This is a genomic window from Spirosoma migulaei, from assembly GCF_054776855.1.
In genome coordinates this window covers 173,014-288,356 of the sequence record NZ_BAAHBG010000010.1, presented here as the reverse complement: position 1 = coordinate 288,356, position 115,343 = coordinate 173,014, and the positions used below count along the sequence as shown (strand labels likewise).

Below are 115,343 nucleotides of genomic sequence, written 5' to 3'. Positions count from 1 at the left end.
GGCTGATAAAGAAGCCAAACGCATATATGTGCGTATAAAAGGTGAGGCAAAGCTAGGAGTATGGGAACATATTCGTAGGGAGTTTACTAGTATCTGCTCGAATTATGCAAATATTAATTATTTCGAATTAATTGCTCTAGACGAAAAATCTGAGAATACTGTTAATTATGAAGATTTACTGAGTCATATTAAGGCGGGAAAGTCAGTTTATTTTCATCCCAGACAACAGAAAGATTATAATGTTGGTTATTTAATGGGTTTATTTGAAAATAAAGAAAATACAATTGAAAAATTTAAAAGTGGAAACGTACAACTTCAAGAGTATGATTACAAAAAAAGCGAAAAAAATATACCTTTTATTGTTAATATATTAAATAACAATAGCCCGACTGTAAATACACAAGTTAATACCCAGATAAATATTGATATAGATTTACAGTCTGTCAACAATGTTAGCAGCGATGTAAAGGGAGAAGCTACCTATTTATCAGAAGCTTTAGAAAGTTTAAGTGAATCAAATAAGGCTTTAAGTGATGCACTTGTCAAAATTATACAATTTGCCGATGACGCTAAAGCTGCGCGGAATACTGGAGATGTAAAAGCTAAAGGATGGGGTAGAAAACTTAAGAGTGTCATACAAACGCTAGCGGAATCAAGTGAGCAAGTGAAAAAGATAGATGAAGGTTCTGGTTCACTAAAAACTCTTTTAAAGAGCCTTAAAGATTTAACATCTCAGTTTAGTTTAAAGGATGTTACGGATTTGTTGGAAAATATTCTGTGACCCCATTCGGCGTAGTATTTATTAAGTCGGTACGTTATCTAGTCTCTGACCAGTCTACTAAATACAACTAATCTCTAAAAGCCGATGACACCGGTCGGAGACGGGGTAATACACGAACGTAGTGAGTACTTTAACTGGGTAAAGGGAGCCTTTTGCTAAGTTAAAAACGCGGTGGATGGCATGCAGGGAGTCGTTTGGAGCACGAGCCAGACGGGACACTTGGATAACTTAATAGGCACTATTTCTTCGTTCAGAGGAAAATAATTATGTCTTGATATGTTTGATAGAAAACTTAATAAATTTTGTCGATTGATAAATAGTTAGCCCACTCAGTCTTAAACGTTTTCTTTATAAGGCCAGGAGTTCCAGTTGTATCATAAAGCCTAGCGAAGCTTCCATCAAATTTTATCACTTTGCCAACCACTTTGTATGTATCCGGCAAGTTGCAGAATACGCTAGTTTCTCGGTTATTAATCGTATCAACCGTTGAGCTAGGCCAACTTACATAATAACTATCAAGCTCTTTTGAATAAGCTATAGGAACGCTTATCGCTAACCGGCGAGTCGATATGACTTTACCACATGCATAAGATGTATAATCGGGATCGGGAGTCGTTTTGTGGCATCCAGCTAAACCCAAAATCAGACAGAGTGAAATGAATTTATTCATGTGGCGTAGAATTTATCCAATAACGTCTCATGACTTTCTTATTATATAATTGAGGGGTGGACATTATTGAAAAGCGACTTTGAAGGCTTCCGTTCTCCGTTCTCGCTTGGCTTTCCGACCGGGCTGGCGGACCAGTGAGGACTATTGTTGCAAGGGCCTCTGGCCCGTTTCTGACGTACTACTCCGGCCAGAGGACGTTAAAAAAATAACCCTCACTGGTCCGCCAGCCCGGTCGGAAAGCCAAGCGAGAACGAGAAACAAAGGTGGTTGCTCGGTTAATTAGTAAAAACCAATGATACCGGGTAACGTTCGAGTATAGTCTCAGACCAGCCTGCAAAATACAACCTCTACTATTTACCCGTATCTTTCGATTCAACAGGCTCTGACCATCATCCATGAAAAAAAGCGTTTTACTATCCTTGCTAATCGCTACGCTATTGAGTTGTAACCCTAACAAAAGCGAACAAACCACTACGTCCGATCCCAAATTTGCGGCTGTACTGGACGACTATTATGAGCAACTGTTAAAACTGTTTCCGCTGGAAGCGACCAGTCAGGGCGATAATCGGTATAATGATCTACTGCCCAATGACATTTCGCAGGAATTTCTGGAGCAGACGAAGACGTTTTATACCGCTACGCTCGATAAACTAAAACCGTTTGATCGCGAAAAGCTGTCTGACGAAGACAAGATTTCCTACGACATTTTGACACGGGAACTAGCACTGCAACTGGAGCAATATCCCTTTCATCAGGAAGACATTCCGTTCAATCAATTCGTTGGGTTGACGTTGACGTTTGGGCAGTTAGGCAGTGGAGAAGGATCGCAACCCTTCAAAACAGTGAAGGATTATGACGATTGGTTAAAGCGGGTTTCGGCGTTTACCGTTTGGGGCGATACGGCCATCGCTGCGTTTCGTAAAGGCATAGCTACAAACAACGTATTGCCGAAAAGTCTGGTCGTGAAGATGATTCCTCAGATGACCGATTTAGTGGTGACCGATCCCACCAAAAGTCTGTTCTACGGCCCGATTCAAAAATTACCCGCCACCTTTAGCGATGCCGATAAAATCCGGTTAACGGCTGCGTACAAGAAAGCGATCATCGGGCAAATCGTACCTACCTATCAGAAGTTAGGGACGTTCCTGAAGAATGAGTACCTGCCCAAAGCCCGGACAACATCGGGCATCGACGTGTTGCCAAAAGGGCCGGAACTCTACACCTATCTGGTTAAGGTTCAGACAACCACCAACGACACGCCGGAAGAAATCTATCAGATTGGTCTGAAGGAAGTGAGTCGGATTCGGGGCGAAATGGAGAAAGTAAAAACACAGGTAGGCTTTAGCGGGAGTCTGGCAGATTTTTTCACCCACCTCAAAACCGATAAAAAGTTCTATCCCTACAAAACCCCGAAGGAAGTTTTGGCTGCATTTAACACCATTCTGGCGCGGATTGAACCGAATCTGAAAAAAGAGTTTACGAATACACCCAAGTCGAAATTCGAGATCCGGCAGACCGAGAAATTCCGCGAAGCCTCCGCCAGTGCAGAATACAATCAGGCGTCGGCCGATGGGAGCCGTCCGGGCATTTTCTACGTCCCCATTCCCGATGCAACTAAGTTCAACGTCACCTCGGGCATGGAGTCGTTGTTTTTGCACGAAGCCATTCCGGGTCACCATTATCAGCTGTCATTACAGCAGGAAAACACGAGTTTGCCCAAGTTTCGGCGGTTTGCCTGGTATGGCGCTTATGGTGAAGGCTGGGCGTTGTATTGCGAATCGTTGGGTAAGGAACTTGGCCTCTATACCGATCCGTATCAGTACATGGGTGCCCTGGGCGATGAAATTCACCGGGCCATTCGGCTTGTGGTGGATGTGGGTCTGCACACCAAGCATATGACCCGTGAGCAGGCAATCAAATACATGATGGATAACGAACCCATTGCCGAACAGGGTGCTACCGCCGAAATCGAACGCTACATGGCCATTCCCGGTCAGGCGCTTTCCTATAAAATTGGGGCCATGAAAATACGTGCCTTACGGACCAAGTACGAGCAGCAACTCGGCACTACATTTAGCCTGGCCGCCTTCCACGATGAGTTCCTTAAAGATGGCTGCATGCCGTTAGACGTATTGGAGCGCAAAATGGACGCCTGGGCAGCGAAGCAGAAATAAACGTCTGTTCGGCGTTCTCGCTTGGCTTCGCCGAGTGAGGAGTATTACTTCAAGGGCCTCTGGCCCGTAGTTGTTCTCGTTCGACGTAGTGAATACTACGCTCAATGAGAATTCGCCTTCAATAAGGCGTTCTGTGAGGACACAGATCGAGGATGCCAAACACACTCAAGTCGGTGCTTGATTAACTCAAATCAATTAGACTACGCTCAACAATGGTCTACCTATTGCTTTGGAGACACAATAAAGTTGGCTGTTTTGGGAAGCTTGCGAACGATGTCTGAGGCAAGGCCGAATGTAGCTTCCAGTACGCTGTAGGGTGTGCCGGCCATCCATTCATTAAGGTCAATCACTTGCTAATGGCCGCTCTTGAAACCAATCAGGTTGCAGTTCAATGATCGACCTGGCCATGGTTGCGCTGATGGGAAATTCATTGACCGTAACTGTTCGTTGCGTACCTCCGCCGGGTATTCCTCTTAGGCCTAAACGGGGGAGCTGTTGGTCTAAGGGGAAGCGAAAACGTAAGGCGGGATCGACATTGGGCATGGCTTACTGGTAAGCAGGCAAACATACTGGAAAGGTGAGGGCGGAGCCAGTAAAAATCGCTGGTTTTTCGGTACATTAAGCGTTTTGTAGCCTTTTAAATGCCCGAAAATTGATGGAAAGCAGAGCTTTACAGCGTGATGAGGTATCCGGTAGAGTTGCCTTCCACCTGTTGCCGTCGTGCCCCTTGGTGTTAGTTTTATCTGCAAACGTAATCGCTCCCTAGAAAGCAACCTCCGCTATGTCAGCCAGCATTCCCATCGAACTCGACAGCGCTGTTACGACAATCATTGTTCAGCGCCCTTATAAAGATCAGATTCAGGCCTACGAGAACTGGTTACAGGAAATGGTTCCGCTGGCGCAGGGATCGGCCGGGCATCGGGGGGTAAATGTTATTAAGCCGCACGGCCAGAATGAGGAGTATACCATTGTCCTTCATTTCGCGTCGGAAACTACACTCCGTACCTGGCTGGAGTCCGATACGCGCCGACAGATGGTTGAGATGGTGCGCCCGTTGCTAAACACGGACGAGAAAATAGAAATTAAAACTGGACTTGAGTTTTGGTTCACTCCACCCGAAGCCCGGAAAATGGCACCTCCTCATAAACAGTTTTTACTAACCTGGTCAGCTATTTTTCCACTATCCGTACTTATTCCGTGGTTGCTTTCGCCCCTTTTTTCAGCGTTTCCTTTTCTGGCTGTTCCTTTGGGTAAGCCTTTGCTGACGAGCCTGCTCATTGTGGCGCTCATGACCTTTGTGATCATGCCACGTTATACCCGGCTTGTTGCTAAATGGCTCTACCGCTAAGCGTTCGGCAGAATGAATCCTACCTTCAACAAAGCCGGCTGCTAATTATCCTTTTTACGACTAGATCGAGGCCGTCCAGTACGTTTGGCTGTTTCATAGGCATTAACAGCACTAGAGTCTGGTACTACCGAATGAGTGCCATCGGGGTTAACAATGATTGAACCATTACCCATGCTATGTATGGTGGAGTGGGTACCATTTGGGTTCACAAGAACGGAGCCGTGTCGTGTTGAGTGCGTACCATCCGGATTAACAATGACGGAGCCATGTACCGTTGAATGGGTGCCATTGGGATTGACAATGACGGAACCGTGCTGTACCGAATGGGTTCCATCTGGATTGACGATGACCTGTCCGTGAGCGGCTAGTACGCCCAGACAGAAAATGAATGCAAGTCGATAAGTTACCATTGGGATTGTTTGGTCAATGCGGTTCAGGATGTTCCAGCACTAAGGTACCAGCTGCCTTACGTCCACCGTTGAGTTGAACGCCCGTGGCATAGGCCTGATACACAAACGGCACAATGTCCGTACCATCATCACTGGGGAAGAAACTCGTTTGGTTGTGAAGCATATTCACGAACAGCACAATCGTTATGTCTTTCGGTAACTTCATCCAGATGGTCCGCAGGCCCACATAAGGAGCACTACTGGTCATGTACCACCAGCCATCATGGTAGGCCATGTTGCCCAGCGTGGTGGCACTTCGGAAACACCCCAGATTATTCAGGAGTAGAGTATCCTTATAGGCCGTCGGCAGGATCGACTCATCCGTTGAGGAGAGCACGGTGGCATAGAGTTTCCCGGCTTCGCGGGGTGTCAGGTACCAGCCATACGCCCCCAGCGTATTGGCAAAATTTCCCGGATTCCAGCCGCGAATCCCAGTTGTGTAGGGGTACGTATAACAATAGGTTGGATCACCAGCCGGGTAGGTGGGTAGTACATTGAGTAACCCCACCTTTTCTAACATATTCTTCTGAACATAAGCCAGGTAACGTTGCTGCGTTTGAAGGTCATCTACAGTATCATCCCCCGAAAATGTATACCCAATGATAGCTGGAATCAGTACCCGCATCAGACCGATATTTGCGTTCTGGTAGCAATACTGCCCCCGACTGGTCGATTTAACCCCTTTGGCCACGAGCTGCTTAAGGCCTGCGTAAATGTTTTCGGAGTAGGAGCCATTCTGGCAATTATCACCAAATCCAGTAATACCGCTCCGGTGATTGAAAAGATCACGGAACGTAATCTGATCGATGTTGGGACCCTTAGGCCAGGAAGGCGGAAGATAGGCACTGATTTTATCCGTTGTCCGAATGCCTTTTTGAGCCGCCAACTGCGTAAAGGCCATAGCCGCAATGGTTTTGCTCATGCTGGCAATGTGCATTTTGGTGTCGATCGTATACGGTTTTTCCCCTTCCGGGTCAATCGACCGCGATTTCAGACCCCCTTCGCCCGACGCCTTCAGTTCGCCCTTTTCATAAATCACAAACCCATATCCAACACCCCGATTTTGCAGGCGATTCGTTAAGGTTTGGGCAACCTGATCCGCCAGAGTTGGCGTAGGTGGCGTTGGGTCCTGGTTATGCTTACAGGCATTCAGCACGAGAAGGGTACCCAGACACAAGCTAGTTAGTAACGATCGACGCATTGGCTTAACATACGAAAGTCATAGGTGTAGAAGCCAGATTAGCCCGGAAATACTCGTATTGTACATTTTGGGGTGTCGGCTTCTCACAACCGACACCCCAAAACGGTTTATAAAAAGCGCTGTTGGCCTAGATAACAGCGTTGGGCCATACCATCAACCATGCATGCGGGTAAGCCCACCCCCAATCAGATCAGTATCCAGTTGACCTACATACAGGCCAGGACTTTTAGACAGACTGTTTCCGACAAAGCCACCTGAAAAGGCGCTTTTTGTGGTAGCATCAACCAGATCGCTCCCCGCACTTGTACCGGACTTTTTGCTAAAGTATTTGTATAGACCAAAGCCAGCAGCCAATGTTGCTCCCAGTGCAATTCCTACAATAGTGGTCACCTTCTTATCCATGACTGTTTATGCGATTGTTTGTAGACGTAACAGACTACAGGAAAAATGGTTTTAGTGCGTGTGGTAACGCAGGAAAAGCTGAATTGGCTCTTAACTCTTGTGCATCGCTAGTTTCCCGTCGAATATTTGCTTCCATTGCCAGCTGGTTTTGCCTTTCTCGCGGGTTAAAATGAATAGCGGTTGATTAAGATTAACACGATCTTTGGCATAGAATGCCCCATCGGCAGTGGATCGGTAATAGACCTTCAATGTTGTTGGGTTACCGGTTGCCCAGCACTCTAAAGTGTAGAACGTTTGAATCCCCTCGGCATGAACTTCGCATAAATTCATACCCCTGTATTTGTCTTTTACCGTGATGGAATAAGTAACACCCTCAGGGTGCTCCCCCGACCATTTACCCATCCAGCTATCTGTTTGCTGGAAACTGAGCAGAATGGCGGCTGTAAGCAATAAACAAGCGATAAAGACTGACTTGTGCATATTGATCTAAAGGTTTAGAGAGCAATGGAAGGCCAGGTAAAAAGCCATTGAGTTGTTAAGATCGTTGGAATACGTACCACATAAACGCAACCAGGATGGCTTCAATCACCCATACATGCAGGGTATTCTGGTGTGCCAGTCGGCGAACTAAAAAGTGAAGGCCAATGGCTCCGGCTGCAATGGGGATGCCGAAGAAAAACTGCAACACGTTGTTTTCCCGGTTCCTATCAACAAACCCATAAAGTATCATGATAACGCCTGCCAGCGATAACAACATGAGTGGCGTAATCAGGCTAAACACTTTTGAGAGATCCATCTGTCAGTATGTTATGAGGCTGATTCTACCTGCTCCTGCATTGGGGTTGTAGTAAACCTCCTGATCGTGTGTCAAATGCAGACGATATCTTTTTAACCTGAATGATACTTTTATGTTTTGCAATAACGACCAGATAACGCCTAAAATAGCCGAAGACTCAGTCGCAAATACAGCCTAACAATAGCCTGGAAAGATTGCCGCAATCGACCCTTACTTTGTCGTAATTACACCGCATTCGGTTGCCTGGTGTTTCGTATTTTTGTAGTGTAAATCATTAAACAACAACTACTTATGGCTACGAAGATCTTTTTAAATCTGCCCGTTAAAGACCTTAACAAATCCATCGAGTTTTTCACTCAGCTAGGTTATAGTTTCAATGCTCAGTTCACCAATGAGAACGCTACCTGTATGATTATCAGCGAGGATATTTTTGTGATGCTATTGGTGGAGAAGTACTTCAAAACATTTACCCGGAAAGAAATTGCAGATACCAGAAATGTGACCGAAGCTATCATCTGTCTCTCTGCCGAAAACCGGGAAGCGGTTGACGATCTGGTGCGTAAAGCAGTAGCCGCTGGGGCAACAACACCTAACGAGCCAGAGGACCAGGGCTTTATGTACGGCCACGGTTTTGAAGATCTGGATGGCCACCTGTGGGAAGTTATGTATATGGACCCCAGTGCTATCAATCAGGAGCAGCCCGTTGCCGAGGTAGGTGCCTGATAAACGTGTAAAAAAACGCCCCCGGCCAAGACACTGGTCGGGGGCGTTTCTTAAGAAGGTATGGAAAGATGCTGGTTGCTTTTTGGGGTATTAGTTAGTATATCAACGACTTACTGATAAAGGGCTAACAGTCAGCAAATTCTTTGTCTTCCAGAATATGCACGACCTCAATGAGTGATTCGGTTTCCAGATCGTCCCACGTAAACAGTTCATCGACCTTTTCGTCAACGATGATCGCCAGGCCCTGTTCAGTAATCGCATTAAATTCCTGACCTTCATATTCCCATTCTTCGGTCAGCGATACTTCAGGCATTACCTCGCCCCTGTGATTCTTTACATTTTCCCGATATAATCGGCTGATCAGATTCTTAATTCTGGTCCGAAGGGATTCATGCTCTTCAATGAGGATCTGTGCATTTGGGTCCATAATACTTTAGAAAGTTAACGGTTGATACTGAGTTTTGCATTGCTAGTCTCGATGTGTACAACCTTAGACGGATTTTAGTGAAATAGTATCAGGGAGCGCACTGGTTTTATGGAATTTCTAGTAACAAAATGTTGTAAAAATTTGATTATGAAGACGTTATTCTATCTAGATATTAATTGTAGATAGAATTAACAGTTGTATCAACGTAGTTGTCGGTTTTAGAAAACGCAGCAGGCCAGCCATCTATGAGAAGATGGCTGGCCCACATGGAATGAAACAAAAGTGTTTATCAATCACTTATTCGCTGGATCCTGGCTGCGGATAATTAACTTATCTACTTCCAGTTCACCAATGCGTAATTTGTGGATATATCCCCGGCCAATGCGAAACTGACCGATGGCCAGAGCGCCAATGGCCAAGGCACCCACAGCTACCGCACCAACGGCAAGCGCTCCCACTGCCCATCGACCCACAGCCACCTGACCAATGGCCCGGCTTCCTGCTTGTAGCGGTAAGTTGAATCGTTTCATAGTATAGCTTTTTAAGCAGAACTTATCTGAACCCACTGGGTTTTATTGTATTATCCTACGGACTAAAACTCTTGATGAACCGATTTTACGCCATTTTAGCCAACTCACTGGTTGCCTCCCTAACCAATAACCTCGTTTGGTTTGCCGTTACCTTCTGGGTTTACCTGGAGACGAAGTCAGTAGTAGCTACGTCGCTGATGGCGGGTGTCTATTCGGGTACGGTCGCGCTGTCCGGCTTCTTTCTGGGTTCGCTGGTGGATCGGTACAAGAAGAAGATTTCGATGATCGTTTCGAGTCTTGGCTCCCTCGTTTTATACGGGCTCTCGTTTATCATTTTCATCTCGACGCCAGAGAAAGTCTTCAAGGACCCGGAAAGCCCAGTTCTCTGGGTGTTTATAGTCCTCTCGCTGGTAGGAGCCATTGCCGGAAATATACGGAGCATCGCGCTCTCAACACTCGTAACGGTTCTGATACCTGAGGAGGGCCGGGACAAAGCAAACGGGATGGTTGGCACCACAAACGGCGTTTCCTTTCTCGTTTCATCGATTTTCAGCGGCCTGATCATTGGCTTTCTGGGCATTTTCTGGATGCTGATCATCGCCATTGGGCTAACCGCGCTGGTGCTGATTCATGTGTGGTTGTTGTCGATCCCCGAAAAAGGGATTATCCATACCGAAGAGCATACCAAACGCATCGATATTCGGGGAACGATCAAGGCGATCAACCTCGTGCCAGGACTTTTTGCGCTTATCTTTTTTAACACTTTCAACAACTTTCTGGGTGGGGTTTTTATGTCGCTGATGGATGCCTACGGCCTGTCATTGGTAACGGTTCAGACCTGGGGTGTTTTGTGGGGCGTTTTGAGCCTGGGATTTATTATCGGTGGGCTGATCGTATCGAAAAAAGGGCTTGGGAAACAGCCACTGCGGACCTTGTTTCTCGCTAACATCGCCATGTGGACGATCTGCGTTTTCTTCACGATTCAGGCGTCTGTCATTCTGCTGGCAGTGGGCATGTTCATTTACCTATGTTTGATTCCGGTAGTTGAAGCCGCCGAGCAAACGATCCTGCAAAAGCTGATTACACCAGAACGGCAGGGGCGGGTGTTTGGCTTTGCGCAGAGTATTGAACAGGCGGCCGCACCAATAACCGCGTTTATGATTGGCCCCATTGCACAACTCATATTTATTCCGTTCATGACGACCGGAGCTGGTGTGGACCTGATAGGTTCCTGGTTCGGGACGGGCAAGGATAGAGGGCTCGCCCTGTTGTTTACCGTTACTGGATTGATCGGCCTTATTATTACGATCATCGCCATGAAGTCCAAAGCCTATGACACGCTTTTAGGAAACTACCAAAAGCAGGCCGAACCGCAGGCTGTTGACGAGTAAACAGGCCTTAACATCTTATTTCTCGGGTACCGACGTGGGTTTACCTGGTTCGGCCAGGAAGAAGACCAATAGTTTGGCTGGGACTGTAGAACTCGTGTTGCGGGCTGAGCTGTGTAACCCATTGGTAAATTCATAAAAGGAGTCCCCTTTCTTGTACACATGGGTCTTGCCTTCAAAAATAGACTCGATTTCACCTTCCAGTATATAGCCAAACGTTGGGCAGGGGTGGCGGTGAGCGGGAGATGAACTGTTGGGTGGGTAATCCACAATTAGCATCTGGCCTTCCCGATTGTCAATGCCTTTTTCGGCCAGTAGCTGTTGGAGAATAATGGTTCGACTGACCTTCATGGGGCTGCTACTGGTAGCTGCATGTTCATGTTGAGCAAAGAGCTGGCCCGATAGCGAACTCGCCAGTATGGCGCAGGAAATAAGTAGTGTTTTCATTTGAAAGTTAAGGAGAGGATTTATGAACACAGAGGCACAGAGAACACAGAGATTTATTTCCTCAAACTACTCTGTGTTCTCTGTGCCTCTGTGGTTAAAAAACAATGATCAATCCTGATCCGCCACCATGTGCGTGGCGATGGCAATTCGATTCCAACTATTAATGGTGATAATGGCCAGGATTAGCTGAGCTAGTTTCTGTTCGCCAAGCAGACGTACGACGTGGTCATATACCTGGTCGGATACACCCTTGTTGGTTAGCTGCGTCAATTCTTCGGTGAGTCGCAAAACGGCCTGCTCGACTTCGGTGAAGAACGGTGTTTCCCACCAGGCACTTAGGGTATACAATCGTTGTTCGGTTTCGCCAAGTTGGCGAGCTTCTTTTCCGTGCATGTTGAGGCAATAGCCACAGCCGTTCAACTGCGACACGCGCATTTTAATCAATTGCGCCAATTTAGGGTCAAGGTCGAATGACGCTACCTGTTTTTCTGCTTCCAGCATTGCTTTGTAAACTCGGGGCTCAACCTCTTTGAGGGGCATTCTGGCTTTCATAAACTGTAGTTTTATTACGACAAATATCTATCTTTCCTGGCCTACTGTATTAGTCCAGATATTAGAAATAAGGTAGTCCAGCTATGCCCTCGTTAAAGGATTTTATTCAGGTCGACAAAGGTGCTGACATCGCGATTTATTTGCAGGTCGTCAATGCAATTATCCAGCAAATTCGCCGGGGACAGTTGCGGAGTGGATCGAAATTGCCGGGCTCCCGTGAGTTGGCCGAAGCGCTAACGGTTCACCGAAAAACGATCGTGGCTGCTTACGACGAACTGATGGCGCAAGGGTGGATCGAGATGATTACCCGCAAGGGAACCTTCGTGGTGCAGGACTTGCCCGAGATCAAGCCAAAAAAGCTAAAGCAGGGTGAGCCCGTTTTGCTGTACCCTGAAAAGACGATTTTCGCCATCCCGGAAAATCGCCCAGGAGCGTTTCCGGACCCCGTTATTCCTGATTCTACCAGGCTAATTATCAACGATGGATTTCCTGATACACGACTGGTGCCCAATGAACTACTTCTCCGCGAATTAAGAAGCCTGGGCCGACAAACTGCTTTCCGTAAATATCACATGTATGGCCGACCGGAAGGAACCGACTACCTACGCGAAACCCTGGCTGGATTTTTACGGGAAACCAGAGGCTTGCCTATTTCAGCCGCTAATGTCATGATTACGCGAGGGGCGCAGATGGGTATTTACCTGACGGCCCAACTCTTGCTCAAACCGGGCGATCAGGTAATTGTAGGGGAGTCGAGTTATTTTGCCGCTACCCTAACATTTCAGCAGGCAGGTGCCCATATCAATCGGGTGCCTGTGGATGAGTTCGGAATTGACATCGACGTAGTAGAACAGCTTTGCGAAAAGAAACGAATCCGGTTGCTGTACGTAATCCCGCATCACCATCACCCAACCACCGTAACGCTACCTCCCGAACGGCGGATTCGACTCCTCGAGTTAGCGGCTACTTACAAGTTTGCTATCGTTGAAGACGATTATGACTACGATTTCCATTACACCAGCAACCCCGTGCAGCCCATGGCCAGCCTCGACCACCACGGCAGCGTTATCTACATCGGAACACTCAGTAAAACCCTTGTTCCGGCCGTTCGGGTTGGCTTCATCGTTGCACCCGAAAACTTTGTTCGAGCTGTTGCTAATTTACGGATGGCCATCGACCGGCAGGGTGACAGTATGATGGAAATCGCCATTGCTGAATTGTATCGAAACGGAACCATCGGGCGGCACATTCGGAAAGTCGTGAACCTCTATCGCGAGCGAAGAGACCATTTTTGTTCTTTATTAACGGATCGGCTGGGGGAACGGGTTTCGTTCAAAATACCGGATGGAGGTATGGCCATCTGGACGAAATTTACCGATAGCGATCTTCGGCAGGTTTCTGCAAAGGCATATCAGAAAGGATTGATCATGAGCGATGGCCAGCGGTACAATACCGGCCAGACAAACTACAACTCTGCCCGATTGGGCTTTGCCTCGCTTACCCTGAGCGAGCAGGATAAGGCATTGGACATTCTGGTGAATTGTTTATGAGGGGGCTGGCGCGAGCATTTGCTCGTGCCTGTTAATGAAGTCAGTATTCACTGACGCAAGCGAAGGCTGGCTATATAAAAAGGCACGGGTAAGTGCTCGCGTCAGAGTAATCTTAACGCGCCAGATTACCTCTGCATCTTTGCAACAAATACATGTATCAAAACGTATAGTAATTGTTTGAATAGTACTACAGAAAAGTGCCAACAGATACATAAACGGCTCTTTTTGCAACTAAAGTGGCATCAGTTTGAAATATTTGTAGTTTTAAAATTCATCAGCGTTATTTTCATGATTGAGGCCGCTACGTTAACCGATTATCCTTCCGATCAGCAACTCTGGCAACGATTCAGAGAAGGAGACCGGGAAGCGTTTGAGCAGATTATTGCTACCAATTACAACAGTTTGTTCCGGTTCGGTACCCGATTTACCAAAGACGTCGGGCTAATTGAAGACTGTCTCCACGATCTGTTTGTCTACCTCTGGGAGAAGCGCTTGTCCCTGAGCGCTACGGATTCAATTCGAAAATACCTGTTTAAGTCTTTTCGGCACAAGATGCTTTTGGAACTACAGCGCGTTTATCGCCGGGGCTGGGTTTCGGAGGATGAAGCCGCTGACATGGCCAGCGAGCAGAATTTTCAGGATGCACTTTTCTTCCTGGAAAAAGAACAGCTAACAGTTCACAAAATCAAGGAAGCCATTAACCAGTTGCCCGTTCGCCAGCAGGAAGCGTTGTACCTGCGTTATTTCGAAGGAATCGATGTTGATCATATTGCCCAGATCATGAACATCAACCGCCAGTCAGTATCTAACCACCTGCATAAAGCCCTTACGTATCTACGCGAACACTGGCAGGATTTTACCATTTCCATGTTGTTTTGGTGCTTTTTTTAGTCGTTGGCTAGCATAGATTCTTTGGATTCTATTGATCTTGATTATCAATGTAATCGAGTAAAAGGAAGCCAATTTCTTTGTGCTCTATCACCGGTCATTTCCTCAATTGGTCAAAAAGAATCTAAAAAAAAGTTAAAAACAGAGGGTATATTTTTCACCCCCGCTAATTGTCTGAATATAGGGGTAGATAAGTAGCGTTTTTTGATGAAAACATTTAATCATTCCGAGCTAGGAGATTTTCTGGAGGACGAGACCTTTCGGCAATGGCTGTTAGGTAAAGCTTCCCCCGAACTGGCGCAGGAATGGGATGAGTTTCCGTATCGGTATCCCGACAAAGCGGCTACCTTCAAAAAAGCACAGGAAACCCTGAAGGCCATTCAGGGTGATACGTTTGTTCTGCCTTCTTCGAAAGTTCGGCAAAATATCCGGCAGATTATGGACGCTACCGAACCAGCGCCATTCAGTCAGCCGGTAGTTTGGTATCAAATGCCAGTCTGGCGATGGGCTGCAGCTGCTGTGGTACTGCTCGGCGTAACCTGGTTTAGCTGGCAGCATAATCAGCAAATCGAAAATCCGTCGGCACAGATTTACCAGCAACTTGTTGCTACGGCTGAAGACTCCCTGGACGAAGTTGTCAATACCTCCAACCGGAGTCATCTGGTCATGCTCTCCGATGGCAGTTCGGTACTACTCCAGCCCAATAGCCGTATCAGTTACCCAAAGCGATTCAATCAACATATAAAACGGGAAGTTTACCTGACCGGTGAAGCCTTTTTTGAAGTTGCTAAAGATCCAGAAAAGCCATTTTTTGTCTACGCCGATAACCTGATCACGAAAGTATTAGGAACCAGCTTCACTGTTCGGGCCGACGGGAAAGAGTCTGTGAACGTGATCGTAAAAACAGGGAAGGTGTCTGTTTTTACACGATCTGATAAGGAACGTCTTGAAAAACAGCAATCAAAACAACTGATCGGCTTAGTCCTGACACCAAATCAGCGGGTGCTATTTGACCGGGAAGAGAATCGTTTATTACGGTCTCTGGTCGATTCGCCAACGTTGCTGGATATGCCCATTCAACGGTCGATGTTCGAGTTTGCCAATACGCCCGTTACCGAGGTTTTTGCATCGCTGGAAAGAGCCTACGGCGTGGAGATTGTTTTCGATGCGGAGGTGATGAAAAATTGCTACCTGACGGCCTCGCTGGACGATGAACCGCTATTTGAAAAGCTCAATATGATTTGCCAGACCCTGGATGCTCAGCACGAGCAGATGGATGGAAAAATATTAATTAGCAGCAAAGGATGTCAATGAATTTACAATAAAATTACTCAACCCATTTCTTAGCCTATGTCCTGAAAAACGTGCAGTACCTCCACAAAAAAGAGTCAGCAATGCGCCAACATCACTGACTCCAGAGTCAATCCCTACATGCTCTCTTCGAAAAAAGCGCCCCCTTTGACGGGGTAAGGGAATTTTATTGCCGATCTAAACCGACAAACAATTCAAAAGTATGACAATTCCAATACAAATGCAGCATAGGCTGCTCAAAATTATGCGAGTCAGTTTTTACCTGTTTTTTGCGGTAACAACGGTTGCTTCAATGGCACGGGCGCATGATACGTATGGTCAGGAATTACTTAATCGACGCGTGAGTCTTCAACTCGCTAATCTGACCGTTGAACAGGCAATTAGTCGCATTGGTCAGGAGGCCGATGTGAAGTTCATGTATAACCCACGCATTTTCACCCAGCAACGCATCGGCGCGCTTACGTTTACGAATGAAAAACTCTCCGATGTGCTCGATCGGGTGCTGGGCCCCGCGGCTATTTCGTATGAAGTAGGTGGCAAGACAATTATTTTGAAACGGGTAGCTAATGCATCGCAGGTGCAATCTGGAAGCGGCCCAAACGTCGAAAAACCCGTTCCGCCTATCACCGTCACGGGCCGGGTTCTCGATGAAAACGGCGCTGGCTTGCCAGGTGCTACCATTTTGCTCAAAGGGACGAGCAATGTGGGTACCGCAACCGATGCCGATGGTAAGTTCTCGCTGAACGTACCCGACGGTAATGGAACGCTGGTAATTTCGTCGATCAGCTATACATCGCAGGAAATCGCCATCAACAACCGCACCACCCTGCCCGATATTAAACTGGCTTCGGATGTGAAATCGCTGAGCGAAGTGGTGGTGGTTGGCTATGGTACGCAACGGAAAAAAGACCTGACCGGTGCTGTCGCCGTTGTAAACGTGGCCGAACTTCAGACACAGCCTACCTCGCAGATTACCAATCAGTTGCAGGGGCGTGCTTCCGGGGTTACGGTGCTTGGATCAGGACAACCCGGCGAGGCTCCACAGGTTCGTATCCGGGGCTTAAATACCTTCGGCAATAACCAGCCATTGTACGTTGTGGATGGTGTACCCACGCAGAACATCAACGACATTAACCCTAACGACGTAGCCTCGATGCAGGTGTTGAAAGATGCGGGTTCGGCCTCGATCTACGGTTCTAGGGCGGCTAACGGTGTCATTATCATTACAACCCGTCGTGGAAATGGTAAGGTAAAAGTTCAGTACGATTCCTACTACGGAACCCAAATTCCGAAAGGAGGGAATGTATGGAATCTGCTCAACCCGCAGGAAACAGCGCAACTAAAATTCAATGCACTGCGAAACGCCAATCCGAATGTAGCTATCAACGACCCGCTGTACGGAAGTGGCACCACGCCTGTATTGCCCGACTACATTTCGCCACAGGGAGCCAAAGAAGGCGATCCGTCCGTAAATCCTGCGTTGTATAATGTAAACCCAACCTACAACAGCGCTGATCAGTACAACTCGTTCTACCGGATTACACGGGCCAACAAAACAGGGACGGACTGGTTCCACGAGATCTTCAAAGCGGCTCCGATCATGAGCCAGAACCTGGCCGTTAGCGGTGGTGGCCCACAAGGGAATTACCTGTTCTCGTTCAACTATTTCAATCAGCAGGGTACCTTGATCAATACCTATCTGAAGCGATACACGATCCGGTCGAACAGCCAATATAACATCCGGGAAAACATCCGGGTGGGCGAAAATATTGCCTTCTCGGTGTCTGATAACCCACGCGTGAATGCTTTGCAGGAAGGAAGTGCCATTGGCTATGCCTTCCGGGAGCAGACCATTATCCCGGTCTATGATATTGCCGGGAACTACGCCGGTGGGTATGGACAAGGACTTGGTAATTCGAACAACCCCGTTGCGGTTCAACAACGGACCGCGAATAACAAGGGTCTGAATAACCGTCTGTTCGGAAACATGTACGCTGAGGTTGACTTCCTAAAAGACTTCACGGCCCGGACCAGCTTCGGTGGTGAGATCTTCATGGGAAATTTTCATTCGTTTACCTATCCAACCTATGAGAATCAGGAGAATACAACGACCAACTCGTACACGGAGAACACGTTCAATGGGTCGAACTGGACCTGGACCAACACGGTGCAGTACCAGCATAATTTCAATAACACGCACGATCTGAAAGTGCTGGTTGGTACCGAAGCGTATAAGAACCAGGGCCGTAACGTAGGCGGTACAACGCAGGGTTATTTCTCCTTCGATCCGAACTTTACGAATCTCTCAACGGGGTCGGGAACGCCAACAAACTATAGCAATTACTACGCAGACGCACTGTTCTCGCTGATTGGCCGGGTCGATTATTCGTTGAAGGACAAGTACCTGTTTGGCGCTACCATTCGTCGGGATGGCTCGTCTCGCTTCCTGAACTATCAATACGGCTGGTTCCCGGCGGTGAGTGCGGGCTGGCGTGTGTCGCAGGAAGACTTCATGCGCGGTATTACCTGGCTGAATGATTTGAAAATCCGGGGTGGCTACGGGATCATGGGTAACCAGTTGAACGTAGATCCAGCCAATGCCTACACTACTTATGGTGGCGATAGAACGTCGTCTTACTACGCTATCAACGGCTCGAATTCGGCCAATACATTGGGCTTTCAACGGACGCGGATCGGTAATCCCGACGCTCGCTGGGAGAAAAATATCAACGCCAACATCGGTTTTGATGCCAGTTTGTGGAAAGGTAAACTCGATCTGACGGTTGATTATTACAACAAAGAAGTGCGTGATCTGCTGTACACGCTCGAACTGGCAGGAACGGCCGGATTGGGTACTGCGCCCGCAGTGAACGTCGCTAAAATGCGTAACCACGGCCTCGATATTGCCGCTTCGACTGCGATCAATGTGACGAGTGATCTGAAACTGACCGCAACCGCTACATTCACGAGTTATAACAACAAGATTGTGTCGCTGGCCGATGGTATCGACTATTTCGATCAGGAAGGTCGCCGGTTCAATGGTAGTTACATTGTTCGTAACTCAGTTGGCCATTCTATCGGGCAGTTCTTCGGTTACAAAACCGCTGGCTTCTGGAATTCGCAGGAAGAGATCGATGCCGCCAATGCACAGGCGCAGCAAAAGACGGGTAATTCGGCGGCCGTATACCAGAGTGACGTAGCCGTTGGTCGTTTCCGCTATGCCGACACAAACGGCGATGGACAAATTACCGATGCTGACCGGACGTATCTGGGCAACCCGAACCCGAAATTTAGCTATGGTCTGAATCTGGGCGCTACCTACAAGAAATTTGACTTTAGCATTTTCTTCTACGGAACGCAGGGCAACGATATCTGGAACAACGTTCGCTGGTGGACCGATTTCAACGCCAACTTCCAGGGTGCCAAGAGCCAGACGGCTTTGTATGATTCCTGGACGCCCGAAAATCATAATGCAAAAGCACCCATTCAGGAAACGGTTGGCTCGTTCAGTTCGGCCAACGTGCCCAACTCGTATTTCGTAGAGAACGGGTCGTATCTACGGGCTAAAAACGCACAGATCGGGTATACACTTCCGGCCAATACGCTGAAGAAGCTGGGCATTGAGCGTCTGCGGGTATACGTGCAATCGGCTAACCTGTTCACCATCACCAAATACTCGGGCCTGGACCCTGAAATTGGGACAACGGCCAATACGAACAACAGTTCGGGGGGCAGCTTGAACCAGTCGTTCTCGAACACTACCTCGTTTGGTATCGATGAAGGCGTTTATCCGAATCAGCGCCAGTTCCTATTTGGTTTGAATGTGACATTCTAACGTACTAACTCGACAACTAATGAAAATACAACACTATATAGCTATTCTGGCGGTTACGGCTGTTAGTTTGACGCTTGATTCCTGTAAAGATAGTCTTGAGATACCTGCCCAGGGTGCCCTGAGTGACCAGACGCTAGCCACTGAAGCGGGGGTAGATGCCTTGCTGACAGGTGCTTATGCCGCTCTGGACGGCCAATATAATAACGGGTCGGCCTTGAACCTGAGTGGCTCAGATGCCTGGCAGGCATCACCCAGCAACTGGACCTACGGCAGTATTGCCGGTGGCGACGCACATAAAGGCAGCGATGGTAGCGATCAGCCTGCTATTGATGCTATCGCCAAATTTACGTCCGATCCCAGCAACGGTTTTTTTAACGGAAAATGGCGGACCGTGTATGAAGGCGTAAACCGGACGAACTCCACCTTACGGGTTCTGGCACAGGCGACGAGTGTTTCCGATGCCAAACGGACCAGCTTTACGGCTCAGGCTCGTTTCCTGCGGGCGCACTATTATTTTGAGTTGAAGAAGCTATTCAATAACGTTCCGTGGATTGATGAAACCATAGAAACAACGGCTGCCAGTTCCCAACCTAACAACGTGGATATCTGGCCAAAAATCGAGGCTGATTTGCAGTACGCGGTGGATAATCTGCCCGCCACTCAGTCTGATATGGGTCGGGTAAATAAGTGGGCAGCAGTGACCTATCTAGCCAAGGCTTATCTGTATGAGCATAAATACGCAGCCGCCAAAACGCTGTTCGATCAGGTTATTAGTTCGGGGGTTACCAGTAATGGGTTGAAATATGCGCTGGTGACCAAATACCATGACAATTTCGATGCAGCTACCGAAAATAACTCAGAGTCGGTTTTTGCGATTCAGATGGTGGCCAACGACGGAACGGGTACGATTGCCAATGCAAACCAGGGCGACATGCTGAATTTCCCCTATGGTAATAGCCCATTCCGTTGCTGCGGCTTCTTCCAGCCATCGCAGGATTTGGCCAATTCGTACCGCACCGATGCGACGGGCTTACCGTATCTGGATGATTACAACAGCCATCCCGTAAAAAACGACCAGGGCGTTGCGTCAACGCAGGCGTTTACACCCGATGCCGATAATCTGGACCCCCGGATTGACTGGACCATTGGTCGTCGGGGCATCCCGTATCTGGATTGGGGTAATCACCCTGGTGCCGACTGGATTCGGAGCCCAGGCCAGACCTACGCTGGTCCGTATTCGCCGAAGAAGAATATTTACATGCAGGCTACACAGGACCAATATTCGGATAACCACTCCTGGGCACCCGGTACGGCTATCAACCTGAATTTGATTCGCTATGCCGATGTACTGCTGATGGCTGCCGAAACGGAGGCTCAACTGGGTAATCTGGATCAGGCACAAACATACGTTAATCTGGTACGGGCACGGGCCGCTAATCCGGTCAACTTCGTATACAAATACGCCAATGATGCCGCACCTCTATCGGGTTACACAACAACACCCGCTGCCAATTATAAGATGGCGGTATATCCAGCAGGTAAATTCGCTGGGCTGGGCAAAGACGGCGCGTTGAAAGCTATTTACTTCGAGCGTAAGCTGGAGTTAGCCATGGAAGGCCACCGCTTCTTTGACCTGGTTCGCTGGGGAACGGCCGAAGCAACGTTGAATGCCTTCTTTTCCTACGAAAGTACCATAACGACGGATATTCGGGGTGGCCACTTTACGGCTGGCAAAAACGATTATTTCCCAATCCCACAACGGCAAATCGACTTGAGTACGTCTAGTGGCAAGTCGTCATTGACGCAGAATCCGGGGTATAATTAAGGGTTTTAAAAATCTAAAAAGAGGCAGTCTTTGGGCTGCCTCTTTTTGTTGGTAATAAACTGGCGCGGTTCGTTTACGCAAGTATTTACTCAAATGCGAAGACTATCTTTTCTCACTTATTATTTCGGTTTCCTGGCTTTGGTAAGCTTTGCTAGTTGCCAGTCCAGCACGGAATCAACGACAACAAAAGACCCGGTTGCTGCGGAGGGGGAAAAATTAGCGAAACAATATTGCGGTTCTTGCCATCTGCCTGTTGCGCCTGATGCACTCGATAAAGAAACCTGGAGCAAGCATGTTTTGCCCGAAATGGCTACGAAACTAGGATTGGAGGTCTGGCAGAAAACCCACTATTACCCGTCGCCAAAGGCCACCATTTCGTTTGAGAACTGGACGAAGCTGGTGGCTTACTATGAAAAACTGGCACCTGCGAAGCCGATTAAATCAACACCACCGACGCCCCTGGTTAACGATTGGTCGATTTTTAAACTAGTGAAACCGGCCGAAATCAAAACGGAACTTGCCACCACGACAATGGTTGCCGTGGACTCGGTAAGCGGGCAGATTTATACCAGCAATGAAGCTACGGCCGGGCTATACCAATGGAGTTCGGCACTAAAACCAACGCTGGTACGACGGCTAAATTCGCCCGCCGTTCAGGCTGACTTTATGCATACTGGCGGTTCTCATCGGGCCTTGCTAACGTGTATCGGAACCATGCTCGCCGTCGATCAGCCTAGTGGCGAAGTTGTGGAAATTGGACTGGATAAATCCAATAATATTCCGCCTGCCACGCTGGCAAAGCAACTGCCTCGCCCTATCCAATCAACACCCGGCGATTTCAATCATGATGGCCTGACAGACTATATCGTCTGTGGATTTGGCCATAATGCGGGAGGCTTGTACTGGTTAAAGCAGCGACCCGACCATCAGTTCGACAAGCAGGTTATTAAGGAAGTTCCGGGTGCTACCCAGGTCATTACGGGCGATTTTAACAACGACGGCTGGCTCGATTTTATGGCCCTCTTCGCACATGCCGACGAGGGCATCTGGCTATTTACCAACGACCAGCAGAGCGGGTTTACTGATCGAAATCTGCTCAAATTTCCACCCGTTTACGGGTCCACCAGCTTTCAATTAGTTGATTTCAATAAAGATGGGCGTTTGGATATTCTGTATACCTGTGGCGACAACAGCGATTATTCGCGAGTTCTGAAGCGGTTTCACGGCGTTTATATCTTCATCAACAAAGGCAATAACCGCTATGAGCAGACTTACTTTTACCCAATCAACGGCTGCACCAAAGCCGTTGCCACCGACTTTGATCAGGATGGCGATCTGGATCTGGCTACTATTGCCTTTTTCGGTGATCTTCAACATACTCCTGCCGAAACGTTCATTTATTTCGAGCAGAAAAAATTACTGGATTTTACACCTCACGCAGTTCCTGTGCACCCTTACGGCCGCTGGATTTGCATGGATGCAAACGATGTGGATCACGACGGCGATCTGGATATCGTTTTGGGGAATTACTCGCAGGGATTTTTGAATGAAGTTGGGTTTAAACCGAATTGGAACGGGTATTTGCCGCTGATTGTACTGGAGAACAAGGTTCGTTAGCTGCGATGGCGCGAACGTAGAACAGGATGGCACGAATGTAGACGTTTGTGTCGGCTATTCCCCGGCCTCTGGCCGATTTGCGATTACTTGCTTCCGGCCAGAGGCCGGAGAATAATCAGCACGAACGTAGACGTTCGCGCCATCATCAGCGCGCCACCTCAATTTTGTACTTCTTCCCTTTCATTTTCTCGTCTTTTATCCGATTCAAAAAAGCATCGACTTTTGCTTTTTTTACAGCGGCAAAGGAGATGAAATCCTTCACCTCGATCAACCCTAAATCCCCTTTTTCAAGTTGCCCTTTCTGGGAGAAAAAACCAACGATATCGACCTTGTTGAGTTTATTCTTCTTGCCACCACTGATGTAAATCGTTACAAATTCAGGCGCTTTGGGGAGCGATGTGTTGGTTGGAAGCACTAACGTTCCGAGCGATCTATCCAGATAGGGGGGGCGTGGTTCATCGCGGTGCAGAATCACATAAGCCGTTCCAGATGTCTGCATACGTGCCGTCCGGCCGTTGCGGTGTACAAACTCGTGGGCATGTGGCGGCAAATGGTAATGGATTACGTGTTTCATTTCGGGAATATCCAGCCCGCGAGCCGCCAGATCGGTGGTGATCAGGAAGGTGACGCTGCCGTTTCGGAACAGAATTAACGCCCGTTCCCGATCGTCCTGCTCCATGCCGCCGTGGTAGAAGGTCGAATAAATGCCCATTTCGTTTAGCAAGGCGCTGGTTCGTTCGGCGGCATCCCGATGGTTGCAGAAGATCAACGCCGATTCCGAATTCAGCGAGCACAGCAATTGAAACAGCGTCTCGATTTTATCTTTGGCTTCTGAATAGACCAGTTTAACGGTTAGGTTAGTCGCTACGTCTTCGTCGGGCGTAAACGTCAGGGTTGTAGGGGTGTTGAGCTTAACAAAGTCAGGAATGTTGATGCCCGACGTAGCTGAGACAAGTACCCGTTTTCGGAGGTTACGTAAGCCACTGATGATATACGCCATTTCTTCCTGGAACCCCAGCTCCAATGACTTGTCGAACTCGTCCAGAACCAGCGTATGAATGCCGTCCATAGAAAAGGTTTTCCGACCAATGTGATCCGTAATGCGTCCGGGCGTGCCAATCAATAGGGCAGGGGGATTGCTCAGATTTTTGATTTCGGTTTCCATCGGATGGCCCCCATAGCACACATTGACTTTGTAGCCCGTTGCCATTTTCTTCCAAACCTGCTCAATCTGCATTGCCAGTTCACGGGTGGGGGCCAGAATCAGGCATTGCACCTCGTTCCGGTTTGGTTTGAGCAATTGGAGAACGGGTAACAGGAAGGCAATCGTTTTGCCAGAACCCGTTGGTGCTATCAAAAACGTATCGTTATCCTGTAAAATGGCTTTCTGGGCAGCTTCCTGCATCGGTTTTAACGCCGAAATGCCGAGACTTTCCAGAACTTGTGCTTGTTGTTGCGGACTTATCATGCCCTAAAAGTACAGCAAAATGGCCGGGTTGCATCCGTTTCGTTTTTGGACAGGATTGCTTGAAATACCCCCAACCCCCTGAAGGGGGCTTTTCTCCCCAGTGAACTAAGCCCCCTTCAGGGGGTTGGGGGTGTGGGTATCTGCACGTTTTCCTGACTGAGTTCGGGGAATAGCCGTACCTTCGTAGATTGGTAGACGATGTAAGGCTATGACGTTTGAGGAACTGAATCTGAATAAACCGCTTATAAATGCCCTGAATGACCTGGGCTATACGACCCCGACGACCATTCAGCAGAATGTGTTTTCGGTTGTGATGTCGGGGCGGGACGTGTGCGGACTGGCGCAAACGGGTACGGGAAAAACGCTGGCGTATCTGCTGCCCTGCCTTCGTCAGCTTCAATTTTCGAAAGAGAAACTGCCCCAACTCCTGATCATTGTTCCAACCCGCGAACTGGTCGTTCAGGTGCTGGAAACGGTGAACCAGGTGACGGCCTACATGAACCTGACTGCGGTTGGTGTGTATGGGGGTGTCAACCTGAAACCGCAGGCGGCTGAAGTGCAGAAAGGCATGGACATCCTGGTGGCTACACCTGGCCGGCTGGTCGATTTATTGTCGAATGGTATTCTGAAGACCAAGGCGATTAAAAAACTGGTCATCGATGAGGTCGACGAAATGCTGGACCTTGGGTTCCGCACGCAGCTAAAAATCATTCTAGACCTGCTGCCCCCGAAACGGCAAAACCTGCTGTTTTCGGCTACGCTGACGACTGAGGTTGAGAAGTTAATCGAAACGTTTTTCAACAATCCAGTTCGGGTTGAGGCTGCTCCGGTGGGTACGCCCCTGGAAAATATTGCGCAGATGGCGTATGCCGTTCCTAACTTTTACACGAAGGTTAACCTGCTGAAACTGTTACTGAATCAGGATGCGGACATGACCAAAGTACTAGTCTTTGTGGCCACCAAGCATTTGGCGGATCAGGTATATGACCAACTCGAAACCAAATTCCCGGACCAGCTCGGCATCATTCACTCGAACAAAGCCCAGAGCCAGCGATTTGAGGCCGTTGATCAATTTAAAGCGGGCACTCACCGAATCCTGATTGCTACAGATATCATTGCTCGGGGATTGGACGTAGCCGAGGTGTCGCACGTGATTAATTTTGACATGCCCGACGTGCCGGAAAACTACATTCACCGGATTGGCCGAACGGGCCGGGCCGATCAGAAGGGCATCGCCATTACGTTTATCACGCCTAAAGATGCGGAAAAACAGGAGGCTATCGAATCGTTGATGAACTACCAGATTCCGCTGTTGCCGTTGCCACAGGATCTCGTTATTTCAGACGAACTAACCGAAGACGAGGAACCGAAAATATACATGAAAACCGTGGAGGTAAAAGTACCCAAGCGCGAAGACGTTGGTCCGGCTTTTCATGAGAAATTAGCTAAAAACAAAAAAGTAAACGTACGGCGCGATCACGCAGCCGAAAAAATGTTAAAATATGGCAGACCCATTAAGCGGAGCGGAAAAAAATAACGTGACGTTCGCATCTCTCGGTTTATCTGAACCCCTGGTGAAAGCCGTAACGGAGCAGCACTATACGCAGCCTTACCCCATTCAGCGGGATGCTATTCCGTCCATTCTTCGCGGCAAAGACATTCTGGGTATCGCTAAAACTGGCTCTGGGAAAACCGCCAGCTTTGTACTGCCAATTCTGGAATTGTTCCATCGGACAAAAGATGCCAGCAGCCAGTTCGCTACGGTGCTGGTATTGGTGCCGACGCGAGAATTGGCCGGTCAGGTTGCCGACGTATTTCAGGAGTTGGGTAAACATCTTTTTCCGAAGGTGAAAACTGTGGCTGTGTATGGGGGCGTCGCCATTAATCCGCAGATGCGAGCCGTTTATGGTGCCGATATTATTGTGGCTACACCAGGCCGATTGCTGGATCTGATTAGTCAGAATGCGCTACGATTGTCGGATGTTGAAATTCTGGTGCTCGACGAAGCGGATAAAATGCTTGAACTCGGCTTTGCCGACGAAATGAGCAAACTATTTGCCCGACTACCCAAAAAACGCCAGACGATTCTGTTTTCGGCCACCCTGGGCGATGCCATCCAGGACATTAACGCGACGCTACTTCGTACCCCAATTAAAATTGAGGTTGCCGAAGAAAAAACCAACCTTGACCTGATTGAACAACTGGCCTATAAGGTTGACACTGAGCGAAAAGGTCCTTTTCTGCGCTACCTGATCAAAACCGAAAAGATGAAGCAGGTGCTGGTGTTTGTCTCCTCAACCCGAACGGCTGATAATCTGGTTGTTAAACTGACGAAGAACGGCATTCAGGCAGCAGCAATTCATGGCCAGAAAGGCCAGAATATTCGATCTGAAGTGCTTCAGAAATTCAAGGCGGGGCAGCTTACGGTAATGGTCGCCACTGATTTACTATCCCGAGGGATTGATATTCAGTTACTTCCCTATGTCATCAATTTCGATTTACCTCGTTCGCCCAAAGATTACGTCCACCGGATTGGCCGAACGGGCCGCGCCGAATCGCAAGGGAAAGCCATTTCACTAATCACCCCCGACGATGAACACCATTTTAAAATCATTCAGAAAAAGATGGGCAAGCGGGTTGAGCAGATCGAAACGGCTGAGGTGGATTTGCAAGGATATTGAGGCCGTCAATCGTAATCTACCATCAATGGCCTTTGCGAACTTTACTTGTCAAAAATCTGAACGAATCGTCTTCTTATTTCTTCCTCAGCAGGATGATTGGTTGAGAAAACAACAGATGTGAAAATTCTACTTTCAGGGTCTGTTCGGTCAAGTTTGATAAAGCTATTTGTCCCTGCTTTGAGATACCATCTGTGAAACAGCCTGCTTCTTGCTACTTCCTGATCATCGTCCAGGCTACAGACATAATTGATTACGGCATTCGGCAATGCCTCGAAGGTCAGCAGAACGGACTTTATAACTGTTTGCTCAACACGTGGGTCTTTCTGCTTGACCTGACCTGCTATAGGAGTAATGGAGAAAGAGAATATAGTACCAACAAAAGACGACTCCGAAATATAATCGGAGTCGTCGGTAAATCGTATTGCGTATGTTATTCCAAAGTCTGTTTCAAAGATAAAGCCATCTTCAACGTTCCTCATCGGGTAAGGTGAAGGGCTTGACGAACTTAATTCCGGCTGGTTTTTTAGACTCATCGCCACTTTTTAGATATTCTTGAATTAGCCGTTTTCTTTCTAACATCTGTTTGGCGATGCTCTTCGGGCGCTCCACTTTCGTTTCCATACTATTTAGTAGTTAATGATGAAACTCGATTTACAACTGAGATGTCAGGCACAATAATAAATTGATTTTGTATCTTATGCAAACAAATAACAGATAAGCGTTACATATGGTGCCGGAGAACTGAACTGTTTCACCATTCATCCTCAAATAATTCCGCAAAAAACTGAGCGTGTTTAAGCATATCTGGGTTTGTCTTAACTTGCTTGTTCGTATTCAATTAGTACCAAAATTCATGAAGACATTCCGCCTTTTATTGCTGGTTTCAACCACACTCTTTTTCCAGTTTTCCATTGCCAAACCAATCGTTCCTTTAGTGTATGAAGTGAACCTCAACGACCGGGCCGACGATGAGTTTAAGGTGACCCTACATGTGAGTGGATTAACCACCGAAAACGCTGTTTACCAGTTTGCTTCGACGGCTCCTGGCACCTACCAAATCATGGATATTGGCCGCTATGTGCGGTCGTTCAAAGCGTTTGATGGGAAAGGGAAAGAGGTAAAAACCCAGCAGGTTTCTACCAACCAGTGGAAATTTGATCAGCCCGAAAAAGTACGGACGGTTCAATACAGCATTGCCGAAACCTGGGACACGCCGATCAACGAACACAAGCCCTACAATATGTGCGGTACGTCTATTGAAAATGACCACGTATTGATCAACGGGCAGGGCGTGTTTGGCTTTCCAACGGGCATGCAAACCGCACCCATCGAACTGAAACTTAATTACCCCGCCATCTGGACGGTTGGAACGGCTCTGGAAAAAAATGAGAAGGGTTATTTCACCGCGTCAACCTATGACCGGATCGTGGATTCACCCATTCTACTGGGTCGCCTGACCAAAGCTACGACCACAGTTGCCGGAGCGCAGATCGACGTGTATACCTACTCGAAAAGTGACAAGATCAAATCGGACCAACTGCTGAATAACATGCAGTCGATGTTGACGGCGGCTGGTCAGTTTTTGAAGCAATTGCCCGTAAAACGCTATACGTTTCTGTACCATTTCGAAGATCAGGATTGGGGTGCCTGGGAGCATTCGTATAGCTCCGAGTATGTGATCAAAGAAGACGAATTCTCGAAGAAACTGGCGGATAACATGACGTCGATTGCGGCCCATGAATTCTTTCATGTGGTCACCCCGTTGAACATCCACAGCGAGATCATTGAACAGTTCAACTTTGTTACGCCTACACCTTCGGAACACCTGTGGCTTTACGAGGGCGTAACGGAATGGGCCAGCGATGCCATGCAGTTGCGTGGTCAGATTATGGACCTTCCAACCTATTTTGGTGAACTGAGCCAGAAAATTGCCTACGACAAAAGTGTGGATACAACCTACAGTCTGAGCAAACTGGGGCTTACCTGCTATACCGACGAAGGTCAGCGTCAGTATGGCAACATCTACTCCCGTGGCGCCTTAGTCGCTGGCTTGCTGGATATTCGGTTACTGGAGCTTTCGAAGGGAACACGGGGTCTCCGCGAAGTGATTAATGAACTGGCTGCTACCTACGGACCGAACAAAGCGTTTCCTGAGAAAGAGTTCTTCGACATCTTCACCCAAAAGACCTACCCGGAAATTGCGGATTTCTTTAATCGGTACATAAAAGCAGCCGAACCATTGCCGTTCAGCGAGTACTACGGGAAGTTGGGCATTACCTACACGCCTGCCATTGCTACTGGAGAAAAAACGGCCACGCTAGGCATGAAGCCCGCATTTACCGGCACTAATTTTGTGCTAACCAGATTGGCCGACCCCTTACTGAAAGCTGGTTTGCAGGAAAACGACGAGTGGACGGCATTCAATGGCCAACCACTCAGCATGGACAACATTGGGAAAATTCAGGCTGATCTGAAGAAACTGAAGCCTGGCGATACCTACGAAGTAACGGTGCGCCGGAATGGGCAGGACATCACGGTAAAAAACGCCATGCTTGAAAAAGAAGGAGTAAAGCAATACGTTTTTGAGCTTAATCCACAAGCGACACTTGAGCAGGTGCAGTTGCGGGAGGTCTGGATGCGAAACCTCTAGCATAGTTATCCATTTTGCCACGCTTATACCCTAAAACCCTTTAACGTTCACTTCCTCATGAGCATACTGAAAAAATGGTTTGGCCCTTCTAAGGATGAAATCTGGAAGCAATTGGCCGGAGAAATGAGCGCTGATTTTGTGGATGGTGGCTTATGGAAAGGGAGTAAGGTACAGGCGAGTGTGCATGAGTGGACAGTAACCCTTGATACTTATACCGTATCGACAGGCAAAGCGTATATCACCTATACCCGAATTCGTGCCCCTTATGTGAACAAAGACGGGTTTCGATTCAAAATCTATCGGAAAGGATTTTTTAGCGATTTAGGTAAGCGGCTGGGTATGCAGGATGTTGAAGTGGGCTTCCTGGAATTTGACGATCAGTTTATTATTCAGGGTAATGACGAGTCCAAACTGCAACTCTTGTTTAAGAATCTAAAAATCCGGGAATTAATTGAGGCTCAGCCTGATATTAGTCTGGAAGTGAAGGATGACGACGGGTGGCTGGGGGCCAAATTCCCGGAAGGCGTAGATCAATTGTCGTTCCAGGTGGTCGGTATAATCAAAGACGTTGAGCGATTAAAGTTGCTCTATACACTCTTCGCCGAAATCCTCAATCAACTTTGCCGTATCGGATCGGCCTATGAAGATGATCCCCACATAGCGCTCAAATAGGCGTCTTATCATTCTCTGTTTCAGTAAAATCGCCGTGTTAACTGGTCATTTCCGGCTAGCACGGCGATGGTATTTATAGCCTATACTAAGCGGGTGATTGTACGTCTGATGATAGGTGCACTACATACGTTTACATTAAACCATTTGTTTTCGTGACGGTCTTAGTGCTAAACAATGACGAAGTAGAACACGTTAATTGTCATTGGTAAGTCTACTTATCACTAAACTATAGATGTCATGAAAAAGACTCATCAGGTTGTTACGCTGGTTATGCTGACAATCCTTACGCTTGGTCAGGTCGCTGAAGCCCAGGCAATAAAAGGCTGGGGTACTGGAACAAACGGGGCTGTAATCGGTGCCGGAACGGGTGCTGCTATTGGCGCTGTTATCAATAAACGAAACCGCGTTGTAGGCGGTGTGGCTGGTGGCGTATTGGGCGGTGCCGCCGGATATGCAATCGGGAAAAAGTCCAAACGGCGCTGGAGTCCGCAGGCAACGGGTACCGCCGTAGGCGCTGGTGCTGGTGCGGCTGCTGGAGCGATCATCAATAAACGCAACCGCGTTGTGGGTGGCGTAGTTGGTGGGGTTGTTGGTGGTGCTGCCGGGTATGCCATTGGTAAGCATAAAGACAACAAGAACAAAGCCGAAGCGGCTCGGGTTGCCGCTGCAGAACGGGCAGCTGCCGAGCGTGCCGCTGCTGATCGTGCTGCCGCTAATCAGGCCGCCCAAGCGAGATCTGTTGCGCAGAAGACCGCTCCTGCCAATGAACCTGTTGCTAAGCCCGGTATGGCTGCAGCCGTTGCAGGAGCGCAGAATCAGCCGGTTAGTCTGATTGATACAACGCAACCCGTGGTATCCTATGTATTGAAGGCTGGTTACCTGCCGAATGATACCTATGGTGATCCGCTGTCGCCCTATCCAACATCCGAATACCGTCGAAAAAGCTGGTAAATTTTAATGCCGTGAGTTTGGAATGCGGTTGCAACCACATTCCAAACTTATTTATATCATTCACTTCTAAAACGTTATGTCATGAACACATCCATCCGCATTTTACTAGCGGCCACCCTTTTTGCGTCTTGTTCGCAATCGACCGATACGGTCAATATTCAGGATCTTAACCGGCAGTTTATCAATGCCTGGAATGATAAAGATTCCACCAAAATAATCTCTCTTCTGGCCGACGATGCCCATTTTCTGCAAGGGAATACGCACTTCAAGGGTAAGGCAGAAGTAGCAGATAAATGGGTAACCGAGACGCTGCCAACGCTGACCGATCTGAAAACCAACGTAGTAAGTTCAGAAAGTGATAGCCATATTGCCTACGAAGCGGGTACGTTTTCAGTCGATGTGCTGCCGCTAAATCCCAAAGATCCGCATGCGTTTGGCGAAGGAAACTATATTCTGCTCTGGAAAAAAGGAACCGATAACACCTGGAAACTGAGTTATGCCCAGTTGGAAGACCTACCCGTTATGGTGAAAAATTAGTAGTCGGCCGATTGTGCGTAAATTTGCAGGAGAATCAACTATGGCGCGTGTAAGCACCTTATCCCATACGCATGACAACGAATGAAATTTATGATGTGCTGACGGATGCCATCAGCAGCATTATTCCCGATGAATGGGCGATTGTTCGTCTGAATGTTCAGTTTCTGTCGGACGGTCTGGAAGTGGAATTTGATGGTTTCTACCTGACACCGACGGGTGACGAGGAGCCTTTATCCACCGATTTCCCGGATGAGATGATCGAGGCTGTTCAGGAACTCTACCTGATTCGAAAAAATGAAGGGCTTCCCCCCGCCAATCGGTTGCAAATCGACTTAACGCCCCAGGGGAAGTTTACTACAGACTTTAGCTGGGATCAGGAAATTCAGGACGAAGAAGAACACTTTAACAAGGGTGGTACAGCCCGCGAGTGGATGGCCATCCGCGAAGCTAAATACGGCCCGATTGAAGAGGAATAGAATTACAAGACGTACTAAAGGGTGCTGTCAGATGCTTACATCTGACAGTTTAGGTTTCTCAAAACCTATTTTCACATAGTAGGTTTTGAGAAACCTCTCTTGTCGGGTTCTTCAACCCGACACCACGCAGGTGACTAGCTCAGCAAATTCAGTAAATCACTTTTCGAGAGCGACTTCACAATGGATGCGTCGGTTTTGACCAGGGTATCGGCCAGCTCCTGTTTTGATTCCTGAAGTAGCAGGATTTTTTCTTCAATCGTGTTGGGGCAAATCAACCGAACAGCGATCACGTTTTTAGTTTGACCAATGCGATGACTTCGGTCGATGGCCTGATTTTCGACCGCCGGATTCCACCACGGATCAACCAGATACACGTAGTCGGCCTGGGTTAGATTGAGACCCGTTCCTCCGGCTTTCAAACTGATTAAAAACACCCGAACGCTGTCGTCCGTTTGAAAACGATCGACAATGGCACCCCGGTTACTGGTTTGACCGGTCAGGTATTCGAAACCAATTTGTCGGGACTCTAATTCCTTTCGGATCAGGTCGAGCATGGCTACGAACTGCGAGAAAACCAGGATTTTATGGTTCGGTGATTTACTCTCGATCTGCTCCATCAGCATCTCTATTTTTGCTGATGAGTCGCCATAAAATTCATCATCGTTAAGCAAAACCGGCGAGTTGCAGATCTGCCGCAGTTTCGTTAGTCCCTGCAACACATGCAAGCGTTCTCGGGGAATGTCACCTTCTTTGGTTGTCAGGAGAAAATTGCGAAACTCCCGTTCGTAGGCATCGTAGACACGTCGTTGCTCAAGCCCCATTTCGCAATGGAGAATCATCTCCGTTTTGTCGGGAAGCTCAGTAGCCACCTGCGCCTTGGTCCGGCGTAAAATAAACGGACTGATTTTCTTCTGAAGCTCGCGGGCATGTGTCTGATCGGCAAACTTGTCGATGGGGGTTGAGTAATGTGCTTTAAAGTGGTTGTAGCTTCCCAGTAGACCCGGACAGGCAAACGAAAGCTGACCGTACAGATCAAACGTATGGTTTTCTATAGGGGTCCCTGTCAATACAAGCTTATTACGGGATTGTAATAGTCGAACGGCCTGATACCGTTGGGATTCTGGGTTTTTAATGGCCTGCGATTCATCGAGGACAATGTAGTTGAAGAGATATTCTTTTAAAAAGCGAATGTCGGAGAGTAGGGTGCCGTAGGAGGTGAGGATGATATCGTACTGGTCGAACTCCTTTTTCGTAAGGCCCCGATTCGCCCCGTAAAACGTGTGCAGGCTGAGGGTTGGCGCGAATTTCGCTGCTTCGGCCTGCCAGTTGAACAGCAGCGAGGTGGGTACCACAATCAGATTGGTGCTGACTCGTTTTTTTTGCTTTTGCAACAGAATGAACGCGATGATCTGGAGCGTTTTGCCAAGTCCCATATCATCGGCCAGACATCCACCAAATCCAAGCTCATCCAGAAAGTTCAGCCAGTTTAATCCCTCTTTCTGATAATCCCGGAGCGTAGCCCGTAACTCAGCAGGCACCGCCACGGGACGGACAGAATCAAAGCTGGCGAAGTTTTTTGTGTATAGAGCCAACTGGTCTTTCACGTCATTCAGTAACTCCTCCTCAGCGTATAGTTCCTGAATACTGGCGAAGCTGATTTTCGGCGTTCGGATTCGATCATCGACAATATCGCCTGCCTGGAAGTAGGCGGTAAAGCGGTCGAGCCACTCGGTTGGCAATAGGCCCTGCGTACCATCATCGAGGGTAACAAACCGACTCTTGTTCTTGATCGCTCTATGCAGATGCTTTAGGGATACCTGTTGCTTCCCATACGACAAGCCCAATGAAGTTTCGAACCAATTTTGCCCACTGCTGACAATAACCGAGACCTTCGCTTTATGTTGATTGAGCCGGTTATTTCTGAGGGTATTGAACCCCAGAATCCGAATAGACTGACTGCTCCAGTTCTCAAATGCATCCAAAAACCAACCATCTTCCAATACGTGCTTTTTGTGTAGAAAGAACTCATTTTGATTGAGTTGATCCTGAAAATCAGGGTGCTGCGTCATCACTGCCATGACAAACTGAATCTCAGCCTCTTCATCGCGCGCAACCATAAAAGGTTTCCCTTTTCGATCGACCGAATGAATTTGCCGTTGCGACAGTACGGGTACCTCTACAGACCCATATTTCATGACGGGCGTCAGCACTACGTAATTCTCCGTGTCCGACAAATAAATGATCCGTTCCCGTTCCAGATCAAACCCTTTCTCGGTCAGTTGCGCGGGTGTGGCGGGTTTCAGGTACGCGTATCGGATGGGAACCCGGTCTTCAAGTTTGGCTAAAATCTCCTGTTGAAATGCATTGTATTTCGATTGGTGCAAGACAATCCCATTATTTTGCTTCGTAAAAAACTGAATAACCCGCAGATAGTCAGCATTCTCAATCAGGTAGAGCGTATCGTCGAGCAGGATAAAGTAGTCGTATTTTAGCGTCAGTTGGTGTAACCCATAGGTGGCTCCATTGAGGGTAATGGCTCCCCATACTTCATAAAAATTGTCGACCTGTTGAACCGTCAGCCGGAGGTTTGTTGTCGGACTAGCCAGTTTTATTGGCACCAGCGAACCTGAGGAGATATTCTCGGAAACGCTACCTGAATGGTAAAAAACGGGCAGCTTTAATGGATTAACTGCCACTAAACGCAAGGCTTCCAGATCGGCCTGTTCATTCTTAGTGCGGTGGTGATTCTGGAATTTGGCAACCGCCGAGTAAAACTTTACCGCATCCAGGTTATCAACTTTGCCTAGTAAATCGAGTGGCTGTAGGGCTGTAAACGGGCTCTTTAGTTTCCCGTTTCCTGCAGTTGCGGCCTCAAAGAGCTCCAGGCAGAAGTGGTCGTAAAAGCGGTGTTTGGTAAAAACAAGAATCCGTTTCAGCGTTGGCGCGGGTTCATTGGGTACGGAGAGCTTATGCGCTGATTTTGGTACTAACTGTGCCGTCAGGTAGTCTTTATCTGCCTGAGTGAGTGAAATAAGCTCTTTTCGTTTGGGTTTGATGTTCACGAACTTATTCTCATAGGAAAGCTCGAAGAGATCGTCTAACGAAGGTTCGTTTTCCAGCCCATAGTCTCGGGCCACTTGCCTAATGGCTTGATAACGAAGCGCCTGGTCGAAGAAAATGCGGAGTTCCCTGCGCCTGATCAGGCTCGCTAAAACCTGCACCTGATGCTCGCATAACCTGTCTTTGGGAAGGTCACAGGCGCAGGAAACCAGCAACGATTGTTCCGTTTGCTTGACTATAACTGTAGGAAAATACGCGAGTCGGGATGCGCTTGTAAATACGCCCTGATTAATGGCAATGTCCTGCGGCTGGATTTCAGTATATCCGTCAGAAAACGAATTAAAGCCAGCACTGTGTTTTGATAACAGACTGTCGGTCAGGGTAGGAATGAGGATTCCTTCCAGACAATAGTCGTGATCAGAATCAACATGGTCTGGCATTGTAGAATTTAGCGATTTGATTTTAGTTATTAGCTCGGTTTGACCCATCGGGGTCAAACGGGACTTACTCCTGCGTCTTCACAGACACGGGGAAACCCAAAGTTGACAAAACCTGACTAGTTTTTGATCACCCACTCAAAGCACAACCTCGGCCACGGGTTCGTCGATATTATCGTCCTTGCTCCGGTGCTGAATGGCTCGCTGTCCGACCCAAAGAACAGCCAGGCCAAACAGTACGCAGGCTGTCATGACACCGACCATCGGAACGGCCGTGTTGTTGTGCAAGACACTCACAGCCGCCGAGACGCAGGCACCAAACCCCATTCGGAAACTTCCCATTAAAGCCGCAGCACTACCAGCATGACGGGAAAATGGAGCCAGCGAAAGCGCTGATGCATTTGGGCCGGTTATTCCCTGACCACACAAGAATAAAAATAACATGGCAATCAGGCTATATTGGCCATACAACCCCGCCCAGGTGCCCGACACCAACAGCACGCCAATTATCGATTGATAGAGGAGGGTTGCTAAAATGATTTGTTCGCTGCTGTACCGTCTCAGGAAAAAGCGATTTAACTGAGTGGGGGCAATGACGGCGATGGCCAGAAAGGCAAATATCCATCCATACTCCTGCTCATTGACCTTGTAAATGTTCATGAATACATCGGAGGAACCGGCCAGATACGCGAAAGGGGCCGACGTAGCCATACCGCCTACCAGCGCATAGGTTAAAAATTGAGGCTGCTTCAATACGGTGAAGAAGCTACCCAATACGGCGTTTGGGCGTAATGACAAGGAGTCATCAGGTTGTTTGCCGTCGGGTAACGCAAAATAGATTCCAACAATAATCAGGGCGGTTATAATGGCCAGAATAAGGAAAATAGAATGCCAGCCGAAGGCAATTGTTGCATAGCCACCAACTGTTGGGGCAATCATGGGTGAGACCGCAACTACCAGCGTGAGCAGCGAAAAAACCTGAGCAATGTCAGAGACAGGGAATAAGTCGCGTACTAAAGCCTGGGCGGATACCAGGCCCACGCAGCCACCTAACGCTTGCAGGAGCCGCATGGCAATCAGCGTTTCTATCGAGGTGCTGAACGCGCAGCCTATCGAAGCCAGCAGGTAGACCACCAAACCGGCATAGAGCGGAAGTTTACGACCATACCGATCCAGTAGCGGGCCATAAAGCAGCTGCCCAACCGAAATGCCCACCAGATAAGCGGTCAGGGATAACTGAACCTGCGAAATTGAGGTATGCAGGTCTCTGGCAATAGCCGGAAAGCCCGGCAAATACATGTCGATGGAAAACGGACTAATTGTAGAGAGTGTCCCTAAAATCAGAATAATAATAAAATGCTGTCGACGAGTCATAAACTCTGTAAAGTGGTACCACTATAGAGACATTCGATTGTAGTCGATTGTTCCCGACATGCATTCGTTTGGGCCCGCTCCGTTACTTCGCTTTCCAGCTATTGTTACGTTCGTCGGCATCCATAAAAATACCTCCCGCCAGGGTGAGCGACTGAACCTTCTTTTTAACCGGAATTTTCACCACGGCTACTTTTTGATTCGCCTGCCAGATTACCGGAGTTTGGTGAACTGTTTCGGTCGTGCCATCTGTAAAGTTGAGGACCACATCTACGGGGGCAACATACCCACCGATATTCTGGATCGTGATCGTGCACTGGGTAGGGGAGGCCTCTACCTTCTGGATAGCTAAGTCGATGTAGTTGTTGCTGAAAAACCAGTTGTTCCAGAACCAGTTCAGGTCTTTGCCCGAAGCGCTGTTGAAACTGTAGAACATATCCCAGGGATTGGGGTGTTTGCCATGCCAGCGGTTGATAAACTCATGCAGGCTCTTTTTGAAACCAGCCTCACCCAATAGTTCTTTTAGGGCCAGATACCCCAGCGCGGCTTTCCCGTATTCATTATTTCCCATAGCCGCCCCACTTAATACGTTGGCGGGCGTTACAATTGGCAAATCCTGTTCCGCCGATGGGTCATTAATCCAGCCGTTCACCCGAAACTGCTGGAAGTTTTTGGTGGCCTGAGCCGTTCCTAAATCGGCCTGACTAATCAGGTATTCAAAGGCCGTTGTCCAGCCTTCGTCCATAAATCCGTAGCGGGTTTCATTGATGCCCATGTAAAATGGAAACCAGGTATGGGCAATTTCATGCTCGGCCACAAAACGCGAAAAATTCAAATCGGTGGTGGTACCATCGTTTACCATCATGGGGTATTCCATATCCGCAAAGCCCTGAACGATAGTTGTTTTGGCGTAGGGATACGGAATGCCGGGCAGGTTGTTTGAAAACCAGTCGAGGGAGTGACGACCGAAACCAACCATCTGATGGAAATCGTTGGCGTTATCCAGAAAAGCCGCCTGAACGCTCGCCCGCCGATTTGTCTTTTTATCCACCACAACGCTCGATGCATCCCAAACGTAGTGGTTACTGATGCAGACCGCCATATCCGACACGTTACTTGCTTTCCATGTCCAGCTATTGACAGGCTGTTGGGTTGTTACCTGTTTCGCCCTTAAATCGGTGAGGGTAGCCACATGAATAAGGGAATCTGTTTGTAAGGATTCGCTCAGGCGTTTGGCGTAGGTTGGCTGCAATACATCGGTAGGATTCTGTAAATCACCAGTCGACCAGACGATGTAATCTTTCGGCACATTGACGGTCAGGGTATAGTCATTGAAATCGTTGTAAAACTCCTGGGCTTCAGTAAATGTGGTTCGGTCCCAGCCATAATAGTCGTCGTACACCGCCACGCGTGGGTAAAAATAGGCAAGGAAAAGTGTGGTGGAATCAAGCATCCCTTCCCGTCCGCTTTCAACCGACAGATCATAATGCCACTCGAACGAAAGTTTCACGGAATCATGGGGCATCAGCGGTTTGTTCAGTACCACCTGTTTGGATGTGGCAACACCGGCGTCCCGCCAGGGTTTGGCAGAGCCATTCTCGGCGTATCGGTCAATGTGGATTCCTGTTGTCAGGTAATCGGGCGAGGCTGGTGCCTGTCGGATGGCCCCTGATTTGTGGCTGTTCAGGATTAATTTGAAGACCAGTGTAGCCAGCGTATCGGGGCTGTTGTTGACGTATATAATTTCTTCGGTTCCCTGAATGGTTCGGCTGGGCGGTGTAGCTGTAACGGTGATGGCATAGCGGGCAGAATTCTGCCAGTACTTGCTGCCCGGTTTCCCGTCCATGGAACGAGTGCCTTTCTGGTACGCTTTTTTTACGTTACGCGGCATGTACAAACTCTGGGCCTGCGCCGTTCCGAAGGCTATCAAACAAATGAAAATAAGTAGTCTCATGGTATGATTGTGGTAATCTCTATCTTAACGCTTTGTCGCCTTTGTGCTACTGCCTTTATCCAGACCTGCTTCGGTGAGTAATACGAGCAGGATACGCTGCATGCCCAGGTAGCCTTTGTCATTCAGCCACCACTCGTTCAGGGCGTGTTCGCCCCCGCCAATTCCTCCGCTGCCGATGGTGATGGCCGGAATACCTAACGCAATGGGTGTATTGGCGTTCGTGGAGGCTACGTCCAACTGTGGTTCCGCATTCATAAACTTCGTTACGGCCATGGCGTGTTGGACGATGGGGGCTGTAGCTTCCGTTTTACCCGATGGTCGATCTCCGATCTTTTTGACATCAACGGTCAGGTCGGGGCCCTGGCGTTTGAGACTATTTTCTTCTTTCAGTGCCCGCTGGATAGCTGCCTGCAATAACTGATCAACTTCATTGAGTTTCTCGGGGCTTTCGGAACGCATGTCGATCTCCATCCATGATTCGTAGGGAATGGCATTGACCGACGTGCCCCCACCCATTACGCTGACGCTATAGGTCGTTTTAACACCCTGGCGAGTTGCTTTATCGGCCTCTGTTGTGAAGTAATAAATAGCTTTTCCGGCGGCACTGTGGGGGTTGACAATACCAAATGACCCGTAAGAATGCCCTCCCGGTCCTTTAAACGTAACCCGATACCGGTGCGAACCCAGGCCACGGTGCACAATGCTACTGATACCATCGCCATCAACGGCTATATACGAATCAACTTTGGGGCTTCCGGGTCTGAGCAAATGCTTCACTCCCCGAAGATCACCCAGGCCTTCTTCACCAACTGCCCCAACGAACAATACGTCGGCTTCGGTTTCGATGGACGCTTTTTCCATGCCTTTCAGAACGGCCAGGATGGCGGCCAGCCCCCGTGTGTCATCACCAATGCCAGGGGCGTAGAGCGTATCGCCGTGGGGTTTAATTTTTACATCAGTCCCCTCAGGAAAAACCGTATCCAGGTGCGACTCGACAACAACGGTTTTCTTTCCCGATCGCCCTTTCCGTTTGGCAATTACGTTACTGACTTCATCGATCCAGACCGAATCGGCACCAGCCTCTTTGAGCATAGCCGCGTATTTTTTTGCGCGGACGCTTTCTTTGAAGGGAGGGGATGGGATTTCGGTAAGTGTAAGGTGATCCTGTTTCGTTTGGGGTTCCAGGTCAATGAAAATCTGAAACGCTTTTTTTACCGCTGGCTGATCGGCAAGTGCTTTAACTTCATCTACATACCGTTTCTCAATGCCGGATGGCTGAGGAGTTTTTTGGGGTGTTTGCTGCGCCTGAACATGGAAGGACGTAATGACAAAGGCGACGGCTGTTAGCGAGGAAAGTTGATTCATAGAAAGTGATGAAGCAATGAAACGTGCTTACGGAAGTATGAAATTGTAGTATTCAGTGGTAATAGGCTCTTTTTTGTAGAAAGCGTTATTTATCTATCAAATATATCGCTGTAAGCCGAATAAAGGCATAGTTTGTTCTGCTGACTGGGAGAGTGCCTGAGTAATTAGGTAAAATTATAATATTAAGTTTTGTGTGACCCCGATGGGGTCAAATGTTTATAGTAGATATGGCTTTTCTATAAACATCTGACCCCATCGGGGTCACACTAAGTATAGCTCAGGTTAATTCGGCCCAATTGATTACCTAATAAATAAATGCCTTCCCTGTTCTCACTCGCCAAAGCCAAGTGGGGGCGGGGAAATAAAAATCCGCCCCGATTAAACCAGGGCGGATTCGTTGAGTAGAGAACTTGAGTCTATACGCCTAGCGGGCCGCCTAATGTAACGTTTGAATTGGAGTCAGCTATGGAATGGCGGCTGGCATGATGGCTACCGGGGTGCTGATCTTCTTCTTCCTTAGAGCGTTTATTGACAAACGATTCGGCGAGTGCGGTTAGCTTTCGGTCCGTTTCTTTTTCTTCTGCCAAGGTTATTTCCAGCAACTCTGTCGACTGGGTGAAATCAAGTACATGCGCTAGTGTTAACAACGAGCCGTAAATAGCAATTTCGTAATGCTCAATGGTTTGTGCGCCAATAATCAGCCCGGCATCGCGCGTTAACGAGCCTGATTCCGTTGTTGAAATCATACGTTCTACGTCATCAATAAGCCCATTGATACCTTCTGAAACACGCTCTTCGGTTCGTACACCAATAATTTTAAATATCTGTTCTAGCCGCTCCACCTGGGTTTGACTTTGTTCCTGATGCTGTAAAAATGCAGTACGTACTTCATCTGTTGTACTGGCCTTGGCTTGTTTACCTAATGCATCTACGATTTGATTCTCCGTATAATACACACTTTTCAATTCGCTGATAAACAGGTCTCTCAATCCTTCATCAGTAGTGGAATCATGCCCACTAAAAAAACTTGCTATTCGATCTGCCAGAGCTGTCATAACGTTTAATCGTTTACTGTAAACTATTCATTTCCACAAATAGATGCCAAATCTGTGCCAACTGCTGAATAAGAGCCTGTTAAGCGTATGTAGAGAGTAGTATGTTTATATTTCTCCACAAGTTTTGTAGAGCATTGTCTCTTTTAACAGAATTGGGGCATCCAGAGGCTAAAGCCTGGTTATTAGAGTGAAATGCTCTAGTTCAGTTTTGATTTGATCAGCGCCATGATCTTTTTCCCTAGCTTGAGAGATTGCTGATAATCGCGTAGTAGTTCTTCGCGCGTAGAGCGCCTGATGAGTAACGCATTTTGAAATTCGGCCTCACCCATAATTGCTGCCCAATTGGTTTTAGGCGCGTTATTGGCTTTCTCTGCCAGCGGAAATCGCCGGAGTACGTAGGGGGCTACCACCATATTCGTGGTTTCCAGTTCAGCCGTTTCCACCTGTACAATCGTCTCGTATTGTTTGTAGTAATCGAAGATCGATTTTTTTAGGGGAAAACTGCTGATAACCTGCATATTGCCCGTACTTTTTAAGTCCGAGAAGGTAGCATCCTCGGCTATAAAACGGGGACGTTTAAAGACGAACCGAACGGTACTCGCCAATTGGTTATAGTCAGAAATAGGTGCTTGTGAATTAACGTCAGAGAGACTTTTTGCTATCTGGATAACCTGCTGTGTTTCGGAAATAACTTCCTGAAGCTGGCTTAAATCAGTTTCAATGTCGCTGTACAGGCCTTTGAGGTACGTCTGCTCCAGTTCCTTTTTCCTCCGATTATCTTTCCACTCATCAAAGGCAAAGGAAATGGTAATACTGAAAATGATGACGATCACCTCAATCACATACTCTGGCCAACGTTCCCGGAACAGGTTATATACCTTACCAAAGCTAGTGACGGATTTGGTATCCGCGATCGCAGGTTTCTTAGCCATATATGCGTGACAAATCAGATTTACACCAAGTATACAGACTTAGCGCCTAATAACCAGCAGCTTGCCCATCTTTCCGCATCTCCGTTGCTCCCCAGTAAACCCGATTAACGGCATCCCACTGGATAGCCTGATACCCTCCGAAGAAATCGGTAGGAGCCAGGTGATGCCCCCGTGCTTCCAGAGCGGCCCGAACCTCGGTCGAAATTCCACTTTCCAGTGCCAAACGCCCTCCATCCGTCATCTGTGTTCCGGTTGGTTCGCTACTCCCAGAATGGCTGAATCGGGCGGCATCACCCGCTTCCTGCACGTTCATGCCAAAGTCAATGATGTTGCACAACACCTGCAAATGACCCTGCGGCTGCATGGCTCCACCCATAACCCCAAAGCTCAAAAATGGCTCTCCATTTTTGGTAACGAAGCCGGGAATGATGGTATTGAACGGACGTTTGCCGGGTGCGTACACATTGGCGTGATTGGGCTGCATACTGAAACTGGTTCCCCGATTATGGAAAACGAAACCCAGTCCATCGGGAACCATGCCACTGCCAAATTCCAGCATATTACTTTGAATGAGCGAGACCATATTGCCCTGATCATCGGCCACGGTCAGGTAAACGGTATCGCCGGTACGTAGGGCTGGTTCACCCGCGTCCAGGCGTTCAGATGCTTTCTTTAGGTCAATTAGCTGTCGGCGTTTGGTGGCATATTCCTTGGTGAGCAACCAGTCGATAGAGGCTTTGGAAAATTCGGGGTCAGCGTAATGGCGGGCGCGGTCTTCAAATGCTAGTTTCTTCGCTTCCACTAACAGGTGCAGGTAATCGGCGCTGTTGTGGCCCATGCTCTTCAGATCGAAGCCTTCCACAATATTCAGCATTTGCAACACCGAAATTCCCTGACCATTGGGCGGCAATTCATGAACGTCGTACCCCCGATAATTGACCGAGATAGGCGTAATCCAGGTACTTTGATGAGCCGCCAGGTCGGCTTTGCGCAGGTATAAGCCCGCTTTGCGTGCATAGCGGTCGATGGCATCCGCAATGTCTCCTTTATAGAAAACATCACGCCCGCCTTTCGCTAGTTTCTCATACGTCGCAGCCAGATCGGGGTTACGGAATACCTGCCCCTGTTCGGGTGCTTTTCCATCGATCAGGAATGTTTTTCGGAAATTGCCAAACTCCTTAATGATGGTTTCGTTTGCGGCCAGCCGCCTGGCGGCTACTTGCCAGGAATAGGCAATCACCTGCGGAACCGGGACTCCTTCGCGTGCATACTGAATGCCTGGAGCCAGCAGGTTGCGCATCGGTAGTTTCCCAAACCGCTGGTGTAACTGGAACCAGCCATCTACCGCACCAGGTACCGAAACCGACAGAGGGCCATACAGTGGGAGAAGCGGTTGATTGCCCAATACCGTTTTCAGCGCATCATAAGTGAGTCCTTTAGGAGAGCGTCCGCTGGCGTTGAGTCCGTATAGTTTTCGATCTTTTGCTGACCAGACAATGGCAAACAAATCACCTCCGATGCCTCCGTTATTGGGTTCAATAACGCCGAGGGCCGCATTGGCCGCTATAGCCGCATCGACGGCGGTTCCACCTTGCTTCAGAATGTCCAGGGCAATTTGAGTAGCCAGCGGATGACTGGTTGCGGCCATTCCGTGCCTGGCCAGAATGGGGCTGCGTGTGGCAAAATTAGGCCCTGTAATCCGATCCCCCTTATCGGTTGACTGGCCTTGGCCGGACAGGTGGGACGTGACTAAGCAGAGGAGGATAAAACAATAGCAGATAGGTAGCCGATTCATGATGCAAAAAGCAAGTAGACACAATGAAGTAGTACGATCGAACTCATTTATGTTCCTCCCCCAGTTCGAAAAATGCTTCTGCTACCTGATTGCGATACGGGTGTTGATCGTGAAGGATCATAGAAATAAATGTAAAGCGCTCTCCATCTGGAATAATCTTGTTCAATTTAGCCAGATGCACACGGCTATATGAGTAAAACCACGCATCGGATTTTCGAGCACGGGCCGATTGACTTTTGTCGGATGTATCGCATACATAGACGATAACTTGTTCACGTGTTCGAAAAAAATCGAAGAAGACAGCTGCGATAGTGGGCGAAATGAGCTGATCTGCTGGTAACCGACCGTATCGCGCTGAGCAACTGAAATACTCATCTCAAATGCCTGAATCTGCAATTCGGCATGCGCAGCAAAAAGGTAATTAGAAGGGGCAAACTTTACCTGATAGGCGATGTCGTTTTCCGTTAAAAAGAAGTACGCGTTTTGTTCACCGCCTGCGTATATAAACTCGTAACTAGGTGGTAATTCGTCGGTGGGCATTGCGCTTCTTTAGTTCTTCAAAAATTGCCCGAATACTTGGGTCTGAACGATAGGCTTCCTAGAAATTTTTCTGTTCCTGTTCTTTCACGTCTACCAGTTTACGAACAATGTCGAGGCCCCGCAGTGGGTGTTCTTTAGGTTCCATGAGTTGCTGGTTTTTGCCATGAATATACACAAATCACCTGTAGAAAGGAAATCTTACTTTATCCAGAGCTTGTCCTTAATAACCTGATTAATGACCTGTTCCCGGTAGTTTCGGCTTATGGGAATTCGCTGCGTTCGGATGAAAATCTCGTTGCCTTCAATTCCTTCAATCTTGTTTATAGCAACAATGTAGGATTTATGCACCCGGATAAACGACTTGCTGGCTAAGTTCTGTTCCAGGTTTTTCAGGTACAGCATCGTTACGTATTTCCCTTTTAGTGTGTAAATGGTCACGTAATTCTGCAAGCCCTCTATATACAGAATATCATCAATAAGGACTTTCTCATACTTACTGCCGCATTTGATAAAGAAATAATCATCATCCTGCTCGGTCTGGGTAAGATCAGGAGCGATGGAGTTCGTAAGGAGCCGGTGATAATCCCGGGCTTTACTGGCCGACTTCATAAACCGGTCAAAGGTGATGGGCTTCAACAGGTAATCCAGTACATTTAGTTGAAAGCTTTCGAGAGCAAAGCTGGGGAAGGCCGTTGTGATCACGACCATAGGTGGATTTTGGGTGATTTTTAAAAAGTCGATGCCGTTCATTTTTGGCATCTGGATATCCAGAAAGATCAGGTCGACGGATTGCCGGTCCAATATCTGAATGAGTTCAAGTGGATGTTCGCAGGTTCCGACAAGCTGTAAGAAGTCTACCTCCCGTACGTAGTTTGCCAGCCCTTCACGGGCTAACGGTTCATCGTCGATAATGACACAGTTAATCATAACGATTGGGGATTAGTCAGGCTATCTGTAGGGTTGACGATTGTACGAGTTCGGTTAACGTTAGCCGGAGTTTTACCTCAAACTGATCTGGGTCCTGGTGTATAGCCAGCTCATGTTGCCCCGGATACAGTAAATCTAATCGTCTCTGAACATTTGTTAAGCCAATTCCACCGTATTTGACCACCTCATTAGCCGCATCGGGTGAGGCACTATTTGCAATGACAAAATCCAGTTGCTGTCCATCCAATTCAAGCTTGATCGTGATCCAGTTAGGTTTGGTACTATGCCGGGAAACATGCTTAAAGGCATTCTCTACGAAGGTCATCAGGATAAATGGCGCAATTCCCAAGTGATCTGTGAACGTTGGGGTATGATTGAAGGTGATGACCACGTTGCTGCTCTGCCGGAGCTTTTCCAGTTCGAAAAAGTTCTCTACATAAGCAATCTCCTTACCCAGCGGAATCTGCTGATCGTTGCACTCATAGAGCTGATACCGGAGCAATTCAGAGAATTTAGCCAGCGATGCCGACGCCATATCGGGGTTTTTATGAATCAGGAAAAAGATGGAATTGATGGTATTGAACAGAAAATGTGGATTGAACTGATTTCTCAGAAATTTCAATTCCGTCTCTAGTTTTTCCTTTTCCAGCAGTTGCTGCCGCTGGCTGGCTTGAATCCAATTCTTGGTTAACTTAATACTCATGGCCAGGGTTGTGCTGGCAACGGTCGAGGGTAAGGCATTACTCAAAAAGGAATTGAAGCAGGCCGATTGGCCGAACAGATCGGCTATGCTTCTGCCACTTGCATAGGCACTGAAGTAATACCCGCCAACAATGCATAACGTTGTACAGAGTATTGTAAGGAGCAGATAGCTGATGTAAAGCGTAAATCGGTTCTGTTCCAGATACTTCGGAATCAGAAAATACAAATTGAAGTAGACCGCTATGGCCTGAAAAATGACATAAAAGCCATACTTAAGCGCGTAGGGTAATACGACAATCGTGTAGAAGACTTTTACCGGATTGCCTAGCGTAACGATCCACCAGAGGTAATGGTAAACAAACCAGAACGGAAGATGGTAGATTTTGTATCTAAAGAACCAGCTCTGGTTCAGTTTACTATAGAACGAAACGTTCATGCTCTGCCTGCTTACGTACACCCATGTGCTTGTCTCGAAGTTACATCAATCTACGGGATTATACCGATTTCATAGGTGAATTGTCATAGCTAATTGACCAGAGGCAGTCTCGAATAGACGACGGGTAAGTTAGGAGAGTATCCAGCTCAGCACCATTACCCCAGCCAGTCCCGATACAGAAACCAGCGTTTCCATCACGGACCAGGTTTTGAGCGTATCAGCCATAGAGAGTTGGAAATACTCGCGAAACAGCCAGAAGCCGGTGTCGTTAACGTGCGAGAACATCATACTTCCGGCCCCAATGCTCAGCACCATTAAATTGGGTTCCACACCTGTACTGGCCAATAAAGGGGCTACGAACCCAGCTGTGGTAATACCTGATACGGTCGATGAACCCACGCATACGCGTATGAGCGCAGCCATACCCCAGGCTAGTATATAGGGGTGAACGGACGAATCGTGCATCATGTCGGCAATGGATTGGTTGACCCCACCATCCGTCAGCACTTGTTTCAGGGCACCGGCTCCGCCAAAAATCAGGAAAAGCATTGCCACATCTTTCACAGCCTCGCCCAAGAGTGCCGTAACCTCCGGCATCGACTTTCCTCGGTTAATACCCAGCGTGACCATGGCTGCTAATACCGCAAAAAACATACTGACAACGGGCTCGCCTACGAACAGAAGAACTTGCTGGCTAACTGAATTGGCAGGTAAGTAGGGACTAATCAAGGTACTCAGGCCAATCAGCAGAATGGGAAGTAGTACCGTCAGAAAACTTACGCTGGCTGAGGGCATTTGCTCTTCTAGCAAATCGGGGGCTATGAAGGCTGGGTTAGGTAAGGTTGTATAGCGTTTTAGCGTAGAGCCAAACAACGCGCCGGAAATCAGGATGGCCGGAATAGACACAATGATGCCGTAGAAAAGAGTCAGACCCATATTGGCGTTGAACTGTTTCAGAATGGCCAGCGGGGCGGGGTGGGGTGGCAAATAACCCTGCGTAACCGATAGCGAGGCCAGCATGGGCAATCCGATGTACAGGGCGGGCAGCTTATACCGATAGGCCACCGTAATGACCAACGGAGCCAGCAGCATAAATCCCACCGAATAAAACAGCGGTAGTCCGACAATGAAACCCGTTACCAGAAAAGCCCATCGGGCGTGCCGGGTGCCTACTAAGTCCATCATGTTGACCGCAATGCGCTGAGCTGCTCCACTTTGCGCAACCAGCTTACCCAGCATGGCACCTAACGCAATAATGGCAGTGATGGAGCCCAGGGTACTGCCGATGCCTTTCTGGATGGCGTCGACAATGGCTAATGGTTTCAGACCAAGCGCCAATCCAACGCCCATCGAAACCGCCAGAAAGGCCAGAAAGGTATGTAGTCGAACAACAGAAATGAGGGCAATCAGAACCAGAATGCCGAGTAGGGTAATGGTTAAGGGCATGACCAAACAAACGTATCTATTCGGCAAACGGGAATGTGGGGTTTATCTACTTACCTGATCCGGGCGTCAATACAATTTGACCTTGTAGCGGTAGCGACCCCGGAAATACTCCCTCATTTTTACAACCTCCCGATTCTTGTCTGAAATCCAGAAGGTAGCAAACACATCCGGCTGACCGTAGTTGATTTTCAGAAGCCAGCAATTGATGGAAGCGTTACCGCCAACCACCACATCTTCTTTGCCAGTTACGGTGAGCCGGTAATAATTGGCCGCTGGGCTACCGGGTTCGTAAAACGCAATGGCAAATTCTTGCCCCACTTTTTTGAATGGCAACAGTGGAAGGATTTCCAGATCCATCGGAAACTCAAACGCGGGCGGATTCATGACCACACTGAATGCACTGTCTTTAGCCGTTCGTCGACTAGCGGTTGGGATCGTGACGGTAGTGCCGGTAAAGACAAAATTTCGCTGCCCTCGCTTCGTGTAGGTAGCCTCATGGGTCAGTGGGGCCAGCGACGGGAGCAGACCTGTGGCCGTAACGTGGGCCAGCAAGGAGTCCTTCTGATACCACTGCCAATCAAATTGATAGATTTTCTGACCGGTGGGTGATGAGGACAAGTGAATGGTTCGGTCCCATAGATCCGCCGACGAAAGGCGTTTGCCAGTGCTATCTTCAAAAAAGACGGCATATGTACGTTTCGCTTCCCGAAAGGCAGCTACGTTCAATTTTAGATTGGCCGTGTTGATCGTATCTAGTTGAGCACTAGCTGACAGAAAGGCACATTCAAGTAAGCAAATGAGTAAAAAAAAACGTCGCATGGTGAAACGAATCATAATAGGAGATTTGTAAAATGCAGCCTTTTTTCCGTAACGTCAAACTAGAAAAAAGCAAATATTAGATTGTGAATTCTGCTAAATTCATTTTACGAGATTTTTTGCCAAAGGTCTAAAATGTACTACTATGAAATTAGTTAAAACTATTTTTTGCAATTTATTGTAACATTATTCCAAAATTGTCGTCAACAAAACCACAGATATTTATAGTTATGAGTAATTCAAACCAACTTCAGTATTTCGTATCCCAATCGTACCGGCAGGTTCAGCTATCCGTTGATAAAGGTACGGTAACGTATTCGCACGGTGATTTTTCGAAGCAATTCGGCCAGTTACTGGAAGCTTCGGGTAATGAAGCTTATACTCGTCACCTGACTATCCAGTTAGTGGAGGAAGCGGCCCAACTTAAGCAAACTACGGATTATTTACGTCAGGAAATGGCGTTTGAAACCAAGGTATCAACAATTGGAGATCGCGCTACTGCGGCCGCCCTTGACAATTCAAACCAGAGTACGGATTTATACAACCGGCGGTTAAATCGGCAAACGATTCGCAAAGAGCAGTTGGTGGGTGAGTTAGTTTGATATGTGAGCAAGTTATCCTGAAGGGATACTATGTTTATAGAAAGTCAATAAGTGCGCTTGTATTCGACCCCGTCGGGGTCGTACGATTCAAGCCTGATTTCTTTTTACTATAAACATGCGAATCCTTCGGATTCAATAGTCAACCCATTCAAACAAATGTTCTTTTTTGAACTCAATTTGGAATTTTTGCAAGAATGCTAAATATTCTTCTTGGAAGGTTTTAGTCCGATGGTGCTCTTTTTGATTAGTGATGTAAGAAATTACAGAGTCTAAGGCAGAATGGCTATACGAAAAAGCACCATATCCTTCTTGCCATTCAAATTTGAATTTACAAAACTTGCTATCCCGAATAAATGTGTTCGATGACTTTTTAACTTCTCTGATCAGGTCAGACAAACAACAGGATGGTTTGAGGCCAATTAGCAAGTGAACATGATCGGGCATTCCATTGATCGACAGCATTTTCTGCCCTTTATGCTGCACAATACCGGTTATGTATTTATAAAGTTCTTCTTCCCATATTGGATCAATCAGGCTGTTACGTCCTTTCACTGCGAAAACAATATGGATATAGATTTGTGAAAACGTACCAGGCATAAATGATTAGTTATCGGGGCGATGCGAAATTTTTGTATGACCCCTTCAGGGTCAAATATTTGTAGGGGAATCTCTCTAGCTACAAACATTTGACCCTGAAGGGATCATATCTATACTGACGAAAAGCCATTGGCAAAGTAACCCCTAACCTCTCAGGCCTTCAGCATCAAATTCAGCAATTTTCTATCTAGTTTGTGGCCGTACCAATCTTCGTATGCCACGTCGGTGCGGCCCGAGTCCAGGATGCCAAACGAACCAACAAATTCCCAGAGCGCAAAGCCTATTCCGTTGCTGGACAGAATATCCAATACGTCTTTAAACCAGGCCAGGAAAACAGCATGCGGGGTTTTATTCCAGCAACCGCATTCGCCACAGTGTACACCAACGCCTTTGTTCACTAATTCAATCCAGGGTTGGTAGAAGGTTTCGAGCATGGCCCGGCTCAGGTACTTATCACCTACCTGTCCTGGCCATTTGGGTTCGGGCAGGTGATCTGGATCTTTGTTTGCCCAGGGCGCTTTGTAATGCGAAATGATGCCCGGATTATAGCCCCGGCAGCTTTGGGCGATGTTCAGATCGGCGATGGCTGGTATCACCGATGAACCCGTATCGTTGCCGTCAGCGATAATCAGGTGTGTTTTGTTTTCCTTCCAGATAGCTTCCGAAGCCGCCAGGGCCACTTTTCGATACACATCACCCGGAACGGTACTGTGTTTAGAATGTTGATCGTTCATGTCGACCCGCATACTGGGCTCATTCAATAAATCGAAGCTTATCTTTTTGGATGACACGTTCTTATAGCGTTTGGCCCACATGTTCCAGTGAAAGCAGAACGCATCGAGCGCGGCCTGATCAGTCCAGAGATTGTACGGCTCATGAAAGCCTGCGTTGACGCAGTAACCTGGTGCCCGGTGCAGGTTCAAACTAACGTGCAGGTTGTGTTTATGGGCCATCGCTACCAACGCATCGATCCGGTCAACGGCTTGCGCGTCAATTTGATAGACTTCGTCGGGCGTAATGTTGCGGCTCCGGTCGAATTTCAAATAGGCCGGATAAGCCATTGGGAGCCGGACAAAGTCGAATCCCCAGTCCTGCATCCAGTTGAAGTAATCCTCCTGCGTAGCCGGGCGACTGTTGGCTGGGTCGGGCGAGAAGAAGTCCAGCATGTTAAAGCCTTTCCATTTAGGGAGCTTATTTTTCGCCAGGGTAGCTGGTTTAGCGGTGGCTAACAGGTCTGGGCCGGATGTACTCAGGGCTGCTGTGAGCAGGCCGGTGTTCTGAATAAATGTCCTTCGTTGCATGACGGAGAGAGAAGGACAATTCTTAAATCTACTCAGTCTGTTTTAAGGAGAGACTTGCACGTTCAGCAAGGTTTTACTCCGTTCAGTAGGACCCTTGATCACGTGGCTCTGGCCTTTTTACTTGCAGAAATCAGAGATAGGTATTGGCTGTATTGTAAAAATAGGGGAGTTCAAGATGGCCTTATGTAACGAGTAGGTTTTATTGGCACGATTATAATTGACAGAATTAGGAACTAGTAGAGCCGTACTAGTTTGCCAAAATGAAGATTTGTTGATGATATTATAGGGTTTAGTTTAACGTATTTTTCAGACTGGCCTAAGGAGTGCTAACCAGGAGAAGAGTGACAAAACGCTTGGTCTGATGATGGGATAAATTATCTGCTATTGGTATTTAGTTTTAGTTAATAATTTAGTAAAGAGCTAGTTGAGGTGAAGCGTTGATGCCACTTTTTTCGTTTGAAAGCGTTGCGGCACCCTATTTTCTACCACTAATCGGCTACATTTTTTCAGAGATTCCCCTGCCAAATTCAGACTTCCCTGTTCTCACTTAAGCTACTTTTTGGGTGTTAAATGCTAATGCTTTATGGCTAGAGCTGTCTAATTAAGTTTTTGGATAACATATTGTTATGTTAAATATTCAATATCAATCAATTTAATAACTATATTTTTAACTGATAAATTAAGATGGGAAAAAAATATTTTCTTATTCTATCATTTGTTACTCTTATAGCTTCTTCGACCATAGGTTTTGGGCAGGCACCTAACTTAGGAACGGCTTCCAATTTTGCGCTTTTTACAGCCAATGGAGCCTTTACCAACGTAGGGGCTTCTGTGGTGACCGGTGATGTTGGCACCAATGTGGGGGCCTTTACCGGGTTGTCAGTGGCAACCCCCATTCCAGGTCCAGGTACTGTATTTGGCAACATTCGCTTGCCGGGCAGTACAGAAGCAAACCAGGCTGCTACCGATGTAACAACGGCGTACAATTCTTTGAACTCGGCTGCCTGTACAACCATACTACTCCCCGAATTAGCAGGTCAAACGCTTACGCCCGGGGTTTCCTGTCAGAATACCGCCAACCCGACTACACTAAATGGAACACTAGTCTTAAATGGAGCAGGCGTCTATATTATAAAATTGAGCAGCGCGTTAACCACAGCCACAAGTTCAAGTATCAGTCTAACGAATGGGGCTTCCTTCGATAATGTGTATTTCCAGGTCGACGGAGCCGTCGATGTAGGAATTAATTCCTTCTTCAGAGGAACTATACTGGCTAATGGAGCCATCAGCTTATTGACAGGCGCATCGCTTGAAGGCAGGGGTTTATCGGTTGGGGGGGCAATTTCCCTAAGTAACAACCTGGTAACAATTCCGGCTTTGTCGCTGAGTGTGGTGGCTGGCTCCTGCGTCCCGGCTACGAATCAATATTCCATTTCAGGCATTGTTTCATTAACAGGTGCCCTGGCCGGTACTGCCACGCTTACGGATGGTCTGGCGTCAACGACTGTTGCCGTCAACGCCGGAGATACATCGGTGCCTTTTAGCCTGACAGGACTCACCTCGGGAACATCCAGTCATACCCTGACCGTGAATTATGCCAGTCAAACGGTTAGCGTGACCTATACGGCTCCCGCTTCCTGTACAGTAGCGCCAGCCAGCCTGGGTGGCGCGGTCTTTACGGATACTAATACTAACGGTGTGCAGGATGGAGGAGACACCCCTATTGCCGGGGTAGAAGTTACGCTACTGGATGGTGCCAGCTCTCCAGTTACATCTACAACGACCAGTCCATCAGGCATCTACAGTTTTACAGGACTGACTCCAGGTGTACCCTATTCCGTCAGTTTCACTACACCAACTGGCTATTTGGCCACAGGTTCTACGGTTACTGGTCCCGTGACGCTAACAGCAGGACAGAGCTATACCAGCGCTGGTGCGGGTTTCTTTCCGGTGGTTAGTCCTACCAACCCTTCTCTTTCCGTGCAGACGTTTGTCGATATTTCGAAAGCGGAAGTCGGCGATTTACTGACCTATAGTGTAGTATTGACTAATTCGGGGTCAACGTCAGCCACGACAACGGTACGGGATTCGCTCAGTACGGGGACAACCTACGTGACGGGCTCAGCTACGGTACCCGTGGGTACATCATTTGTAAGTGGTCAACCCATCAGTTTATGGACTGTGCCGTTCATTGCAGCTGGTCAGAGCCTGACCCTGACTTTCCAGGTTCGTGTGGATTCTACAGGTATTCTCTACAACATAATTACGATTCCTGGCGATACTGTTAAAGCCTGCACATCTATACCGGTTAAATTATGTCTTGGCGATGAATATACGTTGACGGTGCCGGCAGGACGCGCCAGCTATCGCTGGTATAGAGATGGAGTACTTATTCAGGGTCAGACCAGCAATGTATTGGTAGTGACCGGGCCGGGTAGTTACAGTTTGGGGGTGGATAATGTCAGTGGGTTATGCCCGGATTTCTCCTGTTGCCCTTTCATCGTAGAAGAAGATACACTGCCCGCCTATCAGACTGTTGCTATTGGGTCCACCTGCCTGGGTAATAGCCCACAAAACAATGGGAAGCTGGTGGTCAGTAATTTCAATCCGCTGCATACTTATCAGTACTCCCTGGGTGCAACTTTTGACCCCACAGCTTCACTCTCAGGAGCACCCCAGTTAATTCCTGCAACTGGAACGATTGCCACTGCACTACCTAATCCGTCAGTAACTCAGTTTTACACAGTTCGGGTATACAACTCATCGGGTTGTTATACAGATGTGACCGTATTCCTGTTACCAACCGTATGCGGTTGCCCGGTTGAAGTTTGTGTACCGTATGTAATTACGCAGACCCAGCGTCCCAAGCGTATCGGCGATCCAATTCGGTAGTACCAATTTCCTTGACTTTAAAAACGCCATCCTCAACGCTGAGGATGGCGTTTTGGTTAGATGGATATGCACTAACGCATGTGTGAGTGAATTGTGCGCGTACAACTAAGTAAAAATAAGACCAGCCCTGTCTTATAGACCAACTCTGCGTTTCAATACTTGACGCTGACCCTCATGGCCAATTTTGCTGTAAGTGAATTAAAAAAGAAAAACCTATAACCATGAAAAAAAACCTTGTTGCGTTGAGCCTGGCAACGATTTCATTACTTGGTGTATCAGACAGTTTTGCGCAGAAAGGCAAGCTGTACACATTTCCAATCGGTGTTGAGTCGTACACCTACCGAAATAGCTTCCCCAAGAGCGTTATTGCTACGCTGGATACGATCAAAGCCTTAGGCATTACCGATATGGAGGGCGGAGCGCCTAAAGGAATGACCGAAGCGGAATTTAAAAAGCTATGCGACGAGCGAGGTATTAAAATTTCGGCAACGGGAGGGGGCTACGAACAACTGGCTAAAGATCCAATGGACGCCATTAATAAAGCAAAAGCTCTGGGAGCTTCCTTTATCATGTGCGCGTGGATTCCTCACCAAAAGGCGAATTTTAACCTGGAGAATGCAAAGAAAGCCGTTGAGGATTTTAACCGGATCGGTAAAACGATGAAAGAGAATGGGATCACATTCTGCTACCATAATCACGGCTATGAGTTCCATCCTTATGAAGATGGTACGCTTTACGATTACATTGTCAAGAATACCAATCCCGAATACGTTTCGTTCGAGATGGATATTTTGTGGACGCAACACGGTGGTGCCGACCCAGTCGCCCTGTTGAAAAAGTATGGAAGTCGCTATAAACTCCTGCACTTGAAAGACCTCAAAAAAGGCGTGAAAGGCGATTTGACTGGCGGTACTCCTCCCGAAAACGACGTAACCCTCGGCGACGGTCAGGTGAACATTCCAGAAATTATACGCCTGGCCAAAAAAGCAGGAGTGAAGCATTATTACATTGAGGATGAGAGCAACAAGGAGTACGAACAAATGCCCAAAAGCATTGCGTACCTGAAAAGCCTGAAGGAGTAAACGATCTTTTTGAGTGGGGTCAGCTATAAGTAGCTGACTCCGGTAGTAATAGCATTTACCCCCCAACCCCCTAAAGGGGGAGGAAATCCACTTCGGAGTACTCCCCCTTCAGGGGGTTGGGGGGTAAAATAAGCCAATAAAAGAGGCTGATTAAGTAAAATTCAGAACTTAACGGCCCTGCCCTGAATGGGCTTTAGGTCAAGACTACTCCGCTTTCGTTAGCTGAAGTACCACACTGGCCCGGCGGGAATTCACGTCAGGATTAATGCCGACGTTCATTAGGAAGGAGCCGCTATACACTTTACCCTCCTCAAGCGTTGACTTCGTACCCGGATATAGATTGATCTCCTTAACACTATAGCGCTTGTTGGCCTCCAAACCTGCTAACTTAATAGGGCGCTCGGTAGCTGACTGCATAACCCGATTGGTGTGCAGGTAAGTGAACATAATGGCGCTGTTTTTATCGTCACTAACGTACGCTACCGAGGCAACCGGATTTTCGTAGGGGCTGGCCAGTCGATATTGATCGCCGTGCCAGACGACGTCTTTGAAGCCAGTATAGTTTTTTAGTGCCTGCTGGCAAAACGCCAGATCGTTGGGGGTAAGATGCCCTACCACAATATCAAAGCCAAGTTTCCCCATACTGGCTACATCGACCCGGAACTTAATCGGTTGTTTGCCCCAATCCGTTACGTGACAATCGGTAGTGATGGACGGGAAGAAATAGGAGTAGTTCCACTGCAGGAAGATACGTTCAATAGGTTCGGTGTCATCGCTGGGCCAGAACTCGGTAAAGTACTTCAGCAGTTCGTAATCACCACGGCCACCCCCGCCGGAGCAGAGCATCATGGGTACTTTAGGGTACTTGGCCCGAATACGTTGCAATACACTATACAGGCCATTCACGTATTCGACGTACAGATGCGATTGCGGGAGTTTGTTTTTGTTCAGCCAGGCCGAATACGCATTGTAAATAACCGCATTACAGTCCCACTTAATAAAGGCCAGTTCCGGATTTTTGGTGAATAACCCATCCACGATACCGAAAACAAAATCCTGCACCTGCGGATTGGCCAAGTCAAGAACCAATTGATTTCGGTAGTATTTTTCGGGACGCTCGGGCTGCCGAATCACCCAGTCCGGGTGTTTTTCGTACAATTCGCTTTTGGGGTTCACCATTTCAGGTTCAATCCAGATACCGAATTTTACGCCCGCTGTTTTCGCTTCTTTAACCAGATAGCCGAGGCCGTGAGGCAGCTTTTTTACGTTCTCCTGCCAATCGCCCAAACCGGCTTTATCATTATTACGGGGATACTTATTGCCGAACCAGCCGTCGTCGAGCAGAAACATGTCGACGCCTAAATTTTTCGCATCAGTAAACAGCCCCGACAGTTTTGGTTCGTCGAAATCAAAATACGTGGCCTCCCAGTTATTGAGTAAGGTAAGCCGGTCGCCCTCGCCATCGAGCACCCGGTATTTTCGGGCCCATCGTTGCAACTGGCGACTAGCCTGCCCGGTTCCGTTATCCGAAAGCGTGTAGAGGAGCGAGGGGGTTTTAAACGTTTTTCCGGCAGCCAGCGTATACGCTGAGGCATACGGGTTGATACCCGCAATCAGACGAAGGTTTTTGTAGGAGTCAACTTCAAAATCAAGTTTGTAGTTGCCACTCCAGGCCAGTTGGCCCAGTAGCACCATGCCATTAGTTTCCTGCGCGGGCTGGCCAAATGAAACCATGAAATTGGGGGTGCCCAGTAGCATAGCCCGTGTGCCTAACTTACTATCGAGGGTACGGATGCCCTGGGTAAGCTTTTCTTCCTGCGGCTGCATTTCTTTCAGGTATTCGCCCTGAAAGCTGGTGAGGTAAAAGTCCTTATTCGACAGGAATAAATTGGCCGAGGCATATTTCTGCAATACCACCGGTCCCTTTTCCTGGTTCGTGATTTCGACCCATTGTTCGATTACATTTTCCTGATTCCATGTTTTATAAAACAGCGTAACCATCAGTTTATAAACGGGGTCCTGTACCTGCACGGTGGTTAGGGTTGTGTTGGCATCGGGCTTAACCGTTTGGTGGCTCAGGTACTTTAAGTCCAGCGACGGGTTGCCGTCGGCATGAGTAACCTGAATGGCTGGCTCTGATAAATTCCAGGTGCCTGCCGGGGTGTAGGCATTGTTGTAAATCCCACTGTTGTCATCCGGAAATTTAAAGTTACCGGCAATGTCTTTATAATCAGCAGTATGGCTCAGCTTTTTGCCGAAATGGACCATGCTCAGGTAGTTATTTTTGTCGGTTTGGAGTACCAGAGCATAGTTGGCGGTTTCAATCGGAATCGTTGTTTGGCCATAGTTTTTCAGTGAGAGTAGCAACAGAGCCGCAGCGATTTGATAAATAGACTTCATACAGAAACGGGGTAAGGTTTGGGCAGTGCATTGACGAAGCGAAGATAACACCCATTGCCAGACAATCTGGCTATCGGGAAACCCCAACTCCTACCCAAATGCGTAAATGTGTTGTCAGTTGCTTACAACTGACGATGTGAGGTTTCTAAAAACCGAACGAAGGCTAAGATAGGTTTAAAGAAACCGACTTCACTCACGTGTGAGTCACCAACTTCATATGGATAACCAGCGCCTATTACTTCGTCTTCGCCTTGCGTAAGGTCTTATTAGCCTGCCGGATGGCTGCGTGGGATAAATCGTAGGTGAAGCAGCTTTCCCAGCCTTTAAAATCATAGTGCCACCATTCCCAAGGGAAAATGGCAAAACCAACCTGCTCCATAGCCGACCGTAAAATGGCTCGGTGAGCCAGCGAGGCACTGTCCGAATCCATGTAGCTATGATAAGCGCGTGGGGTCGATTCGTCGTAGTCGGAAGGCATCGACAGTCGTTTTCCGGTTTTCAGATCAAAAAGCGACAGATCAATGGCCATGCCCCGATTGTGTTTGGAGCCTTTTCGAGGATCGGCGACAAAGGTGGTGTCGCCGTGCTCTTCGTAGAAAAGTACCGTGATGGCATAAGGCCGGTAGCCATCGAATAGCAATAACCCAAATCCCTGTTTTTTCAGGTTTTCACTCGCCTGGCGAATGGCCAGGGCGGCAGGCTTCCGCATGAACACATCTTCGGAGGGGTACAGTTTTCGTTTCAGAAAATTCGTGGTTTTCGCATACGTAACATCGAATTGAGCATTGGGCAGAATCTGGCGCATATCCACCAGTTCATTATCGGGATCAGTGGCTATAATTTTCTTGTAAATCTCCACATCATTGACAACCGGAAGACCATACTTGCTTTTGGGAAGATCGTAGGGAGGTTGCTGCGCAAACACCGATGCTATCAGGCTGAGCGAAAGAAACGCGGTCAATAACCCTATTGACCAGAATCGGCCAGATAAATACGTTTTCATAAGAGGCAGGTAGTTTGCCTTAAGGTAATGATTTTCTTCGTAGGGGAGTGCTATCATCCTGTTTTGTTGCTCCATGATCTTTCGTTGGAATGTGGTGTCAGCTACTTATAGCTGACACCACATTCCAACGAAAGATCATGATTAATCGTAACAATCATCAAAACCAGCGGTCATAAACCAGGTTTTAAGTGTAAATTTGCGCCCTTTTTCTACTAAAAAACGGGCATTTGGGGATGACAACAATTTCTTGCGGAATCGACTTTGGTACATCAAATACCAGCGTTGCTATTGATAATAAAGGCGAAATCAGCCTTGTGCCTGTTGAAAACGAGTCGGTAACTATCCCTAGTGCTATTTTCTTTCAGCGAAGCAATAACAAAGCCTTCTATGGCCGGGTAGCCGTCAATTTGTTCTTCGATCGGCAGGAAGGGCGATTCATGCGCAGTTTAAAGCGGGTTTTAGGGACTTCGCTCATGAAGCAGGGCACCCTGGTGAATGGCGCTTCCATGAATTTCGCCACGATTATTGCGTCCTTTTTGAAGCATGTTAAAGATAAAGCCGATTCGGTTGCCGGCCAGGAACTGGAACATGTGGTCATGGGGCGCCCCGTGCATTTTGTGGATAATAACCCCGGCGCCGATACGCAGGCACAGGCCGAATTACAGACCATTGCCCAGCGGATTGGCTTCAAACATATCGAATTTCAGTTTGAACCTATTGCGGCAGCCTTTGCGCACGAAGCACAACTGAGTGGCGAAAAACTGGCCATCGTCGCCGATTTGGGCGGTGGAACATCCGATTTCACGGTTATTAAGCTTTCAAACCAGTATATCCATAAGGCAGACCGGTCTTCGGATATTTTAGCAAATACCGGGATTCGGGTTGGGGGAAATGATTTTGATAAAGAGTTGAGTCTGGCGGCCATTATGCCTGAACTGGGCTACCGGAGTACGTACGGTGAGAAAAATCTGGAAGTTCCGTTAAAACCGTTTCATGACCTGGCCGAATGGAGTAAAGTCAACTTTTTGTACACCCCGAAAGTGATTATGCAAGTTCGGCAGTTGCTCCATCAGTCGCATGATAAAGCACGGTACAAACGACTGTTGAAAGTGCTTGAAGAGGAAACCGGGCACACGCTTTTGGCCGCTGCCGAAGGCGCTAAAATTGCCCTTAGTGATCTGGATGACTATAAAGCTCTGCTTGATTTCATTGAGGACGACTTTTTTGTGCCGATCAAACGCGATCTGTTTGAACGATCTATTCAGAGTGAGGTTGAGAAAATAGCCGACTCAGCCCGGCAGTGCCTACGGGAGGCTGGTGTTCAAAAAGAGGCCATCGATCTGGTTATTCTAACGGGTGGCTCAACCGAAGTTCATTCCATCCAGGCCGAATTTAAACGACTTTTTCCGAACGCAGCCATCGCCGATGAAAACAAACTCTCCAGCGTGGGCCTTGGTCTAGCCTACGATAGCCAGAATAAATTCGGTAAAAATTCTAACCGTAAGTCAAACGCTCCCCACATTATTGCTAATTGACCTGGGGAGTTCCAGGCAAATACTTTGTAAGCAACGGCCTTGCGAACGGTAATAATCAAAAACACATGAACCTTCTTCTTCTTAAAATAACTCTCATTCCGGCGGTCATTGCACTGGTTACCCTGGCAATTCGGAAGTGGGGAAATAAAATAGGGGGATTGATTGGGAGTATGCCGTGGGTTGCCGGGCCTATTCTCCTGTTCTTTATTGCTGAACAGGGTAAGACGTTCGGTATTCAGTCGATTCAGGGTACCATGACTGGGATTCTGGCGTTAATCAGCTTTTGTTTCAGCTACTCAACTCTTTCCCAGAAACTAAGCTGGTTACCTACCCTTGTGTTATCGTATGTAATCTATACGATTACGGCAGTAGTTGTTAATTATTTACAGCTGAATTTATCGTTGAGTTACGTCCTGGTCATTGGTTCAGTGCTGGTAGCGCTGCGGTTTTTCCCGGTTCCCAAAGAACAGTCGACCAGTGCCCGGCGCTTACCATTCGACATTCTCATCCGAATGGTTGTGGCAACGTTATTTGTACTGGTCATTACCGGCTTAGCTAGCATTCTGGGGCCAAATTGGAGCGGTATTTTAACTCCTTTCCCAATTTTGACGTCCATTCTCGCTATTTTCTCGCATTCGCTTCAGGGTAGCAATGCTACCATCTCAACGTTGCGAGGCCTGGTGATTGGCCTACTTGGGTTCACGACCTTTCTCTTTTTGCAGGCATTTTTGCTGCCCTCGTTTTCAATTACTATATCGTTCGGCCTTGCCTTTGTACTGAACGTGTTCATTAACCTAATGGCTAGCCGGGTGTGGTAATGGAGTCTTGGTAGATATATAAAACCCCTAAATCCCCTGAAGGGGACTTTGCTCATTTGCGGAGAAAGTCCCCTTCAGGGGATTTAGGGGTTTTAGGCTAGTAAAGAATTAATTTTCAGACAGTTTCTTACCGTGACGAGGTGGGCATGGTAACAGGCTGGTACAAAAAGTAATCGTAAATGGAACGGGCCGTATGGGCAATGGTTTGTTCCCGTTCGGCTAGCGGCATGGGTGAGTCGCCCACAAAAACAGCAATGGCAATATGGCCCGCATCGCCCGGCAAGGTGATAATGCCTACGTCGTCGGTGGCACTTCCATCCAGTGAACCCGTTTTATGGGCAATAACGGTGTTTGGTGGCAAATAGCCTTTAAGTCGGGCGGCTCCGCCCCGGCAGCGTTCCATGACGCCCAACAACAGTGCCCGACTTTCGGGTTTGAGCGCCGTACCCCGATAAATTTGTGCCAGTAAATTAACCATTGCGTCGGGCGTTGAGGTATCGCGTGGGTCGGTTTTGATTTTGACGGCCGCAGCTCGTTTCATTTCGGGGGTAGTGGCACTATCCAGTTTGGCATAAAAACCAAGTGTCCATTGGCTGGACGGTGGAAGGGTGATACCATCGAGGTCAGCCAGTAATTGAATGATGGTGCGATCCACTGACATACCCTGAATCCCCAGTGCTTTTACGCGGTTCTGAACGGCTTCAGTGCCGCCTACCAGATGAAGTAGTATATCCGTTGCTGAGTTATCGCTAATAACCATCATTAGTTCGAGTAGATTCTGGACGGACAACTGAACCCCAGGTTTCGCAAACAGAACATCCAATGTACCACTACCTGGGTGCAGATCAGACGGTTGCAGGTCGACCATCGTCATCAGTGATAGTTTTCCCTGTTCAATGAGTGTAAATAGCTGTACGGCAATGGCGACTTTAATCGTACTCGCCATCGGAAAACGCTCCTGAAGATTCAGACTTACCTGCTTGCCCGACTCCAGATGGAGCGCACAAACGCCAACTTTTCCTTTGGCGAGTTGAGCAATACGGGCCAGTTCCTGTTCCAGCCGTTGCGTAGCCAGGTCGGAGGGTTTACTAGGTTGGGCATTGCCCTGGAGATTGGCCAGCAGCAGGACGCCAAGGAGTAATGATAAGAGTTGTTTCATAGGTTATAGAGGTATTTCATGGACTACAATGAAGCCAAAGCCGTATCCAGATCCGTCAGCAGATCTTCTACGTTTTCGATACCGACCGAGTACCGAATCAGGCTTTCGGGAATACCAAGCTGTTTGCGCTGTTCTTCGGTAAGTTCAACGTGGCTGGTGGTTCTGGGGGGGCCTGCCAGTGTACTTACCGAGCCAAGACTGGCGGCTAAGTGCACAAACTGGAGTTTCGGCAGGAATTTCTTCACGTGCTCATAGCCGCCATTCAGGGAAAAGCTCATAATGCCACCAAACCCCGACATCTGCGCTGTCGCAATTGCATGGCCAGGATGGGTTTCGAGGCCTGGATAAAACACATCACTGACTTTGGCGTGTGCTTTCAGGTATTTCGCGATTGTCAGAGCCGACGCATTCTGTCGCTCGATTCGCAGCTCCAGCGTTTTCATCCCACGAGCAATCATATAGGCGGGATCGGCTTGCAGGCTGGCCCCGTTGATTTCCCGGAACTGGAATACTTTTTCCACCAGTTCTTTGGTGCCGCAGAGTACACCACCCATCGCATCGGAGTGGCCGCCGAGGAATTTTGTGGCGCTATGAACAACCAGATCGGCACCCAGCGCCAGTGGATTTTGGTTGATCGGTGTAGCAAACGTATTGTCGACTATGGTAATGGCCCCCACTTTTTTAGCGGCTGCTGCCAGCCGTTTTATATCGACAATTTTGAGAGTTGGATTGGTGGGTGTTTCGAGGTAGAGTACGTCGCAACCTTTGGCAATTTCGGCTTCTAGCTGGTCGAAATCGGTGGTATCACAAAGCGTGACGTTTACCTGATAACGGGGTAGAAAATCCAGAAAGAGTCGGCTTGAGCCACCGTAGGTATCGTTGAGTGAAACGACCCGTTTTCCTGGCCCCAGTAGCGCAAACAAGGTATTACTGATGGCCCCCATGCCCGTTGCGAACGAGGTGGCAGCTTCGGCACCTTCCAGAATTCGGATTTTCTCTTCGAGCACATGTACGGTGGGATTCGTGTTTCGGCTATAGATATAACCATCCGCTTGTCCCGTTGCTACCTTGTGCCATTCATCCAGATCATGATAGGCAAACGCCACACTTCGTACAATTGGCGTTGTAACAGCCCCATCGGCAATGGGTTCGGTTTCCCCTGCCCATACGGATGCGGTACTTTTTTTGTAAGTCGAAAAATCCATTGAAACTTCTTAATTATCAGGTTGTTATTTTTTGGTTAAACACAGAGAAACAGAGGTTAACACAGAGAAAACGGAGGATATTTCTCTGTCACCTTTGTGTTGACCTCCGTTGCCACTGTGTTTAATCCTTAATACTACACAAAAAAAGGCGTAACACGATGGGTAGGTGTACTGATGAAATGCGCCTAATTGACTAAATTTTGGCCCCTACTGGGCTTATCTATACAACCTGAACGTATGACGTATCTGAATCTCAAAGCCAGCTATCTGGCTGTAGCGCTTAGTTGTTTATTGGCCATCAGGCTATCTGCAACTGCTCAGTCCCGCCAAACACTCCCCGAATTACGCCAGAAAATTGAGACTGAATTAAGCAGGCAGACGGGTGTCTTTGCGGTCGCCTTTAAGGATTTGGCTACGGGTAAAGAGCTGCTCATTCGGGAACGGGACGTATTTCATGCGGCCAGTACCATGAAAACACCGGTTATGATTGAAGTCTATAAACAACAGGCGCAGGGCAAACTGTCATTGTCGGATTCAATACTGATCAAGACCGAGTTTAAAAGCATTGTTGATGGCAGTCCGTATACATTGCCGGTTTCATCGGACAGCGATTCAATTACGTATAAACAGATTGGGACCAAACGAACGCTGGCTTCTTTAGTCTACGATATGATTACCGTCAGCAGTAATCTGGCGACGAATTTGATTATTGAACGCGTGGGTGGACCGAACGTAACGCAAACCATGCGCGATCTGGGGGCCAAAGATATTCAGGTTCGGCGGGGCGTAGAAGATTCAAAAGCCTTCGCTAAAGGGCTTAATAACTCCACCACTGCCTATGACCTCATGCTAATTTTCGACAGGATTGCCACTGGTCAGGCAGTAAGTCCCGAGACTTCGAAGGCCATGATTGCGACCTTACTGGAGCAGAAATTCAATGACGCAATTCCAGCTAAACTGCCGAAAACGGTGAAAGTGGCTCATAAAACGGGCTCGATCGTGGGTGTCCGGCACGATTCGGGCCTAGTTATTTTACCTGATGGTCGTCAGTATGTGCTGGTTCTGTTATCGAAGGATATTAAGGACGATAAGGCAACTTCGGCAGTGATGGCCACGGTATCTGAATGGATTTATCAGTATGAAATGCAGGGGCAGTAACTAATGACTAATTGATAATGTATAATGTATAATGGGTGATGAGCTGTGCGCATTATACATTGTCCATTATCAATTAGTCATTTCTCGTTGCTCAAATGCTCCCCTAAACAGCGTTCCAAATGCTGTAAGCCAATGGTTAGCTCATCCGCAGTGGGATAGCCGAAGCCGATACGCATATAAATTTTGTCTTGCTCGAACCAGTGACCCGGTCCCACAAGGGTCTGATAGTTTGCATACAGGGATTTGTAAAACGCTTCGGTGTTGAGTCGAAAGCCTGCTTTAAGCCGCGGGAAACAAACAACACCGGCCGTTGGCTCTACCCAGTCGAGATATGGACTTTGGGCGAAGAAGGTCTGGACAATGGCGAAATTAGTGCGAATGTGCTGGTGAGCCTGGGACAGAAGGTTGCCCTGGTTCTGTAAAATGTGAAGCGCAATCTGCTCATCCACCACCGAATTGGTGATCATGATCTGTTCCTTAGCCGCCAGAAACTGATGCATTAGGCTTGCATCCTGACAGATGATCCAGCCAATCCGAATACCCGGAACGCCAAACGCCTTCGACAGTGAACTAACCGAAATCACATTCTTACTTTTCTCTGCCAGATACGGAGCAAGAGGTGTTTGAAAATTCAGATAACGGTAGGTTTCATCAACGAGTAGGTAGCAATTGTATGCTTCGGCCAGTTTAACGAGTTCATTCAAAATAGCCTCAGAAATAACGGTTCCCGTGGGGTTATGCGGATTTGTAATGCTGATGAGCCGGGTGTTGGGTTGAATGGCCTTCTGTATCAGATCGATATTCAGGGAAAAACCTTCCTCAAACTTTAGATCAATGATGCTCATGGCGCAGTTGATGGCCCGTGGTGTTTCCAGATTAGTGCCGTAGTTTGGCCGCACCACAACCAGATGATCGTTCTCACTGAGCAGGGTAGTGGCTACAATGAATAAAGCAGTAGCCGCACCGCTACACACCAGCACATCGGCTGGCTTTAGAACCGTGCTCTCGCTGGCAATACTAGCAAGTAAATCAGGATGCCCCCGGTGATGACCATAGCACAAAAGCAAATCATCCAGCTTGAGATTCAGGTCGTTCACATGAATGTCGCGCACCGAGCTTTCGGCCAGATTGTACTGAATCGTAGAATAACCAATTTCTTCCGGAGATTCAATTTCAATCGGCATTCGTGTGTAGTTCATGGAAGGGAGTTATGGCTAAATTTTATCGCACCGGCAAATCGCGCACGTTGACCAAATGTTTGGCGAGCTGCGGCTTGTCGGCCATTAACGACTTGATGTGGTTGAGCGTTTTTTCGGAGAGCTGGGGTGTTCGGCTGATGATATCGACGCCTTCTGGCGTAAACAGCGTTTTGGAGAACCAGATAACCGCCCATTGGCCATCGGGGTCCTGTAACACCACGTTCCACTTACTATGTACCAAACCTAATAATCCCTTACCGCGCCAAACGAAAGCCGACGAATCGGCTTTTACCTGATAATCGAACCCTGTGAGTGTTTTTAATTCTCCCTTCTGCTGGTATTTCACTGTGTCCAGCAAGACGTTGGTTTCCCCTTTTTTGTCGGTGATGGCATAGGTAAAGGTGGGATTGGTTTTGTCGCCCTTTAGCCACATTGGGAAGCTTGTACTACAAATAAACCAGGTGCCAACGAGCGCTTGAATCAGATTAGTCATGGGTGAAGAAGGATTACAACTTAAGCTTTATCCGCAACTTACCCAGCACCGCCGTAATACCAATAATCAGCAGAGCAAAGAGGAGCGATTTAAGCAGACCAATGCCACCAGTCGTGACGGATTCGGGCAGCGAAATGCCGGATAGGTTGGCAATGCTGTAATAGAGATCCGGAATCAGGTAACAGGTTAGCGTGCTGGTTCCGGCGGTTTTTATCAGATCGAACCAATGCAGTTTGCCGTTCAGATCGACTAGCCAGTAAATACCCGCGTAGACAATAAAGGCAATGCCACAACAGAGAAAAATCCAGGTGGGTGTTGCCTGAATTTTCGAGATGATAAAGAAGTTCCTGGCCAGGAATCCGGCTGCCAGAAACACGAACCCTATTCCTGTAAACAGAATGGGCAGTTGATTCGCTTTGTTCGTTTGCTGCCAGCGCGTTAGAAGGAGAGTAGCTAAGATGCCTGCAAAGGCTAGTGAGTTAAAGGCCCCATTGTCCGGAATCCAGGTGCGTGGACCCGTAGGCCATACTGCATGTAGCCAGCCCGCATGCCCTGCTATGTTCAATAACGTGAAAAACAGCCAGGAAATAATGAGCAGAACTGGCTGTTTGTGGAGAAATAAATAGAGAGTAGCGCAGGTTAGGTATGTCCAACCAATCAGCCCCAAAATTCCCCACCATTGGGGTCTAAGGCCGACTAAATGATTATCAGAACCTCCGCGGTATAGGAAAGCCAGGTAGATTAGAAAGCCTACGCCCAGTAGTTGCAAGCCAATGAAAACAGTTTTTGCTGTGCCGTCTCGTTTAGGATATTGGTTCCAGATCAGGAAAAACGCCAGAATCATCAGGATCACAAACCATCCCGAACGCATGCCCGTGGCTTCCGCGTTTAGGTCGGAGATGTTGACGAAGAAAACGCCCATCACCAGCAGAGCGATTGAGCGGAGAACTATATGCCAGATAATCTGAATGTATGAATCCCCCTTGTCGAGTCGCTGGCGGATGGCGAAGGGAATCGACATACCCACAATGACCAGAAAGCAGGGAAAAACGGTATCGGCAAAGCCCAGAAAATCCTGATCGGCGCGCGAATGCTCCAGCCAGAGCGGAATGCCCGACAAGGTTCCTAAGTCATTGACGAAAATCATCGTGAGCATCGTCAATGCCCGAAAGACATCAATGGAAAAAATACGCTTTGACGATAGAATGGCACTGGCCGGTTTCGATGGAGTTGATACCATTTTTGTGACTAGTTAATTGGCCTCACTAAGCCGTTTGATTTCACCAAATAGGGCTTTAAAGCAGTTACTGGCCGTGTCTTCGCCCGATGCGGGATTTACGTTTATGCCATAAAATTCGTCTAGAAATGGTCCCGCACCCGACCAGACGGTTTGCATCATACCCTGAAAACGCTCTTTCATGACCGGCGTAACCGACTTCCGGAACCTGACCATATCCTGTGTTTGTGTCATCGCGAAACTCGGCTTTCGCCAGGGACAGGTAATCACGTTGAGTCCCTTTGTGGCAAAATAAACGGCGGTTTGGTCCGGCCGTTCGTAATGCCAGTCGCAAATTGTAACATCTTTAGCGATCAGGTCGATAGCGCGGTACGTATTGTTAAAACTGCCTTCCCACATACCAATACCGGTGGTTTTTCCGTCAATGAGTCGATCGCCCCAAATCCAGAGTTTTCGGTTTTTCTGGGACAGATGGTTTCGGATTTCATTGACCTCTCCGGCAAATAACTCGGCTTTGTCACGACCTGAGCAACGCGGACATTGCTCATCACCGATGTAAAAAACTTCGTCCATGCCTGCATGAAATGCATCCGTTTCAAAGGCATCACAAATTTCATCGACCAGCGCAAATACGACCGCATGAACGCCGGGGTGTAAGGGACAATAACTTTTGCAGTACAAACCGTCTGCATTAGGCCAAACGTATTTTTCGGGCATTTTTACGTGTGGAGTTTCATCGAATTCAGGATAAACGCGTAATAGGTTGGTCGTCTTAGAAGCCCAGGATTGGTGGCCGAGAAGGTTGATTTGGGGAATCAACCGGATGTTGTGCTGCCGACAGGCTTTCACCAGTTTTTTCACTTCCCGCTTCGACAGGGCGATACTGTCGCGGAGTTCAGGATGGCTATCAAATTCATAGTTGAAATCAACCCGAAGAAGTAACGTATTCACCTGGCGGGGAGCGAGTTCTTCGTTGATAAACTTGATAAATGTATTGAGTTGTTTGGGCTGGGGAGCCGCAATGCAAAACCCGCGGATTGGTAACAGGCTATCTAGTTTGGTTTGAGCTATTGCCGATGTACAGGAAAGAGAAAGTACGAACGCAGTAAGTAAAAGAAATAGCCGGGTCATGGAGATCAAGTTTTAGTATCGGCGCGTTCCGTTTTAAATAGGCCTCTCCTATAAGCCTAATTCACTGGATTTCTATTCACTACACAACGCGCTTTCGCTAAAACAAAACCTCCCGAAAGTCCAACACTTTCGGGAGGTTGACGGATAATTTCAGAACGCTTTACCAGGCAGTCCTGCTTACTTAATGGCAATCATTCGGGTGGGCGCTTCCAGAGATGGCGTTGCGAGTTTAACCGATATATCTTCTTTCTGGTCACCGGCTGTTATGCGGAAGGTGTAATTTCCATCACCAAGCTCATTCATATCAAACTGCTGGCGGAACGCATTTTGCTTGCTGTTTTTACCGCAGAGCGTTTCATTGAATAAGATATCTCCCTTTTCATTGAGTAATTGGAGGGTGATTTTATTTTCGGACTGGTACTTTTCCAGACACACCCAAAGTTTGGATGCATTGATGGATGGGAACACAACGGCGGCAAACGCTTTGTGCTGAGGAGTACCGTCGGTGGCGAAAACAGGCGTTGATGCTGAGATAGTTAACGCGAATAAGAAGGCACTGGTGAGTAATTTGAGGGACGTTTTCATTGAGTTGAACGATTTAAGTTTTGAACCTTTAGCTGTCAACCCAATGATGTTGTTAGACCCCTGCAACGCTGGTAATCTGGAGAAACGGTTTAAATAAATGATGAATGGCTGGTACTAGGGGAAATGGACAATGGATAATGAATAATGAATAATGGACAATGAATAATGAATAATGAATAATGAATAATGAATAATGAATAATGAATAATGAATAATGAATAATGAATAATGAATAATGAAAAGACTCTGATTACCATTATTCATTATCCATTGTCCATTATTCATTTATTTATTCCACAAAGTCCAGGTCCTTCCCGAATGTCTCGTCCATTCGGCTGAGCGACCAGAAGGAAAGCCCATAAACGATAACACCCAGGATTCCCGCGGCCACCAACGCGCCCAAAGAAGGCTTCAGTGCCTGAAAAAATAAGGTCATTGGAATGAGCGTTCCACGTACAACACTGGGTACCGATGTAGTAGCGGTATTGCGGAGATTGGTACCGTAGAGTTCGGCTACCATAGTCAGAAACATCGCGATATAACCTGTGCAAAAACCCAGCAATAAGCACACAGTATAAATGCCACTGGCTGTATGAATGCCACCAAACAGATAGATGCCACTAAGCAATGACCCCAGGAGCAACAGGCCGGTAATGGTTTTCAGGCGCGACTGTAACCAATGGCTGAGTGGCCCACTAAGTAAATCACCAACGGCCATGCCCACATAAATCATCATGACACAGCGGCCTGGTTTCACCACTTCCTCAATGCCCAGCGCCTGCCCTAACTCATTGGCGAACGTAGCCAGAATGCCAACCACAAACCAGGTGGGCATACCTACCGTTACGCAACGCAAGTATTTTAGAGCCTCCGGCCAACTTCTGAAAAATTGTAAAATATTCCCACGGCTAACGGTTTTATGTTCCGTCTTCATTCGGCTGAATAAGCCTGATTCAAATACACTGACGCGCAGCAGCAATAATGCTAAGCCCATACCACCCCCCACCCAGAAGGCTGTTCGCCAGTTGAAATATTCGACAGTGAGGTAGGCTACACCCGCCCCCAGATAGCCAATGCCCGCTACCATAGCTGAACCGTAACTTCGGATGGCTTTGGGCAGAGTTTCTGATACCAGTACGATGGCGGCTCCAATTTCGCCGGAGAGACCAACTCCGGCCAGAAATCGCAACAGGGCGTAAGTATTCACATCCTGCACAAATCCACAGGCAATATTCGTGAGGGAATACGTAATGATACTCCCGAACAACACCGACATACGGCCGCGCTTATCGCCCAGGGCACCCCACAAAAAACCGCCTACTACCAGCCCAGCCTGCTGGAAATTGATAATAAACGTCCCTGCTTTAGAGACTTCTTCTTCCGACAGCCCCAGCGATTGTAAACTCGGCACGCGAACGATGCTGAAGATGAGCATGTCATACACATCCACGAAAAAACCCAGCGCCGACACAATGACCGGCAGGGCGAATAATGGGCGGTACGATACGCGGGAAGGAGGAGGGGAGGTCGTTTGCATAAAGGGGAGGAGGGAGGAAGGAGGAGAGGGACGAAAGGGAGGAGGGAAAATGTACAACTTGCTTTTCTCCTTCCTCCCTTTCGTCCCTCTCCTCCTTCCTCCCCTTTTTTTATTCTTCCAGATAATTTAAATCCTTGCCGTGTGTTTCTGGAATACTCAAAATAGAATAGAAGCCGAGTAGGAAACTAATTAAACCGACAACGGCGCCAGCATTGATAATATCCAGAGACGGTTTTAGCGCCTGGTAACCCAGCGTCATGGGAATGACTAAGCCACGCACCATATTGGGTACAGTAGTGGCCGCTGTGGCACGAATATTAGTCCCGAACTGCTCGGCACCAATGGTTACGAACATAGCCCAATAGCCAATGCCAAAGCCCATAGCCAGGCAAAGACCATAAAGAATTGTGGCACTTTTTATCCCTAGATACAGGTAAACTAAACCAAAAACGAGGGCAACCACCATGAGCAGGGCAACCGCTTTTTTGCGCGATTCCAACGCCTGACTGATGAAACCACTGGCTAAATCGCCCACGGCCAGCCCAACGTAGCACCACATAATGGCTAGGCCCGGCTGAATTTCTTCGGCAATGCCCAGCGCTTTACCGAACTCATTACTAAACGTAGCCAGAATGCCAATGACGAACCAGGTGGGTAGCCCAATTCCGATGCATTTGAGGTAGCGGGAGAGCCGGTTTGCGTTGGTAAAAAAGGAAAGGAAATTGCCTCGACTAACATGTTTCTGGTCGCTTACATCTTTAAACATACCAGACTCAACTACGCCTACCCGTAACAGCAATAAACCGAAGCCTAAACCACCCCCTACAAAAAAGGCCATTTGCCAGTCGAATAATTTGACGGTAAAATAGGCCACTACGGCCCCAAAAAGGCCAATTCCCGCAACGAGGGAGGTGCCAATGGCACGCTTCTCCTTAGGCAGTACTTCGCTTACAAGAGTGATGCCCGCCCCTAACTCACCAGCCAGCCCGATACCGGCCACGAAGCGCATCAGTGCGTAGTACATTGTTGGATCCATGAACGTGACGTTCTTAACGAACCCACAGGCAATATTGGCAATGGAGTAAGTGATGATGCTGCCAAACAGCACCGATAGCCGCCCACGCTTGTCGCCAATAACTCCCCACAAAATACCGCCGAGCAGTAAACCACCCATTTGCCAGTTGATAATACTGGACCCAACAGTTGAGATTTGATCAGGTGTCAGGCCAAGATCTTTCAGACTAGGAACCCGAACAATACCGAAAAGAAGAAGGTCGTAAATATCAACGAAGTAGCCCAGAGCAGCTACAATGACCGGTAGACCAAACAGCCCGACCTGAGCCGATTGAGCCTCGCCGGACGGTTTAGATGAAACAGTAGGAATAGCCATGCGGCAAAATCAGTGATTAAGAGAGGGAAATAGTTTTGCAATTATACGAAATCAATAGACCGCTGATTTTTATGATTTTTAAGAATAGGCATGATTTTGCCAATAGTATGTGGCAAAACGGCTCACATTTGCTTTTTTTATCACGTCTACACCATACTGATCATAAAAATCAGTCGGTCCGCCGATGCGGGTCTATACTCTTTACCAATTTCTTCTGGATAAATATATCCGCGTATCGCTGACCAAGGATTCGGGCTGAACCTGTATCGAAATGCGTCGAGTCTCCTTTATCGGTCAACCCGGAGGAGAGTACGCAATACGAATTTGGGATGTGATTGGTAGCCTGTTGCAATGCTTCATTGACGATTTTTGCCTCCGGGTCCCGATCTACAACAAAATCACCCAGCGTTCCGACCACAAACGGTACATTGGGCGCATTCAGGTCGTTTCGAAACCGCTGCACCAGTTCGGTTAGTTTTTCTTCGTAGATGATGGCTCTCTCCGGGTTTGAGTCCGATTCCCCCTGGTGCCAGATAAAGCCTGCTAATTGCCCATTTTCGAGGGCTTTTTTGGCCCGACGTAACGCGTCATCATAGGGATACGACTTGGTGGGTTCATAATAAGCCCCCGGTTTCCAGACGCCAATGTTCGAGCCACCTACGGCAGAGGGGATCAGGCCAATGTTCATGTCGGGATAAGCATCGGCCAATCGTTTCGCAAAGGCGAATCCCGGCCCTACGCCAATAACGTCGGGTTTGTCAAAGTGCATCGGATCGCGGGCAGGCACCCAGGTCTGATCTTTCGCCATCATCCAGATGCGCGGATGCGTTGTCTGATCTTCGGCTTCGGGTACGCCCCGGCCTGCCATATTCGACTGGCCGATGAGTAGAAAGAGCTGTAGTCGGGGTGGGACGTCTTGCTTAAAGGCGAGTGTTAGAAACAGAATAAGACTGGTAAAATAGAGATTGACGTGGGTAGTCATGTCTGACGAGTTAGTACAGAGTGGCCTTTTCGGAACATTGCTACTGCTTGCCAAACTTAGCCATTTTTGCGACAGTTTACTAGCTAGAAAACTGTCTGTCACGCTTTTCGGGCTTGAATTGCCTTGTTGATGACCTGCATCGTAGATGCTTGCCGTTGACGCACGAAGTCCATCGCGTTCGCTACTTTTTTCTTAGCTCCGGCGTAATCCTGGTGAATATGCTGCAATTGGTTCGACCAGTCGGCGGCTGATGAGTCATCGACCTGAACAGACCAAACCCCACTAACATGAGGTTAAAGTGGTGTCACTCTCGTTCTCGCTTGGCTTTGCCGAGTGAGGACTATTGTTTTGACGGCCTCTGGCCGGTGAATAGCAAAATAGGTCAGAAACGGGCCAGAGGCCCTTGAAACAATAGCCCTCACTCGGCAAAGCCAAGCGAGAACGAACAAAAACCACGGTGTCGTTGAAGAACCTGACACCACCAAACCCCACTAACATGAGGTTAAAGTGGTGTCACATTTTTCTTCAATAACCCCATTGTTTCCCGTTGCCGTTGTTCAACGAACTTTCGTCCTTTAGCTGCTTTCGCTTTGGCCGCTTTAGGGTCTTTTGCCATAGCCAGCACCGTTGGCACATAGCGAGCTACGTCCTGTTCGTTATCCATGTCGAACAGCCAGTCGCCGAGACCGATGTCCTTCCACATAACCCCTTTACTGGTTTGCTCGGCAAAGCGGCCAACAATAGCGGGAATGCCATTGCCAATGCACATAATAGGGGAGTGCATCTCAAGCCCGAACAACCCCGCCGAACGGATGTAGGTGCTAACGGCTTCGTCGGTAATCCAGTAATGGTCTCGCCAAACGACTTTAGGTTTTACATCGTCCGGGAGTTTATCGAACAGGATTTCCTTGCCGAGTTTCACCTGCGTTTCATCTTCCGGGCAGATCAGGATTTTCAGGGATGTCTGGCGAACAATGGCGATAATGGCTTCCCGAAGTGGCGCGTTGTCGTGCTCTTTCATGGCCTCATTACGGGCGTTTCTTGTTTCGTCAAACGCTGCTTTTTTGCTCGGAATCTCCCAGTAAGGCGTGAATCGCTGCCGGGGGATCACACACATAAACTTGCCCTCTTCCAGCCCATGTTCTTTCATGAATGTTGTTGCAGCCTGGTCGTTGCGTAAATCCACGGCAAAGGCACCATCGGGACAAAACTCCATGACGGGACTGGTTACGCCATGGCTCTTTGCAAAATCCAGTGAAATCGAGTCCCTGAACAGAGCGAATCGCGCTTTACTCAGTAGCTCAACATCTACCGGGTTGGCTGTAACGACCGCTTTGGGGTCTGGACTATATACGCCTGGAAATGTGATACCATATACACCGTAAGGTTTACCCGTTTCTTTATGCCAGCGCTCCACATCTTTACGCGCCACCAGCGACGGGCCAGAACCGTGTAGTAAAAACACACATTCGTTGAGTGCCTGCGCAATCTCATCGGGGCTTTTTATAATCGGTACATGCGGAAACCGCTTTTTTAGCAGTGCCTCAACGCCATTATCGACGCTGGAGGGCCATAGGCGCACTTCCACCTCGGGCAGGTATTTTTCCAATAAAGTAAGTACACCCGGTGTATGGCCAATGTCGCCAATGTTGACCGTTTGCCAGGACGACCGGAGAATAATTGATTTTTTTGCGGTTAACCCTGCGGCTGGTTGCGCCAGGGCCGGAATGCCCATCAGCAGTCCAATCAGCGATGGCGTTTGTTTAAGGAAATCTCTTCGGTTTGTCATAAAATGAGTGGCGATTAATACCCCGGATTTTGCTTTAGATTTGGATTCGCGTCCAGGTCCGTTTGCGGAATGGGCATTAAGACATGAAACGGCTGAATGGTGGCATTTCGGGCGAAACTGTTCTCCGCTTTCACGGCGTCGAGCAACCGGCCGGTTCGGATGAGATCGTACCGACGACTATTCTCAAAGGTTAGTTCCAGACGACGTTCCAGCCAAACAGCTTCCTTAAATTGCTGATACGTCAACCCCGACAGCGCCGTCAGTCCTGCCCGCGTACGAACTTTGTTCAGCGCGGTGTAAGCGTCGGCGGTAGGACCGTTATTCGCTTCGTTTGTGGCTTCTACATACATTAGCAACACATCGGCGTAGCGCAGGATAGGAATGCTGGTTCCTTCGAGCGTCTTGGCTGTTTTGTCCCACAGCTTCTGAAACGCTACGGCTTTAGTAAAATCGGGATCGGTAATGGAGAGTGTTGTGGTAACCCCGTTGTAGACATAGGACGTCAGGAACGTTACCGCTTTGCGGGTGTCTTTATCAGAATATAAACTGAACAGACCCGGCGAAGGCCGCGCAATGCCTGAACCGGTACCCGGATAAATGGGCGAGGAACGTACGCCATAGCCTCTGCCTAAGGTGTGCCCCTTCACATCTGTCAGGTTCTGAATCTCGAAAATATTCTCTTTACCACCCCGGGCTGTCAGCGCAAACGCATCGGCGAAGTTGGCGTACAGATCATACACACCCATATCCATGACCTCTTTGGCTTTGGCCGCAGCCTGTGCCCAGTAAGGCGAGCCTGCTGTTACGCCAGCCCGGGTTAAATACACGCGAGCCAATATGCCTTTAGCGGCCCCCGAAGTAGCCCGCCCCGACTCGCTGGCCGGGTAGGTTTTTGGTAGGGCCGCTTCTGCTTCTTTTAAATCAGCTATGAGTAGCTCATACACCTTGTCGGCAGGATCGCGGGAAACCGCCAGCCCATCGAGCGAGGTGGTTTCGGTTGTCACGATGGGCACATCGCCGTAAAGCCGAACAAGATTAAAATAATGAAGTGCCCGTAAAAACCTGGCTTCGGCAATGTAGCGCGCTTTCAGGCTTTCATCCATCGAAATGCCCGGCAATCGACCAATTACGATGTTCGATCGGTTTATGCCTGAATACGCGCCAGCATAGTTCGAAATAAAGGTGTTGGATGGGGTAATGTTGTACCGCCAAAGTAACGGACGATCGGCCGATCCAGTCAGAAACGGGATAGCATCATCGCTGGTAGCTAAGTCCAAAAAGGGGTCACCGCCACCAATGGCCGAGTAGCAGGCACCCAGAGCCGCTTTTGCATCATCGGCGGTTTTGTAATAGGTAACATTCGTCAGGTTTGTAACGGGAGAGAGGTCCAGTTGCTTTTCGCAGGCCGTCAGAAAGAGCGCCACTAAGGGGACTATATACTTGAATTTCATGGCTCTTCGCAAAAGGGTTTAAAATTTTAGATTCAATCCAACCAATACCGTCTTGGCCGCTGGGTAACCGCCGTAGTCAAGCCCCTGACTCAGCGAAGAACTGCCGTAGCGATTCACCTCAGGGTCGTAGCCGGTGTACTTGGTGATGGTAATCCAGTTCTGAGCTGTTACGTAGATTTTGGCGGAAGCGATTGCTAGTCGGCTTAACAGATCTCGGGGCAGATTATACCCCACTGAGATATTTTTGACGCGCAGATACGAACCATCTTCAACCTGAAAACTGGACAGAATTCGCGAGCCACCAGCACTATTGGCGCGGGGAATGGTAGTACTCGGATTTGTTGGCGTCCAGCGATCAAGCACGCGGGCCGATTGATTATTGCCACCCGTCAGGTTCAGCAGGTCGAAACTGCCATAATTCAGAATCTGGTTGCCCGAGTTACCCTGAACGAAAATGTTCAGATCGAAGCCTTTAAACGAAAACGTATTGTTGAACCCACCAAAGAACTTCGGATTGGCATTGCCGATGATAGCCCGGTCATTGTCGTTGATGGCCCCATCGTTATTCAGGTCTTTATAGCGGATGTCGCCGGGTTTAGCGGTGGTCTTCTGAGCGGATGCGTCTACTTCAGCCTGATTCTGGAAGATCCCATCCATAACCCGACCGTAGAAATTTCCCAGCGGACTACCGACCCGCAGCAGGATTGGGTTGATGCTCGTTGCAAAAATGACCGCGTCGGTACCCGTCGTAAATTCCTGACGGCCATCCAGCGTCAGAATCTTATTCTGGTTGAAGGTGATGTTAAATTCGGATGTCCAGCGGAACCCACCTTTGTCGATGTTGATCGTATTTAAGGATAATTCAAGTCCTTTGTTCTGGACGCTGCCGATGTTTTTGAGCGTTGTCGAAAAGCCCGACGACGTAGGAACGCCTACATTGAACAGCAAATCGGAGGTGGTTTTGATATAATAATCAGCGGTGAACTGGATTCGGTTATTGAGGATTCCAACATCCAGGCCAGCATCGAATTGGGCGTTTTTCTCCCATCGCAGATCTGGATTGGCAATGGATGACGTATAAGCTCCCGAATTGAGCTGACCACCCAGAATATACGACGATGAACTGATGTTGGCCAGGTAGCGATAATTGCCAATTTCCTGATTACCAGATAGTCCATAGCTCAGCCGTAGTTTGGCATCCGAAATGGCAGGCAGGCTTTTTATCCATTTTTCGTTGGCCAGTTTCCAGGCTAGCGCACCAGAGGGAAAGAAGCCAAACTTCTCATTCGGGCCAAAGCGGCTAGACCCATCCCGCCGACCGGTCAACGTAAGCAGAAAGCGGTCATCGAAGCCATAATTAATTCGGGCCAGATAGGAAATCAGCCGCCAATCGCTGGCTCCTGAACTTGGTGCCACCAATGAAGAACCCGCCCCGAGGTTGTTGTAGAGGGCAAAATCATTCGTGAACGTATTGGCCGTAGCACCAACATTTTCGATAGCCAGACCCTGAATTGTGTAACCCAGTAAGGCGTTCAGACTATGTTTAGGCGTTAGTTGTCGCGTATAATTCAACGTATTTTCGTTGAGCCAGCCAATGCTCTGCACGTTTGTAATAGAAGCCCCTCCACCAAGACTGGACCCTGCCAGCGATAACCGGGTGGCGTAGCTATTCGTTTTGGTCGTTTGCAGGTCGGCCCCGAAGCTGGTGCGAAAAGTCAATCCGTCGATAATGGTATAATCGAGATACGAGTTTGCCAGTATACGTATCGTTGTGCCAACATTGGTGATTTCGTTTGCCACAGCCAACGGGTTATCGACACCATAACCATTGAGCGCACCGGTATTTTTGTAATAGCTTCCGTCGGCGTTGTAAACCTGGAAATTAGGCGCGTAACTGAGTGCCGAACTGGTAACACCACCACCACCGTTGCCATCTACATCGGTTTTGGCATTGTTTCCGGTTGTAAACGCTCCCTGCATGGTTAGGCCAGCTTTCAATCGAGACGTTAAGTTGTTGTCGAGATTGGCGCGTAGGGTATAGCGTTTGAAATTCGAATTGAGAACAATTCCCTGCTGATTGTAGTAGCCAAACGAAATGGCATAACGAGATTTGTCGGAACCACCCGAAGCTGCTAACTGGTGACTTTGAATAGGGGCTGCCCGAAATATCTGCGACTGCCAATCGGTGCCTTCACCTAATGAAGACGGCAGCGGTTGATCGGCCGAACTCCCGTTGAAGTAGGGTTGTGCACCGCCGTTGACGCGGGCTTCATTAACAAAATCGGCAAACTGCTGGGCATTGAGCAGGGGAATTTTCCGACGAACCGTTTGAATCCCATAATAGGCATTGTAACTAATGACCGTTTTGCCTGCTTTACCCCGCTTGGTGGTGACCAGTACCACCCCATTCGATCCCCGCGAGCCATAAATAGCCGTGGCAGATGCATCTTTTAATACGTCAATTGACTCGATGTCATCGGTATTAATGGAGTTGAGCCCGGTCGTCGGAAATCCATCGATTACGTACAGTGGATCGTTACTGGCATTGACGGAGCCTGATCCCCGAATACGAATGGTTGAACTGCCACCGGGTGCTGCTGAGTTAGATACAACCTGAACACCAGCGGCCCGCCCCTGCATGGCCCGATCCAGGGACGGAATAGGCGTAGCTTTAATATTGGTTTCACCAACTTTGGCAACAGCACCAGTCAGGTCTGATTTTTTGACGGTACCATACCCAACAACGACGACTTCGTTCAAGGATTTGTTATCCGGAAGTAATTGAATGTCCAGGGTTGTTCGATTGCCCACCATTGCCTCCTGGCTGGTATACCCCACAAAGCTGAAAACCAGGGTGGTTCCGGCATTCGGGACGCTTAGTTGATAGCGCCCGTCGGTATCCGTATTGGTGCCCCTGATGGCTCCTTTAATTACAACATTGACGCCAGGCAAGCCTTCACCGTTTTCGCCGGTTACGCGCCCACTAACCCGAACATCAGCACTTATTGGCGTAGTTGCTGCTGGATTTAAGGGCTGAATTGTTGACATGCCGACTTCTGCTGATTGGGTTAAACCGGCTTCCGGCTGGCCGTTGCTGCTGGATTGAGCGTTGTCTTTAGCTGGTGTTTTAATGATGTAATAGGCCTGTTCGTTGAGTTTTTTAGCCGTCAGACCGTAGGGTTTCAGCAGGCTTTGCAGTTGTTTCTCTACTTTGCCCGATCGGAGCCGTGCATCTGCCGGAACGGTAATTCCCTGCACAGTTGTTTCTTCGAACAAAATACTGACCTGATGCTGGCGGCTCAAATCGGTAAGTACTTCTTTTAATTTCTGGCCCTCTGCCGGGTGTGCCTGAGCCATGCGGGATGCTTTACTTTGTTGGCGAGCCAGCACCACAGATTGCGCCAGTGCCAGTTGCTGGCCCAGTAAACCGAGCAAGACCAGCCCCATTTTGGGTAAACGTAAACGCGACATGTTTAGTAAGGTTGTTTAGGAGTACTTAATTCAATGTGATGGCGGGTCTTCACAATGTTCAGGTTGAGGAGCTCGGACAGGATCTGTAACAGATCATCCGCTTTCTCTGCCTTGAAATTGCCCGCAATACGTCGTTGGGAGAGGAGGGAATCCGTAACGACCACTTTCACCCCGAAGCGTTCCTGAATTTGTTGCGCCACTTCGGCCAGGGATGTATTGTCGAAGTAAAACCAGTGCTCTTTCCAGGCTAAATAGGGCCGGGCGGGCGCGGATTGAGTGAGCTTGTAGCGTCCCGAGTTGGCAATCGTTACCACATTACCGGGCTTCATGTAGAGTTGTTGCCCCTGCGGGAGACCTAACTTGACTTTCCCCTTGTTGAGGAAGACCCGTTTACCCCGTTCCCGAGCGTAAACAACGAATTCGGTTCCCAGTACTTCTATCTGAAAGTTGCCGGGTGTTCGCACAATAAAGCGCTGATTATTGGCCGTATGCGTTACGGTAAACTCACCCTCACCTTCCAGAAACACATCGCGGGTATCGCTCCCAAATCCGAAGCGGGGTACACGCAGAGTGGAGTTGGCATTGAGTACAACCGATGTGCCATCGGAGAGTTGAACGGTCGAGGTTTGTCCGTAGGCGGTCTGGTAGGACGTATAAAGTAGTTGTGCACGGAACAGAAACCCACCTAGCAAGCTTACCAGCAGCACAGAAGCCGCAATACGCAAACCCAGCCAGTGTTTTGTCCAGAACGACGGTGTATTTTTTATGATTTTGGGCTGAAGCGTGCGGGGATTCGTATCCTCCAGAACGGGAAGGAAGGCATCCAGCGCTTTGTCAGCGTCTACGGCGAACTGCGGGCGTTGACTTTCCCATTCATCGAGGTATTGATAGTAGGTTTCCTGGTTAGCTTCATCAGCCAGCCAGGCTTCAATGTATTTTCGTTGGATAGCCGTGGCTTTCCCGTCAAAAAAATCAAAGACAATGGTTTTTGTAAGCGACGGTTTCATAGCTGATTGATGATTTGTCGGTTAGACAAGTTGCGTACGCGTTACCTCACATACTACATAGGCAGCGCCAGTTGCCAGCCACAAAACCAGCGTAATAAACCAGTCTGCTTTCAGTTCCTGCCGTAGTTTACCCAGGGCTCTGATGAGCAGTTTCTCAACGCCACTGGTGCTGATTTGCAAGTCCTGGGCTATTTCAGTGTATTTCCTGCCTTCAATTCGGCTGAGTAGAAAAGCGCGCTGGCATTGGGGAGGTAGATTCTGAATAACCGATTCAATTTTCTGATGGAGTTCACTATAGTGCAGCACCTGATCGGGTTGTAGTGATGCGGGCATGGATTGGTTATCGGCCAGGTCTAACGAATCGGACTTGTGGAGTTCCCAGCGCAGGTAATTGTAAGCCCGGTGGCGAACCGCTTTGTACAGATAGGCCCGATATGAGGTAGTAATCTGGTCAAACGTACGATCCTGCCAGAAGACAGTGAACACTTCGGCCACTAAATCTTCGGCTACTTCTTTTGAATAAACAAAGCGAACGGCATGATTGACCAGATTTGTATAATAGCGTCTGAACAATAGTGCGCAGCCTTGCCGGGCGTCCTGTATGAACAGTTGCCTTAACAGTAATTCATCATCCGTCACTTTGGTTACGGGCTCGGGTTGATGGTTTGCTGATGGTCGGGCCGGGTTATCGGTATTGGGTTGCTCGTTAAATAACGGTACTGGCTGCATACAAACGTCCGTTAAGCGGGTAGTACTTAACATAGACAAGTTTGGACTTTAATACCTCACTGTAGTTGAACTATTTTTTTGAAAATTATCATAGAACTGAGGAGTTGGCCCGATTGCCCAAGGAGGGAAAGTTACTAATGAGAATAGCTGGTGAAATACACTTAATTTCGTGCTGCATCCTTAGTTCAATATCAACCTTTATTGTAGTTAATGTGCGCTTTTGGTTACAAGTATGATCATTGACTACCTGGTTTAACTTTCTGGCCAATCTGACAGTTTAGCGTAAACGTTCGCGAAACTCAATCCTCTATAGTTTAATGAAGTTATCAAAGGCTTATTTTCCTGTATCCAACAATTCATCTATACCCGAGGGGCGCAAGTTTTATCCTCAGTATTTTATCGCAATTTGTGTTGTTTACTTGATCCTTGCGAGTGCACTTGCCCTTGAGGCCCGGTACGGTATTTTGGATGAAGATTTCCACCTGATAGCTAGTAGGGCCTTTGCTAACGCTGGCGTTAACCTGACAAGCCTATACAAGCATATACCCCCCACGGGCGTGGCCAGTCATATCTGGTTTGCTTTATGGATGAGGTTATTTCCTGGGATCGATTTTATCGGGCTTAGACTTATTACCTGTGCCACTCTTCTGCTAGTGGCCGGATTTACATACGTGCATATCAAGACGTTGTCTGTCGCTAGGCAGCAAAAGATTCTGGCCGCGAGCTGGTTTATGCTTGTTTGCCCTTATTTTTTCTTAAGTGTCTCTACAATCGAAACCGAAGGACCCTCGCTTATATTTTTGTTTGTCGGCTTGCTTCTTCTGTCAATTTCGCGATTTCAACGCCTATTGCCTTTTTTTCTAGGTTGCCTATTGCTGGGCATCACTACGATTGCCCGCTTTTACTATATTCCTCTCTTGCCTGTCGTATTTATCGTTTTGGTACTGACCGATTGGGAGTACTATGTACAGTATGGATTGAAAGACGTGCTGGTCAAACGAGGGCTACTGTATATGGCCATAGGCATTAGTCTGCTTCCCTTGGTAGGGTTGATTTTGCTCTGGGGAGGCTTAACGCCCCCCGCTTTCCATCAGTGGTCGAAGTTGCGTTCGGGTGTTAGTTTCAATGCATTGCGCCCTTTTACAGCCTTCGCTTTGACAGGTATATACCTTACGCCAATTGTGTTGGTCAATGCACACTGGCAGTCGAAAGCGCTCATTCGTACGGTACTTATTGGGGTATTGGCCGCGCTGCTCCTAACTTTATTTCGAGTCAATTTCTTTCACGATTCGTCTTCTGTTGATGATGTATTTAGTGGCCCTATTGAGCATGGTTTGGCCTGGATAGAAGCAAGAGGTGAGCTGGCTCTCAAGCTAGCTCTGTTTGTTGTTTACAGTCTGAGTTTTATCAGTCTTGGAATCATTATTGAGCAGATAAGCACGTATATACGCGCAAAGGATTATACAGATAAAGGACTGGTATTCTCAATCGTTTTTGTCCTGTTCTTTATCGTTTCCCAGGCGTTTGTTGGGGGTAATCATCCATTTTTTGAGCGTTATCTTATTCAACCCTGGCCCTTTATTGGGTATATATTAGTACAACTATTCCCTGGGTTTCTGAATGGCCGAACCTACCTGATTCTGATAGCTTATACCATTTTATCTGTGCTGATTTTGGTTAAATAAGGGGTAACCCGAAATCTCAGAGACTATCTGAAACCCCTAACTGCCCTGAAAGGGACTTTGTCTAAGTATAGGCAAATCCCCCTTCAGGGCAGTTAGGGGTTTTACGGCTAACTAGGAATTGATTTTCAGGTAATTTCTCAGCAAATCACTTATCTTTTTATAGGCAATAAGTTCATTTTTAGCAATAAATATGTATCTAAAAATGATTATTAATGTATTTTTTGATTTATATGGTAACTTGAATTGACAATAGATAGGGAAATGTATTTACTTTTGTGGCGCTTTTGGTAAAAAAGCTCTATTAGGTAACTTGACGTTCCTGCTATTTTTATATGCCAGTAAAAAAACTCCCGCTGATTTACGGTGGATTAATTAGCGTAACCCTATTTATACTAGTCTATTTTGTTTTAACTCAGCAAGCAAGAGGAGATGAAGGAGGTGCTTATCTACCTTCCTTCGAACAAGCCTATTCGCTTTGGCCTGCTCTGGATCTGTCTCCTTATTGGTCAATCTCATCGTTTTATTTATGGGTAGTTGCATCGTTGCAGGCAATTATCGGCGATTTTGCCGGAGCTCAGTTTCTACTGCTCGGTCGTATTCTTTCCCTGTTCTGTTGGCTTGGTTTAGTTTTATTCCATTTGCGGTCCACCAGCTATAAAGCCTTAGCTGTTCTATTTAATCCCTATGTGTTAATCTATAGCGTTCGGGCTCACCCGTTTCTGCCCGGTATTTTACTTTTCTCTATTTTTTGGACACTGACCCGCCAGAATAAGAAAATTGGGCTGTTGTTTTTACCAATTGCCGTTAATTTTCAAGTGTTTATCGGGGGGGCTATTGGCTTGTTTATGCCCAGATTGCCACTTCAGGGAAAAGAAGTTAGCCGCGTTATTATCCTTGGGCTCCTTGCGGTTTCAGGCGTTTTGATTACCTGGCTGACCTGGGGAGGTATGTATCCGCCGAAATTTGTTAATCATGTCTTTTTTAAGGAGTACCATGTTAATGGGAAACCCTCATTTGGCTATTTAGGTACCGTATTGATGCTGGCTGGAAGTACGCTGTGGCTAGTTGGCAATAGAACCATTGCTGATATCAGGGAACATAAAACCTATTCATGTACTGTTATTGCGAGCTTACTTTTAGCGGCTATTGCATTGTATTTTATTGCTGATATTATAGCCATTGCCCGCGAAGCAAGCCAACGGGTATTTGGTGCCTATTATCAGGCTGGCTGGGTCATTAGTTATGTAGTGATTGGCTTTGGCTGGCTACGACTTCACCGAGATCATTACTCATTATTTTTTGGATTACTGGGGGCGGCTGTACTATTAGTGACGCTCCCCTACCTGTACGAGCGTATTTCCGTATTTGCCACTGTTGCCCCCTGTTTGGCATGGTGTAGTCTTCAAAAAAACGAAACGCAGCAGGAGGCCCTTATTCTGGTAATGTGTTGCCTGTTTGTTCTCTGTTCAATTGCGTACCAATTGTATGGTTCGCTGTAATTTCCTTGCTACAACGTATGAAACTGTCCGTAATCGTACCCGCTTATAATGAGGGTAAGACCATTGAAAAGATACTAACTAAGCTGGTAGATGTACAGTTGCCTGTTGCGGTTAGCAAAGAAATAATTATTGTCAATGACTGCTCAAAGGATAACACAGAAACTGTTGTACAAAATTTTATTCGAGCGCATCCGTCATCCGAAATGCAGTATGTAGCGCATACTCTTAATAAAGGGAAGGGTGCCGCATTACATGCCGGAATCCAAGCTGCCACGGGCGACTACCTGATTGTTCAGGATGCTGATCTCGAGTATGATCCTGATGAGTTCAATATCCTGTTGAAACCCGTTCTCGATGGCTTTGCCGATGTTGTTTATGGGTCGAGGTTTATGGGCGGCAATGCACATCGGATCCTGTTCTTCTGGCATACAATCGGTAATAAGTTTCTGACATTTCTCAGTAATATGTTCACGAATCTGAACCTGACGGATATGGAAACGTGCTACAAATTGTTTCGGGCCGATGTAATTAAAGGGATTAGCCTGAACGAGAAAAGGTTTGGCTTTGAGCCAGAAGTAACGGCCAAAATCTCTAAAATTCCTGGAATTCGTATTTATGAAGTAGGCATATCCTATTACGGGAGAACCTATGAGGAGGGAAAGAAAATTAACTGGAAAGATGGATTCCGAGCCATCTATTGCATTGTAAAATATAACCTGTTCAGCTAGGCTGCTGATCGGCCACCAGGTCTCAACACTTGCCTAGTATATTACTGTATTTTCTATAGGAAGTAAAAATGTTCGCACAAATCGCCGGCAACCGGTTTGTGCTTTTATTGGTCGCGAGTAAATCCTGACCGTTTACTATATAACTGATACTATTATTTATACTAATAAATAGCTTTATCTTTTATTAAAATCTATTTTTGAGCGCAGACCTACTTTCACTCTCTTAGTATGCGTTTTTATAGACTTGTTGCTCTACTTATTCTTGGCGTCATTTATGTATCAATATTTCTATATAGAGGAAACCTGGCTTTCACGCTTTTCGGCGATGAGGTTCATTTTTGGCCCACTGTTCTTCTATTTAGTAAAGAACCCATTCCATCAGCACATCTGCTCAATAATTACCCTGAGGTGATTGCTCCATTGCCATTTATGATTGCTGGGTGGGTTATCAATGCATTCGGCCATTCTATCCAGTATTTGAGAATCCTGAATTTTGGCCTGAGTTTCGGCATATTGATGCTCTTTCTCAAACTTAGCCCCAATGCGGGCCGTTTCTGGTTAGCGGCTCTAGGCCTGGTTCTGTTCCCGTATTACTATTTTTGTAGTACAATCTTCTACACCGATATAGTAGCACTCACGTTTATCCTGATGGGCTGGGTGTTTTACATAAAGAAGCTGCATTGGGCTAGCTGTTTATTTTTTATAGCCGCTATTAGTTCCCGGCAATATGCTGTTGTATTCCCGGCTATTATTCTCTGTTATGAAATCAGCCCAGCAGTATTTCGTTTTATAAGTTGGCAGGAATCAGTACGTTGGGTTCTGAAGAAGCCTTATCTGATTTATTATGTTATTGCCGGCCTTACGTTAATTGGTTGGGTAATTTTCTGGCACGGGCTTGGGCCAGCTCCTGAAGTGGCCCGGCAAAAATACAATGATACCGTTCACAAACTGACTTATAATCCGGGGTTCGTTCTGTATGCATCGGCCTGCCTTGGCCTTTACTATGTGCTACCTGAACTGCTACTAACCCGAAAACTGCAATTCTACGCGCTTGAATCGAAGCAACGTCCGTGGTTAATTGGCTGGATTATGCTAATTGGTCTGATGATTACTTTTTTCCCTGCTCAACAGATGTACGATGGTTTTTTTGTTGTTAAGAACTTAGGTTTTTTTGACCGACATCTGGAGTTAATAGGGATTGTGGGAACAGCTAAACAACTCATTTTTGGTGCTCTGATGCTATTGACGGTTCTACGGTTTGCCAGCCCTAAAAGCGGGCTGGCAGGCTGGATCGTTCTTCTTAATCTAATCTTGATAGGGAAAGCCCATATTGGCTGGGATAAGTACCTGTTGCCTACCATTGCAACGCTCTGGTTCATTACCCTGGTTGATAAGCACTGGCCATTGAGCAAAATCAGAAAAGAACAGAGCTTAACCGCTGTTTCAGTATAAAGAAAAGATCACCAGTACTCGTTGTTGATTTTACTGAATTCTATCAATTCTATTGGTCGTGGAGATTCTCCAGGTAGTGGTATCTAAAGAATTCAGTATGGACGTTTATGATTCCGCTGGGCGTAGCGGAGCGTCACTATCAGGTTCAATAAGGGGAATTGCTACTTGAACTGATTGAGGAACGGGAATTGGTCTAGGCAGCTTTGCGTATTGGTTGTATGCAGTTCCCAACGACCAAACCTTTAGCCCAACGCGGGCGAAAATCATACTCTGCTGAATGAAAAACATGATCAGAATGGTTAGCCAGTTGCTCATCAGAATGGCTTCGTCAAGAATAAAGTAAACGCCGAACAGGCCAGTTCCTATCAAAATCAGTACTACGTATAGGCCATAGGTTCGCGCCAGATTACGAAGCACCAATCGGCCAGCTTGCCCAAATGCCCGAAAGGCATTATGCTCATCTTCCCGAAACATTAGCACTTTAGCATAATCGCCAATACAAAGCAGGAGGGTAGCTGTGAGGGCAAACAGGGCAAAAAAAATGGCTCCGATCCAAAACTGCCCCCGTTCGGTCAGGGTATCATTGAAGACAACGCCCACTAAAGACCCTGCCACCAGCCATAGTCCGCCACCGATCACGACAAATAGAAGGGTCACCAAAACTAATCGCAGAAACCGGCCAAAATAATGACTACAGCCTTGCCAGAAGAGGCCAGCATTGAATGGGTTGTTGGGCTGAGAAAAGCGTAGTAAGATACCTCCTGCGAAAAAAACGCTTAGAACTATATACACAAGACCTAGCCATCGACCTACGCTTATCAGGGGAGAAATAACCCGTTGACTGCGGTTCATAAAATCAGAGTAAATAGTATAGTCGAACCCGTTGAGTAAGTTTAGGAACGCTAACGAATTCTGATCTTCTACCTTAAGGGTGTTGTAAAAGGGAAGAGCCGCTAACAAACCCAGTACCAGCGTGATTCCGTAGATCAACCACAGAAGCCGGATTGACCCAAGTGTTTGGCGAAGGGTGGTCGAGAGCGTATTCACGGGGTGTTTGATTTAGGGTCTACGGTTCAAGGTATACAGTTTGGTATTGCAACAGGGAATAGCGAGTTGTTAACCTTGACTGTTAACCCCATTACTTAGTTGACAAAGGGTGTTCGGTTCTTATTTTTTCCTGTAATTTCAGGAAGCCATCGATCAGGGCTTCGGGGCGGGGAGGACAACCAGGTACGTATACATCGACTGGAATAATACGATCTACTCCTTTCACCACATGGTAGCCATGCTGCCAGTAAGGGCCACCGCAGTTGGAGCACGATCCCATCGAAATGACGTAACGGGGCTCCGCCATTTGTTCGTAAAGCCGCCGAATACGATCAGCCATTTTATACGTGACTGTACCGGATACAATCATAATATCCGACTGCCGGGGCGAAGGGCGCGGAAAAATACCGAACCGTTCGAGGTCATAACTGGCGGTCATGGCGCCCATCATTTCAATAGCGCAGCAGGCTAGTCCAAACGTAAGCGGCCACAGTGATTTCTCCCTCGACCAGTTCAGCAGATCCTCGGAGTGCATGAGCATAACACTGGCTTCGCCTGATTTATCGGTTATTGAGGGAGAGGTCATGTTAATTTTCTTTTTGAGGTAGGCGATTAATGATATCCTGTTGATAGCGCCAGCTGAACGGCTGGAGTTGTCGGAACAGGCTCAGGTCGGGATTTCGTTGGTCCAATGGGCGAATAACCCGACGGTTCAGATTGCCAAGAGCTGAGCCTACTAACAAACCAGCTGCTGCACCACCCGCGGCTGAAAGCGTTAACGTCAAGCCGTAGATAACTGGCCCTCGAACTGGATTCTTTTGTAGTGATTGGTTCGCTACGTAGCCCGTCAGTAGCCCACCGACAATGGCTCCACTGATCAGGGCATTTTTTTTGCTCTTCCGCCGAATCACTACTTTTTGAATATTGGCGAATGGGATTCTACCTGATGACATACTACGCCTTTCATTTCCAAAGTAAAGATACGAATCCGTCACCTCTGCCAATGTTCCGCGGAAGCGATCCCCCGCTTTTGTAACGACTTTAATTTTATATACATCCGCCGTAGGTTGTTGAGCCCATAAGGATGTTGATCGTGAACCACTAATAAGAATTGTTAACCAGCAGCGTAGTAAAAATGGGTTCAGAAGAAGAGTCAACTTTAATACAATCCTGTCACCGCTGATACTTCTCATTTACTTGCCTGTATAAGGCCGTCGGTACCTTTGTCTCTATTGTTGGTACTTTCGGTTGGGGTTTTACCCAATCAAGGTAGCCTTTTGCCCAAACATAGGCAAGCCCTAAAGCTAGAATAATGACAAATAAAGTTACTTCGGTCAGGGCGAACCAGCCCCAAAGTCCATTCGTTGCTTTGACCAGCCGTTCTTGCCCAAACACGGTGGCCCAGGGAAACAGAAAGACCAGTTCAACATCAAACAGGACAAACACTAAAGCAACTACGTAAAATCGGATATTGAACTGCACATTGGCATTGCCAATCGGTTCTTCTCCCGATTCGTACGTGCTGTTTTTCTCCACGTTCGGTCTACTGGGTCGTAGTAACCGAGCTACAAAAAGCACGACGGCGATAAACGCGAACGCGGCCAGAATAAACAGCAGAAGAATACCAAAGTCGGAGAGCATAGTTTGACAGTACTGGGAGTGAGGAGTGCGTATTAGAATACTGCCATAGACACAAGGATAGGCGCTAGCCTTCCCATTACATGCTTCTCGCTCCTAATACAAATTTACTTTTTCTTCTTCTTAGGAAACAGGTTATACACCATCGAGACCTGAAGGTTTCGGTTATAATACGATGCCGTTGCTTCGGGCGATACATTGGTGAAACCGTAGATGTATCGGACATTCAAACTGAATTTGTTAAGCATGTCCAGAAAATCGTAGTGGACACCCACTGCCAGACCGAGGTCATTATTGGTACTTGGTCCGCCTGTTTGTCCGGCGTTAAGTGCGTAACTAAATTCAGGACCCACCTGCACCGTCAACCCTTCGGTTGGAATGTACCCCAACATTAAGGGAAGGCTGGCGTAGTAATAGGAAACCCCCGTTGTAGTCCGGCTACCATTCGATTGTTCCTGCTGAAAAGTGCCGCCCCGGATAGACAGTATGGCTTCTGGCTGAACTACCCAGCGATTATACCGATACCGATATATAAGACCCAAATGGGGTTCCAGGGCACGGTGGGGGATATTGACGGTACTTCCCGATATGGCTATTTGAGTAAAGGAAGCTCCGATTTTTACACCAAAATGGCCGCCAACAGGCTTGTCACTTTGTGCCAGAGTAACTAAAGGTGAAGCTACTAAAAAGATAAAAAGAAATAATCGGTACATGTACATACGGAGCTGCTGAGAGGAAGTTAACCTTCCGATAACGGTTTTAGCCAAAACATCGGGGTGCGGCCTTCCGACCGCCCGAAACGTCGGACCGTACAAAATTGGTTAAAAAAGTTAAGAAGACCCCCGTTTATCTGTCCGGCAGAATGTCAAAAAATGTTAATTAAGCCGTGGATCAACCGGATAGTGAGCGATTGCTTTGTACTCGCCCCCCATGCGTTTTAAAACACCCCGCCAAAATTCTTTGGTGGGTGTGTCGAAGAGGAAGTCGGCGGTGATACGGCTAATGATCCAGGCTTTCTGAACGAGTTCGGCATCCAGTTGGCCTTCGCTCCAGCCCGAATACCCAATAAAAAAGCGAACATCGCGCTCGGTAAGCGTTCCCAGATTAACGGCCCGTTTGATTTGCTCAAAATCGCCACTCCAGTACAAGCCATCGACAACACGAATTGACCCATCAATCAGATCGGGGCGACGGTGTATGAAATGCAGCGTATTTTGTTGGACTGGCCCTCCCACAAACAAAGGTAGATCTGGATGAATTTCTTCAATTACATCGCTCAGATGAATATCGGTAAGCTGATTCAGAACCAGACCGAACGTACCAGCCTGACTATGCTCGCAAACCAATACTACACTGCGTTCAAAGTTAGTGTCGCCCATGAACGGTTCGGCAATTAAAAGGTCACCGTTCGTGACGGCTGGCGGGGTCGTATTCATAGCACATCGAGCAATTAATTCAGTTATAGCCAAAACGCTTTTTTCAAATGCTATATTCCTTAAAAACTGTTAAATACACTACTCATAAGCAGGATAATGTTTATACGGCCAAATCATAAATACGGATCCTGACTGAATTAGATTACGCAATTTCCCAAAAGCGGACGTTACTTTTGTAGCGAATGTTGCTTTAGCTATAAGAACCGTAACCAGAATAGGCGGTGGATGGCCCAATCGGCCTGAATAAGAAACTTAATTTTATGCAGAACCAGATTCATGACCGGCGGGGATTTCTTCAAAAAAGTGCGTTGGCTACCTTGACTGCTTTGGTAGGAACCAATGTTGCTTTTGCCGACAAGATACCTGCCCATTACATTCCGCTTGCGCTTGATTATGATCCATTAAAGGGGAAAAGCTCCGAAATGAAAGTGCTAGGCGATAAACCCTGGAATGTAGAAAGCCCGATTCATCTGTTAGACGATGCTGTTACGCCCGTTGACAAGATGTTTATTCGGAATAATGGACTCATTCCATCAGAGCCCATTAATCCAACAACCTGGACTTTAACCATTAAAGGCGAGTCGGTGAAGGCCGAGAAAACCTATACCCTTGCCGAACTAAAAAAACGTTTTCCTAACCATACCTACCAACTTACGCTGGAGTGTGGGGGCAACGGTCGGTCGGGATTCGAGCCACAAACAACAGGCAATCCCTGGGATCAGGGCGCTGTGAGTTGTGCGGAGTGGACGGGTGTTCGTCTGAAAGATATTCTGGCTGATGTCGGTTTGAAAGACGACGCGGTTTATATTGGCTATTATGGTAAAGATCCGCATCTGAGTCAGGACCCTACCAAAGTGGCCATTTCGCGCGGAGTACCTATCAAAAAAGCGCTTGAAAATGAGACATTAATTGCCTGGGCGGTTAATGGACAGGATATCCCACTGGTGCACGGTTACCCACTGCGGCTGGTTATTGGTGGCTGGCCTGCTTCGGTATCCGGCAAGTGGTTGCATACCATTGCTGTGCGAAATAAAGAACATGATGGCGCCAAAATGGAAGGGCATAGTTACCGAATGCCAATTCGGCCTGTGCAGCCAGGAGAGAAGATTGCTGAAACACCCGAGAATTTCCGGATTATCGAGTCTATGCCCGTTAAGTCATTGATTACGTATCCGAAAATAGGGGCTATGGTGGATGTGAAAAAGCCACTTATGGTGCGGGGACATGCCTGGGCTGGAGACCGATCTGTTGCGGAGGTACATACATCCATTGATTATGGCGCAACCTGGCAAAAAAGCAAATTGCAAGCCGCAAAAAACCGACTGGCCTGGCAGCATTGGTCGGCAGAGGTGCTATTTCCACAAGTGGGTTATTACGAACTATGGGTGCGTGCCACAGATAGCAATGGCGTTACCCAGCCCATGGTTATTCCGCAATGGAATCCCGGCGGTTACCTCAATAATGCCTGCCATCGGATTGCCGTAAAAGCAGTTGTTTAGCGTGAATCTGGGAGGTTCAGTTCTCCCTATAATTGAAAGCCATGCATAGTATAAAAGCTTTAGTATTAATTGGTGCGGTGCTGATTGGTATGACTAGTTTCCATGAGGCAACTACTACCCGACAACCAATCCCGCAGTCATCACTTGTGGCGGATACTTTGAAAATTGATGCCGAAAGCGGATTGGTCGATGCGCCAAACCTGATGATGATTAAATCGCAGTGTACGGCTTGTCACTCATCGAAACTTATTTTACAGCATCGTTTCACGCGGGCAGGCTGGATAGAGCGTATTCGATGGATGCAGAAATACCACAAACTCTGGGATTTGGGCGAATCGGAGAAAGTGGTTTTAGACTACCTCGAAAAATACTATGGTCCATCGGCCGTGCAGGCAAAAGCCGCTTATCGACGTGCCCCGCTGAAGGCTGTTCAATGGTATAAGTTAAACTGACCGGGGTTTCTGTTTGCTGCTACTTCATAAAGGTCAACCCTATTTTTTTGCCGGAAATCCGTTCAAGCATGGGTCGGAGAATCTGGTTGGCGTTCTGGCGAGTTTGGTCCAGAATACCACCATCCAGTGCCGACTGCCTAACCTGCCGTTCGGCTTTCCGGTAGGCATCGCTAACCAACTGCGATTGATCCAGAAACGAAAAATGCGTATCGTATACCCGCGACCGGTCATGGTTGATTTTCCAGGTACATAGTTCGGGTTTGGGCAGTTGAACGGTCACGGAATCATCTTCTGTTGTGATGTTGGCCATCGTGATTTTAGTTAGGTCGATACAGCCAGTAGCTTCACCTTCTACAATCAAGATGGCATTGGCATTTGGCAGAAAGGTATTTACCTGTTCGTGCTCAACAATATCTTTAAAGGTGTATTTCACCAGCTCCAGTTTCCCCAGGGCGGTAATTTCTTTCAAAACGATACGCTGGGTGGTAGTATCTCCCCGTCGGAAGCGACTAAGGAAACTAGTGCCTCGGATCTGCTCCCAAATGGCAATTAGCCCTGCAATCAGTACTGCAATGAGAAACAGGCGGAACAGCGCGTTTATGAGTCGGGTCATGGTATGTTAAATATGTCTAATAACTACATTGCTGAGCAATCTGTGGTAGTTAATCGGTAAATTTGTTGAAATAGCTGCTCTAGTCCACACGTATACAACGCGAAAGCAGATTTACACTTGTCTATTCCAGAATAATCTAACCAGTAAAATGAAGAAAACTTTTAGCCTTGCACTTGCCGTACTCTTGACCGCGACTTGCCTGCATGTACAAGCTCAAACCGTAAAAATAGGCCATACGCGGATTGATTATATTCTGGCTCAAACCGACGAAAATAAGGTAATTACGAATTTGTTGACTGTTCAGCAGAAACAGTCGGAGACTGAGCTGAAGCGATTACAACAGGAGTTTCAGGAAAAATATACGGCCTATCAAAAAGGAGTAGCACAAATGTCCGATCTTATTCGGAAAGACCGTGAAACGGAATTACAGGGATTACAGGCTCGCATTCAGGAATTTAGCCGATCTGCTGACGAAGCTTTACAAAGTAAATACCGGCAATTAGTTAGCCCAACCCTAACTAAAATTCAACAGGCAATTGATAGTGTGGCTAAAGAAAACGGGTATACACATATTTTAAATACTGGCAACTCCAGAGACATCCTATATGCACCAGAGGAAACGAATATTACGGACCTGGTATTGAAAAAGTTGGGGATAACACCTGGGCAAGAGGAAAGCCCGGCAAAACCGGCTACGAGTACCCCTAAAGCAACTGCACCCGCTAAAAAAGCCGCGCCTAAAAAGAAATGATGGATTCACTAGCTGTTATCCTGAATTGATGACGGCCGTATAGTTTAGTCAGCATTTTCTTTTCAACAAGAAGCCCCTAATTCAGTACTGAATTAGGGGCTTCTTGTTGAAAAGAAAATGCTGACTAATAAGAATGCTTTTGTTCGTCGATAGACTGTTTTTCCAGGTCAAATAGATCGTTCAGAACGTCGATCAGCGTTTCGGCTTCACCACGTTTGCAGGCTGCTTTAAGTTGGAGTACGGGCAGTTTAATGATTTTCTGCATAATACCCCGTGTGATTTTGTCTACTTTTTCCGACTCGTCCGGGGTCAAATGTTTTAGATGCCGGGCAATTTCGTCACGACGAATCTGCTCAAGGGCATTTTTTAGCTTATTGATTGTTGGCGATACAACCATCTCCTTGGACCAATCGCCAAATTCGGCCACCGCCTGCGTAACTATGGCTTCAACTTGCGGAATAGCTGCTAATCGCTGATTTAAAGCTTCATCGGCACGATTGCGGATATGGTCGATATTATAAACCAGCACACCCGGAATCTGCTCAACGGCTGTATCTACGCTACGGGGAACAGATAAGTCAATGAAGTATTTGAATGTCAATACATTAACATCCTGAAGTAATTCAGGCGTAATGAGCGGATCATCCCGCATAACAGACGAGATAATAACATCTGCCCGGCGAATTTCGTCGGTTAAATTAGCAAAATCAGCTACCCGAAAACCGAATTGCTCGGCTAAGATTTCGGCCTTTGTCTGGGTACGGTTGCAAAGGGTGATGTTCGTTAGCTTACGGGACTCGAGGTTCTTACAAACATCAGTGCCAATTTCGCCAAGGCCAATGACCAGCACATTTGGATTCTGATGTTCGCCGACTAACTCATCAATCAGTTCCACGGCAGCGTAAGAAACGGAAGCCGCTCCATCGCGGAAGGGCGTTTCCTGGGCAACCCGCTTGTTGGTGAAGAAGATCGTGTGCATCAACCGGTGCAGAAATGGCCCCGCCATTTCCAGATCGGCCGACCATTGGTACGACTGCTTCACCTGATTGGGAATCTGCATGTCGCCCACCACCTGCGAATGTAAGCCAACGCATACTTCGAACAGGTGCCGAACGGCCTGGTCATTTGACTCAAAAAACTGAAAATAAGGCAAATAATTAGCCGTATCTGTCAGACCTTTTTCAATGAGTAATAAGCGCGCAATATCACTGTTAAGGTCCTGCTCAGCCGCGTAATATACTTCCGTGCGATTACAGGTTGAGATAACAAGCAAATCAGACAGCCCAAAAAAATCCCGCAACCGAATCATCAGTCGCTTGGCTTCGTCTTCGTTTAGTGCAATTAGTTCCCGCACCTGGAGAGGTGCCATTTTATGAGATAAACTAATTGCTTTGAAGGTATCTAACATGGTACTAAATCACCTTTACTGGCTTCTAGCCTTTACAAAATTACGGCATTATTATCGGATAAAAACAAGCACGACGCAAGTGGTCTGTTATTTAGAATCCATCCAAATAAATGTCGTGGTTCTGTGTTCAATCCTATTCAAACTTGTAACATTAGTGGCTTCCCAGACGTTCAGATTTAGACATTTAAACGAAATTTAGCGTTTATACAACATGTAGACCTATTGGCTAAGGTAATCGGGCCGACAATGTGTTTAGCTTTGCGATACCGCTTAATTTTTAGTTGCATAATGTTGCTTTTGAAAGAAACAGTTGTTTTGACAATTGCAGCCAGCAAGACCACATGCTGAAATCATTCGATATTTATAATCAGAATAATATTCTGAAAATTGTTGTAGCCCTGAACTTTCTGTTAGTTGGAACAGGGTCGCTGCTCTATACAGAACGGCTCATCAATAAACTGGAGAACCGAGAGGAACAGTATGTGCAGCTCTATGCCAAAAGTATAGGTTATTTGTTTGGCTCAAGTCACCCGGATGCCGGCGACCTGACATTTGTAACCGACCAAATCATTCAGGCCAATACGACAATACCCGCTATTTATGTTGACCCCAGCGGGGCATTTGCGGCTCACAAAAATATTGATGATATGCCCGCTGGGCTGACGCCCGAAGAAACTCAGAAGTTCTTAAAGCAAAAGACTGCCGAAATGCGTAAAAAGCATGGACCGCTGGTTGTGGATTTGGGCAATAACGAACAGGGCCTGGTTTATTATACCAACTCAAGCCTGCTGCGGCAAATAGCCTATTTCCCCTATGCACTTCTGGCCATTCTGACCGCTTTGGGCGTGCTCGCTTATTTATCGTTTAGTTCATCGCGTCGGGCAGAGCAGAATAGGGTGTGGGTTGGCTTAGCGAAAGAAACAGCCCACCAGCTAGGTACGCCCATGTCGTCGTTGATGGCCTGGGTCGAGTATATGCGCTCTGACCCTGAGCAATATGACGGATCAATTACCGACGAAATTGAAAAAGACGTTCAACGGTTGGAAACAATTACTGCCCGTTTTTCGAGTATTGGTTCTGTGCCGACCTTGAAAGAGGAAAATCTGAATGAGGTGGTTGAGCAGTTCACCAATTATCTGGCAAAGCGGATTTCCACAAAAGTAAAAATGACACTGGCCAGCCAGTTGCCTGCCAATCAGCAGGTGAAAATCAATAAATTGCTTTTTGAGTGGGTTATCGAAAATATTTGTAAGAATGCGGTTGATGCCATGAAAGGCGTGGGCGAGCTACGGCTGAATATTGTGCCTTTGCCGCACAAAGGGGTCGCCATCGACATTACTGATACGGGTAAAGGCATCTCTAAGGCCAACATGCAAAAAGTATTTTCGCCGGGATTTAGTACTAAAAAGCGCGGTTGGGGATTGGGACTAACACTCGCCAAGCGTATTGTGGAAGAATACCACAATGGACGACTATTTGTTAAAAGCTCAGAAGTCGGTAAAGGAACTACCTTTCGGATTGTCTTAAATGAAAATTGACCACATATGTGGTCAATTTAAGTAGGGTAGAGTTATGGTATCGGTTTCAACTACATTGCTAGCGTTAAAGTCGCGATCCCGAATTCGAATCTGAAACTTAGTCGGGTAAAATACATTTGTTGTACCGTACGTAAAAAGTTGATTAAAATCCAACGACCCCTCAATCGCTCCTTTAGGTTTTCCTTTGGTCAGTTCAGGGAAAAACAAGGTTTTATAGATAGGCTGTGGGTACTCTACATATTGCTTATTGACGAGTCGAAGCGCTTTGATTTCATAATTTCCCCAGCCGCCGTTGGCCGAGTAACTGGAAATCGTCGTTTCGGACGGATTGTCGATACCGAGATTACCATCACCATCTTTGAAGCCAATGGTAATCACAACAGAATCTCGTTTCGACTGACCGACCCCTTTGCCCGCTGCGATCTGGTATTTAAACATCCCTTTAAACTCAATGGATGGGGTATTTGAGTAATTTGGTTCGTTGAAGCAGGCCGTTAAAGTCAGGGCAATGCCTACTACGAATAAATACGGTTGAATTTGTTGCCGTCGCATACTGTTGTACTCGTTGTGCAATAAACGCTTTAGTTATTTTGTCTTTTTCATTAACACTCACACCCGAAGCTGCTTTACTTCGGAACTCACTCCGGCAGCAGATTCTGGAACTTAGTTCGAACTTGCCGGACCGTCCTGCGTTCGAATCGCTGGCACTAGCTGTTTTTCAGTATCAGGCGGTTTTTAACCCCTTGTACAAAGCCTACCTGCATCACCTGAATTGCCAGCCTGAACAAATTAGGACCCTGCGTCAGGTGCCGTTTATGCCGATTGGTTTTTTTAAAAAACATCCGGTGTTAACCGGCATTGACACAACCTGTAACCCAGAGAGTACCGATACGCTGACCTTTGCCAGTAGCGGCACTACTGGTGAACAGACTAGCCGTCATTTTGTGCCAGATTTAGCCCTTTATAATACCATTAGCACCCAAATTTTTGAGCAGACATATGGCCCGCTCAACAACTTTCATATTCTGGCGCTGCTACCGTCTTATCTTGAACGAAATAACTCCTCGCTCGTGTATATGGTTCAGCAATTTATGGCTCAGAGTGAAAGCTTCCGGAGTAATCACTCGCAAATGAACGGGGCTGATGAACCCACATCCGGTTTTTTTCTGCACAACCATGCCGAGTTGACAGAACGACTGCGAAAACTAGCCCAACAGCCCGATCAGAAAAAGATTTTGCTCATTGGCGTTACGTTTGGCTTGCTGGATTGGGCCGAGTCGGAGCCGGATTTGTCCTTTCTGGGAGCGTTGCCGAATCTTATCGTTATGGAAACGGGTGGTATGAAAGGTCGACGGAAAGAACTGCTTCGCGAAGAGGTTCACGAAATTCTAACCAAACGGCTGGGGGTACAAGCCATTCATTCTGAGTACGGTATGACCGAATTGCTATCTCAGGCGTATTCAAAGGGTGATGGACTATTCCAGCCAAGCGCAACGTTACGTGTTTTCCTTCGTGACATTAACGACCCATTTTCACTTTATCCAGAGATAACTAATCGCCTTGGGTCTCGACAGACGGGCGGAATGAACATAGTCGATTTAGCCAATCTGGACTCGTGTTCGTTCATTGAAACCCAGGATTTAGGCCAGTATGTTAGTTTGGAAGGTGAAACCACCCCGTCTGGCAATTTCCGGGTCATTGGCCGATTCGATAATTCCGATGTAAGAGGCTGTAATTTAATGGTAATCTAAACCTGGATTTTTGTGATTTTGCTGACTGACTATGATTTTGCTTTCTATGAATGGTTACTACTACAATCATAGTCGCTCAGCAAAATCATAAAAATCCAGGTTCAACTATTACGCATAGGCCTTCACGTCTTCCAGCGTAATTTCGTCGCCACACATAATAACCAGACGCTCGATGACGTTCCGTAGCTCCCGAACATTTCCTGTCCAGGGAAGCGACTGCAAGTAATTCATCGCGTCGGGTAAGAGGTCTTTTGCAGGAGCTCCATATTCGGTTGCGATGTCATGCAGAAACTTATCGGCCAGGAGTGGTATATCAACGCGCCGTTCGGCAAGGGGTGGTACATGAATCATAATGACACTCAGGCGGTGAAATAAGTCTTCACGGAAGTTTCCGTTTACAATTTCCTGCCGAAGGTCTTTATTGGTAGCCGCAATTACCCGTACGTTGACTTTAATTTCTTTATCGCCCCCAACGCGGGTAATCTTGCTCTCCTGTAATGCCCGTAGCACTTTTGCCTGTGCCGACAAGCTCATGTCGCCAATTTCGTCGAGGAATAGCGTACCACCGTCAGCTTGTTCAAACTTACCTACCCGGCGTGCAGCTGCTCCCGTAAATGAGCCTTTCTCGTGCCCAAACAGTTCACTCTCAATTAGTTCACTGGGAATGGCAGCACAGTTTACTTCAACTAATGGCTGGTTTGCCCGGCTACCTTTCTCATGAATTTGCTTGGCCACCATTTCTTTCCCTGACCCGTTGGCTCCGGTTACCAGTACCCTGGCTTCAGTAGCGGCTACGCGGTTAATCGTATCTTTAACTTTCTTGATCGGTTCCGATTCGCCAACGATTTCGTTCAGTTTGTAGATGCGCTTCTTCAGCGTTTTGGTTTCCTGAACTAGTTTGGCTCGCTCAATGGCGTTGCGAACGGTAATGAGTAGGCGGTTGAGATCGGGTGGTTTGGTGATGAAATCAAAGGCTCCGCGTTTAGTTGCTTCAACGGCATTCTCAACATTACCAAAGGCCGAAATCATGACAACCTGGGTGCTTTTTTCCGCTTCGCTAACTTTCGCAAGCACCTCCAGGCCATTCATTTTGGGCATCTTTATATCGCACAAGGCGACATCATAGCTTGCCTTTAGAATCATGTCCAGCCCTTCTTCGCCGTCTTTCGCTTCGTCAACATCGTAGCCTTCATATTCTAAAATATCGCGTAGAGCCGCCCGAATTTTTTGTTCGTCGTCCACGATAATCAGTTTGGCCATACAAAAGGGATAAATTTAAACATCTGGATGTAAGTACTGGCCCGAAAATAGGGGATTTTACATCGGCATTCGTTATATCGACGCCTAAATTTGCTAAAATCCCTGTCTTTTTTCATAAATGCATACCTTGGGCTACTATCTCATCTGCGCCTAAGTGTGTGAAGTTTCGACTCTATTGATACTTTCGATTCTATTAATTCTGGTTATCGGCCCCTGAGTATCTATAGAAACTAAAGCGTCTGAATTGAAGGAATACTAATGATCATGATACTGAGAAGGATGATAGGAAACCGAAAATACAGCATTCTTAGCGTGGCAACAGCAGGTTAACTTCTTCCACAACGTTGGTACGTGCATCCACTGGACGCATTCGGAAGGAGTACGTGTATGGTTTAGTTGCCGGAAGGAGGTAGTCTGCGTGAACACGAGGTGACCAGCTATCATCTCCCCCAAGGCCCATCTGCGCCATATCGACATTAACTACTGTTACATTACCACGTTCAACTTCCTGGGTGTTTGGCTGCTTGGCTTTTAGTAAAGCGGCATCAGTATAGTTGCGGGCGTTGATGTTTAGGTGTGAACTCGTACTCACATCGCTCATTAGTAAAAGGCCAAAACCTGTTGCATCTGTAAGTTTGGCCCAACGTACATCTGTTTTATTCCCATTTTCCTGCGCCATTGTATATGGGAAAAACTGGTCGGCCACTTTTGTCTCGTATAGCCCAACTTTAGCGGCATCTTTCCGGTCTGCATAACTCTCAAAGGGACCACGTCCGTACCAACTGAAGTTAATGAAACTGGCTGGTAACTGGAGTTGCATACCAACCCGTGCCAGTGGGGGCAAGGCGCCCGAGGGTGTATAGGTAGTTGTAACGAACACCTCGCCCGTACCATACACGATGTAATCGGTTTGCTGGCGTATACTACCTCCAACACCGACCAGCTCATTGGTGCAGCTAAGGCGAACCATTTGGGGACGTGGGTCAATTTTGAACTCAACAGGATGAGCCCTGATGCTGTCTAAACCTGCTTTGCGCCAGCGGGCAGCAAACGAAGCCGTTCCACCTCCTTCGTCATTATCGGTAGGAACCCGCCAGAAACTAGGCTGAAGGCCCCCGGCTGGACTGCCCCCGGCTGGATTGCTCTCTGCTACTAAATTCTTGCCTTTATAAATCCATTGACGTAGTGTGCCGGTAGTTTTGTCGAACACAACGGCGAACTCTTTTCCACGAACCGTCACGATCGTTGGCGTTGCAGTCATCTTCACAAGGGGAATGCGATTCATTCCAACGACGACTTGAGCCGGTGAATCGGTTTTGACCGGGAATTGACCTGAAGCTACTTCATGGCCAGCAGATGCCCAATTGGTAGCCTGTTTCAGACGAACGCTTACAGTCAGAAAGTATTCCCCTGATTGGGCGCTACGCTCGGCGAGGGCAGTTGCCGAGGGACGTGCATTTCCGTCGATCTGTCGGGTATCTACGGGCGCAGTTAGTCGGACAGGTAATGTTAATACCTGCGTTTGGCCGGGTTTAGCTACTAGATTTGTTTCGCTACCACGCTGCACAATTTCACCGTTTCGGAGTAGTTCCCAGTCCAGTCGGAAGGTTTCAAGCGATTGAAAGTCATAGGTATTTCGAACGTTTATCTTAACGGGCTGACCAGGCGTTAGTGGAGCAGGTGTACTTAATTTTACGTATTGATACACCAGTTTTACCTCATTGATTTCGGATTGAGGTGTTCGATCCGGATTAACCAGACCGTCGCCTGCATTGGCTCCGTCGATGTAGTTGATGTGGTCGGTAAATTGGTTTCCTTCTTTGTTTTTTAATCGTAACCCCTGGTCGACCCAATCCCAGATAAACGCGCCCTGCATGCGAGGGTATTTGTCGATAGCGGTCCAATAGTCTTTCAAATTCCCGACACTGTTCCCCATTGAGTGCGCATATTCACAAACGATAACGGGCCGGTGCGGATCTTTTTCCATCAGCTTCACCAACTCATCGACCGATGGGTACATGGTCGAAATGATATCGAAATTGGTCAGCGATGTGCCGTTGTAGGGTTGCCGACCTTCATAATGAATAGGCCTGGTCGGGTCAATCAGTCGAATGATATCGGCCATATCTTTAAAGTTCTGGCCCATACCTGTTTCATTTCCCAAAGACCAGATGACAATAGATGGATGATTCTTATCCCGTTCAACCATAGCCCGACCGCGTGCCACAAAGGCATCGCGCCATTCCGGTTTAGCGGCTGGGGTCTGGTTCTTACCCCATAACTCGTGGCTTTCGATATTGGCTTCGTCGATCACATAAAGCCCATATTCATCGCAGAGATCATACCAGTCCGTTACGTTGGGATAATGTGATGTCCGAACGGCATTGATGTTGTATTGCTTCATCAGCTTGATGTCCTGAATCATCGACTCGCGGCTGATAACGCGTCCCGTGTTGGGATCGAACTCGTGTCGATTAACGCCCTTATAGGTAACAGGTTTGCCATTCACCAGGAGTTGCCCGTCGGTTAGGGTCATTTCCCGGAAACCCACGTGTTGACTTATGGCTTCTGATACCTGCCCATCCGGGCCAATCAACTGCACTGTTAGCGTATAGAGCGTCGGCGTTTCGGCGCTCCAGAGGGCAGGGGATTTTATGTCTTTTTTGATACGGAACAGGGCTTCCTGTCCCGTATCAGTAGCACTTTCGGAGCTAATCGTTTCCGAAAAAATAACAGTTCGTTTAGGATCGTATAGATTAATTCGGAGTCGATAAGGAGTCTGTGTGCCCAATGGTGCCAGGTTGCGAACATTGGCTGTAAGTTTCAAACTGGCATCATGATACTGATCATCCAAATCGGTAACGATGGTTAAATCACGGAGATATGTTTTAGGCGTGGCTACCAGAAATACATCGCGGAAAATACCCGAAATGCGCCAGAAGTCCTGATCTTCGAGGTAGCTCCCATCCGACCAGTTAATGACTTCAACCGCCAGTAAATTTTCACCTGCTTTGAGTTTGTCGGTAATTAGAAATTCGGCAGGGGTCATGCTATCTTCGTGATAACCAACGGCCTGTCCATTTAGGTATACCCGGCAGGTAGATTGCACGCCCGCGAAATGCAGAAATACCTCACGATCCTGGAACGAAGCGGGAAGCGTGAACCGCATTCGGTATAGTCCAACCGCGTTGGTATCCGATGTAATGCGTGGGGGCGTGGCCGGGAATGGATGCTTGATATTCGTGAAAATAGGCCGGTCATACGGGCGGCCCTCCCGGGCACCAACAACCTGCCAGTTCGACGGTACGGGCAGGTTGTCCCAGTTTTGATCATTCGTTGTGGGCTGATAGAAGTCGACCGGAATCAGTCTGGGATGCTTAAGCCACTTGAATTTCCAACTGCCATTTAGCAATTTGATAGTAGGCGATGTACGCCAGTCAGTTATGGTGAGGGCCTGTTGTTCAGTTGCAAACGGGATAAGTGTTGCGTGCGGCTTCTCGGTGTGCAAACTGATTACTTGCGGGTCTTCCCAGTCGGGTAGGGTTTGGGCCTGACTGTTGACTATCCATAAAATTGTTAAAAAGAGGGAAGGAATTAAGCGTTTGTGCATTACAGGTACGTTTAATTTATGACACAAGCGAACTGTTTCAACTGGCATGGGTTGACAAAGAATCTGCCAACTCGTGACCTATGGCTTTGACAGCGTAAATTTCGCATAAATTTAACCGCCTTTTACTGCCTTATACTCTCATGTCTATACGTAGTCTAGTTTTTTGTTTATCACTTACCGCGCTTACCTTAACGGTTTCTGCCCAATCTCGTCGACGCGCTCAGCTAACGGCTTCTCAATCAAATGGTCCTGTACCGGTGGTTTCGGCTCCACAGGCTCGTTTGCTGGAGAGTATGGTGATGAATAGCTCGCTGATGAATCAGGCCATTAAGTTCTCGATTTACCTGCCCCCCGACTACTACGTTTCTAACCGACGCTATCCGGTGGTTTATCTGCTTCACGGGTTGGGAGATAATGAAACGGGCTGGGTACAGTTTGGCGAGGCCGATCGTATTGCCGATGAGGGCATTAAATCAGGCGAACTACCACCAATGATTATTGTGATGCCCAATGCAGGCGTTACCTGGTATGTGAACGACTACCAGAATAAGGTTCGATACGAAGATATGTTTGTGCAGGAACTGATTCCGCACATCGACTCCTCCTTTCGAACCCGCACCGAACGCACGTATCGGGCTATCTCCGGGCTGTCGATGGGTGGATTTGGGTCGTTAACCCTGGCCATGCATCATCCTGAATTATTTAGTGCCTGTGCTGCGCTGAGTGCGGCCGTTCGTACCGATGAAACATTTGTCAGTATACCCGACGAGCGGTACAATACAGTATATGCTCCCATATTTAGTGGTCCTGCTCAAGGTCAGGATCGGCTAACACTTACCTGGAAGCGTAATAGTCCCATTACATTGGCAAAATCGGCTCCAGAGAGTGATCTGACAAAAGTGCGCTGGTATCTGGATTGTGGTGATGACGATGCGCTAACGGTTGGAAATGCCATGCTTCATATTGCACTACTAGAGCGTAAAATTCCCCACGAATACCGCGCTCGGGACGGAGCCCACACCTGGTCCTATTGGCGTAGTGGCTTACCTGACGCGTTAAAATTTATAGGAACCAGTTTTCATCATTAAGAACTAGCCAAACCTATACGCCAGATTGCCCGAACGGTCTCTAAAGATCTTATAGGTTTAAATAAAAAAGCCGCGCAGGTACTACCTACGCGGCTTTTTTATGCATTCTGCTATACTTAGTCAGGATTTGTACGCTTCTGAAACGGGATTATAGCTTCGGTTTGGTCCCAGGCCAGAATCATATCGGTCCCGTTGGCTGAGGGAGAGAAGCTGATATAGAATTGCTCAGCCATCGGGCTATGTTTCCGTGATACAATAGGTACCCGTAGCACGTCTTTTGTCTGATCGTAATTCGTACCCCACTGGCCAGTTTCACGGTTGAAAATCGCGATCCACCCTTCGGCTGAGGGGATGGTCCAGAGAGAATAGTCACCTTTTTCTAAAGGTTGTCCGGCTACGGTTACGTTCTGGTCCAGTTCAATTACGGTTGCTTCGTTGGCACCGGTCCGCCAGACTTCACCGTAGGGAACCAGGCCACCAAAAATCTTACGTCCTTTCTTAAACGGCTGGCAATAATCGACTTTAATTTTCAGACCATTTTGGTCTACCTGGGCAACGGCTTCGGGGCTACTGGATTTGGTCCAGCTACGCAACGAGAAAAAGCCAATAAGTGCAACGGCAGCAATAATACCGAGGATAATCAGTATACGTTTCATGAATGCTCAGAGGTTAAGAACTGTCAGCCTGCAAGGTAGGAATATTTTGTAGTTTGCTGGCCTCCCAAAGATTTTTATGGGCAAGCGTCAGGCAATAAAGAAGGAGGGAATTTTATTGCCTGACGGTAGGAAGAGAAGCAGAATGTAACGGTAAACGTTTATAAAATGGTGTGGATAGAAGCGGAAATTAGTACCATTAGAGCAGTCTCTGGCTGCCCAATTTATTCCATAGGTTGGTAGAGGAATGGAAGTTCCAGATCAAGAATGAATGAGTAGTGTAAAGTAACAAGTATCTCGGTATGCCTACTCGACAAATCTTTCAACGTCGGGATATTACTGACGAAGTAGGTGTTTTTACGAACGAACGAATTTTTACAAATTATCCTGACTGCTTACCAAATAGTATGGCTGGATAAGCCTGCCATACCCAGGTATATAGAAGTTGGCTTTTTGTTGTATCATTACAAGTACTTGTACTATTTTTCTGGTTTACTGTCTGGATAGCTTTTATTGAGTATGCAATCTATTGGCTTGTGTAAACAAATAGCCAGACTTTTGTTCGGCGGGGCGATTCTTGCATGTAGAATGATATGGGCTTTTTCGGTCAACGCACAGACACCCCAGGTTGGTAAGCTCCTGTATGAAAAATTAGCTAAAACACAGCAGGAATATAAAGAAGCAATGGCTACCGGCGACTCATTGGCCGTTGCTGAGACCTGTTATTTAATGGGCAAACGCTATGGCGCATTGGGCGATTATTTGACGGCCCAAAAGTGGTTTATCCGATCGTTACGAATACGGGAGCCATTGGGCCCTTCGGAAGATATTGGCAAGGTTTATCTCCGAATGACGGAGAATGAAGTCATTCAGAAACATTACCAGGCCGCCATGCAATACGCCCATCGGGCCGAAGCCAATATGCGCGTGGCTCATTCCATACAGGGTCAACTAAGTGCTAACAATGTACTGGCTGGCGTTTATGAGTTAGGCTGGAAAATGAACCATGAAAAGCCGGGGGCTATACTAATGGCGCCTGCTAATTCACTCGATAGTTCACTATATTATCTGCGCAGGGCTGAGAAAATGGCTATTGCTTTAAATAAGCCTTATGAGGTGGCCCTTATCTATAACTGTATGGGCAAAACATTGGCGCTGAAAGATGCACGTCATGCTATTCAATACCTGAAAAAAGCTTACGCCATATACGGTCCTATGAAGCAGCCGTATCCGCTCATTAATATCTCGCAGGAACTAGCTGATTGTTACCTGAAGCTCGGGCAACCAGGGGTTGCAAAAAAATGGCTGGATACCGCCACGCATATGCGCGACTCCACAGGGCACGGCGATTACTGGCAAAATCGAAATATTGAAGAAGTCTACACAAAACTTTACAAACAAACCGGGCAGTGGAGACTGGCATTTGATCATCAGGAAAAATACCTCTCCTTACTTGTTCAGACAATGAATGCCGACCGGGAAGGTGCAATTGCCCGATCGGCAATGTTATATGAAATTGAAAAAAAGGAGGGGAAACTTAAAGCACAGCAGAAAGAGTTGGCGCTACGACAGGAGAGCCTAAAAGCCCAGCAAAGGCTAATCATTATTACTACTGTGCTGTTTTTGATGGCTGGTGTTGCCTGCGTATTTTTTTATTGGTTATTCAGAAAGTACCTGCGCATTAGTGGACACAATGCTAAATTAGTGAGAGAGCAAAACCATCGGGTAAAAAATAACCTCCAGTCAATCACTAGTTTGTTAGGCTTACAATTTAACCGATTAACCGATTCGGCGGCCCGCCAGGCCGTGGAAGAAAGCCTGCTACGCGTAGAAGCAATGGCGCTGGTACATCAGCGACTTTACGACGGCGATCGGTTAGTGGAGGTAGACCTTACGCACTATATTCCGGAGCTAGTTGGTGGCGTGTTACGTAGTTTTAGTTTTGATCATATTCGGCAGGAGTATGACCTCAGGCCAATTTGGCTAAATGCCGATGCAGCTATTAACGTAGGGATTTTATTAAATGAACTGGTTACCAATTCGTGTAAGTATGCATTTCCATTTCATCCAAAACCCGTTTTGGAGATAGGATGCCAGGAAGATAATGGACGGATTCGGATTTGGTTCTCAGATAATGGGCCGGGCTTTATGCCCTCAGCAAAAGGCAATTCGTTTGGGATGAAGCTGATCGATATGATCACTGAAAAATTGAAAGGGAAAAAGAGTTTTAGTGCTGATAAGGGTAGTCAGTTTACACTATCGTTTGACTGTCAGGCTTTAACAATGTCGTCCTGATTCGCTAGTAACCCTAACCGGGTGTCTCAACCCTATATTGATGATAACTAATTCAGATGGAAACGCCTTTACGTGTACTGATCGTAGAAGATGACCTGTTTATGGCCACAGATATGGAAGAAAGCCTGGTCAAAGCGGGCTACATTATCTGCGGGAAGGCAACTAATTTTGACGAAGCTGTCAGGCTAATGAAGCAAAATGCGCCCGATATTCTACTAGTAGACATAAAACTCAATGGACCTGCTGATGGAATAACGACCGTTAAAGAACTGATGCGTATCAAATGGGTGCCTATAATTTATATAACGGGAAGCTCAGAAACCGAGACATTTAATCGGGCTAAAAGTACATTTCCAGCTGCGTTTTTGCATAAACCTTTTCGCATACGAGAGCTATCCGCACAAATTGATCTGGCAATGCATAATTTTTATGCAGGTAATATTAATGGCGCTCCCGAGTTACCCGATCATACGTTTTTACCCACAGGAAGTGGCTATATTCGAGTTATTAAGTCTGAAATTCAATTTGTGAAGGCCGACCGGGGGAATACCGAACTATTTCTGACCACATCTGGATTTCATAGAATTTATCCGACTAAAGCCTATCAGCCCATCAATGTATCCCTGAACTTAGGCAAACTAGTGCCTTATCTGTCGGGCGGATTCTACCAATTATCGCGTTCGCTGGTTATCAATCTCAACTACCTGGATCGTATCGAGTCGAACCGCTTGTATATAGGTTCACAGGAGATTACAATTCCTGAAGGAGCCCGGAAGCCTCTGATTGACCGGCTACAGGTTGTCAGAACTCGTTAGCTGATTTCCTTTAACTAAAATTTACTTGTAGATAAAATGTGTAAATAGGTCACTAATTGCGTATTGCTTAACTTTATGGCTTAAAATTGCTGTAGAGTGAGCAAGTTATCCCGGATCGATTATTTACTTGTATACCCCGACCTGCGCAAGAGTGAAGTCGAGCCATCTGGCGGTTATGTAGAAATGCACATTACGCATGCGTCACATGAAGCGGCTCGAAATATTGAAACCGCTATTATTCTGGCTAAGCAGGGTTTCAAAGTGCGTCTTTTACCAATTGATAACACACCACATACTAAAAATCCCGACGCTTATTTTATCGAGCAGGATATAGTAGTCGAGTTCAAGCACAATTACACACCTACAGCATCAGCGGTTGAGCGTGAAGTTCGCAATGCGAAAAAGCAAGCCGACCATATCCTGATCCATGCCATGAGCGAGATTACGAAAGGGGAATTAATCAGAGGGTTAAAACTACAGATTCACCGGGCGGAGAATGTACTTGAGGTATGGCTAATTTGGGAAGAACAACTCTATCGGCTTACACCTACTGAGATTCGAGATGGTACAATTGAGCTTAAAATACAATGAGGTGACACGGCCAAACCGCATCACCTCAAGGAGGGGCCTGGGATCTCTCCCTGACCACTACAAATTTAGCATTCTTTAGTGTAAAAACAAGCGAAACCACACAAGAAATTGTGTGGTTTCGCTTGTTTTTACACTAACTACGTCGTCTCCTTCTTCAGTTTATCCCGTAACTGAAACAGCTCATCGCGTAAGCGGGCGGCCTCCAGGAAGTCGAGGTCTTTGGCAGCACGTTCCATTTTGGATTGGGTTTCGTTGATCATTTTCTCCAGATCGCCTTTGCCCATGTAGCGGACTACAGGATCAGCGGCAATACGGATTTCCTCTGGTTCAACGTAGAAATGCTTCACTTTTGAGTCGGCCACTTTGGTTTGCCCCATAATGGCTTCTCGTGACTTCAGGACGGTCATAGGCGTGATGCCGTTGTCCGTATTGTATTCCAACTGAATAGCCCGGCGACGGTTCGTTTCGTCGATGGCTTTCTCCATGGAGCCTGTGATCCGGTCAGCATACATAATCACTTTCCCGTTCGAGTTACGAGCTGCCCGGCCAATGGTCTGAATCAATGACCGAATGTCGCGCAGAAAACCTTCTTTATCGGCATCCATGATGGCAACAAGCGATACTTCGGGTAAGTCGAGCCCCTCGCGGAGGAGGTTAACGCCAACCAGTACATCGAAGGTGCCCAGTCGGAGATCACGCAAAATTTCAACCCGATCCAGCGTTTTTACCTCCGAGTGAATATAACGGGTTTTGATGCCTACGCGATCAAGGTACTTTGTGAGTTCTTCAGCCATACGTTTGGTGAGAGTCGTTACCAAAACGCGCTCATGATTTTTGATTCGGGCGTCGATGGATTCGAGCAGGTCGTCGATCTGGTTGAGACTTGGACGAACTTCAATTTCAGGATCGAGTAGGCCCGTTGGCCGAATGAGTTGCTCTACAATAACGCCATCGCTTTTGCGAAGTTCGTAGTCGGAGGGAGTGGCCGAAACATAAATAGATTGCCCCGACAAATCTTCGAATTCCTGGAAGGTAAGCGGGCGGTTGTCCATGGCCGATGGAAGCCGGAAGCCGTAGTCGACAAGGGCTGTTTTACGCGAGCGGTCGCCACCCCACATGGCCCGAATCTGTGGAATTGTAGCATGACTTTCGTCAATGACCATCAGGTAATCATCCGGGAAGTAGTCGAGCAGGCAGAACGGACGCTGACCCGGTTTTCGTTTATCAAAATAACGGGAATAGTTTTCTATACCCGAACAATAGCCTAGTTCACGCATCATTTCAAGGTCGAACTCCGTGCGTTCCCGAATGCGTGTGGCTTCCTGCTCCCGCATCTCCGATTCGAAGTAGCGCACCTGTGCCACCATATCGTCCTGAATTTCGTGGATGGCATTATTCAGTGTATCGCGACCGGTAACGAAGAGATTGGCCGGGAAGATCGTTACCATATTTTCGTTCGAAATTTTCCGGCCGGTGCTGGGATCAATCTGCTGGATCGTTTCAATTTCGTCGCCGAAGAAAATAACGCGGTAGGCAAAGTCGGCATAGGCAACGTACAGGTCGACGGTATCGCCTTTGACCCGGAAGTTACCGCGCTGAAATTCGCCTTCGGTACGACTGTAGAGAATGCTAACCAAGTGGTGCAAAAACTGGTTACGGCTCATTTGCTCACCCACCCCAATCCTGACCACGTTTCGCTTGAATTCTTCAGGATTCCCCATGCCGTAAATGCACGAAACAGACGCTACCACAATCACGTCGCGCCGACCACTCATCAGAGCCGACGTTGCCGCCAATCGCAGTTTATCGATTTCCTCGTTGATCGCGAGGTCTTTTTCTATGTAGGTATTGGTGGTGGCGATGAACGCTTCGGGCTGGTAATAATCGTAATAGGAGATGAAATACTCGACCGCGTTTTCGGGGAAAAACTGCTTGAATTCGCCATAAAGCTGGGCTGCCAGCGTTTTGTTGTGGCTCAGAACGAGCGTTGGCCGGTTGGTCTGCGCAATGAGATTGGCAACGGTGAATGTCTTGCCGGATCCCGTGACCCCGAGTAATACCTGTGCTGGTTCGCCTTCATTTACGCCCTTGACCAACTTTTCAATTGCTTTCGGCTGGTCGCCGGTCGGTTGAAATTCAGAGGTTAATTTGAAGTTCATTAGTTGCGTTTAGAATCTGGCTAATTTACGAAGATTTGGGCTGGATTGCAAGGACACTTTTTAACTTGTTACTTGCTGATTCATTCTCAATTTGCAGCGTCAGGAACTATATGAGCCCCGATTCTACTACTAACCCATTTGACCCGATAAACGTTATTAGTTCATCCGGCGAATCCATACAAATTCGATTATTGGAGCCCTCCGATGCGCCAAAACTCCTTGATTATTTTACTGACTTATCGGCCCAAACCCGTCAGTATTTTGGTCCGCATGCCTTCGATGCAAAAACTATAAATACGATTTGCTCAACGCTTAACCCGAACGAATGCGCTAGGATTGTTGCCCTTTCGCCTGACAGCCAGGCTATCATTGCGTATGTTCTAGTAAGCGTCGGGGCAACATCGTCAGATGTTATTCGGTATAAATCCCTGGGAATTGATATAAATGCCGAAACGGATTGTTCACTGGCACCGTCTATTGCAGATGCCTACCAGAGCCGAGGTCTGGGCAGTTACCTAATGGAGAAAGCATTAGCCATAGCAAGGGGCATGGCTAAAAAGCAAGTGATTTTGTGGGGTGGGGTACAGGCTCGTAACGAACGGGCTGTTCGATATTACCGAAAATATGGCTTTGTTGAACTGGGGCAGTTTGAGACGGATGTGCTTAACTACGATATGTGTCTTTCACTAGAGTAATGTTCATAGAGTTTCTAGTAAAATACAGTGCCACGGTTAGATCTAAATGATAAAGCGTGGCCCTGTATTTTATTAGAAGCTTATACCGCAATTATTAGCTGTTTAGTCTTATCGATCCTCCATCCAGCGGGTAGTCGCATCCGGTTACAAAGCCTGCTTCGTCGGAGCAGAGGTATAAGGCTAACGCGCCAACCTCTGTTGGTTCAGCCATACGACCAATAGGCTGGGCTTTTGATAATTTCTCGAACATTTCGGCTTCCCGACCTGCGTAGGTTCTCGCAATGAATCCATCCACAAAAGGCGTATGCACCCGTGCAGGCGAAATACAGTTGCATCGAATGTTATCGTTTAAATAATCCTTCGCTACCGAAAGCGTCATGGTCAGCACTGCCCCCTTGCTCATCGAATAGGCAAAGCGATCGGCGAGGCCCAATGTAGCCGCTATCGATGCCATGTTCAGAACTACACCACCGCCATTGGCTTTCAAATGCGGAATCGTGGCATACAGACAGTTGTAAACGCCCTTGACATTGATACGGAAAATGCGGTCGAAGTCGGCTTCAGACGTGCTTTCAACTGTGCCAATGTGCGACACACCTGCGTTATTAACCAGAATATGAATCGGTCCCTGCCCCGCAATTTGATTGATAACCTCAATCGCTTGCTGCTGATTTGATATATCAACGGCGTGGCTTGTTGCCTGACCGCCCGCCTGTTGAATCTCGCTGGCAGCCTGCTCGGCCTGGTCTTTGTTAAGGTCAAGTATATGGACTGATGCGCCTGCCTGGGCAAACGTCTTCGAAATGGCCAGCCCAATACCGCTGGCTCCCCCCGTAATGAGGGCGGTTTTGTTTTTGAGTGAGAACATAGTTGAAGGGATAAAGGAGGAAAGGGAAAAAGGAGGAAGGAAAAGACAGGACGCTCGAATGTTTTCTTCTTTGTCCCTTCCTTCCTTCCTCCTTTTCCTCCCTCTATAGTGAAACACCCCGTTTCCAGGGAATAAAGTCGTCTTGGCCTAGTCGTTCGGCCTGGGTTGTTTCTTCGCCCGAAGCCAGTCGGATAATGTATTCGAGCAGTGCATCGGCATTTTGGGCAATACTTTGCTCGCCGTCGATAATAGGGCCACTATCGAAATCAATTACATCGGGCATTCTGTTTTTAAGAATTGTATTCGTCGATACCTTAACGACCGGACAAACTGGATTGCCAGTAGGCGTGCCAAGGCCGGTGGTAAACAGAATGACGTTAGTGCCCGAGCCCGCCATGCCGGTTGTGGCTTCTACATCGTTGCCAGGCGTGCAAAGTAGGCTCAGACCGGGCGTAGTAGCTGGTTCGGCGTAATCCAGAACATCGGCTACTGGGGCTGTTCCACCTTTCTTAGCCGCACCCGCCGACTTAATGGCATCGGTAATTAATCCGTCTTTGATATTGCCCGGCGACGGATTCATGTCGAACCCTGATCCAACGGCTTCGGCCTGAGCCGAGTAATCGCCCATCAGGGTAATGAATTTCTGGGCTTTGGCTATATCGTCAGTACGATTGATGAGTTCCTGCTCAACCCCGTTGAGTTCCGGAAATTCGGCCAGCACCGTTTTGCCGCCTAGCGCTACAAGGGTATCAGACAGGTGGCCTAAAACGGGATTGGCTGAAATACCCGAAAAGCCATCGGAGCCACCGCATTTCAGACCAACGGTTAGGGCGCTCAGTGGAGCGGGTTGCCGTTCTAGTTTATTGATTTCAACTAAGCCCAGAAAGGTTTCTTTGATAGCCTCCGACATGAGCGCGTACTCAGTGCCAGCCTGTTGTTCGAATAATAACAATGGTTTGTTAAATTTCGGATTCTGCCGCTTGATTTCGGCCGAAATCATATCGGTTTGTAAGTGCTGACATCCTAAACTCAATACCGTTGCTCCGGCTACATTCGGGTTATTGATGAACCCGGCCAACAGCGAGCCCAAATAACCTGAATCCTGGCGGGTGCCGCCACAGCCCATCTCATGGGTCAGGAATTTAATGCCGTCAATATTTTTGAATGGCCGCTTTGCGGCATGGTTGCCCAACTGCGAAGGCTCAACAAACGGCTGCATCTTTTTGATGACATCCATTTCGCCCGCTTTGTATAAACTCAGAAGCTCATGAACGTTTTCGCGGTAGATGTCGGGTTGCGCATAGCCTAGTTCGCGTTCAAAGGCGTCTTTCAGGATCAGCACATTCCGATTTTCGCAGAAAACTAAAGGCACCACGAGCCAGTAGTTACGGGTACCAACGCTGCCATCGGCGCGGTGGTACCCCATGAATGTGCGGTTCTGCCAGGACGAAACATCGGGCGGCTGCCAGGAGTAGGGCTGTTTTTTGTCGAGACCGTACTGATCGGAATCGTGTTTTAGGTTAAACGTTGTGATCGGCTCTCCCCGCTTGATGGGTTGGGTCGCTTTGCCAACCAGCACACCGTACATCGTGATCGGATCGCCGGGTTGCCGGTCTTCGGTCACAAATTTATGTTTGGCTCCAACGGCGTAAGGCAGCTCGTAAGTATCATTTTCAAATTCAATGTGCTCTCCTGCCGACAGGTTGCGAAGGGCTACGATAACATTATCGCCAGGATGAACTTTCAGGACACGGGCAGTCATTAGAAAAACTATTTTTTAGACTAAAGAGACGCAATAGGCCGAAATATACCACCTCTCCGCAAAAACTTTATCCATGTTGTTGCGAATGTGAGCACCATTGCCAAGTTTTAAG

Annotated in this window: 99 protein-coding genes (1 of these 99 running past the window's edge); 38 read left to right on the top strand and 61 right to left on the bottom strand. The window is 47.6% G+C overall.

The window, feature by feature from the left end:
* Window positions 1-781: the final stretch of a COR domain-containing protein gene (locus tag ACYVGO_RS11805; RefSeq protein WP_460969435.1), read on the top strand. It extends 1,979 nt beyond the left edge of the window; only the last 781 of its 2,760 coding nucleotides appear in the window; its start codon lies beyond the left edge, outside the window; the stop codon is at window positions 779-781.
* Between the two features lie 292 nt (window positions 782-1,073).
* On the opposite strand, the gene ACYVGO_RS11800 is transcribed toward ACYVGO_RS11805, so the two are convergent.
* The gene (locus ACYVGO_RS11800) at window positions 1,074-1,451 is read right to left on the bottom strand and encodes a hypothetical protein (RefSeq protein ID WP_460969434.1); all 378 of its coding nucleotides are present in this window, start codon (window positions 1,449-1,451) and stop codon (window positions 1,074-1,076) included.
* Between the two features lie 395 nt (window positions 1,452-1,846).
* On the opposite strand from ACYVGO_RS11800, the gene ACYVGO_RS11795 reads away from it, so the two are divergent.
* Window positions 1,847-3,625: a DUF885 domain-containing protein gene (locus ACYVGO_RS11795; RefSeq protein ID WP_460969433.1), complete on the top strand. Its 1,779-nt coding sequence runs from the start codon at window positions 1,847-1,849 to the stop codon at window positions 3,623-3,625.
* 342 nt (window positions 3,626-3,967) lie between these two features.
* Here ACYVGO_RS11795 and ACYVGO_RS11790 read toward each other — a convergent pair whose 3' ends face one another.
* Window positions 3,968-4,168, bottom strand: a complete 201-nt coding sequence (locus ACYVGO_RS11790; RefSeq protein ID WP_460969432.1) for a hypothetical protein — start codon at window positions 4,166-4,168, stop codon at window positions 3,968-3,970.
* Between the two features lie 238 nt (window positions 4,169-4,406).
* Between ACYVGO_RS11790 and ACYVGO_RS11785 the strand changes: the two genes are divergently transcribed.
* Window positions 4,407-4,973 carry an antibiotic biosynthesis monooxygenase gene (locus ACYVGO_RS11785; RefSeq protein WP_460969431.1) on the top strand — a complete coding sequence of 189 codons (567 nt, stop codon included), beginning with the start codon at window positions 4,407-4,409 and terminating at the stop codon, window positions 4,971-4,973.
* 41 nt (window positions 4,974-5,014) lie between these two features.
* Here the strand turns inward: ACYVGO_RS11785 and ACYVGO_RS11780 are convergent, their stop codons facing one another.
* From ACYVGO_RS11780 to ACYVGO_RS11760, 5 genes are all read right to left on the bottom strand, one after another.
* Complete coding sequence (locus tag ACYVGO_RS11780; RefSeq protein WP_460969430.1) at window positions 5,015-5,383, bottom strand: hypothetical protein; 369 nt, start codon at window positions 5,381-5,383, stop codon at window positions 5,015-5,017.
* Window positions 5,384-5,396: 13 nt separating this feature from the next.
* Window positions 5,397-6,623: a serine hydrolase domain-containing protein gene (locus tag ACYVGO_RS11775; RefSeq protein WP_460969429.1), complete on the bottom strand. Its 1,227-nt coding sequence runs from the start codon at window positions 6,621-6,623 to the stop codon at window positions 5,397-5,399.
* A 153-nt stretch (window positions 6,624-6,776) separates the two neighbouring features.
* Window positions 6,777-7,025 carry a hypothetical protein gene (locus ACYVGO_RS11770; protein WP_142771388.1) on the bottom strand — a complete coding sequence of 83 codons (249 nt, stop codon included), beginning with the start codon at window positions 7,023-7,025 and terminating at the stop codon, window positions 6,777-6,779.
* A 90-nt stretch (window positions 7,026-7,115) separates the two neighbouring features.
* Entirely contained in the window at window positions 7,116-7,505 is a 390-nt protein-coding gene (locus tag ACYVGO_RS11765) for a DUF5991 domain-containing protein (protein WP_460969428.1), read from the bottom strand.
* Window positions 7,506-7,560: 55 nt separating this feature from the next.
* Window positions 7,561-7,821 (bottom strand): hypothetical protein, encoded by a 261-nt coding sequence (locus ACYVGO_RS11760; protein WP_460969427.1) that lies wholly within the window; start codon window positions 7,819-7,821, stop codon window positions 7,561-7,563.
* A 291-nt stretch (window positions 7,822-8,112) separates the two neighbouring features.
* Here ACYVGO_RS11760 and ACYVGO_RS11755 point away from each other — a divergent pair, with 291 nt between their 5' ends.
* The gene (locus tag ACYVGO_RS11755; RefSeq protein WP_460969426.1) at window positions 8,113-8,544 is read left to right on the top strand and encodes a VOC family protein; all 432 of its coding nucleotides are present in this window, start codon (window positions 8,113-8,115) and stop codon (window positions 8,542-8,544) included.
* A 124-nt stretch (window positions 8,545-8,668) separates the two neighbouring features.
* On the opposite strand, the gene ACYVGO_RS11750 is transcribed toward ACYVGO_RS11755, so the two are convergent.
* Both ACYVGO_RS11750 and ACYVGO_RS11745 read right to left on the bottom strand, forming a co-directional pair.
* On the bottom strand, window positions 8,669-8,971 hold the full coding sequence (locus tag ACYVGO_RS11750) for a hypothetical protein (RefSeq protein WP_142771392.1): 303 nt from the start codon (window positions 8,969-8,971) through the stop codon (window positions 8,669-8,671).
* Between the two features lie 293 nt (window positions 8,972-9,264).
* Window positions 9,265-9,501 (bottom strand): hypothetical protein, encoded by a 237-nt coding sequence (locus ACYVGO_RS11745; protein ID WP_460969425.1) that lies wholly within the window; start codon window positions 9,499-9,501, stop codon window positions 9,265-9,267.
* A 74-nt stretch (window positions 9,502-9,575) separates the two neighbouring features.
* Here ACYVGO_RS11745 and ACYVGO_RS11740 point away from each other — a divergent pair, with 74 nt between their 5' ends.
* On the top strand, window positions 9,576-10,892 hold the full coding sequence (locus tag ACYVGO_RS11740) for an MFS transporter (protein ID WP_460969424.1): 1,317 nt from the start codon (window positions 9,576-9,578) through the stop codon (window positions 10,890-10,892).
* A 15-nt stretch (window positions 10,893-10,907) separates the two neighbouring features.
* Here the strand turns inward: ACYVGO_RS11740 and ACYVGO_RS11735 are convergent, their stop codons facing one another.
* Window positions 10,908-11,336 (bottom strand): cupin domain-containing protein, encoded by a 429-nt coding sequence (locus ACYVGO_RS11735; RefSeq protein WP_460969423.1) that lies wholly within the window; start codon window positions 11,334-11,336, stop codon window positions 10,908-10,910.
* A 108-nt stretch (window positions 11,337-11,444) separates the two neighbouring features.
* Entirely contained in the window at window positions 11,445-11,888 is a 444-nt protein-coding gene (locus tag ACYVGO_RS11730; RefSeq protein ID WP_460969422.1) for a carboxymuconolactone decarboxylase family protein, read from the bottom strand.
* Window positions 11,889-11,971: 83 nt separating this feature from the next.
* On the opposite strand from ACYVGO_RS11730, the gene pdxR reads away from it, so the two are divergent.
* From pdxR to ACYVGO_RS11700, 6 genes are all read left to right on the top strand, one after another.
* Complete coding sequence (gene pdxR, locus ACYVGO_RS11725) at window positions 11,972-13,438, top strand: MocR-like pyridoxine biosynthesis transcription factor PdxR (RefSeq protein ID WP_460969421.1); 1,467 nt, start codon at window positions 11,972-11,974, stop codon at window positions 13,436-13,438.
* A 288-nt stretch (window positions 13,439-13,726) separates the two neighbouring features.
* Window positions 13,727-14,329: an RNA polymerase sigma factor gene (locus tag ACYVGO_RS11720; protein ID WP_460969420.1), complete on the top strand. Its 603-nt coding sequence runs from the start codon at window positions 13,727-13,729 to the stop codon at window positions 14,327-14,329.
* Between the two features lie 204 nt (window positions 14,330-14,533).
* A complete protein-coding gene (locus tag ACYVGO_RS11715) occupies window positions 14,534-15,640 on the top strand; it encodes a FecR family protein (RefSeq protein WP_460969419.1) in 1,107 nt (368 codons plus the stop codon).
* 199 nt (window positions 15,641-15,839) lie between these two features.
* Window positions 15,840-19,472, top strand: coding sequence for a SusC/RagA family TonB-linked outer membrane protein (locus tag ACYVGO_RS11710; protein WP_460969418.1), 3,633 nt, complete (start codon window positions 15,840-15,842; stop codon window positions 19,470-19,472).
* Between the two features lie 19 nt (window positions 19,473-19,491).
* Window positions 19,492-21,297, top strand: coding sequence for a RagB/SusD family nutrient uptake outer membrane protein (locus tag ACYVGO_RS11705; protein WP_460969417.1), 1,806 nt, complete (start codon window positions 19,492-19,494; stop codon window positions 21,295-21,297).
* Between the two features lie 93 nt (window positions 21,298-21,390).
* Window positions 21,391-22,914, top strand: a complete 1,524-nt coding sequence (locus ACYVGO_RS11700; protein ID WP_460969416.1) for an FG-GAP repeat domain-containing protein — start codon at window positions 21,391-21,393, stop codon at window positions 22,912-22,914.
* Window positions 22,915-23,059: 145 nt separating this feature from the next.
* Here the strand turns inward: ACYVGO_RS11700 and ACYVGO_RS11695 are convergent, their stop codons facing one another.
* Window positions 23,060-24,382: a DEAD/DEAH box helicase gene (locus ACYVGO_RS11695; protein ID WP_460969415.1), complete on the bottom strand. Its 1,323-nt coding sequence runs from the start codon at window positions 24,380-24,382 to the stop codon at window positions 23,060-23,062.
* Between the two features lie 208 nt (window positions 24,383-24,590).
* Here ACYVGO_RS11695 and ACYVGO_RS11690 point away from each other — a divergent pair, with 208 nt between their 5' ends.
* Both ACYVGO_RS11690 and ACYVGO_RS11685 read left to right on the top strand, forming a co-directional pair.
* On the top strand, window positions 24,591-25,919 hold the full coding sequence (locus ACYVGO_RS11690) for a DEAD/DEAH box helicase (RefSeq protein WP_460969414.1): 1,329 nt from the start codon (window positions 24,591-24,593) through the stop codon (window positions 25,917-25,919).
* Window positions 25,885-27,063: a DEAD/DEAH box helicase gene (locus tag ACYVGO_RS11685; RefSeq protein WP_460969413.1), complete on the top strand. Its 1,179-nt coding sequence runs from the start codon at window positions 25,885-25,887 to the stop codon at window positions 27,061-27,063. The genes ACYVGO_RS11690 and ACYVGO_RS11685 overlap by 35 nt, the downstream gene beginning before the upstream one ends.
* 41 nt (window positions 27,064-27,104) lie before the next feature.
* On the opposite strand, the gene ACYVGO_RS11680 is transcribed toward ACYVGO_RS11685, so the two are convergent.
* Both ACYVGO_RS11680 and ACYVGO_RS11675 read right to left on the bottom strand, forming a co-directional pair.
* Window positions 27,105-27,542 (bottom strand): DUF6169 family protein, encoded by a 438-nt coding sequence (locus ACYVGO_RS11680; protein ID WP_460969412.1) that lies wholly within the window; start codon window positions 27,540-27,542, stop codon window positions 27,105-27,107.
* A complete protein-coding gene (locus ACYVGO_RS11675) occupies window positions 27,529-27,684 on the bottom strand; it encodes a hypothetical protein (RefSeq protein WP_460969411.1) in 156 nt (51 codons plus the stop codon). The genes ACYVGO_RS11680 and ACYVGO_RS11675 overlap by 14 nt, the downstream gene beginning before the upstream one ends.
* A gap of 232 nt (window positions 27,685-27,916) precedes the next feature.
* Between ACYVGO_RS11675 and ACYVGO_RS11670 the strand changes: the two genes are divergently transcribed.
* The 5 genes from ACYVGO_RS11670 to ACYVGO_RS11650 all read left to right on the top strand — a co-directional run bounded on the left by ACYVGO_RS11670 (window position 27,917) and on the right by ACYVGO_RS11650 (window position 32,349).
* Window positions 27,917-29,713, top strand: coding sequence for a M61 family metallopeptidase (locus tag ACYVGO_RS11670; RefSeq protein ID WP_460969410.1), 1,797 nt, complete (start codon window positions 27,917-27,919; stop codon window positions 29,711-29,713).
* Between the two features lie 57 nt (window positions 29,714-29,770).
* Window positions 29,771-30,385, top strand: coding sequence for a DUF3137 domain-containing protein (locus ACYVGO_RS11665; RefSeq protein WP_460969409.1), 615 nt, complete (start codon window positions 29,771-29,773; stop codon window positions 30,383-30,385).
* Between the two features lie 237 nt (window positions 30,386-30,622).
* Window positions 30,623-31,336 (top strand): glycine zipper domain-containing protein, encoded by a 714-nt coding sequence (locus ACYVGO_RS11660; RefSeq protein WP_460969408.1) that lies wholly within the window; start codon window positions 30,623-30,625, stop codon window positions 31,334-31,336.
* Between the two features lie 81 nt (window positions 31,337-31,417).
* Entirely contained in the window at window positions 31,418-31,873 is a 456-nt protein-coding gene (locus ACYVGO_RS11655) for a YybH family protein (RefSeq protein ID WP_460969407.1), read from the top strand.
* 71 nt (window positions 31,874-31,944) lie between these two features.
* Entirely contained in the window at window positions 31,945-32,349 is a 405-nt protein-coding gene (locus ACYVGO_RS11650; protein WP_460969406.1) for an antitoxin YezG family protein, read from the top strand.
* A 134-nt stretch (window positions 32,350-32,483) separates the two neighbouring features.
* Here ACYVGO_RS11650 and ACYVGO_RS11645 read toward each other — a convergent pair whose 3' ends face one another.
* The 12 genes from ACYVGO_RS11645 to ACYVGO_RS11590 all read right to left on the bottom strand — a co-directional run bounded on the left by ACYVGO_RS11645 (window position 32,484) and on the right by ACYVGO_RS11590 (window position 49,188).
* Entirely contained in the window at window positions 32,484-35,849 is a 3,366-nt protein-coding gene (locus tag ACYVGO_RS11645) for a DEAD/DEAH box helicase (protein WP_460969405.1), read from the bottom strand.
* 135 nt (window positions 35,850-35,984) lie between these two features.
* Window positions 35,985-37,220: a multidrug effflux MFS transporter gene (locus tag ACYVGO_RS11640; protein WP_460969404.1), complete on the bottom strand. Its 1,236-nt coding sequence runs from the start codon at window positions 37,218-37,220 to the stop codon at window positions 35,985-35,987.
* An 82-nt stretch (window positions 37,221-37,302) separates the two neighbouring features.
* Window positions 37,303-39,171, bottom strand: a complete 1,869-nt coding sequence (locus ACYVGO_RS11635) for a M1 family metallopeptidase (protein ID WP_460969403.1) — start codon at window positions 39,169-39,171, stop codon at window positions 37,303-37,305.
* A 24-nt stretch (window positions 39,172-39,195) separates the two neighbouring features.
* Entirely contained in the window at window positions 39,196-40,536 is a 1,341-nt protein-coding gene (locus tag ACYVGO_RS11630; RefSeq protein WP_460969402.1) for a M20/M25/M40 family metallo-hydrolase, read from the bottom strand.
* A gap of 416 nt (window positions 40,537-40,952) precedes the next feature.
* Window positions 40,953-41,591: a YciE/YciF ferroxidase family protein gene (locus ACYVGO_RS11625; RefSeq protein ID WP_460969401.1), complete on the bottom strand. Its 639-nt coding sequence runs from the start codon at window positions 41,589-41,591 to the stop codon at window positions 40,953-40,955.
* Window positions 41,592-41,788: 197 nt separating this feature from the next.
* The gene (locus ACYVGO_RS11620) at window positions 41,789-42,523 is read right to left on the bottom strand and encodes a hypothetical protein (RefSeq protein ID WP_460969400.1); all 735 of its coding nucleotides are present in this window, start codon (window positions 42,521-42,523) and stop codon (window positions 41,789-41,791) included.
* Between the two features lie 46 nt (window positions 42,524-42,569).
* Window positions 42,570-44,318 (bottom strand): gamma-glutamyltransferase, encoded by a 1,749-nt coding sequence (gene ggt / locus ACYVGO_RS11615; RefSeq protein WP_460969399.1) that lies wholly within the window; start codon window positions 44,316-44,318, stop codon window positions 42,570-42,572.
* 43 nt (window positions 44,319-44,361) lie between these two features.
* Complete coding sequence (locus ACYVGO_RS11610; protein ID WP_460969782.1) at window positions 44,362-44,628, bottom strand: DUF6169 family protein; 267 nt, start codon at window positions 44,626-44,628, stop codon at window positions 44,362-44,364.
* A 428-nt stretch (window positions 44,629-45,056) separates the two neighbouring features.
* On the bottom strand, window positions 45,057-45,785 hold the full coding sequence (locus tag ACYVGO_RS11605; protein WP_460969398.1) for a LytR/AlgR family response regulator transcription factor: 729 nt from the start codon (window positions 45,783-45,785) through the stop codon (window positions 45,057-45,059).
* A 16-nt stretch (window positions 45,786-45,801) separates the two neighbouring features.
* On the bottom strand, window positions 45,802-46,923 hold the full coding sequence (locus tag ACYVGO_RS11600; RefSeq protein ID WP_142771415.1) for a sensor histidine kinase: 1,122 nt from the start codon (window positions 46,921-46,923) through the stop codon (window positions 45,802-45,804).
* 129 nt (window positions 46,924-47,052) lie between these two features.
* Complete coding sequence (locus tag ACYVGO_RS11595; RefSeq protein ID WP_460969397.1) at window positions 47,053-48,369, bottom strand: gluconate:H+ symporter; 1,317 nt, start codon at window positions 48,367-48,369, stop codon at window positions 47,053-47,055.
* Window positions 48,370-48,435: 66 nt separating this feature from the next.
* Window positions 48,436-49,188, bottom strand: coding sequence for a hypothetical protein (locus ACYVGO_RS11590; RefSeq protein WP_142771417.1), 753 nt, complete (start codon window positions 49,186-49,188; stop codon window positions 48,436-48,438).
* 227 nt (window positions 49,189-49,415) lie between these two features.
* Between ACYVGO_RS11590 and ACYVGO_RS11585 the strand changes: the two genes are divergently transcribed.
* Entirely contained in the window at window positions 49,416-49,787 is a 372-nt protein-coding gene (locus tag ACYVGO_RS11585) for a hypothetical protein (RefSeq protein WP_460969396.1), read from the top strand.
* A gap of 132 nt (window positions 49,788-49,919) precedes the next feature.
* Here the strand turns inward: ACYVGO_RS11585 and tnpA are convergent, their stop codons facing one another.
* Window positions 49,920-50,384, bottom strand: coding sequence for an IS200/IS605 family transposase (gene tnpA, locus ACYVGO_RS11580; RefSeq protein WP_460969395.1), 465 nt, complete (start codon window positions 50,382-50,384; stop codon window positions 49,920-49,922).
* Between the two features lie 152 nt (window positions 50,385-50,536).
* The gene (locus ACYVGO_RS11575; RefSeq protein WP_460969394.1) at window positions 50,537-51,685 is read right to left on the bottom strand and encodes a glycoside hydrolase family 5 protein; all 1,149 of its coding nucleotides are present in this window, start codon (window positions 51,683-51,685) and stop codon (window positions 50,537-50,539) included.
* 684 nt (window positions 51,686-52,369) lie between these two features.
* Here ACYVGO_RS11575 and ACYVGO_RS11570 point away from each other — a divergent pair.
* Together ACYVGO_RS11570 and ACYVGO_RS11565 are read left to right on the top strand one after the other, a co-directional pair.
* Window positions 52,370-54,577, top strand: a complete 2,208-nt coding sequence (locus ACYVGO_RS11570) for an ice-binding family protein (protein WP_460969393.1) — start codon at window positions 52,370-52,372, stop codon at window positions 54,575-54,577.
* 221 nt (window positions 54,578-54,798) lie between these two features.
* Window positions 54,799-55,659, top strand: a complete 861-nt coding sequence (locus ACYVGO_RS11565) for a sugar phosphate isomerase/epimerase family protein (RefSeq protein WP_142771423.1) — start codon at window positions 54,799-54,801, stop codon at window positions 55,657-55,659.
* Between the two features lie 204 nt (window positions 55,660-55,863).
* Here the strand turns inward: ACYVGO_RS11565 and ACYVGO_RS11560 are convergent, their stop codons facing one another.
* Window positions 55,864-58,059 carry an alpha-galactosidase gene (locus tag ACYVGO_RS11560; RefSeq protein ID WP_460969392.1) on the bottom strand — a complete coding sequence of 732 codons (2,196 nt, stop codon included), beginning with the start codon at window positions 58,057-58,059 and terminating at the stop codon, window positions 55,864-55,866.
* A gap of 235 nt (window positions 58,060-58,294) precedes the next feature.
* The gene (locus ACYVGO_RS11555) at window positions 58,295-59,062 is read right to left on the bottom strand and encodes a M15 family metallopeptidase (RefSeq protein WP_168207755.1); all 768 of its coding nucleotides are present in this window, start codon (window positions 59,060-59,062) and stop codon (window positions 58,295-58,297) included.
* A gap of 233 nt (window positions 59,063-59,295) precedes the next feature.
* Here ACYVGO_RS11555 and ACYVGO_RS11550 point away from each other — a divergent pair, with 233 nt between their 5' ends.
* Entirely contained in the window at window positions 59,296-60,597 is a 1,302-nt protein-coding gene (locus ACYVGO_RS11550) for an Hsp70 family protein (protein WP_142771426.1), read from the top strand.
* Between the two features lie 65 nt (window positions 60,598-60,662).
* A complete protein-coding gene (locus ACYVGO_RS11545; protein WP_460969391.1) occupies window positions 60,663-61,415 on the top strand; it encodes a hypothetical protein in 753 nt (250 codons plus the stop codon).
* A gap of 127 nt (window positions 61,416-61,542) precedes the next feature.
* Here the strand turns inward: ACYVGO_RS11545 and bla are convergent, their stop codons facing one another.
* Together bla and ACYVGO_RS11535 are read right to left on the bottom strand one after the other, a co-directional pair.
* A complete protein-coding gene (gene bla, locus ACYVGO_RS11540; protein WP_460969390.1) occupies window positions 61,543-62,574 on the bottom strand; it encodes a class A beta-lactamase in 1,032 nt (343 codons plus the stop codon).
* A 23-nt stretch (window positions 62,575-62,597) separates the two neighbouring features.
* Window positions 62,598-63,779, bottom strand: a complete 1,182-nt coding sequence (locus ACYVGO_RS11535) for a cystathionine gamma-synthase family protein (RefSeq protein ID WP_460969389.1) — start codon at window positions 63,777-63,779, stop codon at window positions 62,598-62,600.
* Between the two features lie 237 nt (window positions 63,780-64,016).
* Between ACYVGO_RS11535 and ACYVGO_RS11530 the strand changes: the two genes are divergently transcribed.
* Entirely contained in the window at window positions 64,017-64,937 is a 921-nt protein-coding gene (locus tag ACYVGO_RS11530) for a serine hydrolase (RefSeq protein WP_460969388.1), read from the top strand.
* A gap of 77 nt (window positions 64,938-65,014) precedes the next feature.
* On the opposite strand, the gene ACYVGO_RS11525 is transcribed toward ACYVGO_RS11530, so the two are convergent.
* From ACYVGO_RS11525 to ACYVGO_RS11460, 14 genes are all read right to left on the bottom strand, one after another.
* A complete protein-coding gene (locus ACYVGO_RS11525; protein ID WP_460969387.1) occupies window positions 65,015-66,136 on the bottom strand; it encodes an aminotransferase class I/II-fold pyridoxal phosphate-dependent enzyme in 1,122 nt (373 codons plus the stop codon).
* Between the two features lie 22 nt (window positions 66,137-66,158).
* On the bottom strand, window positions 66,159-66,629 hold the full coding sequence (locus ACYVGO_RS11520; RefSeq protein ID WP_460969386.1) for a lipocalin family protein: 471 nt from the start codon (window positions 66,627-66,629) through the stop codon (window positions 66,159-66,161).
* Window positions 66,630-66,642: 13 nt separating this feature from the next.
* Complete coding sequence (locus tag ACYVGO_RS11515) at window positions 66,643-67,869, bottom strand: hypothetical protein (RefSeq protein ID WP_460969385.1); 1,227 nt, start codon at window positions 67,867-67,869, stop codon at window positions 66,643-66,645.
* A 12-nt stretch (window positions 67,870-67,881) separates the two neighbouring features.
* The gene (locus ACYVGO_RS11510; protein WP_460969384.1) at window positions 67,882-68,997 is read right to left on the bottom strand and encodes a family 20 glycosylhydrolase; all 1,116 of its coding nucleotides are present in this window, start codon (window positions 68,995-68,997) and stop codon (window positions 67,882-67,884) included.
* Window positions 68,998-69,174: 177 nt separating this feature from the next.
* Entirely contained in the window at window positions 69,175-69,582 is a 408-nt protein-coding gene (locus tag ACYVGO_RS11505; RefSeq protein ID WP_460969383.1) for a hypothetical protein, read from the bottom strand.
* 289 nt (window positions 69,583-69,871) lie between these two features.
* On the bottom strand, window positions 69,872-71,119 hold the full coding sequence (locus ACYVGO_RS11500) for an MFS transporter (RefSeq protein ID WP_460969382.1): 1,248 nt from the start codon (window positions 71,117-71,119) through the stop codon (window positions 69,872-69,874).
* 109 nt (window positions 71,120-71,228) lie between these two features.
* Window positions 71,229-72,509, bottom strand: a complete 1,281-nt coding sequence (locus ACYVGO_RS11495; protein ID WP_142771437.1) for an MFS transporter — start codon at window positions 72,507-72,509, stop codon at window positions 71,229-71,231.
* A gap of 169 nt (window positions 72,510-72,678) precedes the next feature.
* Entirely contained in the window at window positions 72,679-73,491 is an 813-nt protein-coding gene (locus tag ACYVGO_RS11490; RefSeq protein WP_460969381.1) for a sialate O-acetylesterase, read from the bottom strand.
* 98 nt (window positions 73,492-73,589) lie between these two features.
* Window positions 73,590-73,718: a hypothetical protein gene (locus ACYVGO_RS11485; protein ID WP_256366032.1), complete on the bottom strand. Its 129-nt coding sequence runs from the start codon at window positions 73,716-73,718 to the stop codon at window positions 73,590-73,592.
* A 275-nt stretch (window positions 73,719-73,993) separates the two neighbouring features.
* Window positions 73,994-75,280, bottom strand: coding sequence for a polysaccharide pyruvyl transferase family protein (locus ACYVGO_RS11480; protein WP_460969380.1), 1,287 nt, complete (start codon window positions 75,278-75,280; stop codon window positions 73,994-73,996).
* A gap of 14 nt (window positions 75,281-75,294) precedes the next feature.
* On the bottom strand, window positions 75,295-76,731 hold the full coding sequence (locus ACYVGO_RS11475) for a RagB/SusD family nutrient uptake outer membrane protein (protein WP_460969379.1): 1,437 nt from the start codon (window positions 76,729-76,731) through the stop codon (window positions 75,295-75,297).
* An 18-nt stretch (window positions 76,732-76,749) separates the two neighbouring features.
* Complete coding sequence (locus ACYVGO_RS11470; protein ID WP_460969378.1) at window positions 76,750-80,202, bottom strand: SusC/RagA family TonB-linked outer membrane protein; 3,453 nt, start codon at window positions 80,200-80,202, stop codon at window positions 76,750-76,752.
* 2 nt (window positions 80,203-80,204) lie between these two features.
* Window positions 80,205-81,209, bottom strand: coding sequence for a FecR domain-containing protein (locus ACYVGO_RS11465; protein WP_460969377.1), 1,005 nt, complete (start codon window positions 81,207-81,209; stop codon window positions 80,205-80,207).
* Window positions 81,210-81,230: 21 nt separating this feature from the next.
* Entirely contained in the window at window positions 81,231-81,938 is a 708-nt protein-coding gene (locus ACYVGO_RS11460) for an RNA polymerase sigma-70 factor (RefSeq protein WP_460969376.1), read from the bottom strand.
* Window positions 81,939-82,786: 848 nt separating this feature from the next.
* On the opposite strand from ACYVGO_RS11460, the gene ACYVGO_RS11455 reads away from it, so the two are divergent.
* From ACYVGO_RS11455 to ACYVGO_RS11440, 4 genes are all read left to right on the top strand, one after another.
* Window positions 82,787-83,623, top strand: coding sequence for a hypothetical protein (locus ACYVGO_RS11455; protein WP_460969375.1), 837 nt, complete (start codon window positions 82,787-82,789; stop codon window positions 83,621-83,623).
* A gap of 332 nt (window positions 83,624-83,955) precedes the next feature.
* On the top strand, window positions 83,956-85,122 hold the full coding sequence (locus ACYVGO_RS11450) for a hypothetical protein (RefSeq protein ID WP_460969374.1): 1,167 nt from the start codon (window positions 83,956-83,958) through the stop codon (window positions 85,120-85,122).
* Window positions 85,123-85,139: 17 nt separating this feature from the next.
* Window positions 85,140-85,850: a glycosyltransferase family 2 protein gene (locus tag ACYVGO_RS11445; RefSeq protein WP_460969373.1), complete on the top strand. Its 711-nt coding sequence runs from the start codon at window positions 85,140-85,142 to the stop codon at window positions 85,848-85,850.
* Between the two features lie 228 nt (window positions 85,851-86,078).
* Entirely contained in the window at window positions 86,079-87,302 is a 1,224-nt protein-coding gene (locus ACYVGO_RS11440; protein WP_460969372.1) for a hypothetical protein, read from the top strand.
* 105 nt (window positions 87,303-87,407) lie between these two features.
* On the opposite strand, the gene ACYVGO_RS11435 is transcribed toward ACYVGO_RS11440, so the two are convergent.
* From ACYVGO_RS11435 to ACYVGO_RS11410, 6 genes are all read right to left on the bottom strand, one after another.
* Window positions 87,408-88,349 (bottom strand): hypothetical protein, encoded by a 942-nt coding sequence (locus ACYVGO_RS11435; RefSeq protein ID WP_460969371.1) that lies wholly within the window; start codon window positions 88,347-88,349, stop codon window positions 87,408-87,410.
* Window positions 88,350-88,440: 91 nt separating this feature from the next.
* Window positions 88,441-88,935, bottom strand: coding sequence for an NADH-quinone oxidoreductase subunit B (locus ACYVGO_RS11430; protein WP_142771448.1), 495 nt, complete (start codon window positions 88,933-88,935; stop codon window positions 88,441-88,443).
* Between the two features lies 1 nt (window position 88,936).
* Window positions 88,937-89,302, bottom strand: a complete 366-nt coding sequence (locus ACYVGO_RS11425; protein WP_460969370.1) for a hypothetical protein — start codon at window positions 89,300-89,302, stop codon at window positions 88,937-88,939.
* Window positions 89,303-89,522: 220 nt separating this feature from the next.
* Complete coding sequence (locus ACYVGO_RS11420) at window positions 89,523-89,990, bottom strand: NADH-quinone oxidoreductase subunit A (protein WP_142771449.1); 468 nt, start codon at window positions 89,988-89,990, stop codon at window positions 89,523-89,525.
* A 104-nt stretch (window positions 89,991-90,094) separates the two neighbouring features.
* On the bottom strand, window positions 90,095-90,706 hold the full coding sequence (locus ACYVGO_RS11415) for a porin family protein (RefSeq protein WP_460969369.1): 612 nt from the start codon (window positions 90,704-90,706) through the stop codon (window positions 90,095-90,097).
* A gap of 156 nt (window positions 90,707-90,862) precedes the next feature.
* Window positions 90,863-91,423 (bottom strand): YqgE/AlgH family protein, encoded by a 561-nt coding sequence (locus ACYVGO_RS11410; protein WP_142771451.1) that lies wholly within the window; start codon window positions 91,421-91,423, stop codon window positions 90,863-90,865.
* A 260-nt stretch (window positions 91,424-91,683) separates the two neighbouring features.
* On the opposite strand from ACYVGO_RS11410, the gene ACYVGO_RS11405 reads away from it, so the two are divergent.
* Both ACYVGO_RS11405 and ACYVGO_RS11400 read left to right on the top strand, forming a co-directional pair.
* The gene (locus tag ACYVGO_RS11405) at window positions 91,684-92,922 is read left to right on the top strand and encodes a sulfite oxidase (protein WP_142771452.1); all 1,239 of its coding nucleotides are present in this window, start codon (window positions 91,684-91,686) and stop codon (window positions 92,920-92,922) included.
* A gap of 41 nt (window positions 92,923-92,963) precedes the next feature.
* Window positions 92,964-93,374: a hypothetical protein gene (locus ACYVGO_RS11400; protein ID WP_460969368.1), complete on the top strand. Its 411-nt coding sequence runs from the start codon at window positions 92,964-92,966 to the stop codon at window positions 93,372-93,374.
* A 19-nt stretch (window positions 93,375-93,393) separates the two neighbouring features.
* On the opposite strand, the gene ACYVGO_RS11395 is transcribed toward ACYVGO_RS11400, so the two are convergent.
* Window positions 93,394-93,987 (bottom strand): DUF4230 domain-containing protein, encoded by a 594-nt coding sequence (locus ACYVGO_RS11395; RefSeq protein WP_460969367.1) that lies wholly within the window; start codon window positions 93,985-93,987, stop codon window positions 93,394-93,396.
* Between the two features lie 148 nt (window positions 93,988-94,135).
* Between ACYVGO_RS11395 and ACYVGO_RS11390 the strand changes: the two genes are divergently transcribed.
* The gene (locus tag ACYVGO_RS11390; RefSeq protein ID WP_142771455.1) at window positions 94,136-94,738 is read left to right on the top strand and encodes an OmpH/Skp family outer membrane protein; all 603 of its coding nucleotides are present in this window, start codon (window positions 94,136-94,138) and stop codon (window positions 94,736-94,738) included.
* A 124-nt stretch (window positions 94,739-94,862) separates the two neighbouring features.
* Here ACYVGO_RS11390 and hemA read toward each other — a convergent pair whose 3' ends face one another.
* Window positions 94,863-96,146 carry a glutamyl-tRNA reductase gene (gene hemA / locus ACYVGO_RS11385; RefSeq protein WP_142771456.1) on the bottom strand — a complete coding sequence of 428 codons (1,284 nt, stop codon included), beginning with the start codon at window positions 96,144-96,146 and terminating at the stop codon, window positions 94,863-94,865.
* A 341-nt stretch (window positions 96,147-96,487) separates the two neighbouring features.
* Here hemA and ACYVGO_RS11380 point away from each other — a divergent pair, with 341 nt between their 5' ends.
* Entirely contained in the window at window positions 96,488-97,684 is a 1,197-nt protein-coding gene (locus tag ACYVGO_RS11380; protein ID WP_460969366.1) for a sensor histidine kinase, read from the top strand.
* Between the two features lie 12 nt (window positions 97,685-97,696).
* Here ACYVGO_RS11380 and ACYVGO_RS11375 read toward each other — a convergent pair whose 3' ends face one another.
* Window positions 97,697-98,236 (bottom strand): hypothetical protein, encoded by a 540-nt coding sequence (locus ACYVGO_RS11375; RefSeq protein WP_142771458.1) that lies wholly within the window; start codon window positions 98,234-98,236, stop codon window positions 97,697-97,699.
* Between the two features lie 38 nt (window positions 98,237-98,274).
* Here ACYVGO_RS11375 and ACYVGO_RS11370 point away from each other — a divergent pair, with 38 nt between their 5' ends.
* Window positions 98,275-99,435 (top strand): LuxE/PaaK family acyltransferase, encoded by a 1,161-nt coding sequence (locus tag ACYVGO_RS11370; RefSeq protein WP_460969365.1) that lies wholly within the window; start codon window positions 98,275-98,277, stop codon window positions 99,433-99,435.
* A gap of 108 nt (window positions 99,436-99,543) precedes the next feature.
* On the opposite strand, the gene ACYVGO_RS11365 is transcribed toward ACYVGO_RS11370, so the two are convergent.
* Complete coding sequence (locus ACYVGO_RS11365; protein ID WP_142771460.1) at window positions 99,544-100,695, bottom strand: sigma-54-dependent transcriptional regulator; 1,152 nt, start codon at window positions 100,693-100,695, stop codon at window positions 99,544-99,546.
* 307 nt (window positions 100,696-101,002) lie between these two features.
* Window positions 101,003-104,305 carry a beta-galactosidase, LacZ type gene (gene lacZ / locus ACYVGO_RS11360; protein ID WP_460969364.1) on the bottom strand — a complete coding sequence of 1,101 codons (3,303 nt, stop codon included), beginning with the start codon at window positions 104,303-104,305 and terminating at the stop codon, window positions 101,003-101,005.
* Between the two features lie 140 nt (window positions 104,306-104,445).
* On the opposite strand from lacZ, the gene ACYVGO_RS11355 reads away from it, so the two are divergent.
* Window positions 104,446-105,393: an alpha/beta hydrolase gene (locus ACYVGO_RS11355; RefSeq protein WP_142771462.1), complete on the top strand. Its 948-nt coding sequence runs from the start codon at window positions 104,446-104,448 to the stop codon at window positions 105,391-105,393.
* A 116-nt stretch (window positions 105,394-105,509) separates the two neighbouring features.
* Here the strand turns inward: ACYVGO_RS11355 and ACYVGO_RS11350 are convergent, their stop codons facing one another.
* Entirely contained in the window at window positions 105,510-106,049 is a 540-nt protein-coding gene (locus tag ACYVGO_RS11350) for a DUF2911 domain-containing protein (protein ID WP_460969362.1), read from the bottom strand.
* A gap of 585 nt (window positions 106,050-106,634) precedes the next feature.
* Here ACYVGO_RS11350 and ACYVGO_RS11345 point away from each other — a divergent pair.
* The 3 genes from ACYVGO_RS11345 to ACYVGO_RS11335 all read left to right on the top strand — a co-directional run bounded on the left by ACYVGO_RS11345 (window position 106,635) and on the right by ACYVGO_RS11335 (window position 109,747).
* Complete coding sequence (locus ACYVGO_RS11345; protein ID WP_460969361.1) at window positions 106,635-108,341, top strand: sensor histidine kinase; 1,707 nt, start codon at window positions 106,635-106,637, stop codon at window positions 108,339-108,341.
* Between the two features lie 56 nt (window positions 108,342-108,397).
* Window positions 108,398-109,156, top strand: coding sequence for a response regulator (locus ACYVGO_RS11340; protein ID WP_460969360.1), 759 nt, complete (start codon window positions 108,398-108,400; stop codon window positions 109,154-109,156).
* 96 nt (window positions 109,157-109,252) lie between these two features.
* Window positions 109,253-109,747, top strand: coding sequence for a hypothetical protein (locus ACYVGO_RS11335; protein ID WP_460969359.1), 495 nt, complete (start codon window positions 109,253-109,255; stop codon window positions 109,745-109,747).
* A gap of 137 nt (window positions 109,748-109,884) precedes the next feature.
* On the opposite strand, the gene uvrB is transcribed toward ACYVGO_RS11335, so the two are convergent.
* Window positions 109,885-111,906: an excinuclease ABC subunit UvrB gene (gene uvrB / locus ACYVGO_RS11330; protein ID WP_460969358.1), complete on the bottom strand. Its 2,022-nt coding sequence runs from the start codon at window positions 111,904-111,906 to the stop codon at window positions 109,885-109,887.
* A 110-nt stretch (window positions 111,907-112,016) separates the two neighbouring features.
* Here uvrB and ACYVGO_RS11325 point away from each other — a divergent pair, with 110 nt between their 5' ends.
* Window positions 112,017-112,601 carry a GNAT family N-acetyltransferase gene (locus tag ACYVGO_RS11325; protein WP_460969357.1) on the top strand — a complete coding sequence of 195 codons (585 nt, stop codon included), beginning with the start codon at window positions 112,017-112,019 and terminating at the stop codon, window positions 112,599-112,601.
* 94 nt (window positions 112,602-112,695) lie between these two features.
* On the opposite strand, the gene ACYVGO_RS11320 is transcribed toward ACYVGO_RS11325, so the two are convergent.
* Both ACYVGO_RS11320 and ACYVGO_RS11315 read right to left on the bottom strand, forming a co-directional pair.
* Window positions 112,696-113,469 carry an SDR family NAD(P)-dependent oxidoreductase gene (locus tag ACYVGO_RS11320; RefSeq protein ID WP_460969356.1) on the bottom strand — a complete coding sequence of 258 codons (774 nt, stop codon included), beginning with the start codon at window positions 113,467-113,469 and terminating at the stop codon, window positions 112,696-112,698.
* A 103-nt stretch (window positions 113,470-113,572) separates the two neighbouring features.
* Entirely contained in the window at window positions 113,573-115,231 is a 1,659-nt protein-coding gene (locus tag ACYVGO_RS11315; protein WP_460969355.1) for a UxaA family hydrolase, read from the bottom strand.
* Window positions 115,232-115,343: the final 112 nt, after the last annotated feature.

Excerpts from the sequence above, each read along its gene's own strand:
- ACYVGO_RS11800 (WP_460969434.1), bottom strand. The coding sequence starts at position 1,451 with ATGAATAAATTCATTTCACTCTGTCTGATTTTGGGTTTAGCTGGATGC.
- ACYVGO_RS11795 (WP_460969433.1), top strand. The coding sequence starts at position 1,847 with ATGAAAAAAAGCGTTTTACTATCCTTGCTAATCGCTACGCTATTGAGT.
- ACYVGO_RS11790 (WP_460969432.1), bottom strand. The coding sequence starts at position 4,168 with ATGCCCAATGTCGATCCCGCCTTACGTTTTCGCTTCCCCTTAGACCAA.
- ACYVGO_RS11785 (WP_460969431.1), top strand. The coding sequence starts at position 4,407 with ATGTCAGCCAGCATTCCCATCGAACTCGACAGCGCTGTTACGACAATC.
- ACYVGO_RS11780 (WP_460969430.1), bottom strand. The coding sequence starts at position 5,383 with ATGGTAACTTATCGACTTGCATTCATTTTCTGTCTGGGCGTACTAGCC.
- ACYVGO_RS11775 (WP_460969429.1), bottom strand. The coding sequence starts at position 6,623 with ATGCGTCGATCGTTACTAACTAGCTTGTGTCTGGGTACCCTTCTCGTG.
- ACYVGO_RS11770 (WP_142771388.1), bottom strand. The coding sequence starts at position 7,025 with ATGGATAAGAAGGTGACCACTATTGTAGGAATTGCACTGGGAGCAACA.
- ACYVGO_RS11765 (WP_460969428.1), bottom strand. The coding sequence starts at position 7,505 with ATGCACAAGTCAGTCTTTATCGCTTGTTTATTGCTTACAGCCGCCATT.
- ACYVGO_RS11760 (WP_460969427.1), bottom strand. The coding sequence starts at position 7,821 with ATGGATCTCTCAAAAGTGTTTAGCCTGATTACGCCACTCATGTTGTTA.
- ACYVGO_RS11755 (WP_460969426.1), top strand. The coding sequence starts at position 8,113 with ATGGCTACGAAGATCTTTTTAAATCTGCCCGTTAAAGACCTTAACAAA.
- ACYVGO_RS11750 (WP_142771392.1), bottom strand. The coding sequence starts at position 8,971 with ATGGACCCAAATGCACAGATCCTCATTGAAGAGCATGAATCCCTTCGG.
- ACYVGO_RS11745 (WP_460969425.1), bottom strand. The coding sequence starts at position 9,501 with ATGAAACGATTCAACTTACCGCTACAAGCAGGAAGCCGGGCCATTGGT.
- ACYVGO_RS11740 (WP_460969424.1), top strand. The coding sequence starts at position 9,576 with ATGAACCGATTTTACGCCATTTTAGCCAACTCACTGGTTGCCTCCCTA.
- ACYVGO_RS11735 (WP_460969423.1), bottom strand. The coding sequence starts at position 11,336 with ATGAAAACACTACTTATTTCCTGCGCCATACTGGCGAGTTCGCTATCG.
- ACYVGO_RS11730 (WP_460969422.1), bottom strand. The coding sequence starts at position 11,888 with ATGAAAGCCAGAATGCCCCTCAAAGAGGTTGAGCCCCGAGTTTACAAA.
- pdxR (WP_460969421.1), top strand. The coding sequence starts at position 11,972 with ATGCCCTCGTTAAAGGATTTTATTCAGGTCGACAAAGGTGCTGACATC.
- ACYVGO_RS11720 (WP_460969420.1), top strand. The coding sequence starts at position 13,727 with ATGATTGAGGCCGCTACGTTAACCGATTATCCTTCCGATCAGCAACTC.
- ACYVGO_RS11715 (WP_460969419.1), top strand. The coding sequence starts at position 14,534 with ATGAAAACATTTAATCATTCCGAGCTAGGAGATTTTCTGGAGGACGAG.
- ACYVGO_RS11710 (WP_460969418.1), top strand. The coding sequence starts at position 15,840 with ATGACAATTCCAATACAAATGCAGCATAGGCTGCTCAAAATTATGCGA.
- ACYVGO_RS11705 (WP_460969417.1), top strand. The coding sequence starts at position 19,492 with ATGAAAATACAACACTATATAGCTATTCTGGCGGTTACGGCTGTTAGT.
- ACYVGO_RS11700 (WP_460969416.1), top strand. The coding sequence starts at position 21,391 with ATGCGAAGACTATCTTTTCTCACTTATTATTTCGGTTTCCTGGCTTTG.
- ACYVGO_RS11695 (WP_460969415.1), bottom strand. The coding sequence starts at position 24,382 with ATGATAAGTCCGCAACAACAAGCACAAGTTCTGGAAAGTCTCGGCATT.
- ACYVGO_RS11690 (WP_460969414.1), top strand. The coding sequence starts at position 24,591 with ATGACGTTTGAGGAACTGAATCTGAATAAACCGCTTATAAATGCCCTG.
- ACYVGO_RS11685 (WP_460969413.1), top strand. The coding sequence starts at position 25,885 with ATGGCAGACCCATTAAGCGGAGCGGAAAAAAATAACGTGACGTTCGCA.
- ACYVGO_RS11680 (WP_460969412.1), bottom strand. The coding sequence starts at position 27,542 with ATGAGGAACGTTGAAGATGGCTTTATCTTTGAAACAGACTTTGGAATA.
- ACYVGO_RS11675 (WP_460969411.1), bottom strand. The coding sequence starts at position 27,684 with ATGGAAACGAAAGTGGAGCGCCCGAAGAGCATCGCCAAACAGATGTTA.
- ACYVGO_RS11670 (WP_460969410.1), top strand. The coding sequence starts at position 27,917 with ATGAAGACATTCCGCCTTTTATTGCTGGTTTCAACCACACTCTTTTTC.
- ACYVGO_RS11665 (WP_460969409.1), top strand. The coding sequence starts at position 29,771 with ATGAGCATACTGAAAAAATGGTTTGGCCCTTCTAAGGATGAAATCTGG.
- ACYVGO_RS11660 (WP_460969408.1), top strand. The coding sequence starts at position 30,623 with ATGAAAAAGACTCATCAGGTTGTTACGCTGGTTATGCTGACAATCCTT.
- ACYVGO_RS11655 (WP_460969407.1), top strand. The coding sequence starts at position 31,418 with ATGAACACATCCATCCGCATTTTACTAGCGGCCACCCTTTTTGCGTCT.
- ACYVGO_RS11650 (WP_460969406.1), top strand. The coding sequence starts at position 31,945 with ATGACAACGAATGAAATTTATGATGTGCTGACGGATGCCATCAGCAGC.
- ACYVGO_RS11645 (WP_460969405.1), bottom strand. The coding sequence starts at position 35,849 with ATGCCAGACCATGTTGATTCTGATCACGACTATTGTCTGGAAGGAATC.
- ACYVGO_RS11640 (WP_460969404.1), bottom strand. The coding sequence starts at position 37,220 with ATGACTCGTCGACAGCATTTTATTATTATTCTGATTTTAGGGACACTC.
- ACYVGO_RS11635 (WP_460969403.1), bottom strand. The coding sequence starts at position 39,171 with ATGAGACTACTTATTTTCATTTGTTTGATAGCCTTCGGAACGGCGCAG.
- ACYVGO_RS11630 (WP_460969402.1), bottom strand. The coding sequence starts at position 40,536 with ATGAATCAACTTTCCTCGCTAACAGCCGTCGCCTTTGTCATTACGTCC.
- ACYVGO_RS11625 (WP_460969401.1), bottom strand. The coding sequence starts at position 41,591 with ATGACAGCTCTGGCAGATCGAATAGCAAGTTTTTTTAGTGGGCATGAT.
- ACYVGO_RS11620 (WP_460969400.1), bottom strand. The coding sequence starts at position 42,523 with ATGGCTAAGAAACCTGCGATCGCGGATACCAAATCCGTCACTAGCTTT.
- ggt (WP_460969399.1), bottom strand. The coding sequence starts at position 44,318 with ATGAATCGGCTACCTATCTGCTATTGTTTTATCCTCCTCTGCTTAGTC.
- ACYVGO_RS11605 (WP_460969398.1), bottom strand. The coding sequence starts at position 45,785 with ATGATTAACTGTGTCATTATCGACGATGAACCGTTAGCCCGTGAAGGG.
- ACYVGO_RS11600 (WP_142771415.1), bottom strand. The coding sequence starts at position 46,923 with ATGAACGTTTCGTTCTATAGTAAACTGAACCAGAGCTGGTTCTTTAGA.
- ACYVGO_RS11595 (WP_460969397.1), bottom strand. The coding sequence starts at position 48,369 with ATGCCCTTAACCATTACCCTACTCGGCATTCTGGTTCTGATTGCCCTC.
- ACYVGO_RS11590 (WP_142771417.1), bottom strand. The coding sequence starts at position 49,188 with ATGCGACGTTTTTTTTTACTCATTTGCTTACTTGAATGTGCCTTTCTG.
- ACYVGO_RS11585 (WP_460969396.1), top strand. The coding sequence starts at position 49,416 with ATGAGTAATTCAAACCAACTTCAGTATTTCGTATCCCAATCGTACCGG.
- tnpA (WP_460969395.1), bottom strand. The coding sequence starts at position 50,384 with ATGCCTGGTACGTTTTCACAAATCTATATCCATATTGTTTTCGCAGTG.
- ACYVGO_RS11575 (WP_460969394.1), bottom strand. The coding sequence starts at position 51,685 with ATGCAACGAAGGACATTTATTCAGAACACCGGCCTGCTCACAGCAGCC.
- ACYVGO_RS11570 (WP_460969393.1), top strand. The coding sequence starts at position 52,370 with ATGGGAAAAAAATATTTTCTTATTCTATCATTTGTTACTCTTATAGCT.
- ACYVGO_RS11565 (WP_142771423.1), top strand. The coding sequence starts at position 54,799 with ATGAAAAAAAACCTTGTTGCGTTGAGCCTGGCAACGATTTCATTACTT.
- ACYVGO_RS11560 (WP_460969392.1), bottom strand. The coding sequence starts at position 58,059 with ATGAAGTCTATTTATCAAATCGCTGCGGCTCTGTTGCTACTCTCACTG.
- ACYVGO_RS11555 (WP_168207755.1), bottom strand. The coding sequence starts at position 59,062 with ATGAAAACGTATTTATCTGGCCGATTCTGGTCAATAGGGTTATTGACC.
- ACYVGO_RS11550 (WP_142771426.1), top strand. The coding sequence starts at position 59,296 with ATGACAACAATTTCTTGCGGAATCGACTTTGGTACATCAAATACCAGC.
- ACYVGO_RS11545 (WP_460969391.1), top strand. The coding sequence starts at position 60,663 with ATGAACCTTCTTCTTCTTAAAATAACTCTCATTCCGGCGGTCATTGCA.
- bla (WP_460969390.1), bottom strand. The coding sequence starts at position 62,574 with ATGAAACAACTCTTATCATTACTCCTTGGCGTCCTGCTGCTGGCCAAT.
- ACYVGO_RS11535 (WP_460969389.1), bottom strand. The coding sequence starts at position 63,779 with ATGGATTTTTCGACTTACAAAAAAAGTACCGCATCCGTATGGGCAGGG.
- ACYVGO_RS11530 (WP_460969388.1), top strand. The coding sequence starts at position 64,017 with ATGACGTATCTGAATCTCAAAGCCAGCTATCTGGCTGTAGCGCTTAGT.
- ACYVGO_RS11525 (WP_460969387.1), bottom strand. The coding sequence starts at position 66,136 with ATGAACTACACACGAATGCCGATTGAAATTGAATCTCCGGAAGAAATT.
- ACYVGO_RS11520 (WP_460969386.1), bottom strand. The coding sequence starts at position 66,629 with ATGACTAATCTGATTCAAGCGCTCGTTGGCACCTGGTTTATTTGTAGT.
- ACYVGO_RS11515 (WP_460969385.1), bottom strand. The coding sequence starts at position 67,869 with ATGGTATCAACTCCATCGAAACCGGCCAGTGCCATTCTATCGTCAAAG.
- ACYVGO_RS11510 (WP_460969384.1), bottom strand. The coding sequence starts at position 68,997 with ATGACCCGGCTATTTCTTTTACTTACTGCGTTCGTACTTTCTCTTTCC.
- ACYVGO_RS11505 (WP_460969383.1), bottom strand. The coding sequence starts at position 69,582 with ATGAAAACGTCCCTCAAATTACTCACCAGTGCCTTCTTATTCGCGTTA.
- ACYVGO_RS11500 (WP_460969382.1), bottom strand. The coding sequence starts at position 71,119 with ATGCAAACGACCTCCCCTCCTCCTTCCCGCGTATCGTACCGCCCATTA.
- ACYVGO_RS11495 (WP_142771437.1), bottom strand. The coding sequence starts at position 72,509 with ATGGCTATTCCTACTGTTTCATCTAAACCGTCCGGCGAGGCTCAATCG.
- ACYVGO_RS11490 (WP_460969381.1), bottom strand. The coding sequence starts at position 73,491 with ATGACTACCCACGTCAATCTCTATTTTACCAGTCTTATTCTGTTTCTA.
- ACYVGO_RS11480 (WP_460969380.1), bottom strand. The coding sequence starts at position 75,280 with ATGACAAACCGAAGAGATTTCCTTAAACAAACGCCATCGCTGATTGGA.
- ACYVGO_RS11475 (WP_460969379.1), bottom strand. The coding sequence starts at position 76,731 with ATGAAATTCAAGTATATAGTCCCCTTAGTGGCGCTCTTTCTGACGGCC.
- ACYVGO_RS11470 (WP_460969378.1), bottom strand. The coding sequence starts at position 80,202 with ATGTCGCGTTTACGTTTACCCAAAATGGGGCTGGTCTTGCTCGGTTTA.
- ACYVGO_RS11465 (WP_460969377.1), bottom strand. The coding sequence starts at position 81,209 with ATGAAACCGTCGCTTACAAAAACCATTGTCTTTGATTTTTTTGACGGG.
- ACYVGO_RS11460 (WP_460969376.1), bottom strand. The coding sequence starts at position 81,938 with ATGCAGCCAGTACCGTTATTTAACGAGCAACCCAATACCGATAACCCG.
- ACYVGO_RS11450 (WP_460969374.1), top strand. The coding sequence starts at position 83,956 with ATGCCAGTAAAAAAACTCCCGCTGATTTACGGTGGATTAATTAGCGTA.
- ACYVGO_RS11445 (WP_460969373.1), top strand. The coding sequence starts at position 85,140 with ATGAAACTGTCCGTAATCGTACCCGCTTATAATGAGGGTAAGACCATT.
- ACYVGO_RS11440 (WP_460969372.1), top strand. The coding sequence starts at position 86,079 with ATGCGTTTTTATAGACTTGTTGCTCTACTTATTCTTGGCGTCATTTAT.
- ACYVGO_RS11430 (WP_142771448.1), bottom strand. The coding sequence starts at position 88,935 with ATGACCTCTCCCTCAATAACCGATAAATCAGGCGAAGCCAGTGTTATG.
- ACYVGO_RS11425 (WP_460969370.1), bottom strand. The coding sequence starts at position 89,302 with ATGTCATCAGGTAGAATCCCATTCGCCAATATTCAAAAAGTAGTGATT.
- ACYVGO_RS11420 (WP_142771449.1), bottom strand. The coding sequence starts at position 89,990 with ATGCTCTCCGACTTTGGTATTCTTCTGCTGTTTATTCTGGCCGCGTTC.
- ACYVGO_RS11415 (WP_460969369.1), bottom strand. The coding sequence starts at position 90,706 with ATGTACATGTACCGATTATTTCTTTTTATCTTTTTAGTAGCTTCACCT.
- ACYVGO_RS11410 (WP_142771451.1), bottom strand. The coding sequence starts at position 91,423 with ATGAATACGACCCCGCCAGCCGTCACGAACGGTGACCTTTTAATTGCC.
- ACYVGO_RS11405 (WP_142771452.1), top strand. The coding sequence starts at position 91,684 with ATGCAGAACCAGATTCATGACCGGCGGGGATTTCTTCAAAAAAGTGCG.
- ACYVGO_RS11400 (WP_460969368.1), top strand. The coding sequence starts at position 92,964 with ATGCATAGTATAAAAGCTTTAGTATTAATTGGTGCGGTGCTGATTGGT.
- ACYVGO_RS11395 (WP_460969367.1), bottom strand. The coding sequence starts at position 93,987 with ATGACCCGACTCATAAACGCGCTGTTCCGCCTGTTTCTCATTGCAGTA.
- ACYVGO_RS11390 (WP_142771455.1), top strand. The coding sequence starts at position 94,136 with ATGAAGAAAACTTTTAGCCTTGCACTTGCCGTACTCTTGACCGCGACT.
- hemA (WP_142771456.1), bottom strand. The coding sequence starts at position 96,146 with ATGTTAGATACCTTCAAAGCAATTAGTTTATCTCATAAAATGGCACCT.
- ACYVGO_RS11380 (WP_460969366.1), top strand. The coding sequence starts at position 96,488 with ATGCTGAAATCATTCGATATTTATAATCAGAATAATATTCTGAAAATT.
- ACYVGO_RS11375 (WP_142771458.1), bottom strand. The coding sequence starts at position 98,236 with ATGCGACGGCAACAAATTCAACCGTATTTATTCGTAGTAGGCATTGCC.
- ACYVGO_RS11365 (WP_142771460.1), bottom strand. The coding sequence starts at position 100,695 with ATGGCCAAACTGATTATCGTGGACGACGAACAAAAAATTCGGGCGGCT.
- lacZ (WP_460969364.1), bottom strand. The coding sequence starts at position 104,305 with ATGCACAAACGCTTAATTCCTTCCCTCTTTTTAACAATTTTATGGATA.
- ACYVGO_RS11355 (WP_142771462.1), top strand. The coding sequence starts at position 104,446 with ATGTCTATACGTAGTCTAGTTTTTTGTTTATCACTTACCGCGCTTACC.
- ACYVGO_RS11350 (WP_460969362.1), bottom strand. The coding sequence starts at position 106,049 with ATGAAACGTATACTGATTATCCTCGGTATTATTGCTGCCGTTGCACTT.
- ACYVGO_RS11345 (WP_460969361.1), top strand. The coding sequence starts at position 106,635 with ATGATATGGGCTTTTTCGGTCAACGCACAGACACCCCAGGTTGGTAAG.
- ACYVGO_RS11340 (WP_460969360.1), top strand. The coding sequence starts at position 108,398 with ATGGAAACGCCTTTACGTGTACTGATCGTAGAAGATGACCTGTTTATG.
- uvrB (WP_460969358.1), bottom strand. The coding sequence starts at position 111,906 with ATGAACTTCAAATTAACCTCTGAATTTCAACCGACCGGCGACCAGCCG.
- ACYVGO_RS11325 (WP_460969357.1), top strand. The coding sequence starts at position 112,017 with ATGAGCCCCGATTCTACTACTAACCCATTTGACCCGATAAACGTTATT.
- ACYVGO_RS11320 (WP_460969356.1), bottom strand. The coding sequence starts at position 113,469 with ATGTTCTCACTCAAAAACAAAACCGCCCTCATTACGGGGGGAGCCAGC.
- ACYVGO_RS11315 (WP_460969355.1), bottom strand. The coding sequence starts at position 115,231 with ATGACTGCCCGTGTCCTGAAAGTTCATCCTGGCGATAATGTTATCGTA.